This window comes from Enterobacter sp. CRENT-193 (assembly GCF_002787395.1).
Classification (GTDB): domain Bacteria; phylum Pseudomonadota; class Gammaproteobacteria; order Enterobacterales; family Enterobacteriaceae; genus Enterobacter; species Enterobacter hormaechei_C.
The window spans coordinates 1,202,867-1,314,888 of sequence record NZ_CP024812.1 but is presented as its reverse complement, the minus strand read 5'-3'; the positions used below and the strand labels follow the sequence as shown (position 1 = coordinate 1,314,888).

Here is a 112,022-nt window from a genome sequence, read left to right as displayed (position 1 = left end):
GTTGACGGGCAATGCTTCACCGCTTTTTTTATTCAGCGGCGCGGGAAGCTGGCTGCTGAGGTTTTTTAGATCGCCCGTAATGTCGACGTTATAGCGCGCACCGGCATGATAAGGCAGGTCGATGGCGACCTTGCCATTCCATGACACCGCACCGTCCACCGCATTCTCAATCGGCTTCGGCAGAACATCCATGCGTGACGGCTGCCAGTTCGCGTCCATATTGACCGCCACCTGGTAGGCTTTATCGCCCTCGGTGGTGGAGAAATCGATATTAACGGGTTGATTGAACCAGGTCGCTTTAAGCGGCTCACTTTTCAGCGTGCCGTTAACAAAGCTGAACTGACCGCTGAGGTTTTTCAGGGTGCTGTCCAGCGGCTTGATATAGAGGCTGTTGTTATTAAGGCGAACGTCGCCTTTGGCGGTGGTCAATTCACCGTCCAGCGGGATATCCAGATGTAAGCGAGCATTCACATCGCCATCTAACTGCAACTGCTGAAGGGTGGCTGCCAGGGAGTCATTCAGCGGCGTATCTTCAAAGTACGGGCCAACCGCTTTACCCGGCCCCTTAATATCCGCATCAATCAGCAGCTTCTCTTTGGAATAATCCGGGATGTTTGCCGTCAGGTTGCTTGCCGTTACGCCGCCCAGCGCGACGCTGTCCGTCTTCATCCACAAGCCGTCATTCAGGAAGTTGAGTTCAATATCCAGATTCTTCAGCGCCGGCCAGTCTGGCTGGAAGGCATAGGTGGCGTTGCGTAGCGGCACCAGAACCTGGAACTGGCCTTCGTTGTGCTTATACGGGAACAGGTGCGGGTTGCCGCCGTAGACCAGCGTGGCGTTATCCGCCTGGCCGCCCTGAATAGCGCCGCTGAGATAGTCCACCAGCGCTTTCCCCATCAGGTTTTCCGGGAAGTAGCGCCACGCCTGCGAACCGTCATCCGTGCTGATGCCCGCCAGAATACCCAGCCACGGCTCATCGCCTTCAGGCTGTAGATAACGGAAATTACCGCGGGCATGTACCGCTTTGGCTTTTACATCAATATCGCGGCCATCGAGCTGAAAACCTTTGTCATTCTTCAGCCAGTTGAGAGTGGCATTTCCCTTTTCGATCTCCAGTGGCGCACGGAAGACCGTTTCGTACGGCATTTTCGCGTCCTGCATTTCTGCCGTCAGCCTGCCGCTTTCCACGCTGCCTTCCAGTTTACCGCTGAAGTGCTCGGCACCCGGCAGCAATTTCCACTGTTTCCATGCGAGATTTTTCCATGCCGCCTGAAAACGCGTCTTTTCCGTAGCCTGGAGCGGAATATCCAGCGCCAGTCGGTTTATCTGCCCGCTCGGCTGCGTCGCCAGCCAGATTTCGCCCAGCTCCGGTGAAAGTTTTGCGGCCATTGAACGCAGCCCTTCGATCGCCGTCAGATCCAGGTTACTGGCGCGGATACGCAGCTCGTCGCTGCGTTTACCGTTTATCCCGCCGACGTCCTGTTCCGGCATCCACGCCAGCGTCAGCGCGCCGCGCGGCCAGGGTTTGTTATCCATGGAGATGCGCGTATCCGGAATGGCGAACTGCCAGCCGCCTTTATCCTGCGTCACGTGTGCGGTGAGGTTATCGACGGAAAGTTGATGCTGATGGTTTTCCCCTTTCCAGCTCGCGCCCCCCTGCTTAAGCCAGATATCGCCGCTGGCGAACGCCCCGTTCGTCAGCGTCATCCAGCCTTCCAGGCTGAAGCGCGCGGTCTCCAGCTGCATGTTCTGCTGTAGCCACTCACCGAGCCACGGCTTCACGTCCACGTCGTCCGCCTGTAGCCAGACCCTGCCGTTGTTCAGCAGGCCATTGTCGTCACGCAGATCCATCCGCACCTGCATAACCCCGTGCTGCCCGTTCAGGCTGGAGAGATTCACCTGCCCCTCGGCGCGGTGGCGATCTTTCCCGTTTAACCAGGTCAGCTGTGGGATCGCCAGCTCAGCGCGCTGACCGGAAAGAGTAATAAAGCTCACTTCGCTGTCGCGCAGATCGAAATGATCGAACTGCCGCAGGAACAGATCGCTGATACGGCTGGTTTCCAGCCCTCGATCGCTGTCGCCGCTTTGCAGCGGCGTGTTAGTCATCAGCTGAAGTTGCCAGAAGGTGAGATCGCGAAACTGCCAGCGCAGATGCAGCAGGCTTTGCCAGACATCCAGCGCCAGGGTGACGCGTTTGATTTTGAGGTGGCCGCCATCTTTCAGGCTGGCGCGGATATCCCGCGCATCTAGCGTCGGGCCAAAGTTCTGCCAGCTTGCCTCGATATGACTCACGTCCACCGGCAGGCCGGTGGCGGATTCGATTTTTGCCAGTATCTGCGGACGCCAGCTGTCCAGATGCGGCAAGGCGAGACGCAGCCCGCTCACGAGCAACGCGACAATCACGACCAGCGTTGCCCCTGTAAGCAGTAAAATCCCCGGCAATCGCCTCACGCGTCTCTCCTTGTCAGCCTTAAATCTCGCAGCGAACTGCGTTTACATCATGACGACGTCAAACTGCTCCTGGTTATAGAGCGGCTCAATTTGCACTTTTACCTGTTTGCCGACAAAGATTTCCACTTCCGCCAGCGCGTGCGACTCTTCCCCTTTCAGGGCCTCCGCCACCGCAGGGGAAGCATAGACCAGAAAACGGTCTGAGTCGTAGGCATGATGGACACGGACAATTTCACGCATGATCTCGTAGCAGACCGTCTCCACCGTCTTTACCGTTCCGCGTCCATGGCAGGTTGGACACTCATTACACAGGACATGTTCCACGCTTTCGCGGGTCCGTTTCCGGGTCATTTCCACAAGACCGAGCTGCGAGAAGCCATTGATGCTGGTTTTCACGCGGTCCTTACTCAGCGCCTGCTCCAGAGAGTGCAGCACGCGACGGCGGTGATCTTCATTGTTCATATCGATAAAGTCGATGATGATAATGCCGCCCAGATTACGCAGGCGAAGCTGACGCGCGATGGCCTGCGTCGCTTCGATGTTGGTGTTGAAGATGGTGTCATCGAGGTTGCGATGGCCGACAAACGCGCCGGTGTTGATATCGACGGTGGTCATCGCTTCGGTTTGATCGATGATCAGATAGCCACCCGATTTCAGCTCAACCTTACGCTCCAGCGCACGCTGGATTTCGTTTTCAACGTCATAGAGGTCAAATATCGGCTGGCGTCCGGTGTAATGCTCCAGCAGACCCGGCATTTCCGGGATGTACTCGGCGGTGAACTCCAGTAAGGCTTCGTACGTCAGACGGGAGTCCACGCGGATGCGGTCAAGCTGGGCGTCGGCGAAATCACGTAATACGCGCTGAGCGAGCGCCAGCTCACCGTACAGCCGGTAGCGGGTCTGGTTGCGTTTTTTACGCTCCATCACTTTGGTCCAGACGCGCTTCAGGTAGGCCGCATCCGAGGCGAGATCTTCTTCGCTGATCCCTTCCGCCGCGGTACGGATAATAAACCCGCCCTGCTCGTCGCAGTAGGCGCTGACCACCTTTTTCAGGCGCTCACGCTCGCTTTCGCTCTCAATACGCTGTGACACGCCGACGTGCGACGCCCCCGGCATAAAGACCAGATAGCGTGAAGGCAGGGTGATGTCGGTGGTCAGACGCGCGCCTTTAGTGCCCAGCGGATCTTTTACCACCTGCACCATCAGATCCTGGCCCTGACGCACCAGCTCAGAGATGTCGCGCACGGCAAACTGCTTTTGCTCTTCGCCTGCCACACATTCGGTGTGCGGCATGATATCGGAGGCATGTAAAAACGCCGCCTTATCGAGCCCAATATCTACAAAAGCCGCCTGCATACCCGGCAGGACACGACTGACACGACCTTTGTAGATATTGCCTACGATTCCGCGTCGCGCTTCACGCTCAATATGAATTTCCTGAAGAATGCCACCATCAATGTAGGCCACACGGGTTTCCGATGGCGTTACGTTTACCAACAATTCAGCCGTCATAATTATCCCTTCCCTCACGCAGTGAGTTAAAATTGCTCAGCAACTCATACGTTTCCACCAGCGGTAAGCCGACTACGGCGTGATAGCTGCCATTTATCTTCCTGACAAAACAGCCACCCAACCCTTGAATACCGTATGCACCTGCTTTATCCATAGGTTCACCGCTGGCGATATAGCCGGCGATCTCCTCGTCGGTGAGGACTCTGAACGTCACTTCCGTTACCACAAGGCAATCCAGAACGTACTGGCTGTCTGCCAGCGCTACCGCCGTCATCACCTGATGGGTTTGTCCGGACATGTTACGCAGCATCCGCGCCGCATGGTCTGCGTCGCGGGGTTTCTCAAGCACCTCACCATTGAGAATGACAATGGTATCCGCACCCAGCACCGGTAAGTCACGCGGCACGCATGCCACGCCCGCCTGCGCTTTTTCACGCGCCAGACGAGAGACATACTGCTGAGCGCTTTCACCCTCAGCACGTTTTTCTTCAATACCGGTAACGATGCGTTCGAAGGAGACACCCAACTGCGCGAGCAGTTCCTGGCGACGCGGAGAACCGGAGGCAAGATACAAAGACGTCATAGAAACCTTTTATTGCACGGCAAACTGCTGGCGAATTTTACGCATCAGCAGGAACAGCCACGGCCAGAGCACACCGTTTACTACACTACTCCAGAACACTTCCGGTCGGAAAGAGACGTTGATCACTAAAAACTCTGCCCAGAAAACAACGATATCCGCAGCGAGCGACAACAACATCACCACCAGCGCCTGTTGCCAGAGCGCAAGGTTACGAAAGAGCTGGAATTTGAGTGCGACGAGATACGCAATAATGCTCATGGATAAGGCGCGGACGCCAAGCGTAGAGCCACTGATAAGATCCAGTATGGCACCCATCACAAAACCTGTGCCGACATTTACGCGGTGCGGCAGGGCAAGGATCCAGTAGAGCAAAATGAGCAATACCCAGTTTGGCCGGAAAACAAGAATGTCGTCCGGCCAGGGCATAATTTGCAGCAACAGTGCAACGAGGAATGAGAGCCAGATTACCCAGCGCCCCTGGCTACGATAACTGGCCACTACTGCCCTCCACCCGAGACTTGCGGCGGTGGCGGCGCATCCGGCAGCGGCTGCGTTAACCCCGTCGCCGGAGCCGGTACGGGTGCAGGTGGTCCCATCGCATCCGGCGCAGGCAGTACCTGCGGCATCATCTGCATCAGGCGTTCATTCGCCACGCGATGCACATCTTCCGGGGTCATCGGGTTAGCTCCGTTACGATCGGCGCCCCACAGCAGCAGCAGGTAGCGCAAACGCTGCAAGCCGGCCGTTGGACGCGCCTGAATCACGGTGTAGGCACGCTGAGTGTCGAGCTTCACGGAAGAGACAACCGCAACCGGGTAGCCCTCAGGGAAACGACCGCCCAGACCGGACGTCACTAGCACGTCGCCCACGCGGATATCCGTGTTGGCGGGCAGATGTTCCAGTTGCAGATCGTCCGTGCAGCCGTTACCGGCGGCAATCACGCGAATATCGTTACGCAGCACCTGAATCGGCAGTGCATGGGTGGCATCGCAAATCAGCAGCACGCGGCTGGTCAGTTTGGCAACCGCCACAACCTGGCCCACGACGCCTTTATCGCTGATGACAGGCTGACCTTCGTATACGCCGTTCACGCTGCCTTTATCAATCACCACCTGATCGCTGTACGGATCGTTTACGGTGGAGATCACCTGGGTGACCATTTTCTGTTCATCCTGGCGCAGCGGCGAGCCAAGCAGTTCACGCAGGCGTGCGTTTTCCTGCTTATATTGCCCCAGCATCAGCAGCTCGCTGTTTTTCAGCAGCAGTTCCTGGCGTAACGCACGGTTTTCGAGTTCGAGCTGGTCACGCGATGAGAGCGTTTGCGACACGGAGTCGAGCAGTTCACGGGGACCATTTGAAATAAAGTAGAAAGGACTGACGGCGGTATCCATGTACGTTCGGATCTGGCTGAACGTACCGAGGCGGCTATCGGCAATAATGACCCCGAGCGCAACCAGAACCGCCAGGATCAGGCGAAACTGTAGCGACGGGCCACGGCTAAAAATTGGCTTCATAGGCTATGCGTATTCTCGCGTCAGAGAGAAAGGGTAGCAAATTGCTACCCTCTCACACCCGACTACTCTTCGCTAAACAAGTCGCCGCCGTGCATGTCGATCATTTCCAACGCCTTGCCACCACCACGGGCGACGCAAGTCAGTGGATCTTCTGCAACTACGACAGGAATACCTGTCTCTTCCATTAACAGGCGGTCGAGGTTACGCAGCAGCGCACCACCACCGGTCAGAACCATACCGCGCTCGGAAATATCGGAGGCTAGCTCTGGCGGGCACTGTTCCAGCGCAACCATCACCGCGCTCACGATACCGGTCAGTGGCTCCTGCAACGCTTCCAGGATTTCGTTGGAGTTCAGGGTGAATCCGCGTGGCACGCCTTCCGCCAGGTTACGACCGCGAACTTCGATCTCGCGCACTTCATCACCCGGGTAGGCAGAACCGATTTCGTGCTTGATGCGCTCTGCGGTCGCTTCACCGATCAGAGAGCCGTAGTTACGGCGAACGTAATTGATGATAGCTTCGTCGAAACGGTCGCCGCCGATACGCACGGAAGAGGAGTACACCACGCCGTTCAGGGAGATAACGGCCACTTCAGTGGTACCGCCACCGATATCCACCACCATAGAACCGGTAGCCTCAGAAACCGGCAGACCCGCACCAATTGCCGCAGCCATCGGTTCTTCAATCAGGAAGACTTCACGCGCACCGGCACCCTGAGCAGATTCACGGATTGCACGGCGTTCAACCTGGGTCGCGCCAACCGGCACACACACCAGCACGCGCGGGCTTGGGCGCATGAAGCTGTTGCTGTGAACCTGCTTGATGAAGTGCTGAAGCATTTTTTCGGTCACGAAGAAGTCAGCAATAACGCCGTCTTTCATTGGGCGGATCGCGGCGATGTTGCCCGGCGTACGGCCCAGCATCTGCTTCGCATCATGACCTACTGCGGCCACGCTTTTTGGCGAGCCGGCACGATCCTGACGAATGGCCACAACGGAAGGCTCATTCAATACGATGCCTTGTCCTTTTACATAAATAAGGGTATTCGCGGTACCCAGGTCAATGGACAGGTCATTGGAAAACATGCCACGAAATTTTTTCAACATACTAAGGGATAATCCTGAAAGCTGGGGCGGAAAACAAAATCCGCTTACTTTACCAACCACACGCAGCAGCGACAAGGCGCAAAAATCGTCTGCTACGGTGAAAATTAGTGCAGCACGTTTCCTTTGTTACAAATTCATCCCCTGAATCCCTCAGGGCTGAGTAAACAGCAGCGTCCCTCACTTTCACTTGTAACCCATTAAAGGTCGTTCACTGGCTTTTATGCTCGTCTTACTCAAAGCTACAGGCGCGATATTCTACGTGAAAACAAAGTAAACGGCAGGTCAAACAGAGTATCTTTGCAAATATTTTTTCACATTGGTGTCAAGCGGCTGAGAGGCGGCAAAAAAATCCCCCTGACCGCCCGTCACGCCGCGCTCTGTCAACATCTGCCATTCACTTCGTGAACGTACGCCTGTGGCAAATACTTGCGTTTGCGTTCCTTTGCACGCTTCCACCAGGCTTTGTACCAGCAGCTGGTTTTCCGTGCGTTTTTCAATATTCCTTACCAGACCCGGATGCAGCTTCAATAATTCAACATCCAGCTCTTTGATCCAGCTGGTGCTCACCAGCGTCAGACCCGCCTGGGTTACCGCCACGCGAGCTCCAAGCGCATTGATTAAACGCACCACCGGGCGCAACCGGCTGATGTGTTGACCTACATCTGCCTCTGCAAGTTCAAAAATAATGCGTTTGCGTTGCGATTTTTCGCATTGCATTAACGTGTCACGTAACCAGCGCTGGAAGCGCGGACGGATCAGCGATTCGACGGTCACCTGTAAAGCCAGATTTTCTTCAGGCCAGTACGATAAAAACGGAATGAGGCGGGTGATTTGCTGACGGTCATACTCTTCGGACAATCCGAATTGCAACACCATGGGCAGATATTCCGCGGAGATAACCTCTTCGGTGCCATCAAAAATACGGCACATCAGCTCACGATGATGGACATGACCACTCTTCATGACCGCCGGTTTTTGATAGATGCGCGGTCCGCCCCGGCTCAGCATCTGTTCAATCAGGGTTCGCCAGCGCACGTTGCCGCGCCCTTTCTCCGGCAGCGTATCATCATAGACCGCCCAGCCGTTCGCCCCCTGCAATACGGCGTTACGCGTTGCCGCTTCCGCATGTTCCATCACCTGCTCCGTCGACTGACCGCCGCGCCAGGCACAGATGCCTATATGCACCATGTCGTCTCTGTCGAGCATTTTGCTCTGGGGCAGCGCATCGACGGCTTTCAGCAGCTGACTGGCGATACTCTCGGATTCCTTTAAGGTGCGATGCGGCAGCAAGACGGCAAAGTCGCTGCGGTGGTAGCGTGCCAGTAACGCGCCGGGGTAGCGCATAATAAAGGTGGACAGCAGGTTAATCAGCGTAAAGAGGTTCTCTTCCGCCACGCGCTGACCCCAGGTATCACGGAGCAGATCAAAGTCGGGCAGGCGAATCATCATTACCACGCCATGCGTACCCACCTTTTCGGGGTCATCAAGAAGCGTAGCCAGCTGATTATCAAAGAAGAGACGGTTGTTGAGGCCCGTTTTGTTATCCTGCGCGGCATAAGAGCGAATCAACGTGTCCATACGGCTACGCTGATCGCTGGCAAACTGGATTTCGGAGAGCAGCACGTCCAGGGCGCTACTGGTGCGTGATGGCCATTCATAAACCGATCCCCGCACCTGCGGACCCCGCTCGCCATTCAGTATCCGCGCGGAGCGTGTTTCCAGCAGTTCCTGGCCGGAAAGTTGACGACGCTGCCAGCGAACGGCGAGGAAAATCAGCAGAACGATAAAAGCAACGGCGATGGTTAAGGGCGCGGTGGTCATAAGCGAGCGTAAATAGTTGCTCATCGGATCCTGGTACATCAGATGAATTGTCATACCCGGATGTTTAAGTGAATTAACCGTGACGTCCCGATACTGATCTACCGTGCCGGCAGGACGATAGCTGCCCTGGCGGGTATGGCTGAAAACGGTCTGCTTCCCCTGTTTAATGTCGATCTGCACTATATCCACAGGCACCATTAACTCATCCAGCTCACGCGAAAGCGCCGGGAAGGAGGACGTTATCAGGCGAGTGTCGATAACCGATGCAACCGATTCAACCCGGTTAACCAGCTTATCCTGGATGGCATTGTAAAAGCTCAGCGAGCAGCCGATTAGCGTGACAAATATGGTCAGCCCCGTCAGCAAGGTAATAAAAGCTGAGAACTTCGTCGTTAATCGCATCCTTGAGATTACTCCGTGGGTTGAAGGGGGGGCAAGTGAGCACTAACTTGCATTTTAAATGCGACATACTATCAAACCTGGTGTATCTGGCAATTTATTGCGTTAAATCGGCACTGCGTTTCATTGAGCGAGTATAGTCATCAGGACATATTTTCCCATCATCAAACCTAGTGAGGACCCTGTATGCAGGCTTTGATCTTAGAACAGCAGGACGGCAAAACCGTTGCCTCGGTGCAAGCCATTGAGGAGAACCGCCTGCCGGAGGGCGACGTGACCGTAGATATCGACTGGTCCAGCCTGAACTATAAGGATGCACTGGCGATTACGGGAAAAGGTAAAATCATCCGAAATTTCCCGATGGTGCCAGGAATCGACTTTGCAGGCCGCGTGCATACCAGTGAAGATCCGCGTTTTCACGCCGGACAGCAGGTGCTGCTCACCGGCTGGGGCGTAGGTGAAAACCACTGGGGCGGACTGGCAGCACAGGCGCGCGTCAAAGGTGACTGGCTGGTCCCGATGCCGAAAGGCCTGGACGGTCGTAAGGCGATGATCATCGGCACGGCAGGCTTCACCGCCATGCTGTGCGTGATGGCGCTGGAAGAGGCCGGGATTCGTCCTGACTCGGGCGAAATTGTCGTCACCGGCGCCAGCGGCGGCGTGGGCAGCACGGCCGTCACGCTGCTGCACAAGCTGGGGTATCAGGTCGCCGCCGTCTCTGGCCGCGAAAGTACGCATGATTATCTACGTCAGCTGGGCGCAAGCCGCATTCTGAGCCGCGACGAATTTGCCGAGACCCGCCCGCTGGAAAAACAGGTCTGGGCTGGCGCAGTAGATACCGTCGGCGACAAAGTGCTGGCGAAGGTGCTGGCGCAAATGAATTACGGCGGCTGCGTGGCGGCCTGTGGTCTGGCGGGTGGATTTGCCCTGCCGACGACGGTGATGCCATTTATTCTGCGTAACGTGCGTCTTCAGGGTGTCGATTCGGTCATGACCCCAGCCGAGCGGCGGGTTGAGGCCTGGGAACGTCTGGTGCAGGATCTGCCAACCTCATTCTATGAGCAGAGCGCCACTGAGATTACCCTGAGCCAGGCGCCAGAGTTCGCCAGTAAAATCATGGACAACCAGTTCCACGGTCGTGCGCTGGTTAAAATCGCCTAATCTTCAAATTTTCGTGACATATTCGCGCTAACCCTCCTCCTCCGTCATGCTTAGAAAAACGCCTGACGGAGGATGCCATGAAAACCCGAAAACTGACGGAAGCCGACGTAACGTCTGAATCTGTCTTTATGCTACAGCGCCGCCAGATCCTGAAAATGCTTGGCATCAGCGCCACTGCCCTGACGCTCACCCCTGCGGCCCATGCCGATCTGCTCGACTGGTTTAAGGGCAACGATCGCCCGAAAGCCCCCTCCGGCGCACCGCTTGACTTCACCAAACCGGCACAGTGGCAGAATAAACTGACGCTGACGCCGGAAGATAAAGTCACCGGCTATAACAACTTCTATGAGTTTGGTCTTGATAAGGCCGATCCTGCCGCCAACGCCGGGAGCATGAAAACCGATCCCTGGACGCTGAAGATAGATGGCGAGGTGGCAAAACCGCTGACGCTGGATCATCATGACCTCACCACCCGCTTCCCCCTTGAAGAACGCATTTACCGTATGCGCTGTGTGGAAGCCTGGTCGATGGTGGTGCCGTGGGTAGGTTTCCCTTTGCATAAACTGCTGGCGCTGGTTGAGCCCACCAGCAACGCGAAGTATGTTTCTTTCCAGACGCGCTATGCCCCGGACGAGATGCCAGGCCAGAAGGATCGGTTTATCGGCGGCGGGCTGGAGTATCCCTACGTTGAAGGTTTACGTCTCGACGAAGCCATGCATCCGCTTACGCTGCTCACCGTCGGGGTTTATGGCAAAGCGCTGCCGCCGCAAAACGGGGCGCCCATTCGCCTGACCGTACCGTGGAAATACGGTTTCAAGGGCATCAAATCGATCGTCAGCATTAAGCTCACCCGTGAACGCCCCCCCACCACCTGGAACCTGGCAGCGCCTGACGAGTATGGTTTTTTTGCCAACGTTAACCCGCACGTTGACCATCCGCGCTGGTCGCAGGCAACAGAACGTTTTATCGGTTCCGGCGGCGCGCTGGATGTTAAACGCCAGCCAACGCTGCTATTTAACGGCTATGCGGATGAGGTGGCATCCCTCTACCGTGGTCTGAACTTACGGGAGAACTTCTAAGTGCGTTTAACGGCAAAGCAGATAACCTGGCTGAAGGTACTCCTGCATTTAGCCGGATTGCTCCCCTTTATCTGGCTCTTCTGGGCAGCCAGCCAGGGACAGTTCAGTGCCGATCCGGCGAAAGATATTCAGCATTTTACGGGTCGGATGGCTCTGAAATTTTTGCTGGCGACCTTGCTCGTCTCACCGCTGGCGCGCTACGCTAAACAGCCATTATTGATACGCACCCGTCGGCTTTTAGGGCTATGGTGTTTCGCCTGGGCAACGCTGCATCTCACCAGCTACGCCCTGCTGGAACTGGGCATTAATAACCTGGCACTCCTTGGCAGCGAACTGGTGACGCGTCCCTATCTGACGCTGGGTATCGTAAGCTGGCTGGTTTTACTGGCGCTGACGCTGACATCCACGCAGTATGCGCAGCGAAAATTGGGTCGACGCTGGCAACTACTGCATAACTTCGTCTATCTCGTCGCGATCCTCGCCCCTATTCATTACCTGTGGTCGGTGAAGATTTTATCCCCTCAGCCGGTCATCTACGCCCTGCTGGCCCTGGCCCTTTTAGCGTGGCGTTACAAGAAGTTCCGCCAGTGGTTGCGATAGTTCACGAAACTGTGCGTTTTCCCGCAGATTATTTATCAACCGCGAATCTTTTTCGGATAGCGGTTGATAATCTTCCCTGATAAGACCAGTATTTAGCTGCCAAATGCTACGAAATCGTTATAATGTGCGACTTCGGTTTTCCGGACAGGGGTTTTAGGCCTCTGAAAGGGTGACAATTGCGCTTTGAGGGTATATGTTGTTTTTTACCCGAAAATCGCAGGAGATAGCGGCATAATGGCTGATAAATTCCAAATTTTAGTTTTAAACGGACCGAACCTGAACATGCTCGGCACCCGTGAGCCAGAGAAGTACGGCACGCTAACATTGAGCGAAATTGTTAACCGTCTGAGTACGGAAGCAGCGTCGCTGAATGTGGATTTGGACCATTTTCAGTCTAACGCGGAGTACGCAATCATCGACCGTATTCATCAGGCTAAAGACACTGTGGACTATATCCTGATCAATCCGGCCGCGTTTACGCACACCAGTGTTGCTATACGCGACGCACTGCTCGCGGTGAGTATCCCGTTTATCGAGATCCACCTGAGTAACGTGCACGCCCGAGAGCCGTTCCGCCACCACTCCTACCTGTCAGATATCGCCGCTGGCGTGATTTGTGGGCTGGGTGCAGACGGCTATTCATACGCTTTACAGACAGCGGTAAAACGCTTGTCACAATCACACTAAACAAGAGTACGGAACCCACTCATGGATATTCGTAAGATTAAAAAACTGATCGAGCTGGTTGAAGAATCAGGCATCTCCGAACTGGAAATTTCTGAAGGCGAAGAGTCTGTACGCATCAGCCGTGCAGCCCCAGCCGCTAGCTTCCCGGTAATGCAGCAAGCTTATGCTGCGCCAGTGCAGCAGCCTGCGCTCTCCGCAGCCGTTGCGCCAGCGGCAGCAGAAGCGGCACCTGCGGCTGCAACAGAAATCAGTGGTCACATCGTACGTTCCCCAATGGTTGGTACTTTCTACCGCACCCCGAGCCCGGACGCGAAGGCGTTCATCGAAGTGGGTCAGAAAGTCAACGTAGGCGATACCCTGTGCATCGTTGAAGCCATGAAAATGATGAACCAGATCGAAGCAGACAAATCAGGTACTGTGAAAGCGATCCTGGTCGAAAGTGGTCAGCCGGTAGAATTTGACGAGCCGCTGGTCGTCATCGAGTAACGAGGCGAACATGCTGGATAAAATTGTTATCGCCAACCGTGGCGAGATTGCACTGCGTATTCTTCGTGCCTGTAAAGAACTGGGCATCAAGACCGTGGCCGTGCATTCAAGCGCGGATCGCGATTTAAAACACGTATTGCTGGCGGATGAGACGGTCTGTATCGGTCCGGCTCCGTCCGTAAAAAGCTATCTGAACATCCCGGCGATCATCAGCGCCGCCGAAATTACTGGCGCGGTCGCGATTCACCCGGGTTATGGTTTCCTCTCTGAGAACGCCAACTTTGCTGAGCAGGTTGAACGCTCTGGCTTTATCTTCATTGGCCCGAAAGCTGACACCATTCGCCTGATGGGTGACAAAGTGTCTGCCATCACCGCGATGAAAAAAGCTGGCGTGCCAACCGTACCGGGCTCTGACGGCCCGCTGACCGACGATATGGATGCTAACCGCGCCCATGCTAAACGCATTGGCTATCCGGTGATCATCAAAGCGTCCGGCGGCGGCGGCGGTCGCGGTATGCGCGTTGTACGCAGCGATGCTGAACTGGCGCAGTCCATCTCCATGACCAAAGCGGAAGCGAAAGCGGCTTTCAGCAATGACATGGTGTACATGGAAAAATACCTGGAAAACCCACGCCACATCGAAATTCAGGTGCTGGCTGACGGTCAGGGTAACGCGATCTATCTGGCAGAACGTGACTGCTCCATGCAGCGTCGTCACCAGAAAGTCGTCGAAGAAGCGCCAGCGCCGGGCATTACGCCGGAACTGCGTCGCTACATCGGTGAGCGTTGCGCCAAAGCGTGTGTCGATATCGGCTATCGCGGGGCGGGTACCTTTGAGTTCCTGTTCGAAAACGGCGAGTTCTACTTCATTGAGATGAACACCCGTATTCAGGTTGAACACCCGGTTACCGAAATGATCACCGGCGTTGACCTGATTAAAGAACAGCTGCGTATCGCAGCCGGTCAGCCGCTGTCCATCAAACAGGAAGAAGTTGTGGTTAAAGGCCATGCGGTAGAGTGCCGTATCAACGCCGAAGACCCGAACACCTTCCTGCCAAGCCCGGGTAAAATCACGCGTTTCCACGCGCCGGGTGGCTTTGGTGTGCGCTGGGAGTCCCATATCTACGCCGGTTACACCGTACCGCCGTACTATGACTCAATGATCGGTAAGCTAATCTGCTACGGCGAAAACCGTGACGTGGCCATTGCCCGCATGAAGAACGCCCTTCAGGAGCTGATCATCGACGGGATCAAAACCAACGTTGATCTCCAGATGCGCATTATGAGCGACGAGCACTTCCAGAATGGTGGGACTAACATCCACTACCTGGAGAAAAAACTCGGTCTGAACGAGAAGTAAGAGATCAGTGTTGCTAAAAGGCCGGATTATCCGGCCTTTTTTATTTCTGGGGATCGCTAAGCCCCATCATGTACAATCCCCGCTTTCTTCATCCACAAGGGACAAAAAATGGACAAACGTTTTGTTCAGGCCCATAAAGAAGCGCGCTGGGCGCTGTGGCTGACCCTTCTCTATCTCGCCGCATGGTTAGTAACTGCTTACTTACCTGATTCGGCGATTGGCATTACCGGCCTCCCGCACTGGTTTGAAATGGCCTGCCTGCTGCTGCCGCTGATGTTTATCCTGCTGTGCTGGGCGATGGTGAAATTCATCTATCGCGATATTTCACTGGAGGACGATGATGCAGCTTGAAGTCATTCTGCCCCTTATCGCTTACCTGTTCCTGGTGTTTGGCCTGTCGGTTTATGCGATGCGTAAACGTTCGACCGGCACCTTTCTGAACGAGTATTTCCTCGGGAGCCGCTCAATGGGTGGCGTCGTGCTGGCCATGACGCTGACCGCTACTTACATCAGCGCCAGCTCGTTTATCGGTGGCCCGGGCGCCGCTTATAAGTACGGGCTGGGCTGGGTACTGCTGGCCATGATCCAGCTGCCTGCCATTTGGCTCTCTCTGGGCATATTGGGTAAAAAGTTTGCCATTCTGGCCCGTCGCTACAATGCCGTAACGCTGAACGATATGCTGTTTGCTCGCTATCAGAGTCGCTTGCTGGTATGGCTGGCAAGCCTGAGTCTGCTGGTGGCGTTTATTGGCGCAATGACGGTGCAGTTTATCGGCGGCGCACGTCTGCTGGAGACGGCAGCCGGTATCCCCTATGAGACGGGCCTGGTCATTTTCGGTGTGAGTATCGCGCTGTATACCGCGTTTGGCGGGTTCCGCGCCAGCGTGCTCAACGACACGATGCAGGGGATGGTGATGCTCATTGGCACTCTCGTTCTGCTGGTGGGTATCGTGCATGCCGCAGGGGGCCTGAGCCATGCGGTTGAAACCCTGGAAGCGATCGATCCGAAACTGGTCTCGCCGCAGGGGGCGGATGACATCCTCTCTCCAACCTTTATGACCTCGTTCTGGGTGCTGGTGTGCTTTGGCGTGATTGGCCTGCCGCATACTGCCGTGCGCTGCATCTCATATAAAGACAGCAAAGCGGTGCACCGCGGGATCATTATCGGGACAATTGTGGTGGCGATCCTGATGTTTGGTATGCACCTGGCGGGCGCGCTGGGCCGCGCGGTTATCCCTGACCTTACCGTACCGGATCTGGTCATTCCGACCCTGATGGTGAAAGTGCTTCCGCCGTTTGCCGCCGGGATTTTCCTCGCCGCACCCATGGCGGCCATTATGTCGACCATCAACGCTCAGTTGCTGCAAAGTTCCGCTACGATCATTAAAGATCTCTATCTGAATTTGCGCCCTGAACAGGTCGAAAATGAGCGACGCCTCAAGCGTATGTCGGCGGTGATTACCCTGGTGCTGGGGGCGTTACTGCTGCTGGCCGCGTGGCGTCCACCGGAGATGATCATCTGGCTAAACCTGCTCGCCTTTGGCGGGCTGGAGGCCGTTTTCCTGTGGCCGCTGGTGCTGGGGCTGTACTGTGAACGCGCGAATGCCGCGGGTGCATTAAGCGGCATGATTGTCGGGGGCGTCCTGTATGCCGTTCTCGCCACGTTTAAAATTCAGTATCTGGGCTTCCATCCGATCGTGCCTTCGTTACTGTTAAGTTTACTGGCGTTTGTGGTGGGAAACCGTTTTGGTCGACCGGTGCCACAAACTGCCCTGATTTCTACTGACAAATAAAGAGTTTTGCCATGCCGTGGATCCAATTAAAACTGAACACAACCGGCGCGAACGCCGAAGAACTGAGTGATGCGCTGATGGAGGCCGGTTCGGTCTCTATCACCTTCCAGGACACGCATGACACGCCGGTCTTTGAGCCGCTGCCAGGCGAAACGCGCCTGTGGGGTGATACGGACGTTATCGGCCTGTTCGATGCAGAAACCGATATGAAAGAGGTCGTGGCGATTCTGGAAAACCATCCGCTGCTGGGCGCGGGTTTCGCGCATAAAATTGAACAGCTGGAAGACAAAGACTGGGAACGCGAGTGGATGGACAACTTCCATCCGATGCAGTTTGGTCAGCGTCTGTGGATCTGCCCAAGCTGGCGTGAAGTGCCCGATGAAAACGCCGTCAACGTGATGCTGGATCCGGGTCTGGCGTTCGGCACCGGTACCCACCCGACAACCTCCCTGTGCCTGCAATGGCTGGATGGCCTGGATCTGGAAGGCAAAACCGTGATCGACTTCGGTTGCGGATCCGGGATCCTTGCTATCGCAGCACTGAAACTGGGCGCGGCAAAAGCCATCGGGATCGACATCGATCCGCAGGCGATTCAGGCCAGCCGTGATAACGCCGAGCGTAATGGCGTTTCCGATCGCCTTGAACTGTATCTGCCCGATGCACAGCCAGAGGCGATGAAAGCCGATGTGGTGGTCGCGAATATCCTGGCTGGCCCATTACGCGAGCTGGCGCCGTTAATCAGCGTGCTGCCGGTTGAAGGCGGTCTGCTGGGCCTGTCCGGTATCCTTGCCAGCCAGGCAGACAGCGTCTGTGAAGCCTACGCCGATCTCTTTGCGCTCGACCCGGTGGTCGAGAAAGAAGAGTGGTGTCGCATCACCGGTCATAAAAAATAAGCGTTTGGCGTGGTCGTCTGACCACGCCTTTTTCCTTCGGTTTTTTCTCCCGCCTTCTTCCTTTCTTCGATAAAATAACCCCACAAATCACAATGTTAATTATTGATTTGGATAATAAAATTCACAGGAAGAATATGATGAAACACATTTCAGGCAAGGCAGCGCTGCTGGCGCTGAGCATGATTTCGGCTACGGCTTACGCATCACACTGGAGCTATCAAGGAGAAGGCGCACCGGAACACTGGGGCGAACTGGACGAGGCGTACAAGACGTGTAAAAGCGGAATGTATCAGTCGCCGGTCAACATAGATAACACGGTCAAAGCCCACATCTCTCCGCTGGAAACGCACTATATCGACGGCCCGGTCATTCTGACAAATAACGGCCATACTATCCAGGCGAGTGAAAATGCCGATACACGCGACAGCATCACGCTTGATAAACAGCGCTGGACGTTACAGCAGTTCCATTTCCATGCACCATCCGAAAACACGGTGCACGGTAAAAAATACGCAATGGAAATGCATCTGGTCCATAAAAACGCTGACGGCGAACTGACGGTCGTTGCCGTTATGTTCGATCAGGGCGCTGCAAACACTGAACTGGATAAACTCTGGGGCGTGATGCCGGGACAGGTTGACCAGAACGTCACGATTAAGCCAACCCTTGATATGAATAAATTACTGCCCGCGGATAAAACTTACTGGCGTTTTAGCGGCTCTCTGACCACCCCACCGTGTTCAGAAGGGGTAACGTGGCTGGTCCTCAAGCATCCGCTGACCGTCTCTGCTGAACAGCTGCAAAAATTTACTCACACTCTGCACCACGAAAACAGCCGCCCGGTTCAGCCGCTTCATGGCCGTCTGGTTGTTGAATAAGTCGATTTTTTACGTTGATATCCTGTGCTGAAATGCGACGCAGATCGCAAAGAAGCGCCATAATCTGCTGCTTATAGCAGCAGATTATCCCGAACAATTGATCCATTTATTCAGAAATGATGAGAAGTTACGGGAAATTGTAAGCGCCCACAAAATGTTCATTTATTCATAACACAATGATTTAAATAGCGAATAATCTTATCCCAAAAGAATGACTGGCGATTCCTTGATCTACAACAGAGGATTGTTCAAAGTTTGGCCTTTCATCTCGTGCAAAAAATGCGTAATATACGCCGCCTTGCAGTCACAGTATGGTCATTTCTTAACTCATGCGCATCGGACACCACCAGCTCAGAAATCGCCTGATCGCAGCCCCAATGGCAGGTATTACCGACCGGCCGTTCAGGACGCTGTGCTACGAGATGGGAGCAGGATTAACCGTTTCCGAGATGATGTCGTCTAACCCGCAGGTTTGGGAAAGCGACAAGTCCCGCCTTCGGATGGTGCACGTGGATGAACCAGGTATCCGCACCGTGCAAATTGCCGGAAGCGTGCCTGAAGAAATGGCAGATGCCGCGCGTATTAACGTGGAAAGTGGCGCCCAGATTATTGATATCAATATGGGTTGCCCGGCCAAAAAGGTGAATCGCAAGCTTGCAGGTTCAGCCCTTCTGCAATACCCCGACCAGGTGAAGTCAATCCTGACGGCGGTTGTCAGCGCAGTGGACGTTCCTGTTACGTTGAAGATTCGCACGGGTTGGTCGCCGGAACACCGTAACTGCGTAGAGATTGCCCAACTGGCCGAAGACTGTGGCATTCAGGCCCTGACCATTCATGGACGCACTCGCGCCTGTTTGTTCAACGGTGAAGCTGAATACGACAGCATTCGGGCAGTTAAGCAGAAAGTTTCCATTCCGGTTATCGCGAATGGCGACATTACTGACCCGCTTAAAGCCAGAGCTGTGCTCGACTATACGGGAGCTGATGCTCTGATGATAGGACGTGCCGCTCAGGGAAGACCCTGGATCTTTCGGGAAATCCAGCATTATCTGGACACTGGGGAGCTGCTTGCCCCGCTGCCTCTGGCAGAGGTCAAGCGCTTGCTTTGTTCGCATGTTCGGGAATTGCATGACCACTACGGCCAGGCAAAAGGGTACCGAATTGCGCGTAAACACGTCTCCTGGTATCTCCAGGAGCACGCTCCAAATGACCAGTTTCGGCGCACATTCAACGCCATTGAGGATGCCAGCGAACAGCTGGAGGCGTTGGAGGCATACTTCGAAAATCTTGCGTAATGAAATAAAGAGCTGACAGAACTATGTTCGAACAACGCGTAAATTCTGACGTACTGACCGTTTCTACCGTTAACTCTCAGGATCAGGTGACTCAAAAGCCCCTGCGTGACTCGGTTAAACAGGCACTGAAGAACTATTTTGCTCAACTGAACGGTCAGGATGTTAATGACCTGTATGAGCTGGTACTGGCTGAAGTTGAACAGCCACTGTTGGACATGGTGATGCAATACACCCGTGGTAATCAAACCCGCGCTGCCCTGATGATGGGCATCAACCGTGGTACCCTGCGTAAGAAACTGAAAAAATACGGCATGAACTAATTTCGATTAGCTAACTGCTTGTTTAAAAAGGCGCTCTTCGGCATGGGGAAGCGCCTTTTTTATCGTCCGGGCGGGCAACCGTCAACGCTTTGTAAACCTTCCCTTTCCCCACTTTTCAACGCCCGCTTTTCGTGTATATTTCCACCAACTTACAGGCTCTCTTTTCGCGGAATGACACATGATTCGTAAATACTGGTGGCTGGTCGTTTTTGCTGTCTCTGTTTTCATTTTCGATGCGCTGCTGATGCAGTGGATTGAACTGATGAGCACTGAAACCGATAAATGTCGCAATATGAATTCCGTGAACCCGCTTAAACTGGTCAACTGCTCAGAGCTGGACTAACCGCTTCCATCCTGTATAAAACCCTGTTAACACCCAATAAAAACAGGGACTTAAATCACTTTTCGTCATTTCCTGACGATGATAATGTCTGTCCCCTTTCCAACCGCTCTTGCTTAACGTCTCACACGAGTGAACAGACCATGCTGGTTAGCCAATACAACCAAATCCTCGTAGTCATCTCCTTTGTTGTTGCCATTCTTGCCGCCTATACCGCACTGAATATGGCTGCGCGCGTTGCCGGAAGCCAGGGCGTCGCTGCACGCGTCTGGCTGGCAGGTGGCGGTGTTTCGATGGGGATTGGCGTGTGGGCGATGCATTTCATCGGTATGCTGGCGATGGATCTTTCCATGAGCATGAGTTACAACGCGGCCCTGACCGTGCTTTCGATGGTTATCGCCATTAGCTCGTCAATGTTTGCCCTGTGGCTCGTTAGCGGCGAGCAGCTACGTTTGCGCCGGCTGCTGCCTGGCGCCGTCGTGATGGGAACGGGCATTGTTGCCATGCACTACACCGGTATGGCTGCCCTGGAGGTCACACCGGGTATTGTCTGGGATAAAACGTGGGTGGCTATCTCTGTGGTCATAGCCCTTGCCGCTTCACTGGCCGCTCTTTGGCTGACGTTCCGTTTACGTCAGGAAGCCGCACGAATGGCGTTGATGCGGCTGGGGGCGGCGATCACCATGGGCATCGCTATCGCTGGCATGCATTACGCTGGCATGGAAGCAGCACAATTTCCGATGTCGACGATGGTCCACCATCATGGCATTAACGGGAGCTGGCTGGCGATATTGGTTAGCGTGGTCGCGCTCGCTATTCTGGGGATTACGCTGCTGGTGTCGATGTTTGATGCCCGCCTTCAGGCTCGTACCTCGCTGCTGGCCTCATCACTGGCAGAAGCTAATCGTGAACTCGCACAGCTGGCGTTGCATGATACGCTGACGCGATTACCCAATCGTATTCTGCTTGAGGATCGCCTCGATCAGGCCATCAGCAAGGCCGATCGCGAAGGAAGCCCTTTCGCGCTGATGTTTATGGATCTCGACGGCTTTAAAACCGTCAACGATGCCTATGGTCATGATGTCGGTGACAAGCTTCTGGTAGCGGTGACTCAGCGTTTGCTGTTGCAGTTGAAAGGTCAGTACACGCTGGCGCGTATCGGTGGGGATGAATTCGTGCTGCTGGCCGAAACCGCCACCCCGGATGATGCTGCCTCACTGGCAAATTCACTGGTGCGCGTCATTGATAGCCCGTTCCATCTCGATCCTTACGAACTGATGGTCACCCTGAGCATTGGCATTGCGCTCTATCCACACGATGGCAAAACCGATCGTGAACTAATGTTTAACGCTGATGCTGCGATGTACCACACGAAACATATGGGTCGCAACGGCTATCACTTCTTCCAGCCGTCAATGAATACGCTGGCGCAGACGCATCTACAGCTGATGAATGATCTGTGGCAGGCCATCGACCGTGATGAGTTACGCCTGCTTTATCAACCTAAATTCCACGCCCCTGCCGGGCCGGTCATTGGGTTCGAAGCGCTGTTACGCTGGCAGCATCCTAAACAGGGATTACTCTCCCCCGACCTGTTTCTACCGCTGGCAGAGAAAACAGGGCTGATTATTCCGATTGGAAACTGGGTAATCGACGAGGCCTGCCGCCAGCTGCGTGAATGGCATCTTCAGGGCCACACGGACTGGTCAATGGCGGTGAATCTTTCTACGTTGCAGTTCGAACAGCCGTCGCTGGTTAAAACGGTTCTCGATTGTCTGACGCGCCATAGCGTGCCGCCAGGCATGTTGATCCTTGAGGTGACTGAAACCACGGCAATGAGCAATCCGGACGAAAGCGTACGCGTCCTGACAGCGCTGACGGATGCGGGAGTAAAAGCCTCAATAGACGATTTTGGTACAGGTTACTCAAGCCTTCTCTATCTTAAGCGGCTTCCCGCCTGCGAGTTGAAAATCGATCGCGCTTTTGTGAAAGAGTTAAGTGGAGAGAGCGAAGATGCGACAATTGTCTCGGCGATTGTCGCCCTGGCAAAAACGCTGAATCTGAAGGTCGTGGCGGAAGGGGTCGAAACCGCAGCGCAGCAGACCTTCCTGACAGAACTGGGATGCAATACGCTACAGGGTTATCTGCTGGGCAAACCAATTACCGCGCAAGCTATTATGGAACAGTGCCAGCACGGGGAGATGTCGCCACCCCGGGCGCAGTCATAAGGCTGTATCGTAAACCACTGGCGCCACTCGGGTGATATTTAGTGTCGCCAGAATATTATCCACCAGCGCCGGCGCTTGTTTGTACAGATCAAAACTGGTGTTATCCATTAACCAGTTTTTAATGACTCCGCTAAAAAAGGCATGGAAAACAATCAGCGCCAGTTCAATATTAGTTTGCGAAGAGATAATGTTATGAGCAATGCATCGCTTAAGCGTCTTGCGAAGATAATCATCGTTTAAACCGATCCGCTTGCGTATTTCACATTCTGAAATCACATCGTCATGAAATTCACACTTATGATACAGAATTTGTAAAAGCGCATACTGTCGGGGTTCGCTCGCAATATATTGCAGCGCAACAATAAATTGTTCACGAAGCATTAACAAAGGGTCGTCATTTTCGGAAAGCATTAGCCTGTCACGAATGATTTCACGCAGCGGCAATTGCTGTTCCCATATTGCGTTAAATATTTCCGCTTTACTCGAGAAATGCCAGTAAACCGCCCCGCGAGTGAGTTGAGCTGCATCGGCAATGTCGGTAAGCGTGGTGCTGGCCACGCCACGCGTCGCGAATAGCCTGATAGCGGCATCAATCAGCTGCTGGCGGGTCTTTTGAGCCTCTTCTTTCTTTTTGCGCGCCATTACCTGCTACTCGTTACTTACAAGATTGATACGTTATCAAAGGATATTGCCGTGGTCGTGTCAGACAAAGTATTAACCAAAATCCTTGTTAGTTTTGCACAAAAAAAGTCAATTCGTTTAATTTATAAGCCTCGTGAATAAATTGAATATATTAAATACATAAAACATATGTATAGCTTTCACCAAAAAGCATTTCGTTGATTATCCTGACAGAAATAGAGTGCCGAATGCACTGGGTCAGATTCCGATTTTTACTTTTTAAAAGCTCCATCAGCACTTATAAATTAAAAAACATTAAATACCCTCATTATTATACGCAGCTACATTTCTTTTTTTGCCTCACACCCTTTCACCGATTCATGACAAATATCGGTTCAGGGGTAGTTTAAGGAACAGTAATGACGAATCACTTCAGATGCTTACCCTTATCCGGTTTCATTGTCTGTGCCGCTCTGCTCACCGGGTGCGATGGGCAAGAAAACCCACAGCAGCATGCGCAAGCTCCTCAGGTCAGTGTTCATATTGTTAAAAGCGCGCCACTGGCCGTAACGACAGAATTGCCTGGCAGAACTGACGCGTATCGTGTTGCGGAGGTTCGTCCCCAGGTAAGTGGTATCATTCTGCACCGTAATTTTACCGAAGGCAGCGACGTCAAAGCAGGTGACTCCCTTTATCAGATCGATCCGGCCACCTATGAGGCAGCCTACGACAATGCGAAAGGTGAACTGGTAAAAGCACAGGCGGCGGCCAATATCGCTCATCTGACGGTGAAACGTTACGTTCCGCTGGTCGGTACGCAATATGTGAGCAAGCAGGAGTACGATCAGGCGGTGGCAACCGCCCAGCAGGCGGATGCGAGCGTCGTTGCCGCGAAGGCTGGCGTTGAAAGCGCGCGGATCAACCTGGCTTATACGAAAGTCACCTCCCCAATCAACGGGCGTATTGGTAAATCCAGCGTCACCGAAGGGGCGTTAGTCACTAATGGTCAGGCAACTGCACTGGCGACGGTTCAGCAACTCGATCCCATTTATGTCGATGTGACGCAATCCAGCAGCGATTTTATGCGCCTGAAGCAGCAGACGAGCCTGCAAAAAGGAGACACCAGCAGCGTCGAGTTGCTGATGGAAAATGGCCAGCCTTATCCGCTGAAAGGGACTCTCCAGTTCTCTGATGTCACGGTAGATGAAAGTACCGGCTCAATCACCCTTCGCGCCCTCTTCCCTAACCCTCAGCATATGCTGTTACCGGGTATGTTTGTCCGTGCACGCATTGACGAAGGTACACAGCCTGATGCCATTCTTGTTCCCCAGCAGGGGGTAACCCGTACACCGCGCGGGGATGCCACCGTGCTTGTGGTAAACGATAAAAACCAGGTGGAATCGCGCACTGTCGTTGCACCGCAGGCGATTGGCGATCGCTGGCTGATCACGGAAGGCCTGAAAAACGGCGACCGCGTCATTATCAGCGGCCTGCAAAAAGTTCGCCCTGGCGTTACCGTCGTGGCTATTCCTGATACCGCCGCGACTCCAGCCAGTTAAGGAATAACGACATGGCTAATTTCTTTATTCAACGGCCTGTTTTCGCCTGGGTGCTCGCCATCATTCTGATGATTGCGGGCGGGCTGGCCATTTTAAAACTGCCGGTGGCGCAATATCCGACCATTGCGCCGCCAGCGGTGGCGGTGACAGCAACCTACCCTGGCGCTGATGCCCAGACGGTACAGGACACCGTAACTCAGGTTATCGAACAGAACATGAACGGTATCGATAATTTGATGTACATGTCGTCCACCAGTGATTCCGCCGGTAACGTCACCATTACGCTGACGTTCGAGTCGGGTACGGATCCTGATATCGCGCAGGTGCAGGTTCAGAACAAACTCCAGCTCGCCATGCCGCTGCTGCCGCAAGAAGTGCAGCAGCAGGGGATTGGCGTGGAGAAATCCAGCAGCAGCTTCCTGCTGGTTGCAGGCTTTGTGTCGGACAATAAAAATCTCACGCAGGATGATATCTCCGACTATGTCGCTTCTAACGTAAAAGATGCGATCAGCCGTACTTCCGGCGTCGGTGACGTGCAACTGTTCGGTGCCCAGTATGCAATGCGCATCTGGCTGGACAGCAACGCGATGAACAAATATCAGCTCACGCCTCTGGATATCATTAACCAGCTGAAAACACAGAACGACCAGATTGCTGCGGGCCAGTTGGGAGGAACGCCGTCCGTACCAGGGCAGCAACTGAACGCCTCAATTATTGCTCAAACACGCTTGAAATCGCCGGAGGAGTTTGGTCGTGTGACGCTGAAGGTGAACCAGGACGGTTCAATGGTCCACCTGAAAGATGTGGCACGCATTGAGCTGGGTGGCGAAAACTACAACATGGTCACCAAAATCAATGGCCAGGCAGCAACGGGGCTGGGGATCAAGCTGGCGACTGGCGCAAACGCGCTGGATACCGCTGCCGCCATCAAGAGTAAACTGGCGCAGTTGCAGCCCTTCTTCCCTCAGGGTCTGAAAGTCGTGTATCCGTACGACACCACACCTTTCGTGAAGATCTCCATCCATGAAGTGGTGAAGACGCTGTTTGAAGCGATTGTTCTCGTGTTCCTGGTGATGTACCTGTTCCTGCAAAACCTGCGGGCAACGCTTATTCCCACTATCGCCGTTCCCGTGGTGTTACTGGGCACCTTTGCGGTACTGGCTGCGTTCGGGTTCTCCATTAACACCCTGACGATGTTCGGGATGGTATTGGCGATAGGTCTTCTCGTCGATGACGCCATCGTGGTAGTCGAGAACGTAGAACGCGTCATGGTTGAGGACAAGCTGCCGCCAAAAGAGGCGACGCAGAAGTCAATGGAGCAAATCCAGGGCGCTCTGGTGGGCATTGCCATGGTGCTTTCGGCGGTATTTATTCCGATGGCATTCTTTGGTGGTTCAACCGGGGCTATCTATCGCCAGTTCTCGCTGACCATTGTCTCCGCGATGGCCTTGTCGGTACTGGTGGCGTTGATATTAACGCCTGCTCTTTGTGCAACGCTGCTCAAACCGGTTTCCAGCGAACATCATGAAAAGAAAGGTGGTTTCTTCGGCTGGTTTAACGCGCTCTTTGATAAGAGTGTGGAGCACTACAGCAACAGCGTGAGCGGCATTTTACGTAAGACCGGCCGCTATCTGCTGGTTTACGTCATCATCGTCGGCGGCATGGCAGTTCTGTTCCTGCGCCTGCCTTCCTCCTTCCTGCCGGAAGAGGATCAGGGTGTGTTTATGACGATGGTTCAGTTGCCGGCAGGGGCGACGCAGATGCGTACCCAGCAGGTACTCGATCAGGTTCAGGATTATTACCTGACAAAAGAGAAAGCGAACGTTGAATCGGTCTTTACCGTAAACGGGTTTAGTTTTAGCGGACAGGGTCAGAACTCCGGTATCGCTTTCGTCAGCCTGAAGCCATGGGAAGAGCGTCCGGGCAAGGAAAACGGCGTTGAGGCGATTGTCAGCCGCGCGACGAAAGCGTTCAGCCAGATCAAAGACGGCCTTGTATTTCCGTTTAACCTGCCTGCCATTATTGAACTGGGTACCGCAACAGGCTTTGACTTTGAACTGATAGACCAGGCAAACCTGGGGCATACGCAGTTAACGCAGGCGCGTAACCAGCTGCTGGGCATGGTGAGAGAACATCCTGACTTACTGGTCCGCGTGCGTCCTAACGGACTGGAAGATACGCCACAGTTCAAGCTGGACGTCGATCAGGAGAAGGCACAGGCGCTGGGTGTGAGCGTGTCTGACGTCAATCAGACTATTTCAACAGCCCTGGGTGGCACCTATGTGAACGACTTTATCGATCACGGACGGGTGAAAAAAGTTTATGTCCAGGCTGATGCTCGCTTCCGTATGCTACCCGGAGACATTAACAGCCTGTATGTGCGTAGCGCTAACGGCGAAATGGTGCCTTTCTCTGCCTTTAGCAGCTCTCACTGGGTGTACGGTTCACCGCGTCTGGAACGTTACAATGGGATGCCATCAATGGAGATCCTCGGTGAGTCTGCACCAGGCAAAAGTACCGGTGAGGCAATGGCGCTGATGGAAAACCTTGCGTCAAAACTGCCGTCCGGCATCGGCTACGACTGGACGGGGATGTCTTATCAGGAACGACTTTCCGGGAATCAGGCTCCGGCGCTGTACGCCATTTCACTTATTGTGGTGTTCCTGTGTCTGGCGGCTCTCTATGAAAGCTGGTCAATTCCATTCTCGGTCATGCTGGTTGTGCCTCTGGGGGTGATCGGTGCGCTTCTGGCTGCATCAATGCGAGGGCTGAACAATGACGTTTACTTCCAGGTTGGTCTGCTTACAACAATTGGTTTATCAGCCAAGAACGCCATACTGATCGTTGAGTTCGCCAAAGATCTCATGGATAAAGAAGGCAAAGGGATTATCGAAGCCACGCTTGAAGCCTCGCGTATGCGTCTGCGTCCTATCCTGATGACTTCCCTGGCATTCATCCTTGGTGTTATGCCTCTGGTCATCAGCAGCGGTGCAGGTAGTGGTGCACAAAATGCGGTCGGGACGGGCGTGATGGGCGGGATGCTCTCAGCCACCCTGTTGGCCATATTCTTTGTTCCTGTTTTCTTTGTGGTTGTCCGGAGACGATTTACAAAGCACAAGGATTAATGAAAATCATAAAGGCACCTCTGGTGCCTTTTTTATTTCCTGAAAACAATGTAAAAACACATCCCCTCTTCACATTTCCTCCATTAATAATTACTGCCCGCGCTTTTTTCTTCATAATTTTTACAATCCACACAAATTGAGATTATTCCACGTGCTGCATGGTATTAGTGCGGTGGTAAAATAATCATCGATTCGTTAATTGCCGCATCGGCTCTTTAGCGAATAGGCGATCATATTGAGGTAACATCATGAAAAGATTCCTTTCCGTTGCACTTCTCGCTGCGCTGCTTGCTGGTTGCGCGCACGATTCCCCATGTGTACCGGTATACGACGATCAGGGGCGACTGGTTCACACCAATACCTGTATGAAGGGCACTACCCAGGATAACTGGGAAACAGCAGGTGCGATTGCTGGTGGCGCCGCGGCAATCGCTGGCCTGACACTCGGTATTGTCGCCCTCACTAAATAAGGCTTCTAAAAGCGCGGCGATGGCCGCGCTTTTATTTTTGCCTGATATAAGAAACGTATATTCCCCATCGCAAATAACATCAGATATTAATTAATTTCAATACGCTACCTTACTCCTCGCTATATCCCTTACCTGTACAGCATTTGGCATAACATTTAATTCATTTAACACTACTGCGAGCCAGCAGAATGCATTTCACAACTACAGTTTCAGTACGGTAAAGCGCTACGTCCGTAGGGTATTAACGGCACCAGTGAGAACATCGAATGAGGGAATTGGTTTAGCTAGAGATATAACGCAAAAAGGCCATCCTTTCGGATGGCCTTTCTACTTGTTTGATGTCTGGCAGTTCCCTACTCTCACATGGGGAGACCCCACACTACCATCGGCGCTACGGCGTTTCACTTCTGAGTTCGGCATGGGGTCAGGTGGGACCACCGCGCTAAAGCCGCCAGACAAATTCTTTTACTTCTTGCCGAACTTTAACCTAAGTATAAAGTGGTGCTGATACCCAGAGTCGAACTGGGGACCTCACCCTTACCAAGGGTGCGCTCTACCAACTGAGCCATATCAGCACGCTAAATTTGATGCCTGGCAGTTCCCTACTCTCACATGGGGAGACCCCACACTACCATCGGCGCTACGGCGTTTCACTTCTGAGTTCGGCATGGGGTCAGGTGGGACCACCGCGCTAAAGCCGCCAGGCAAATTCTGTTAATCTGTATCAGGCTGAAAATCGTGTCTGTCTCTTCGCCAAAACACCTTCGGCGTTGTAAGGTTAAGCCTCACGGTTCATTAGTATCGGTTAGCTCAACGCATCGCTGCGCTTACACACCCGACCTATCAACGTCGTCGTCTTCAACGTTCCTTCAGGAGACTTAAAGTCTCAGGGAGAACTCATCTCGGGGCAAGTTTCGTGCTTAGATGCTTTCAGCACTTATCTCTTCCGCATTTAGCTACCGGGCAGTGCCATTGGCATGACAACCCGAACACCAGTGATGCGTCCACTCCGGTCCTCTCGTACTAGGAGCAGCCCCCCTCAATTCTCCAGCGCCCACGGCAGATAGGGACCGAACTGTCTCACGACGTTCTAAACCCAGCTCGCGTACCACTTTAAATGGCGAACAGCCATACCCTTGGGACCTACTTCAGCCCCAGGATGTGATGAGCCGACATCGAGGTGCCAAACACCGCCGTCGATATGAACTCTTGGGCGGTATCAGCCTGTTATCCCCGGAGTACCTTTTATCCGTTGAGCGATGGCCCTTCCATTCAGAACCACCGGATCACTATGACCTGCTTTCGCACCTGCTCGCGCCGTCACGCTCGCAGTCAAGCTGGCTTATGCCATTGCACTAACCTCCTGATGTCCGACCAGGATTAGCCAACCTTCGTGCTCCTCCGTTACTCTTTGGGAGGAGACCGCCCCAGTCAAACTACCCACCAGACACTGTCCGCAACCCGGATTACGGGTCTACGTTAGAACACCAGCCATTAAAGGGTGGTATTTCAAGGATGGCTCCACGCAGACTGGCGTCCACGCTTCAAAGCCTCCCACCTATCCTACACATCAAGGACCAGTGTTCAGTGTCAAGCTATAGTAAAGGTTCACGGGGTCTTTCCGTCTTGCCGCGGGTACACTGCATCTTCACAGCGAGTTCAATTTCACTGAGTCTCGGGTGGAGACAGCCTGGCCATCATTACGCCATTCGTGCAGGTCGGAACTTACCCGACAAGGAATTTCGCTACCTTAGGACCGTTATAGTTACGGCCGCCGTTTACCGGGGCTTCGATCAAGAGCTTCGCGTTGCCGCTAACCCCATCAATTAACCTTCCGGCACCGGGCAGGCGTCACACCGTATACGTCCACTTTCGTGTTTGCACAGTGCTGTGTTTTTAATAAACAGTTGCAGCCAGCTGGTATCTTCGACTGATTTCAGCTCCGTCCGCAGGGACTTCACCTACCTATCAGCGTGCCTTCTCCCGAAGTTACGGCACCATTTTGCCTAGTTCCTTCACCCGAGTTCTCTCAAGCGCCTTGGTATTCTCTACCTGACCACCTGTGTCGGTTTGGGGTACGATTTCGTGTTACCTGATGCTTAGAGGCTTTTCCTGGAAGCAGGGCATTTATCACTTCAGCACCGTAGTGCCTCGTCATCACACCTCAGCGTTAAAAGGTACCGGATTTACCTGGAACCTCCGCCTACATGCTTAAACCGGGACAACCGTCGCCCGGCTGACATAGCCTTCTCCGTCCCCCCTTCGCAGTAACACCAAGTACAGGAATATTAACCTGTTTCCCATCGACTACGCCTTTCGGCCTCGCCTTAGGGGTCGACTCACCCTGCCCCGATTAACGTTGGACAGGAACCCTTGGTCTTCCGGCGAGCGGGCTTTTCACCCGCTTTATCGTTACTTATGTCAGCATTCGCACTTCTGATACCTCCAGCATGCCTCACAGCACACCTTCAACGGCTTACAGAACGCTCCCCTACCCAACAACACATAGTGTCGCTGCCGCAGCTTCGGTGCATGGTTTAGCCCCGTTACATCTTCCGCGCAGGCCGACTCGACCAGTGAGCTATTACGCTTTCTTTAAATGATGGCTGCTTCTAAGCCAACATCCTGGCTGTCTGTGCCTTCCCACATCGTTTCCCACTTAACCATGACTTTGGGACCTTAGCTGGCGGTCTGGGTTGTTTCCCTCTTCACGACGGACGTTAGCACCCGCCGTGTGTCTCCCGTGATAACATTCTTCGGTATTCGTAGTTTGCATCGGGTTGGTAAGCCGGGATGGCCCCCTAGCCGAAACAGTGCTCTACCCCCGAAGATGAGTTCACGAGGCGCTACCTAAATAGCTTTCGGGGAGAACCAGCTATCTCCCGGTTTGATTGGCCTTTCACCCCCAGCCACAGGTCATCCGCTAATTTTTCAACATTAGTCGGTTCGGTCCTCCAGTTAGTGTTACCCAACCTTCAACCTGCCCATGGCTAGATCACCGGGTTTCGGGTCTATACCCTGCAACTTAACGCCCAGTTAAGACTCGGTTTCCCTTCGGCTCCCCTATACGGTTAACCTTGCTACAGAATATAAGTCGCTGACCCATTATACAAAAGGTACGCAGTCACACCCGAAGGTGCTCCCACTGCTTGTACGTACACGGTTTCAGGTTCTTTTTCACTCCCCTCGCCGGGGTTCTTTTCGCCTTTCCCTCACGGTACTGGTTCACTATCGGTCAGTCAGGAGTATTTAGCCTTGGAGGATGGTCCCCCCATATTCAGACAGGATACCACGTGTCCCGCCCTACTCTTCGAGTTCACAGCAAGTGTGTTTTCGTGTACGGGACTATCACCCTGTACCGTCGGACTTTCCAGACCGTTCCACTAACACACAAGCTGATTCAGACTCCGGGCTGCTCCCCGTTCGCTCGCCGCTACTGGGGGAATCTCGGTTGATTTCTTTTCCTCGGGGTACTTAGATGTTTCAGTTCCCCCGGTTCGCCTCGTTAACCTATGTATTCAGTTAACGATAGTGTGTCGAAACACACTGGGTTTCCCCATTCGGACATCGCCGGGTCAAGGGTTCATATCACCTCGCCGGCGCTTTTCGCAGATTAGCACGTCCTTCATCGCCTCTGACTGCCAGGGCATCCACCGTGTACGCTTAGTCGCTTAACCTCACAACCCGAAGATGTTTCTTTCGATTCATCATCGACTTGCGAAAATTTGAGAGACTCGAACACACATGAGCTGTGTGTCGTTTCAATTTTCAGCTTGATCCAGATTTTTAAAGAGCAAATATCTCAAACGTGACTCGCAAGTCAGTTTTGAGATATGACGGCAGGTGACTTTCACTCACGAACCAGCAAGTGGCGTCCCCTAGGGGATTCGAACCCCTGTTACCGCCGTGAAAGGGCGGTGTCCTGGGCCTCTAGACGAAGGGGACGTACAGTCTCAATCGCAAGACGCCTTGCTATTTACTTTTCATCAGACAATCTGTGTGAGCACTACAAAGGCAGGTTCTTTAAGGTAAGGAGGTGATCCAACCGCAGGTTCCCCTACGGTTACCTTGTTACGACTTCACCCCAGTCATGAATCACAAAGTGGTAAGCGCCCTCCCGAAGGTTAAGCTACCTACTTCTTTTGCAACCCACTCCCATGGTGTGACGGGCGGTGTGTACAAGGCCCGGGAACGTATTCACCGTGGCATTCTGATCCACGATTACTAGCGATTCCGACTTCATGGAGTCGAGTTGCAGACTCCAATCCGGACTACGACGCACTTTATGAGGTCCGCTTGCTCTCGCGAGGTCGCTTCTCTTTGTATGCGCCATTGTAGCACGTGTGTAGCCCTACTCGTAAGGGCCATGATGACTTGACGTCATCCCCACCTTCCTCCAGTTTATCACTGGCAGTCTCCTTTGAGTTCCCGGCCGGACCGCTGGCAACAAAGGATAAGGGTTGCGCTCGTTGCGGGACTTAACCCAACATTTCACAACACGAGCTGACGACAGCCATGCAGCACCTGTCTCAGAGTTCCCGAAGGCACCAAAGCATCTCTGCTAAGTTCTCTGGATGTCAAGAGTAGGTAAGGTTCTTCGCGTTGCATCGAATTAAACCACATGCTCCACCGCTTGTGCGGGCCCCCGTCAATTCATTTGAGTTTTAACCTTGCGGCCGTACTCCCCAGGCGGTCGACTTAACGCGTTAGCTCCGGAAGCCACGCCTCAAGGGCACAACCTCCAAGTCGACATCGTTTACGGCGTGGACTACCAGGGTATCTAATCCTGTTTGCTCCCCACGCTTTCGCACCTGAGCGTCAGTCTTTGTCCAGGGGGCCGCCTTCGCCACCGGTATTCCTCCAGATCTCTACGCATTTCACCGCTACACCTGGAATTCTACCCCCCTCTACAAGACTCTAGCCTGCCAGTTTCGAATGCAGTTCCCAGGTTGAGCCCGGGGATTTCACATCCGACTTGACAGACCGCCTGCGTGCGCTTTACGCCCAGTAATTCCGATTAACGCTTGCACCCTCCGTATTACCGCGGCTGCTGGCACGGAGTTAGCCGGTGCTTCTTCTGCGGGTAACGTCAATCGGCAAGGTTATTAACCTTATCGCCTTCCTCCCCGCTGAAAGTACTTTACAACCCGAAGGCCTTCTTCATACACGCGGCATGGCTGCATCAGGCTTGCGCCCATTGTGCAATATTCCCCACTGCTGCCTCCCGTAGGAGTCTGGACCGTGTCTCAGTTCCAGTGTGGCTGGTCATCCTCTCAGACCAGCTAGGGATCGTCGCCTAGGTGAGCCGTTACCCCACCTACTAGCTAATCCCATCTGGGCACATCCGATGGCAAGAGGCCCGAAGGTCCCCCTCTTTGGTCTTGCGACGTTATGCGGTATTAGCTACCGTTTCCAGTAGTTATCCCCCTCCATCAGGCAGTTTCCCAGACATTACTCACCCGTCCGCCACTCGTCAGCGAAGCAGCAAGCTGCTTCCTGTTACCGTTCGACTTGCATGTGTTAGGCCTGCCGCCAGCGTTCAATCTGAGCCATGATCAAACTCTTCAATTTAAAAGTTTGATGCTCAATGAATTAAACTTCGTAATGAATTACGTGTTCACTCGTTGAGACTTGGTATTCATTTTTCGTCCGAGGACGTTAAGAATCCATGTCACTTTGAGTGCCCACACAGATTGTCTGATAAATTGTTAAAGAGCAGTTGCGACGCGCTTCAGCGCTCTATCGCGAGGTGGCGTATATTACGCTTTCCTCTTTCAGAGTCAACCCTGATTTTCAGGATTTTTTCTCTTCAACCGACCGGGTTGTTTGTGAAGTGATTCACATCCGCCGTGTCGATGGAGGCGCATTATAGGGATCCCAGTTTTTAGCACAAGTATTTTTTAGATCTTTTTTTCCAACTGATGATTTTCCGTGCTTTTCGCTGAAAACCCACCCGATCCGCTTAAAAATTGACGCATTTTGCCTTGCCTCGATCCAGGAATACGATCAAAGTCTTCTTTAATAGCGCTCATCTGTATCGAGGTAGATATGTTTGCAGTATTACGTCCTTATAAAGATCTGTTCCCCCAAAAAGGCGATCGCGTGATGATCGATGCCAGCAGCGTGGTCATTGGTGATGTTCGCATGGCCGATGATGTCAGCATCTGGCCACTCGTCGCGATCCGGGGCGATGTTAACTACGTTGCAATCGGTGCACGCACCAATATTCAGGACGGCAGCGTGCTGCATGTGACTCATAAGTCATCTTATAACCCTGAGGGCAATCCGCTCATCATTGGAGAAGATGTTACGGTCGGTCATAAAGTAATGCTCCACGGCTGCACAATCGGTAACAGGGTTCTCGTTGGGATGGGATCGATTTTGCTGGATGGCGTCATAGTAGAAGATGACGTAATGATTGGCGCAGGAAGCCTAGTTCCGCAAAACAAACGCCTGGAAAGTGGCTATCTCTATTTAGGCAGTCCGGTTAAACAGATCCGCCCCCTAAAAGAGGCGGAGATCGAAGGATTGAAATACTCAGCGAACAATTACGTTAAATGGAAGAATGACTATCTGGATCAGGATAACCAGACCCAGCCCTGATCGTCTTCCTGCTGTACGCGGATCAAATCGCTGGCTTCCTCTTCCAGATCCCAGCGATTTTCACAAAAGAGCGCTAACGGATCTGAACCACCAAAGCGCTGAAGCAACGTCTCCCCTTTAATCGCACAGGTGAGCTGCATTCCATGCACCAGCACCGGGAAACACACCGCTTGCTTGTTTTCATCCCAGATTTCTCTGTCGGGAAAATGAATCGCCTGATTCATGCCATCAGTTCCTGTTTCAGCTTTTCGATCACCGGTTCTACAGCAGGTAACACGCCATGCCAGAGTAGCACCGCATGAGCCGCCTGCCCCACCAGCATGCCCAGACCATCAGCCACATGTTTTGCCCCCTGTTGTTCGCACCAGGTCAGAAATGGCGTTTTCCCTTTTTGATAAAACATGTCATAGGCGTAGATGTGGGAATGAACCAGGGATGCAGGAATCGCCGGGATCTCTCCATTAATACCGCTTGAGGTGGCATTAATCACAAGATCAAATTCGTGACCCGCGAGATCCTCAAGTGCTACCGCAGCTACGCTGCCTGTGTGTGCGAACAACGCCGCCAGCTCTTCTGCTCTGGAGAAAGTACGGTTGGTGATTGTCACCGCACAATCCAGCGAAAGAAGAGGAAGCAATACACCGCGCGACGCGCCACCCGCACCGATCAGCAGGATCCGAAAGCCTGGTTTAATAAACGACAGTCGCTCCAGATCGCTGAGTAAACCAATGCCATCGGTGTTATCGCCAAGAAGGCGACCATCTTCAAGCCGCTTAAGGGTATTGACGGCGCCAGCGAGCGACGCACGCTCGGTCAGCTCATCTGCACGCCCGAAAGCCTCTTCTTTAAAAGGCACCGTGACGTTCGCACCTTTACCACCCGCATCAAAAAAGTTATTCAGCGTCGGTATAAATGCATCAACAGGCGCAAGAACCCGACCATACGGGTGATCTATCTGCAATTGCTCTGCAAACAGCTGATGGATCAGAGGCGACTTGCTGTGCGCGATCGGGTTACCAAAAACAGCATAGGTTTCCATCACATTATCCCTGGCGAAAACGTTCGCCGGTCAAGGCATCGCGAATTTCTGACGGGTTAAGACGGCCACCGGTTTCACCGGCGGCTACCGGGAAATCACTCCCGAACTGCGCCAGAACTTCTTCGGTTGTCCGACAGGGGGGAAGCCCGGTCAGGTTGGCGCTGGTTGAAACCAGAGGTTTACCAAATGCCTGGCATAACTCCACCACCAGCGGATGGTCGGTAACGCGTACCGCAAGTGAATCGAAACGCCCGGTTAACCAGCGCGGCGTTGTCGGTTGTGCAGGAAAAACAAACGTCACGGGACCAGGCCACGCAGAGAAAATGGTTTCCCGCTGTGCAGGCGTCAGCATGGAATCATCAATATAAGGCTTAAGCTGCGCGTAGTTCGCAGCGATCAAAATCAATCCTTTTTCGACAGGCCGTTGTTTTAGCGCCAGCAGACGGTTAACGGCGACTTCGCTGTCAGGATCGCACCCGACCCCGAAAACGGCTTCTGTTGGATAGGCGATGACTTCTTCTTTTTTCAGGATTTCCACCGCCTGCGCGATGGAGCCTGATGGCAGGTTATTATTCACTGATTTGATCCGCCGAAACCGGCTTTCCACATTGTTTACTGGCGCAAAAGCGTTTCAAGCCTTGCGCGGTTTTCTTTTCTATAAGTAACGGATAATCGCAATGAGGGCAGACGCCCGCTACTGGTTTGAAATTGATAACGAACTGGCATTCGGGATAGCGATCGCACGAATGGAAGGTCTTGCCATAACGAGAGCGGCGCTGCACCAATTGACCACGCTGGCACTGAGGGCAGGCAATTGCCGTTTCATCTGGTTTATCAATTTGTTCCGTATGATCACATTCCGGGTAGCGGCTGCATCCGATAAACATCCCGAACCGCCCCAGCCGCAGCGCCAGTTCGCCGCCGCAGAGCGGACAAAGCTGTCCCTCCAGAATTTTGACGATATGTCCGTCCGCCTGGCTCTTCAGGGGACGGACATAATCACATTCCGGATAGTGTGAACAACCGAGAAACGGACCGTGTTTCCCGGACCGAATAACAAGTTCAGCCCCACACTGTGGGCAGGGCTCGTTTTTATGCACCGTGAAGAGTGCTGATTTGGCCATAACAACTCTTGTTGCTGCACATAGAATTAATGCAGCATACCTTCATTCACTTCAAAGAGTAATTCTTCCATTTGCTGATAGGCATTTTCACAGCCTGGAATGTTGAACAGCACCATCAAGATCACCCATTTCAGATCTTCCAGTTCAAATTCAGCAGTATCCAGCGCCATGACGCGCTCTATCACCATCTCTCTCGTTTCGAGGTTTAGCACCTGAATCTGCTCGAGGAATAAAATGAATCCCCGGCAGCTGGCATCCAGCCTTTCACACTCTTCAGCTGTATAGATGCGCACAGACAATGGGTCAGAAGCAAGCTGCATCGGTTCGGCGAGGCCGTCCTGATAATCAGCCAACTTATCCAGCCACATCAACGCATTATAAATATCTTCCCGCTCAAAACCTGCGTCGGTCAGATCCCGTGTTAATTTGTCCTGATCCACCTGCATTTCTGCTTCGTTGTGGATGTAAGTCTCAAACAAATACATCAGTACGTCGAACATGGCATGCCCTCCTTAATCGGACATAGCCGCCGGGTACAGCTGCGATCCACCCTGCTAACTCCAGTTCGAGTAGCTGTGCTACCGTTACTGGCACAGGTTGGCCGGCACGTTCAGCGACAACGTCAACAGGTGTTACCTCATCTCCTACGTTAGCCAGGAGCTTGGGAAATGGCAATGCTACGGCCTCCTGATCCGATGAAATATGTCGCTTTTGGAGATCATCCTGCAACCAATGCAATCCATACTGCAAATTTTCCAGGATATCCTCTTTACAGGTCACCAGCGTCGCCCCCTGTTTTATCAGCCAGTGAGGGCCTTCGCAGCCAGGGTTCCCCAACGGGCCGGGCAGCGCAAAAACTTCACGCCCCTGCTCCAGTGCGCACCTTGCAGTAACCAGCGATCCACTTCGAATCGCAGCTTCGACCACCAGCACGCCCTGGCTTAACCCGCTGATGATCCGGTTACGCCGTGGAAAGTTACCCGGTCTGGGCGATGTCGAAAGTGAAAACTCAGATACTATCGCCCCCTCAGAAGCGATAAGTTGCTCAGCCAGAATGTGATGACGACGCGGATAGAGACTAAAAAGACCATTGCCAAGCACGGCGACACTTCGCCCTTTCGCTGACAACGCCGCATGATGTGCCACACCGTCGATGCCGCAAGCCAGGCCACTGGTGATCGTAAAGCCACATTGGGACAGCTGTTCACTGAGCATTTTCCCCCAACGCTCGCCGTACCACGAGGGCGCACGGCTGCCAACAACCGCAAGCTGCATGCTATTAAGTACGTCAACGCGGCCTCGCACAAAGAGCGCCCCGGGAAAATCAGGTATAGAACGCAACAATGGCGGAAAACGAGGATCATCCGCCGTGAGAAGGTGGTTGTCGGTGTGTTCCAGCCATTCCAGACTACGTTCAAGCTCACTCTCGCTGAACGAAAAAAACTTTACGGCATGTTTGGGCGAAAGCCCTGCCGCGTTGACAGCTTCAGCATCGACGGTTGCCTGGCGAAGCAGCCTCTGCGCAATCTCCAGCATCGCGTCACCGTATAACGACCCGATGTTTATAAGCCGTAACCATATCTCTGTGGACGTCATCCTTTTCCCTGCCATAAGCAGCCTCAGCAATCTTTGCGATTGGTCACTGATGCTGTCAATCGACCGGGGATTTGTCTAGAATAGAAGTAATATTCTTATCAACTCCTGAACACGACTCTGGAAATTTATGGCAGTTTTGCAAGTGTTACATATTCCTGACGAGCGTCTTCGCATCGTCGCGGAACCGGTTAAAGAAGTGAATGCAGAAATTCAGCGTATCGTCGATGATATGTTCGATACCATGTACGCAGAAGAAGGCATTGGCCTGGCGGCGACCCAGGTAGACATTCACAAGCGTATTATCGTGATCGACGTTTCTGAAAATCGCGATGAGCGTCTGGTGCTGATCAACCCTGAACTGCTTGAAAAAAGCGGCGAAACAGGCATTGAGGAAGGCTGTCTGTCTATCCCTGAACAGCGCGCTTTGGTGCCACGTGCCGAAAAAGTTAAAATTCGCGCACTGGATCGTGACGGCAATCCGTTTGAGCTGGAAGCCGACGATCTGCTGGCGATTTGCATTCAGCATGAGATGGATCACCTGGTCGGTAAACTGTTCATCGATTACCTCTCACCTCTGAAGCAACAGCGTATTCGTCAGAAAGTTGAGAAACTGGATCGTTTGCGTTCTCGCGCTTAACGCCCCCCGGATACAAGGAATAACGTGTCTACATCACTACGTATAATCTTCGCGGGTACCCCTGATTTTGCAGCGCGTCATCTCGACGCGCTGCTATCGTCTGGTCATCAGATTGTTGGCGTATTTACTCAGCCGGATCGACCGGCTGGCCGCGGTAAAAAACTGATGCCTGGCCCGGTTAAAGTACTGGCAGAAACGCATGGTTTACCGGTATTCCAGCCTGCGTCATTACGACCTGAGGAAAACCAGCAGTTAGTGGCAGACCTGAACGCTGACGTGATGGTAGTTGTGGCTTACGGCCTCATTCTGCCAAAAGCGGTACTCGATATGCCCCGCCTGGGCTGTGTTAACGTTCATGGTTCTTTGCTCCCACGCTGGCGCGGTGCAGCCCCTATTCAGCGCGCTCTGTGGGCAGGCGATGCTGAAACTGGCGTGACAATCATGAAGATGGACGTAGGTTTAGACACGGGCGACATGCTGTATAAACTGGCGTGTCCCATTACCGCAGAAGATACCAGCGCCACGCTGTATGACAAGCTGGCGGATCTCGGTCCGCAGGGGCTGATTGAGACGTTGCAACAGCTTGCTGACAATACAGCGACATCTGAAGTGCAGGATGAGGCACAGGTGACCTATGCTGAAAAACTTAGTAAAGAAGAAGCCCGGATCGACTGGTCCCTGTCAGCAGCTCAACTCGAACGCTGCATCCGCGCCTTTAATCCGTGGCCGATGAGCTGGTTGATGATTGATGAGCAGCCAGTGAAAGTCTGGAAAGCTTCAGTTATTAACGGCAATACATCAGCAGAGCCCGGTACGATTATCGACGCCAGCAAAAACGGTATCCAGGTTGCGACCGGAGAAGGGATCCTGAATCTTGAATCGCTGCAACCGGCCGGTAAAAAGGCAATGAGCGCGCAGGATCTATTAAATTCCCGTCGTGAATGGTTCATCCCTGGCAATCGTCTTGCCTGAACAAATTTATTCTTAAGGCCCGGTGTTTCCGGGCATTTTTATTTTTACGGTTATGAAAAGACAAAATCTACGCACTATGGCGGCTCAGGCCGTTGAGCAGGTTATTGAGCAGGGCCAGTCACTGAGTAATGTCCTGCCTCCACTGCAACAAAAGGTTTCCGATAAAGATAAAGCGCTGCTTCAGGAGCTGTGCTTTGGCGTGCTGCGTACCCTCTCTCAGCTTGAATGGTTAATTAATAAGCTGATGTCACGCCCGATGAGCGGCAAGCAACGTACCGTGCATTATTTGATCATGGTCGGTTTCTACCAGCTTCTTCATACCCGCATTCCACCTCATGCTGCGCTGGCTGAGACAGTGGAAGGTGCCGTTGCGATTAAACGTCCCCAGCTGAAAGGATTGATTAACGGCGTACTGCGTCAGTTCCAGCGTCAGCAGGACGAACTGCTGGCAGAATTTGCGCAAAGCGAAGCGCGCTTCCTGCATCCAGAATGGCTGCTGAATCGCCTTAAAAAAGCCTACCCACAGCAATGGCAAGACATTGTGGATGCCAATAACCAACGTCCGCCGATGTGGTTACGCGTCAATCGTAACCATCATACCCGCGACGCATGGCTGGCCCTGCTGGAAGAGACCGGAATGAGCGGCTTCACACACGCGGCTTATCCTGATGCGGTTCGTTTAGCCTCCCCTGCACCGGTACATGCATTACCCGGTTTTGAAGAGGGCTGGGTAACGGTACAGGACGCATCCGCTCAGGGGTGCATGGCCTGGCTTGAACCGAAAGACGGGGAGCAGATCCTTGATCTCTGTGCAGCGCCAGGGGGAAAAACAACGCACATTCTGGAAGTGGCGCCGCAGGCCAGCGTGATGGCCGTGGATGTTGATGAGCAGCGTCTTTCACGCGTCTATGACAACCTCAAGCGTCTGGGTATGAAAGCACAGGTTAAGCAAGGCGATGGACGTAAACCCGCAGACTGGTGTGGTGATACCCGGTTCGATCGTATTTTGCTGGACGCCCCCTGCTCTGCAACCGGCGTAATTCGTCGTCATCCCGATATCAAATGGCTGCGTCGCGATCGTGATATCAAGGAGCTTGCCCAGTTGCAATCCGAAATTCTGGATGCCATCTGGCCGCATCTCAAACCCGGCGGAACCCTGGTGTATGCAACCTGCTCTGTTCTTCCGGAAGAAAACAGTCAGCAAATTGCGGCTTTCCTGAAGCGCACCCCGGACGCGACGCTGCATGATACGGGAACACCTGAGCACCCGGGTCTGCAAAACCTGCCGGGCGCAGAAGAGGGTGATGGCTTCTTTTACGCTAAGCTAATCAAAGAGTGATGTTGAGAACAGGTCACGAAAGATGAAAATTATCATTCTGGGCGCAGGGCAAGTTGGCGGAACGCTGGCGGAAAATCTCGTGGGCGAAAACAACGATATCACCATTGTGGATACCAATGGCGACCGCCTGCGCGTTTTGCAGGACAAGTTTGATCTTCGTGTTGTGCAGGGGCACGGCTCTCATCCTCGAGTGCTTCGTGAGGCGGGCGCGGACGATGCCGACATGCTGGTTGCAGTAACCAGTTCTGATGAAACCAACATGGTTGCATGCCAGGTGGCCTACTCGCTGTTCAACACACCGAACCGCATCGCCCGCATTCGCTCCCCGGACTATGTCCGGGATGCGGAAAAGCTGTTTAATTCCGAAGCAGTACCTATCGACCATCTTATTGCCCCTGAGCAGTTGGTTATCGACAGTATTTATCGTCTGATTGAGTACCCGGGCGCGTTGCAGGTTGTGAACTTTGCTGAAGGGAAAGTAAGCCTGGCGGTCGTGAAGGCTTATTACGGCGGCCCGCTGATTGGTAATGCCCTGTCGACAATGCGCGAGCATATGCCACATATCGATACGCGTGTTGCGGCGATTTTCCGTCACGACAGACCTATTCGTCCGCAAGGTTCCACCATTGTCGAAGCCGGGGATGAAGTCTTCTTTATTGCGGCTTCTCAGCATATCCGTGCGGTGATGAGTGAACTTCAGCGTCTCGAAAAACCGTATAAACGTATTATGCTGGTTGGCGGCGGTAATATTGGCGCAGGTCTGGCGAGACGGCTGGAAAAAGACTACAGCGTGAAGCTGATCGAACGAGATCAACAGCGCGCGTCGGAGCTGGCTGAAAAACTTCAGAATACTATCGTGTTTTATGGCGATGCTTCGGATCAGGAATTACTGGCCGAAGAGCATATCGATCAGGTTGATCTTTTTATTGCCGTCACCAACGACGACGAAGCGAATATTATGTCCGCCATGCTCGCTAAACGTATGGGGGCGAAAAAAGTAATGGTGCTTATCCAGCGTAAGGCTTATGTCGACCTGGTACAGGGTAGCGTAATTGATATTGCTATTTCACCCCAGCAAGCCACCATCTCTGCCCTGCTAAGCCATGTGCGTAAAGCGGATATTGTCGGCGTGTCGTCTCTGCGTCGTGGTGTTGCTGAAGCCATTGAAGCCGTCGCTCACGGGGATGAAACGACGTCGCGCGTTGTTGGTCGCGCGATCGACGAAATTAAACTTCCACCAGGCACCATTATCGGCGCCGTAGTGCGAGGGAACGATGTCATGATCGCCAATGATAATTTACGTATCGAGCAGGGTGACCACGTTATTATGTTCCTGACCGATAAAAAATTTATTACCGACGTCGAGCGTTTATTCCAGCCAAGTCCATTCTTCCTGTAATGATTTGGGTGCTCAGACGAGAGCACCCAAATATTAACCTTCTAATTTTCATGCCTTTTATTTTCATAACGATTATTTATCCCCAATGGCAATTAGCTAATCATTTGTTAAACTTATAGGCGTCAGCTGGCACAAGGAGAACATAATGAGTTTTATTAAAGAGTTTCGCGAATTTGCGATGCGCGGGAATGTAGTGGATTTGGCTGTGGGTGTCATTATTGGTGCGGCGTTCGGTAAGATCGTTTCATCATTAGTCGCCGACATTATTATGCCGCCGTTAGGACTGTTGATTGGAGGCATTGATTTCAAACAATTCGCCTTCACCCTTCGGGAAGCTCAGGGCGATATCCCTGCGGTTGTAATGCACTACGGCGTATTCATTCAGAACGTATTTGATTTCGTGATCGTGGCATTTGCCATTTTCATGGCGATCAAACTTATCAACAGACTTAACCGTAAAAAAGAAGAACCGGCTGCTGCCCCGCCAGCACCAACTAAAGAAGAAGTCTTACTGACTGAAATTCGCGATCTGTTAAAAGAGCAGAATAACCGCGTTTAATCAGGAGACAGAAACAGAAAGGCCAGTGGTAAAAAAGCGATTAGCTTGCTTGCCACTGGCCTCCCAGTTACCCCGTTGTGCATGTTTACCTTTACGTAAATAACTCCCTTTTCCTTTCTTGTTCTTCTCAACTCGCTGTCTGAAAAGTGGGTCGTGAAGCAATGCCTCAATGGCGTTATCCTTAATGTGTCCCTTAGTATGCTGATAGCGGCTCATCATTTCTCCTGAGCATAGTTAATGTCGGCGGGAGTCTAGTCCCTGGCTAATAAAAAATCAACAACCTTGAGCTTCACTACTGGCACCCTGTTCAAGTGCTTCCAGTATTGAGCAATAAACACTGCTGTGAGCGGTACCGCAGCACGCGTCATTTAACCTTTGCAGAGATCGCTGCATGGCTTGCAGTTCCTGAATGCGTCCTTCAACTTCATCCAGCCGGGCCTGAACGATGCTTTTAGATTCCTGACACGTATGATGTTCAGGATCGATACGGATCGACAGCAGTTCACGGATCGACTCCAGCGTGAAGCCGAGTTGCCGTGCATAGCGGATAAAACGAAGGCGTTGCAGGTCGTTATCCGTATAAAGGCGAAATCCACCTTCCGTTCTGACCTCATGATCGATCATCTGCTGCTTTTCGTAGTAGCGGATAGTATCCGGCGTTACGTTAGCAAGCTTCGCAAGTTCACCTATGCGGTACATGGCTACTCCTTGTTTATTTTTTGTATTAACCTTTCACTGTACTCACCATGCAAAAAGTCAGTATTCATTCCCGTCTGGCGCAGTTTTAGCTCTATGAGCGCCAACCGACGACTGATTTCAGAGTACCGCGGGTCATTCTTATGAATGCCTTTAAGCAGATCGGCAAGCTCGACGGCTTCATTACGTTGCTGAAGCTCAGGCGGTAAACAACCTGCGTTTTTCAGTAAGCGATAACCGGCCCGTAATTCAGGGGGAAGATGTGAATCATCGTCCAGAATCAGCGGCTCACCGCTGCCGGGAAGATTTTCGAACTCGCCTTTGTTTTGGGCATCGCTAATATGGCGTTCAGCCCACTGATCGAGCAACCACATAATGAACTCCAGGGGGTGAGCAGAAAAGATACAAACATTGTAGATAAGTGGAGATTCTGCGGATATAAAAAAACCCGCCGAGGCGGGTTTTTTTACGTTACTACAGATTACTCTGCAGCAGCTTCTGCTTTCTCTGAACGATCAACCAGCTCGATGTAAGCCATCGGCGCGTTGTCGCCTGCACGGAAGCCACACTTCAGAATGCGAGTGTAACCACCGGCACGGCTCGCGAAACGCGGGCCCAGTTCGTTAAACAGTTTTGCCACGATCTCGTTATCACGAGTACGGGCGAATGCCAGACGACGATTAGCAACGCTGTCAGTCTTGGCAAGAGTAATCAGCGGCTCAACTACGCGACGCAGCTCTTTCGCTTTAGGCAGGGTCGTCTTGATGATTTCATGACGAACCAGTGAACCTGCCATGTTGCGGAACATAGCCTGGCGATGGCTGCTGTTGCGGTTCAGTTGACGACCACTCTTACGATGGCGCATGACCTTATCCTTCTCAGTAAAACCTTAACCTGTGATCCGGTTACTCGTCAGCAATGCTTGCCGGTGGCCAGTTTTCCAGGCGCATGCCCAGAGACAGACCACGTGAAGCCAGCACGTCTTTAATCTCGGTAAGAGATTTTTTACCCAGGTTCGGCGTTTTCAGCAACTCAACCTCGGTACGCTGTACCAGATCACCGATATAGTGGATAGCTTCTGCCTTGAGGCAGTTAGCAGAGCGGACAGTCAATTCCAGATCGTCAACAGGGCGCAGCAGGATCGGATCGAATTCTGGTTTCTCTTCTTTCACTTCCGGCTGACGTACATCACGTAAGTCAACGAAAGCTTCCAGTTGTTCTGCCAGGATGGTTGCCGCACGACGAATCGCCTCTTCAGGATCGATTGTGCCATTGGTTTCCATTTCGATGACCAGCTTGTCCAGGTCGGTACGCTGTTCTACACGCGCTGCTTCAACATTGTAGGCAATACGCTCTACAGGGCTGTAGCATGCGTCGACCAGCAGACGGCCGATTGGGCGCTCATCTTCTTCCGAATGAATTCGGGCAGAAGCCGGCACATAACCACGACCGCGCTGAACTTTGATACGCATGCTAATAGCTGCGTTCTCATCGGTCAGGTGGCAGATCACGTGCTGCGGCTTGACGATTTCAACATCACCGTCGTGGGTGATGTCGGCTGCAGTCACAGGGCCAATGCCAGATTTATTCAGAGTAAGAATAACTTCATCTTTACCCTGAACTCTCACCGCCAGCCCTTTCAGGTTGAGCAGGATTTCAAGGATATCTTCCTGAACGCCTTCTTTGGTGCTGTACTCATGAAGTACACCATCAATCTCAACCTCGGTCACCGCGCAACCCGGCATCGATGAGAGCAGAATACGGCGCAGTGCGTTACCCAGAGTATGGCCAAAGCCACGCTCTAAAGGCTCAAGGGTCACCTTGGCGTGCGTCGAACTCACTTGCTCGATATCTACCAGGCGCGGTTTTAGAAACTCTGTCACAGAACCCTGCATTGTGTCCTCTCTTTGGTACTAAGCTTTACTTGGAGTAAAGCTCGACGATCAGGTGTTCGTTAATGTCCGCAGACAGATCAGAACGTTCCGGCTGACGCTTGAACGTACCTTCCATCTTGCCAGCATCAACTTCCAGCCAGGTTGGCTTTTCACGCTGCTCAGCCAGCTCCAGAGCGGCTTTCACGCGAGATTGCTTTTTCGCTTTCTCACGAATGCTAACAACGTCATTCGCTTTAACCTGATAAGAAGCGATGTTAACAACACGACCGTTTACCATGATTGCTTTATGGCTAACCAGCTGGCGTGATTCAGCACGAGTCGCGCCGAAGCCCATACGGTATACAACGTTGTCCAGACGACCTTCCAGCAGAGCCAGCAGGTTTTCACCTGTGTTGCCTTTCAGACGTGCTGCTTCTTTATAGTAGTTACGGAACTGACGCTCCAGCACACCGTAGATACGGCGAACTTTTTGCTTTTCACGCAACTGCACACCATAGTCAGACAGACGCGGTTTACGCGCACCGTGCTGGCCAGGAGCTTGTTCAATTTTACACTTGGTATCGATCGCGCGAACGCCAGACTTAAGGAATAAGTCGGTGCCCTCACGACGGCTCAGCTTGAGCTTAGGACCCAAATATCTTGCCATTTTCTATCTCCAACTAACCTAAAAAACGAGCGTTATACGCGACGTTTTTTCGGCGGACGACAACCGTTATGAGGGATCGGAGTCACATCAGTAATATTCGTGATGCGGAAACCAGCGGCGTTCAGAGCGCGAACAGTAGATTCACGACCCGGACCCGGACCTTTAACCATAACTTCCAGATTCTTGATGCCGTATTCTTTTACGGCTTCAGCGCAACGCTCTGCTGCAACCTGAGCTGCGAACGGAGTGGATTTGCGAGAACCACGGAAACCGGAACCACCGGCTGTTGCCCAACCCAATGCGTTACCCTGACGATCAGTAATAGTAACGATGGTGTTGTTGAAAGAAGCATGGATATGAGCCACGCCGTCAGAGACTTGTTTTCTTACACGTTTACGTGCACGAACTGGTGCCTTTGCCATTATTCAATCACCCCGATTATTTCTTGATCGGTTTGCGCGGACCCTTACGGGTACGTGCGTTGGTCTTAGTACGCTGACCGCGTACTGGCAGACCACGACGATGACGCAAACCGCGATAGCAACCAAGATCCATCAGGCGCTTGATGCTCATGCTGATTTCACGGCGCAGATCACCTTCAACGACAAATTTGGCAACTTCGTCACGCAGCGTGTCGATTTGTTCTTCAGACAGCTCACTGATCTTAACATCTTCAGCGATACCCGCTGCAGCCAGAATGGCTTTAGAACGGGTCTTGCCGACGCCGTAGATCGAAGTTAATGCGATCACAGCATGTTTCTGATCAGGAATGTTAATGCCTGCTATACGGGCCACTATGCACTCCTACTATTTAATATGTACGCACCATGCTGAAAAGCCCGTTTTCAGGATACTCAAATGGAAACGTACAGACATACAAAAGATTGGCTGGCTAATCTAGCCAGCTCAACCCAACTTTGCAAGAAAAATATGCGAAATAATCAGCCTTGGCGCTGTTTATGCTTCGGCTCGGCACTGCAAATCACACGGATGACACCATCACGCTTAACGATTTTGCAGTTACGGCATAATTTCTTGACGGAAGCACGAACTTTCATTTTTACTCTCCGTAACTTCTCAGGCGACCAGTTAGCGGCCGTAGCCTTTCAGGTTCGCCTTCTTCAATGCAGACTCATACTGACTGGACATCATCAGAGTTTGCACTTGAGCCATAAAGTCCATAATCACGACAACAACGATAAGCAGTGAGGTCCCACCGAAGTAGAACGGTACTTTCATTGCATCACGCATGAACTCCGGGATCAGGCAGATAAAAGTAATATAAAGCGCACCAACCAAAGTCAGACGAGTCATTACTTTATCGATATACTTCGCCGTTTGCTCTCCCGGACGAATTCCTGGTACAAATGCACCGGACTTCTTCAGGTTATCTGCTGTTTCACGCGGGTTGAAGACCAACGCCGTGTAGAAGAAACAGAAGAAGATGATCGCAGACGCATAGAGTAACACATAAAGTGGTTGCCCAGGCTGCAAATACAGCGAAATTGTTGTCAGCCAGTTCCAACCAGTACCGCCCCCGAACCATGACGCGATGGTTGCCGGGAACAGAATAATACTGGAAGCGAAGATAGCCGGGATAACCCCCGCCATATTCACTTTCAGCGGTAAATGTGTGCTCTGTGCAGCATAGACACGACGACCCTGCTGACGTTTAGCGTAGTTCACCACAATGCGGCGTTGACCACGTTCAACGAAGACAACAAAGAACGTCACTGCAAATACTAATACTGCAACCAACAGCAACAGGAGGAAGTGCAGGTCGCCTTGACGCGCTTGCTCGATAGTATGGGCGATGGCCGGCGGGAGACCCGCAACGATACCGGCGAAGATAATGATTGAGATACCGTTACCGATACCTCGTTCAGTAATCTGTTCGCCGAGCCACATCAGGAACATGGTCCCTGTGACCAGACTTACAACAGCGGTGAAATAGAATGCAAAGCCTGGGTTTAATACCAGGCCCTGCATACCAGGCATATTCGGAAGACCGGTAGCAATACCGATCGACTGGAATATTGCCAGCACCAGAGTGCCGTAACGGGTGTACTGGCTAATCTTACGACGTCCAGACTCCCCTTCTTTCTTCAACTCTGCCAGGGCCGGATGAACGACCGTCAGCAGCTGGATAATAATTGATGCCGAAATGTACGGCATAATACCCAGTGCGAAAATAGAAGCACGGCTGAGAGCACCACCAGAGAACATGTTGAACATTTCAATGATGGTGCCTCGCTGTTGCTCAAGCAGTTTGGCAAGTACAGCGGCATCAATACCAGGGATCGGAATAAAAGAGCCAATACGGAACACAATCAGCGCGCCGATTACAAACAGCAGTCTGCGTTTCAGCTCGCCAAATCCACCTTTGGCACTTTGAAAATCTAATCCCGGTTGCTTAGCCATCTGCTACTTATTCCTCAATTTTACCGCCAGCAGCTTCGATAGCAGCACGAGCACCTTTAGTAACACGCAGGCCACGAACAGTTACCGGAGTAGAAACTTCACCAGCCAGGATCACTTTCGCGAACTCGATCTGGATACCGATAATGTTAGCCGCTTTCAGCGTGTTCAGGTCTACAACGCCGCCTTCAACTTTCGCCAGGTCAGACAGACGGATTTCCGCTGTGATCGCTGCTTTGCGAGAGGTGAAGCCGAACTTCGGCAGACGACGGTACAGTGGCATCTGGCCACCCTCGAAACCGCGACGTACGCCACCGCCAGAACGAGAGTTCTGACCTTTGTGACCACGACCACCGGTTTTGCCGAGGCCAGAACCGATACCACGACCCAGGCGTTTACCCGCCTTTTTAGAGCCTTCGGCCGGAGACAGAGTATTTAAACGCATCTCTTACTCCTCAACTTTAACCATGAAGTAAACCGCGTTGACCATACCACGAACAGCAGGAGTATCCTCGCGCTCAACGGTATGACCAATACGACGCAGACCCAGGCCAAGCAGCGTTGCCTTGTGTTTCGGCAGACGACCGATTGCACTGCGGGTTTGAGTGATTTTAATAGTCTTTGCCATGGTCAATTACCCCAGAATTTCTTCAACGGATTTACCACGCTTGGCAGCGACCATTTCTGGAGAATTCATATTTTCCAGGCCATCAATAGTTGCACGAACCACGTTGATCGGGTTGGTGGAACCATATGCTTTAGCCAGAACGTTATGAACTCCAGCAACTTCCAGAACGGCGCGCATTGCACCACCGGCGATGATACCGGTACCTTCGGAAGCTGGCTGCATGAATACACGAGAACCCGTGTGAACACCTTTAACTGGGTGTTGCAGGGTACCGTTGTTCAGCGCGACGTTAATCATATTGCGACGGGCTTTTTCCATCGCTTTCTGGATCGCTGCTGGAACTTCACGCGCTTTACCGTAACCAAAACCAACGCGACCGTTGCCATCACCCACTACAGTCAGAGCTGTGAAGGAGAAAATACGACCACCTTTAACGGTTTTAGATACGCGGTTTACCGCGATCAGCTTTTCCTGCAGTTCGCCAGCCTGTTTTTCGATGTGAGCCATCTTACACCTCTACCTTAGAACTGAAGGCCAGCTTCACGGGCAGCATCTGCCAGTGCCTGGACACGACCATGATATTGGAACCCGGAACGGTCAAAGGAAACATTGCTGATGCCTTTTTCCAGAGCGCGTTCAGCGACAGCTTTACCTACAGCTGCTGCGGCGTCTTTGTTACCGGTATACTTCAATTGTTCTGAGATAGCTTTTTCTACAGTAGAAGCAGCTACCAGAACTTCAGAACCGTTCGGTGCAATTACCTGTGCGTAAATATGACGCGGGGTACGATGTACCACCAGGCGAGTTGCACCCAGCTCTTTGAGCTTGCGGCGTGCGCGGGTCGCACGACGGATACGAGCAGATTTCTTATCCATAGTGTTACCTTACTTCTTCTTAGCCTCTTTGGTACGCACGACTTCGTCGGCGTAACGAACACCCTTGCCTTTATAAGGCTCAGGACGACGGTAGGCGCGCAGATCTGCTGCAACCTGACCGATCAGCTGTTTATCAGCGCCTTTCAGCACGATTTCAGTCTGAGTCGGGCATTCTGCAGTGATACCGGCCGGCAGCGGATGCTCAACAGGGTGTGAGAAGCCCAGAGACAGGCCTACTGCATTCCCTTTGATAGCTGCACGATAACCTACACCAACCAGCTGAAGCTTTTTAGTGAAGCCTTCGGTAACACCAACAACCATTGAGTTCAGCAGGGCACGCGCGGTACCAGCCTGAGCCCATCCATCCACGAAACCATCACGTGGACCGAAGGTCAGAGCGTTATCTGCATGTTTAACTTCAACAGCTTTGTTGAGGGTACGAGTCAGCTCGCCGTTTTTACCTTTGATCGTAATAACCTGACCGTCGATTTTTACATCAACGCCGGCAGGAATAACGACCGGTGCTTTAGCAACACGAGACATTCTTTCCTCCGATTAGGCTACGTAGCAGATAATTTCGCCACCAAGACCAGCCTGGCGCGCTGCACGATCAGTCATAACACCTTTAGAGGTAGAAACAACTGCGATACCAAGACCAGCCATTACTTTTGGCAGCTCATCTTTTTTCTTATAGATGCGCAGGCCTGGGCGGCTGACACGCTGAATGCTTTCTACAACAGCTTTACCCTGGAAATACTTGAGAGTAAGTTCCAGTTCCGGCTTGGTGTCGCCTTCAACTTTAAAATCTTCGATAAAACCTTCTTCCTTCAGCACGTTGGCAATTGCCACTTTCAGCTTGGCGGAAGGCATGGTGACCGCAACTTTGTTCGCGGCCTGACCGTTACGGATACGGGTCAGCATATCCGCGATCGGATCTTGCATGCTCATCTGTCTTTACTCCCGTGATTCAATTGGTAATTACCAGCTAGCCTTTTTCAAGCCTGGTACTTCACCGCGCATGGCGGCTTCACGCAGTTTGATACGGCTCAACCCAAACTTGCCCACATAACCATGTGGACGACCTGTTTGACGACAGCGGTTACGCTGACGAGACGGGCTGGAATCACGCGGCAGAGACTGCAGCTTGAGAACCGCATTCCAACGATCTTCGTCGGAAGCGTTCACATCAGAAATGATCGCTTTCAGTTCAGCGCGTTTAGCGAAGAATTTATCAGCTAAAGCTACGCGCTTTACTTCGCGTGCTTTCATTGATTGCTTAGCCATTCAGTAACCCTACCTTACTTGCGGAACGGGAAGTCAAAGGCAGCCAGCAGAGCACGGCCTTCTTCATCAGATTTCGCAGTAGTGGTAATGGTAATATCCAAACCACGCACGCGGTCGACTTTATCGTAGTCGATTTCTGGGAAGATGATCTGCTCACGGACACCCATGCTGTAGTTACCACGACCGTCGAAAGACTTAGCGGACAAGCCACGGAAGTCACGGATACGTGGAACAGCAATAGTGATCAGGCGCTCAAGGAACTCCCACATGCGTTCGCCACGCAGAGTTACTTTACAGCCGATCGGATAGCCCTGACGGATTTTGAAGCCTGCAACAGATTTGCGTGCTTTGGTGATCAGCGGTTTTTGACCGGAGATTGCTGTCAGGTCAGCTGCTGCGTTATCCAGCAGTTTCTTGTCAGCGATCGCTTCACCAACACCCATGTTCAGGGTGATCTTCTCGACCCGAGGGACTTGCATGACAGAATTGTAGTTAAACTCAGTCATGAGTTTGTTAACTACTTCGTCTTTGTAGTAATCATGCAGTTTCGCCATCGTACTACTCCAAATTACTTGATAGTTTCGCTGTTAGACTTGAAGAAACGGACTTTTTTACCGTCTTCGAATCTAAAGCCTACACGGTCAGCCTTACCGGTAGCCGCATTGAAGATTGCAACGTTAGAAACCTGAATAGCAGCTTCTTTTTCAACGATGCCGCCTGGTTGGTTCAGGGCCGGAACCGGCTTCTGATGTTTCTTAACCAGGTTGATACCTTCAACGACGAGTTTGCCGGAAGACAGAACATTTTTTACTTTACCGCGTTTACCTTTATCTTTACCGGTTAACACGATAACTTCGTCATCACGACGGATTTTCGCTGCCATGATTCGCTCCTTAGAGTACTTCTGGTGCCAGAGAGATAATTTTCATGAACTTCTCAGTACGAAGTTCACGAGTTACCGGCCCAAAGATACGCGTGCCGATAGGCTGCTCGCTGTTATTGTTTAAAATAACGCATGCATTACCATCGAAGCGAATGACAGAACCGTCAGGGCGACGAACACCCTTCTTGGTGCGCACCACTACCGCCTTCAGCACATCACCTTTTTTGACCTTACCACGTGGAATTGCTTCCTTGATGGTGATCTTGATGATGTCGCCTACGCCTGCGTAGCGACGGTGCGAGCCACCCAGAACCTTGATACACATTACGCGACGTGCACCGGAGTTGTCGGCGACGTTCAGCATAGTCTGTTCTTGGATCATTTTAGTGCTCCGCTAATGTCAACTACTACCTGAGACTCTAAAATCAGAGCCGTTAAAAAGCCCCATATCGAGGGCGCGGCATTATAACACCGCTTCTGCAATATGGGTAGAAAAAATAAACGGCTCATCGCTGAGCCGTTTATTCGTATTGAGAATGCGTACTCTATTACAGAACCGCTTTCTCTACAACGCGAACCAGCGTCCAGGACTTAGTCTTGGACAGTGGACGGCATTCACGGATTTCAACCTTGTCGCCGATACCACATTCGTTGTTCTCGTCATGTACGTGCAGTTTGGTCGTACGCTTGATGAATTTACCGTAGATCGGGTGTTTCACAAAACGTTCGATAGCTACAACAATGGATTTCTCCATTTTATCGCTAACAACACGACCTTGCAGAGTACGGATTTTATCGGTCATTACGCACCCGCCTTCTGAGTCAGTAAAGTCTTAACGCGCGCAACATTGCGACGCACTTGCTTCAGCAGGTGAGTCTGTTGCAGCTGGCCACTTGCAGCCTGCATACGCAGGTTGAACTGCTCACGCAGCAGGTTCAGCAGCTCAGCGTTCAGCTCTTCAACGCTTTTTTCACGCAGCTCTTTTGCTTTCATTACATCACCGTCTTAGTTACAAAGGTGGTTTTGATAGGCAGTTTCGCTGCTGCCAGGCCGAAGGCTTCACGGGCCAGCTCTTCCGGAACACCGTCCATTTCATAAAGGACTTTGCCCGGTTGGATCAAGGCAACCCAGTACTCCACGTTACCTTTACCTTTACCCATACGAACTTCCAGTGGCTTCTCGGTGATCGGTTTGTCCGGGAATACACGGATCCAGATCTTACCTTGACGCTTAACTGCACGGGTCATTGCACGACGTGCTGCTTCGATCTGACGTGCAGTCAGACGACCACGGCCAACAGCTTTCAGACCGAAAGTGCCGAAGCTAACATCCGTACCCTGCGCCAGACCACGGTTGCGGCCTTTGTGCACTTTACGGAATTTTGTACGCTTTGGTTGTAACATCAGCGACGCTCCTTATTTACGGCCTTTACGCTGCTGCTTTTTAGGTTGAGCAGCCGGTTTTTCCGGTTGTTCAACAGCAGCCATACCACCCAGGATCTCACCTTTGAAGATCCATACCTTAACGCCGATTACACCGTAAGTGGTGTGCGCTTCAGAGGTGTTGTAGTCGATGTCAGCACGCAGAGTGTGCAGCGGTACGCGACCTTCGCGGTACCATTCGGTACGTGCGATTTCCGCGCCGCCCAGACGGCCGCTAACTTCAACTTTGATACCTTTAGCGCCCAGACGCATTGCGTTCTGTACAGCACGCTTCATAGCACGACGGAACATAACACGACGTTCCAGCTGAGAAGTGATGCTGTCAGCAACCAATTTAGCGTCCAGTTCAGGCTTACGAACTTCAGCGATATTGATCTGTGCAGGAACGCCAGCGATATCCGCTACGACCTTGCGCAGTTTTTCTACGTCTTCGCCTTTCTTACCGATAACGATGCCAGGGCGAGCAGTGTGAATAGTCACACGGATGCTCTTAGCTGGACGCTCGATAACGATACGAGATACAGACGCTTTAGCCAGTTCCTTAGTCAGGTACTGACGTACTTTAAAATCGCTGTCCAGGTTGTCAGCGAATTCTTTGGTGTTCGCAAACCAGGTAGAGTTCCATGGTTTTACAATACCCAGGCGAATACCATTAGGATGTACTTTCTGACCCATTGCTAGTCTCCAGAGTCTCAGCGATCGGACACAACCACAGTAATGTGGCTGGTGCGCTTCAGGATGCGATCTGCACGACCTTTCGCACGCGGCATAATGCGCTTCATGCTTGGGCCTTCATCTACGAAAATTTTCGCGACTTTCAGATCGTCGATGTCAGCGCCATCGTTGTGTTCAGCGTTAGCAATGGCAGATTCCAGTACTTTCTTGACCAATACCGCAGCTTTCTTGTTGGTATAGGTCAGGATGTCCAGGGCCTGCGACACTTTCTTACCGCGAATCAGGTCAGCAACAAGGCGAACCTTCTGTGCAGAAGAACGAGCATGGCGATGTTGAGCTAAAGTTTCCATCTCTTCCTCCTACCTTATTTCTTCTTCGCTTTTTTATCAGCAGCGTGGCCGCGATAAGTACGAGTCGGTGCGAATTCACCCAGTTTGTGACCAACCATTTCGTCGGTAACAAAGACTGGAACGTGCTGACGACCATTATGGACAGCGATGGTCAAACCGATCATGTTAGGAAAGATCGTTGAACGACGGGACCAAGTGCGCAGGGGCTTCTTGTCTCCGCTTTCCACCGCTTTCTCTACCTTCTTCAGCAAGTGCAGGTCAATAAAAGGACCTTTCTTGAGAGAACGTGGCATGGCTTATCCTCTAAAATTATTTGCTACGGCGACGTACGATAAATTTATCAGTACGCTTGTTGCTGCGGGTCTTCTTACCTTTGGTCTGAACGCCCCACGGAGTTACCGGGTGCTTACCAAAGTTACGACCTTCACCACCACCATGTGGGTGGTCGACTGGGTTCATCGCAGTACCGCGAACGGTAGGACGAACACCACGCCAGCGTGCAGCACCAGCTTTACCCAGAACGCGCAGCATATGCTCAGCATTGCCAACTTCGCCCAGAGTAGCGCGGCAGTCTGCTTCGACTTTACGCATTTCACCAGAACGCAGACGCAGGGTGACATAAGCACCGTCACGCGCAACGATCTGAACGTAAGTACCCGCGGAACGCGCCAGCTGACCGCCTTTACCTGGTTTCATTTCTACGTTATGAACGGTAGAACCAACCGGGATATTGCGCATCGGCAGGGTGTTGCCTGCTTTGATTGCAGCATCAACGCCAGACTGAATCTGGTCGCCAGCTTTCAGGCCTTTAGGGGCCAGGATGTAACGGCGTTCGCCATCTTTGTACAGAACCAGCGCGATGTTCGCGGAACGGTTCGGATCGTACTCAAGACGCTCAACAACTGCTGGGATACCGTCTTTGTTGCGTTTGAAGTCAACAATACGATAAGCCTGCTTGTGGCCACCACCGATGTGACGAGTGGTGATACGGCCATTGTTGTTACGACCACCGGATTTGCTGTTTTTTTCCAGCAACGGAGCAAAAGGTTTGCCCTTGTGCAGCTCAGGGTTAACCACTTTAACTACGTGGCGACGACCCGGAGATGTCGGTTTACATTTAACAACTGCCATTGTATTACTCCTCCGACTTACTCAGCGCCGCCAACGAAGTCCAGGTTCTGGCCTTCTTTCAGGGTGACGTAAGCTTTTTTCCAGTCGCTACGACGACCGATACGCTGTCCGTGACGTTTAACTTTCCCTTTAACTACCAGGGTGTTAACGACTTCGACTTCGACTTCAAACAGTTTCTGCACAGCAGCTTTGATCTCTGCTTTGGTCGCGTCTTTAGCAACTTTGAGAACGATGGTGTTTGTTTTTTCCATCGCAGTAGACGCTTTTTCAGAAACGTGCGGTGCGCGCAGCACCTTCAGCAGACGTTCTTCACGAATCATGCCAGCATCTCCTCAACTTGCTTAACAGCATCAGCAGTCATTACGACTTTGTCGAAGGCGATCAGGCTAACCGGGTCGATACCAGTCGCGTCGCGTACGTCAACCTTGTGCAGGTTACGCGCGGCCAGGAACAGGTTCTCGTCCAGCTCACCGGTGATGATCAGCACATCTTCCAGAGCCATGTCTTTCAGTTTCTGTGCCAGCAGCTTAGTTTTAGGCGCTTCAACAGAGAACTTCTCGACAACGATCAGACGATCCTGACGTACCAGTTCGGACAGAATGCTTTTCAGCGCGCCGCGGTACATCTTTTTGTTAACTTTTTGACTGTGGTCCTGTGGACGCGCAGCGAAGGTCACGCCACCTGAACGCCAGATCGGGCTCTTGATAGAACCTGAACGCGCACGGCCGGTACCTTTCTGGCGCCATGGCTTTTTGCCTGAACCAGTTACTTCAGCACGAGTCTTCTGAGCACGAGTACCCTGACGAGCACCAGCTGCATAAGCAACAACAACCTGGTGAACCAGCGCTTCGTTGAAATCACGACCGAAGGTAGTTTCGGAAACAGTCAGCGCGCTCTGCGCGTCTTTCAATACTAATTCCATTGCTATCCCCTTACGCCTTCACAGCTGGTTTAACGATCAGGTCGCTACCGGTTGCACCCGGGACCGCACCTTTAACCAGCAGCAGGTTGCGCTCAGCGTCAACACGTACTACGTCCAGGCTCTGAACGGTTACACGTTCGTTGCCCAGCTGACCTGCCATTTTCTTGCCTTTGAACACTTTGCCCGGAGTCTGGTTCTGACCGATAGAACCCGGAACGCGGTGAGACAAGGAGTTACCGTGAGTAGCGTCCTGGGTACGGAAGTTCCAGCGCTTAACGGTACCAGCAAAACCTTTACCTTTAGAGGTACCGGTTACGTCAACTTTTTTAACGTCAGCAAACAGCTCAACGCTAATGTCCTGACCTACGGTGAACTCTTCGCCTTCAGCAAGACGGAATTCCCACAGACCACGGCCAGCTTCAACGCCAGCTTTAGCGAAGTGACCCGCTTCTGGTTTGGTTACACGGTTAGCTTTTTTAGCACCAGTGGTAACCTGAATAGCGCGGTAGCCATCGTTAGCCAGATCTTTAACCTGAGTAACGCGGTTTGCTTCAACTTCGATTACGGTTACTGGGATAGAAACGCCATCTTCAGTGAAGATGCGGGTCATACCCACTTTTTTACCGACTAAACCAATCATTGTTTCAACCTCTCAATCGCTCGATGACCTGATTAACCCAGGCTGATCTGCACGTCTACACCGGCAGCCAGATCCAGACGCATCAGAGCATCAACGGTTTTCTCAGTTGGCTCAACGATGTCAACCAGACGCTTGTGAGTGCGGATTTCGTACTGATCACGCGCATCTTTGTTAACGTGCGGAGAGATCAGAACGGTAAAGCGCTCTTTGCGGGTCGGCAGCGGGATCGGACCACGGACTTGCGCACCAGTGCGCTTAGCAGTCTCGACGATTTCCGCGGTTGATTGATCGATCAGACGATGATCAAACGCTTTAAGGCGGATACGGATTCTTTGGTTCTGCATGAGACCAGAGCTCCAATTATTTTATAAACGAAAATGATTACTCCTCAAACCCATTACGATTGATGGGAGAGTGTAACCGTTCTTACGTAGCTCCCCAATTGGGAGCATTGTTGAGTAACAAAGTGAGCTACTCTGGTTCAGATTGAACCCGCCGTCAATTACGACAAGCCCGAGCATTATACGTAAATCTGGGGAAGACGCAAGTGCCGTTTAGAAATTAAGCGCTAAAGACGTACTCTGCGTAAGGCCTCGCATTTTTTTATGCAAAGTATCCCTTCTCAACTCTTTGTCTGAAGCCGCTACGCAATTGCTGTTTTTGCACATTGCCGGACATGTAGATTATTACGAGTATGCGCTCAAACCGTTTTGAGGCTTTCGCTATGCTACTGTCCCTCCCCTTTCTGCTGATCTATTTTGCTTTATCGGCCTTGCTTGTTCGCACCGATATTCGCACGGGGCTTCTTCCCGATAAATTTCTTTGCCCGCTGCTATGGACCGGCCTGCTTTACCAGCTCTGCCTCCATCCTGATTTTTTGCCGAGCGCGGTGGTGGGTGCGATGGCAGGATACGCCGGATTCGCCGTTATCTATTGGGGATATCGGCTCATCTGCCGACGTGAAGGTATGGGATATGGCGACATAAAATATCTGGCGGCGCTGGGGGCATGGCATGGCTGGTGTGTACTGCCAGTACTGGCACTCGTAGCCGCGTTAATGGCTCTGCTGTATCTGGTTGCTTTCTCGTTGTTTACTCCTGATAAGCAGGCATTAAAAAACCCACTGCCTTTTGGGCCATTTCTGGCGGCAGCGGGTTTATGCGTTGGCTGGGAAAGCCTGATTAACTTTCCACTTTGATCTGAGACTGAAGGTAGTTCTGTAGGCCAATTTTGCTAATGAGATCCAGTTCGGTTTCAAGCCAGTCGATGTGCCCTTCTTCATCGGCCAGGATCTGGATCATCATATCGCGGCTGACGTAGTCATGTACGCTGTCCGCATAGGCAATGGCTTCACGCAGGTCTTTTGCACCCTCCAGCTCCAGCCGGAGATCAGAACGCAGCATCTCTTCGACATCTTCTCCGATGCCCAGTTTTCCGAGATCCTGTAGGTTAGGAATGCCTTCGAGGAATAAAATACGCTCAATGTATTTATCGGCGTGTTTCATTTCATCAATGGACTCATGGTATTCAACATCGTTGAGGCGAGTCAGTCCCCAGTTTTTGAACATTCTTGCATGGAGAAAATACTGATTGATTGCGACAAGCTCATTTCCCAATAATTTATTGAGATAACTTATGATTTTAACATCACCTTTCATTATATAGTCCCTCCGCTTCCACTCATTGAAGCGTAGATCGGGCTACGGGGATGTCAAAAAAAAGATAGAGGCTTACGCGATCTCTTTGAATTCCGGGATCTGCATCAGTTCGTCCTGCATGATCTCACGCGCTGCGCGAACGCATTTACCGCATTGATTTCCCACCGGAACAAACTTGCGAAGCTGCTGGAAAGATTGTGGTTGAAACTGGCGAACGGCCTGACGAATTTTTTTGTCGCTTACACCATTACATAAACAAACGTACATAAAGACTCCCGTTCAAAATATGCGCAAAGTGTAAGTGAGAATGGTTATGATTACAATAGCACAGGCGCCGGAATACGTGGCGGGAGAAAACAAAAAATGCGAATTTTTATGACAGCGACTTTACGGTAGAAAACAAAAAAGGACGCCGAAGCGTCCTTTTTATTTCAGGGATAATTAATTAGCCCAGAACTTTAGCAACAACGCCCGCGCCAACGGTACGGCCGCCTTCACGGATTGCGAAACGCAGACCGTCGTCCATCGCGATTGGGTGGATCAGAGTCACAACCATCTTGATGTTGTCGCCTGGCATTACCATCTCTACGCCTTCTGGCAGTTCGATGGTACCGGTCACGTCAGTTGTACGGAAGTAGAACTGTGGACGGTAGCCTTTGAAGAACGGAGTATGACGGCCGCCTTCGTCTTTGGACAGAATGTACACTTCAGATTCGAACTTGGTGTGTGGCTTGATTGAGCCTGGCTTCGCCAGAACCTGACCACGTTCGATTTCTTCACGTTTGATACCACGCAGCAGAACACCAACGTTCTCACCAGCACGGCCTTCGTCCAGCAGTTTGCGGAACATTTCAACGCCAGTACAGGTAGACTTCGCAGTCTCTTTGATACCAACGATTTCAACTTCTTCACCAACTTTGATGATACCGCGCTCTACACGACCGGTAACAACGGTACCACGACCGGAGATGGAGAATACGTCTTCGATTGGCAGCAGGAATGGCTTGTCAATCGCACGCTCTGGTTCTGGGATGTAAGAATCCAGGTAGCCAGCCAGTTCGATGATTTTCTCTTCCCACTCTGCTTCGCCTTCCAGCGCTTTCAGCGCGGAACCACGAACGATTGGAGTGTCGTCGCCTGGGAAATCGTACTGAGACAGCAGTTCACGAACTTCCATCTCTACCAGTTCCAGCAGCTCTTCGTCATCAACCATGTCGCACTTGTTCAGGAACACGATGATGTAAGGAACGCCTACCTGACGACCCAGCAGGATGTGCTCACGAGTCTGAGGCATAGGGCCGTCAGTCGCAGCAACAACCAGGATCGCGCCGTCCATCTGCGCAGCACCGGTGATCATGTTTTTAACATAGTCGGCGTGGCCTGGGCAGTCTACGTGTGCGTAGTGGCGAGTCGGGGTGTCATACTCAACGTGAGAGGTGTTGATGGTGATACCACGAGCTTTTTCTTCTGGTGCGTTATCGATCTGATCGAAAGCACGAGCAGCACCGCCGTAGGTTTTAGCCAGTACGGTAGTGATTGCAGCAGTCAGGGTAGTTTTACCATGGTCAACGTGGCCGATAGTACCAACGTTGACGTGCGGTTTTGTACGTTCAAATTTTTCTTTAGACACGGCTATATTCCTTACTATAGTGCTCTCCCCTTCGGAGAGAGCACGGGACTTAGGTTTTAATCCTGTGGATTACTTACCACGGGCTTCGATAACGGCCTGAGCAACGTTGTTCGGCGCATCATCATACTTCAGGAATTCCATAGTGTATGATGCACGACCTTTGGTCAGAGAACGCAGCTGAGTTGCATATCCGAACATTTCAGACAGCGGAACTTCAGCGTGGATCTTAACGCCAGTTACTTCGGATTCCTGACCACGCAGCATACCGCGACGACGGCTCAAGTCACCGATAACGTCACCGGTGTTCTCTTCAGGAGTTTCTACTTCAACCTTCATGATCGGCTCAAGCAGAACTGGTTTTGCTTTCTTAAAGCCTTCTTTAAAGGCAATAGACGCAGCCAGTTTAAACGCCAGTTCAGAGGAGTCAACGTCGTGGTAAGAACCGAAGTGCAGACGAACACCCATGTCTACAACCGGGTAACCAGCCAGAGGACCAGCTTTCAGCTGCTCCTGGATGCCTTTATCAACGGCAGGGATGTATTCGCCAGGAATTACACCACCTTTGATGTCGTTGATGAACTCGTAACCTTTCGGGTTAGAGCCCGGCTCCAGTGGGTACATGTCGATCACAACGTGACCGTACTGACCGCGACCACCAGACTGCTTAGCGTGTTTACCTTCAACGTCGGTAACTTTCGCGCGAATCGCTTCGCGGTAAGCAACCTGAGGTTTACCCACGTTCGCTTCAACGTTGAATTCACGCTTCATACGGTCAACGATGATGTCCAGGTGCAGTTCACCCATACCAGCGATGATGGTCTGGTTAGATTCTTCATCAGTCCATACACGGAATGATGGGTCTTCTTTCGCCAGACGGCCCAGAGCCAGACCCATTTTTTCCTGGTCAGCTTTGGTTTTTGGTTCAACTGCGATGGAGATTACCGGCTCAGGGAATTCCATACGCTCCAGAATGATCGGGTGATCCGGGTCACACAGAGTGTCACCAGTGGTCACGTCTTTCAGACCGATAGCAGCAGCGATGTCGCCCGCACGAACTTCTTTGATCTCTTCACGTTTGTTAGCGTGCATCTGTACGATACGGCCAAAACGTTCACGCGCCGCTTTCACGGAGTTCAGGATGGTGTCACCGGAGTTAACCACACCAGAGTAAACGCGGAAGAAGGTCAGGTTACCCACGAATGGGTCGGTAGCAATTTTGAACGCCAGTGCAGAGAATGGCTCTTCATCACTTGCGTGACGCTCAGCCGGAGTATCTTTACCGTCGTCCAGGATGCCGTTGATCGCAGGAACGTCAATCGGGGATGGCAGGTAGTCAACTACCGCATCCAGCATCGCCTGAACACCTTTGTTCTTGAACGCAGAACCACAGGTTACTAGGATGATTTCGTTGTTCAGAACGCGCTGACGCAGAGCAGATTTGATCTCTTGCTCAGACAGTTCTTCACCACCCAGGTATTTTTCCATCAGCTCTTCAGAAGCTTCTGCTGCGGATTCGATCAGGTTCTGGTGCCATTCGTCAGCCAGGTCCTGCATCTCTGCCGGGATATCTTCGTATTCGAAGGTAACGCCCGCATCTGCTTCGTTCCAGTTGATGGCTTTCATTTTCACCAGGTCGATAACGCCGGTGAAGCCTTCTTCAGCACCAATTGCCAGCTGAAGCGGAACAGGGTTCGCGCCCAGACGGGTTTTGATCTGGCCAACAACTTTCAGGAAGTTAGCACCCATACGGTCCATTTTGTTAACGAACGCGATGCGTGGAACTTTATATTTGTTTGCCTGACGCCATACGGTTTCAGACTGTGGCTGAACACCACCAACTGCGCAATAAACCATTACCGCGCCGTCAAGAACACGCATGGAACGTTCTACTTCGATGGTGAAGTCAACGTGCCCTGGGGTGTCGATGATGTTTACGCGATGCGGTTCGTACTGCTTAGCCATACCTGACCAGAATGCAGTAGTCGCTGCGGAGGTGATAGTAATACCACGCTCCTGCTCCTGTTCCATCCAGTCCATGGTGGCTGCGCCGTCATGAACTTCACCGATTTTATGGTTTACACCGGTGTAGAACAGAATACGTTCGGTAGTAGTGGTTTTACCGGCGTCGATGTGCGCACTGATACCGATGTTACGGTAGCGTGCGATGGGTGTTGTACGAGCCATTTGATTCCTCGTTTATATCTTTAGGCGTTCAGTTAAGTTACCCAGAGCGGGCGGCTTCTCTGAAGCGCCCGCCTGGTGACTACGACTCCGAAGGGATTACCAACGGTAGTGTGCGAACGCCTTGTTGGCTTCTGCCATACGGTGAACGTCTTCACGTTTCTTAACTGCGGTACCTTTGTTTTCCGCAGCATCAGAAAGTTCGTTCGCCAGACGCAGAGCCATGGATTTATCACCGCGTTTACGAGCAGCTTCAACGATCCAACGCATTGCCAGAGCATTACGACGAACCGGACGAACTTCAACTGGAACCTGATAAGTAGAACCACCAACGCGGCGAGACTTAACTTCTACAGTCGGGCGCACGTTGTCGAGAGCGACTTCGAAGGCTTCCAGTTCATTTTTACCAGAACGCTGAGCCAGGGTCTCCAGCGCGCTGTATACGATTGCTTCTGCGGTAGATTTTTTACCATCCACCATCAGGATATTTACAAATTTTGCCAGCAGTTCTGATCCGAATTTCGGATCTGGAAGAATTTTACGCTGACCAATGACGCGACGACGTGGCATGGGATTACTCCGTTGTTAATTCAGGATTGTCCAAAACTCTACGAGTTTAGTTTGACATTAAGATAAATCAGTTTGGCCTTACTTAACGGAGAACCATTAAGCCTTAGGACGCTTCACGCCGTACTTGGAGCGAGCCTGCTTACGGTCTTTAACACCTGAGCAGTCCAGCGCACCACGAACGGTGTGGTAACGAACACCCGGAAGGTCTTTAACACGACCGCCACGGATCAGGATCACGGAGTGCTCCTGAAGGTTGTGACCTTCACCACCGATGTAGGAAGTCACTTCAAAACCGTTAGTCAAACGCACACGGCATACTTTACGCAGTGCGGAGTTTGGTTTTTTAGGAGTGGTGGTATATACACGAGTACATACGCCACGTTTCTGCGGGCAGGCTTCCAGCGCAGGCACGTTGCTTTTTGCAACTTTGCGTGCACGTGGTTTGCGTACCAGCTGGTTAACTGTTGCCATTAAATAGCTCCTGGTTTTAGCTTTTGCTTCGTAAACACGTAATAAAACGACCTCATACAATATGAGGACGCGAAATTTTAGGGCTACGTCGAAAAGGTGTCAAGAAATATACAGCGATCTCAAATCACCAGTTCATTTGACTGGCGTGCGTCACAGTAAGATTGACGAAATCAGTATAGCCAACCACGTCAATTTTGGCTGAAATTTGACCAGAAAGACCCCGCGCATCCAGATCCTCTTTCAGCGCAGAGACTGTAATGGGGGCATTCGCGAGGATTTCAACAAAACGGCTGCCTTCAAGCGCCGCGAGCACGCCATCCTGAATCAGCAGCAGATCATCACCTTCGCGCAGCATGCTCAGTAACGTGTCGATATCGCATTGCCACGGTGAACGGCTCAGGGTATGGAGCATGACAGCCTCAGAAAGTCAGAACGGTATCGTAGTGAGAGAGTTGTTCGCGCAGCGCAGCAGATGTCAGGATCGTCACGTCCAGCACGAACGGTGTTTTCTCGTTTAACCCACGCGCGGCCAGCGAGTCGGCGCACACATAGAAGGTTTCAATGTCATAGAGCGGCAGAACTTTAAAGGTCGCAATGTAGTCGCGCGCAAGAATGGCCTGCGGTTGTTGGCCTGCAAGAAGCTGGAATACGCCATCGCCTAAAAAGAAGACGCCGATATCTTCGGTTAATGCCGATGTCGCGAGCAATGCATCCAGCCCTTCCCGGCCTGAAGCGCTGCCATGCGGCGCAGAAGTAAAAACAAACGCTACGCGCTTCATCAAAATTGCACCACTCTGTCGCAGGTCAACGCCGCCTGTGCCAGGGCACCTAGACCACTGAGGGAAAAGCCCGGTTGCAGGTTAGCCCCCGCCAGACCAAGGCGTTCGGCTTCGGTCGCATCCGTCACGCCGCGACGCAGTGCCGCCGCGACGCAGATATGCAGGTCAACGCCCTGCGTTTCGTTTAATTTTTGCCAGGCGCGCACAAGGTCAAACTCATCGCTCGCCGGGGACGTAAACTGGTTCGCGTTATAGACCCCTTCACGATAGAAGAAGACGCTTGCCAGTTCATGACCGGCATCAAGCAGCGCATGGGCAAACTGTAGCGCGCTGCTGGCCTGCTGGGTACCGTACGCCGGGCCCGTCACCATTAACGCAAAACGCATTACTTGTCTTGTCCCAGAAAGTCGCCGCTTTTGAACTGGCGAATATAGAGGTAAACCGTGTGTTTGGAGATATTCAGGCGATCGGCCACCTGGTTGATGGCATCTTTGATATCAAAAATCCCTTTCTCATAGAGGTTCAGGACGATCTGACGATTCTTGGCGTTGTTGGATACGTTGCGATCGGCATTCACCTCTTCAATGGTGAACTCCAGCGTCTGGGTCACGAGATCCTCAACCGAAGAAGCAAAGTTCACCGATGAGCCCACGTCCGGCGTTTCTGGCGGGATGAAGGTGCTCATGATTTGCGAGAATGGCACATCAAGGTTCATGTTGATGCACAGCAAACCGATTACCCGGTGTTCGCGGTTTCTAATCGCGATCGTTTCTGATTTCATCAGCACGCCGCTTTTGGCGCGGGTGAAATAGCATTTTGAGACGCTGCTGTCCGCGCCGGTCATGTCATGCAACATACGCAATGCAAGGTCGGTGATTGGCGAACCAATTTTACGGCCAGTGTGCTCACCATTCGCAATGCGGATAGCGGAACACTTAAGATCTTGCAGGGAATGCAATACGATTTCGCAGTGGGAACCAATGAGCATCGCTAACCCGTCCACTACCGCTTCGTAGGATTTCAGAATATCGAAGTCGGTCTGATCAAATGGACGTTGATCCAGCAAATCAAGTTCACTGGTTTCGTTGGTTAAAAGCGACCTGGACATGAAAAAAACACTCCTTTTCAGGAGCCTGTCGTTAGGTTTTCAGGGCAGGCTCATTATCTACACGGACAACTAAATTAATACAGCGTGTATAACGCTTTCCAGTGTTAATTATATCTGCCCCACAATAAAAAAACCGCCGCCTGTAAAGGCGGCGGTTTTTTTCAGCATTACTTCTTAGCTGCTGCGGCTTTGTCGTCAGCCGGTGCGTCTGTTTTCGCATCCGCTTTCGGCGCCGGTTTGATGTCCAGCAGTTCTACATCAAATACCAGCGTGGAGTTAGCCGGGATACCCGGAACGCCGGTTTTGCCGTAAGCCAGATCCGGTGGGATGACCAGCTTGATTTTACCGCCTTTCTTGATGTTCTTCAGGCCTTCGGTCCAGCCCGGGATCACACCATCCAGACGGAAGGAGAGAGGCTCACCACGGGTATAAGAGTTATCGAACTCTTTACCGTCGATCAGCGTACCTTTGTAGTTCACCACAACGGTGTCGCTGTCTTTAGGCGCGTCGCCAGTACCTTCTTTCTCAACCTTATAGATCAGGCCAGTAGAAGACGTTTTAACGCCTTTCTCTTTAGCGAACTTGTCGCGGTAGGCTTTGCCTTTCGCTTCGTTATCTTTAGCATCTGCTTCCATCTTGGTCTGAGCGGCGCCTTTCACGCGCGCTTCAAACGCTTGCAGAGTCTGCTCGATTTCCTGGTCAGACAGTTTGCTCTTGTCTGCGAACGCATCCTGGACCCCTGCGATCAGCTGGTTTTTGTCCAGTTTGATGCCCAGTTTCTCTTGTTCTTTCAGAGAGTTTTCCATGTAACGACCCAGAGACGCGCCAAGTGCGTAGGCGGATTTCTGGTCGTCATTTTTGAATGCCGCTTTGCTGTCTGTAGTCGCAGCAGGCTTCGCAGCAGTATCAGCAGCGAAAGACAGCGGCGCATTGAGCGCTACAGCCATAGTGGTCGCCAGCAGCGTAACTTTAAACAGTGATTTCATCCATATCTCCAGGACCTGAGGTCTCTCACCCCAGTGTTAAACGTAAATGAGTGACGTACTATAAAACGTTGTGGAAGAAATCTACAGACAGACTCCCCCGAATGTCGCTTCTTTTCAGACTATTTTTGTTTAAATAAGTTTCTTGTCAGGGAGATGGATACTGTACTTAAGGAAAAAGTCAGCTAAACTTCGCCGCCGCTGGTCCATTATGGCGAACGACAGATAAACGAGGTGAATGATGAAGGATACAACGATCGAAGCGAGACTGGCTGAGCTGGAAAGCCGCCTGGCTTTTCAGGACATCACCATCGAAGAACTGAACCAGACCGTGACGGCCCATGAGCTTGAAATGGCAAAACTGCGCGATCACATGCGCCTGCTGACGGAAAAGCTGAAGGCCACGCAGCCGTCAAACATTGCCTCTCAGTCAGAAGAGACGCCACCACCTCATTATTGAGGCGTAAAAAAAGCGGGATTATCCCGCTTTTTTATTTTCCGGAGTACGGAATCAGTGGCAACCGCAGCCGCCGTTACCGCAACCACCTTTACCGTGGCCGTGGTCATGACCATGGTCGTGGCCGTGACCACCGCAGCAGCCGTCATGGCCGTGATCGTGGTCATGGTCGTGACCGTGCGCACCGTGAACGTGGCCATGAGCCAGCTCTTCTTCAGTCGCTTCACGGATCGCAACAACTTCTACGTTGAACTTCAGGTTCTGACCCGCCAGCATGTGGTTGCCGTCAACTACAACGTGGTCGTCTTCAACTTCAGTGATTTCAACCGGAACCGGACCCTGGTCAGTTTCCGCCAGGAAGCGCATGCCAACCTGCAACTCGTCAACGCCCATGAATACGTCTTTAGGAACGCGCTGAACCAGGTTGTCGTCATACTGACCGTAAGCGTCGTTCGCGCCTACAGCAACGTCGAATTTGTCGCCAACTTCATGGCCTTCCAGCGCCGTTTCCAGGCCGGAAATCAGGGAACCGTGACCATGCAGGTAGTCCAGCGGCGCACTCACCGGAGACTCATCAACCAACACACCGTCTTCTGTACGTACCTGATAGGCCAGGCTGACCACCAGGTCTTTTGCTACTTTCATGATATCTCCTGAGCGTGGGAAAATTGCTGGCGCAGATTGTAGCGGAAATCTGCACCCGTGTACCCTTAAGCTTAAAAAAACTCAGAGCATATCGCTAGTCTGGATGAAAAATGCCGATCACTTGCTCTTCTTTGCGAACATGATCGCGGGCTTCTTTGTCGGCCTCACGCATCTGGTGACCGCACTTAACACATTCAACGATATCGATATTATTTTCACGCCACATGGCCAGCGTATCTTGCGCCTGGCAGGATGGGCATTTTGCGCCCGCGATAAAGCGTTTACGTACAGCCATCTTTCGTTACCCTTTATTCAAATTCATCCCAGCCGTCGAGCTGGCGTCGTTCCTGTTGCATCTCACGCTGGAAGATCTCCTCCAGTTCGCGACGCGCTTCCCGCACGCGGGAGATCTGCGCCGTGTCGCTGTGCACGGGCATCAGTTCACGCAGCATTCGCATATCCAGCCTGCGGAAATGCATCTGGGCGCGTTGCGCCTGATGAGGATGCATACCCAGCGAAACCAGCGCCTTGCGTCCCAGCTCCAGCGCGCTGGAGAAGGTTTCGCGGGAGAAGTGTTTCACACCCGCCTGCAAAAGTTCGTGAGCCTCCACACGTCCACGCGCACGCGCCAGAATATGCAGATGCGGGAAATGCTGCTGGCACAGCTCCACCAGCTTCATCGTGTCTTCCGGATCGTTACAGGTGATGACGATGGACTCCGCAGCCTCTGCGCCCGCCGAGCGCAACAGCTCAAGCTGCGTCGCATCGCCGTAGTACACCTTATAACCATATTTGCGCATCAGGTTGACGGCGCTGATATCGCGCTCCAGCACCGTGATGCGCATTTTGTTCGCCATCAACAGGCGACCAATCACCTGTCCGAAGCGACCAAAGCCCACGACGATCACCTGCGGTTTATCATCTTCCACCCACGGCGCTTCGTCTTCATCGTCTGCGGGATTCAGGCGGCGCGACAGCAGTTTGTCCACCAGCTTCATCAGCAGCGGGGTGGTCATCATCGACAGCGTGACCGTCACCAGCAGCAGCGCCATCTGGTCATCTTTGAACAGCTTCTGAGACGACGCCGTGGAAAACAGCACAAACGCAAATTCTCCCCCCTGGCTTAACACGCTGGAAAACTGCATTCTTTCCGAGCTGCGCAGCCCGTAAATCCTCGCGAGGAGATACAGCACCAGCGTTTTGACCGCCACCAGCACGGCGACACTCGCAATAACCCACAGCAGATGGGTATAGAGCACGCCAAGATTAAGCGCCATACCCACCGAGATAAAGAACAGCCCTAGCAGCAGCCCCTTAAACGGATCGATGGCGGTCTCCAGCTCGTGGCGGTACTCGCTTTCCGCAAGCAGCACCCCGGCGATAAACGTCCCAAGCGCCATCGACAGCCCCAGCGCATCCATAAACAGCGCTGAGCCAAGCACCAGCAGCAGCGTTGCGGCGGTGAATACCTCGCGCACGCCGGATGCTGCAATAAACCGGAATACCGGACGCAGTAAAAACCGTCCGCCGATCAGCATCCCCGCGAAGGCCAGCACCTTCATGGAAATCTTCATCCAGTCGAAATGATCGTCTCCGGATCCCGCCAGCAGCGGCACCAGCGCCAGCGCCGGGATCACCGCTAAATCCTGGAACAGCAGCACCGAAAAGCCCAGTTGCCCCGCCTCGTTGCGGTTCATCCCTTTGTCGCGCATCAGCTGAAGCGCCATCGCCGTCGACGACATCGCAAGACCGATCCCGCCAATCACCGCGGCCTGCCAGGAAAACTGCGTCAACATCAGCAGTCCCGCGAGAATGGCCGCGCTGAGTAACACCTGCGCCGCCCCGACGCCAAAAATAGATTGCCGCAGCTGCCACAGCTTGGAGGGGTTCAGCTCAAGGCCAATGATGAACATCAGGAAGACCACGCCCAGTTCAGAGAAGTGAAGAATTTCATCCACATCGCTGATAAACCCAAGCCCCCAGGGGCCAATGGCTATCCCCGCCAGCAAATAACCCAGCACCGCGCCAATGCCGAGACGCGCGGCAAGCGGGACCGCGACGACGGCGGCGAACAAAAACAGCACCCCGGCAAGGAGTAAATTCGAACCGTCCATTAGCGTCCTCCCGCCGGAATCGGTGACGCCAGCCATTCGCCATAGGCCCTGGCATGGCTCGCCAGCGCTTTCGGATCCTGCCGCCGTGCCCAGTAGATAATAATCGGGCTCATCCAGTGCATACGGCACATCGCCGCCGTCAGCTCAAACGGCCGCAGAATGTCGCTCATGGGGTAACGGTTCAGCCCGTCGTGACGGTAAGCGCTTTCCGGCTCACCGGTGGTAATGACACTCCGCCAGTACTTTCCCGCCAGCTGGTTGCCCCCCACCCCGCTGGAGAAGCCCCGGCTCAGCACGCGGTCCAGCCACTCTTTCAGCAGTGCCGGACAGCTGTAGGTATAAAGCGGATGCTGGAACACAATCACGTCGTGCTGACGCAGCAGTTCCTGCTCGTAAGGAATATCGATAAAAAAATCGGGATAGTGCGCGTAGAGATCGTGCACCGTTACGTTACTGAGCTGTGTGGCCGGCTTAAGCAGCACCCGGTTCGCCACCGAGTCCTGTGATTCCGGATGGGCATACAGCAGCAGCACTTTCGCTGTCTGAGACATCATTCCCCTCCCGGTTCTGTTTTTGTGTATTGTTGTCGTTTTGGGCTACCATGGCGGCCCGGTGGGGAAAATGGCCCACACCTTACATTATCATAATGACAAATTAACATAGTCGGAACATACGGCGCTTCTATGATTGTTTTCTCCTCGTTACAAATTCGTCGCGGCGTGCGCGTCCTGCTGGATAACGCGACTGCTACCATCAACCCGGGCCAGAAAGTGGGGCTGGTCGGCAAAAACGGCTGCGGTAAATCCACCCTGCTGGCACTGCTGAAAAACGAGATAAGCGCGGATGGCGGTAACTTTACATTCCCGGGCAACTGGCAGCTCGCCTGGGTGAACCAGGAGACGCCCGCGCTGAGCGAACCCGCGCTCGACTATGTTATCGACGGCGACCGTGAATACCGCAAGCTCGAAGCAGAGCTCAACGCCGCCAACGAACGCAACGACGGCCACGCCATCGCCACCGTCCACGGCAAGCTGGACGCCATCGATGCTTGGACCATTCGCTCCCGCGCCTCCAGCCTGCTGCACGGCCTGGGTTTCAGCAACGAACAGCTTGAACGCCCGGTGAGCGATTTCTCCGGCGGCTGGCGTATGCGCCTTAACCTGGCGCAGGCGCTGATCTGCCGCTCCGACCTCCTGCTGCTCGATGAACCCACCAACCACCTCGATCTTGATGCGGTTATTTGGCTGGAGAAGTGGCTCAAGAGCTATCAGGGCACTCTGATTCTGATCTCCCACGACCGCGACTTCCTCGATCCGGTGGTGGATAAAATCATTCATATCGAACAGCAAAGCATGTTCGAATACACCGGCAACTACAGCTCTTTCGAGCGCCAGCGCGCGACGCGCCTTGCCCAGCAACAGGCGATGTATGAAAGCCAGCAGCAGCGCGTGGCGCACCTGCAAAGCTTTGTGGATCGCTTCAAGGCCAAGGCGTCAAAAGCCAAGCAGGCGCAGAGCCGCATCAAGATGCTGGAACGCATGGAGATGATCGCTCCCGCGCATGTGGATAACCCATTCCACTTCAGTTTCCGCGAGCCGGAGAGCCTGCCGAACCCGCTGCTGAAAATGGAAAAAGTGAGCGCGGGCTATGGCGATCGCATTATCCTCGACTCTATCAAGCTCAACCTGGTGCCGGGTTCACGCATTGGCCTGCTGGGGCGTAACGGCGCCGGTAAATCGACGCTGATCAAGCTGCTGGCGGGCGAGCTTAACCCGGTCAGCGGCGAAATCGGCCTGGCGAAAGGCATCAAGCTTGGCTACTTCGCCCAGCATCAGCTGGAATTTTTACGCGCGGATGAATCGCCGATCCAGCACCTGGCGCGCCTGGCGCCGCAGGAAATGGAGCAGAAGCTGCGCGACTACCTCGGCGGCTTTGGCTTCCAGGGCGATAAGGTGACTGAAAATACAGCGCGTTTCTCCGGTGGTGAAAAAGCGCGTCTGGTACTGGCGCTGATCGTCTGGCAGCGTCCAAACCTGCTGCTGCTTGATGAACCAACCAACCACCTCGATCTCGACATGCGTCAGGCGCTGACCGAAGCGCTGATTGAGTTCGAAGGGGCGCTGGTTGTCGTGTCGCACGATCGCCACCTGATCCGCTCCACCACCGACGATCTCTATCTGGTACACGGCGGCAAAGTCGAACCGTTTGACGGCGACCTGGAAGACTACCAGCAGTGGCTGACGGACGTGCAGAAGCAGGAAAACCAGCCGGAAGAGTCAGCGAAAGACAACGCCAACAGCGCCCAGGCGCGTAAAGACCAGAAGCGCCGTGAAGCGGAGCTGCGCACCCAGACGCAACCGCTGCGTAAAGAGATTGCCCGCCTCGAAAAAGAGATGGAAAAGCTCAACGCCACGCTTGCTGCCGTCGAAGAGAAGCTGGGCGACAGCGAACTGTACGATCAGAGCCGCAAAGCGGAGCTGACGGACTGTCTGCAAACTCAGGCGAAAACCAAATCCAGCCTCGAAGAGTGCGAAATGGCATGGCTGGACGCGCAGGAACAGCTGGAAGCGATGCTGCAAGCCGACTAACACGCCGGGAGGGTTATGAGCTTCGATACCACGAGCGAGATTACATTCCGTAAGCTCAGCATCTTCATGACGTTCATGGAGAAGGGCAATATCGCACGTACCGCCGAAACGCTCGGCCTGAGCGGCGTCAGCGTGCACCGCGCGCTGCATACCCTGGAAGAGAATGTCCGCTGCCCGCTCTTTACCCACAAAGGGCGTAACCTGATTGCCCTCCCCTCCGCGTGGACGCTGCTGGAGTATTGTCAGGAGGTGATGCAGGTGATGGAGCGCGGGCTGGAAGAGTCGCGCAAGGTCGCCGGCATTGGTCAGGGGCGGTTACGCGTCGGCACGCTCTACTCGCTAACGCTGGAAACCGTGCCGCGCCTGATAATGGGCATGAAGCTGCGCCGTCCGGATCTGGAGATGGATCTGACGATGGGCTCGAACGAAACCCTGCTCCATATGCTGGATGAGGGATCGCTGGATGCGATTTTAATCTCTATCTCCGAAAGCGATATCGACCGTAACAGCCTCGAAGTGCTTCCTCTGTTCCATGACGATATTTTCCTTGCCGCACCGGCTTCTGCCACGCTGAATACCAGCGGCCCCGCCGATCTGCGTGACTATAAAGATCAGAAGTTTGTCGCCCTCGCGGAAGGGTTCGCCACTTACGCCGGGTTTCAGGAAGCGTTTCATATCGCCGGTTTCGAGCCGGAGATTGTGACGCGCGTGAACGATATCTTCTCGATGCTGAGCCTGGTGCAGGCGGGAGTCGGGTTTACGCTGATGCCGGGCAGGATGAAGAAAGTGTACGAAAATTCGGTGCAGCTACTGAAGCTGGCGCAGCCGTACCAGATGCAGCAGCTGATTGCGATCGTCTTTGCCCGCAACCGCGAGCAGGATCCGAGCCTGCGGGCGCTGGCCGCGGAAGGGCGGATGTATGCCAGAAGTTTGCAGGATAGTGCCTGATGTTATTGCCCGGTGGCGCTACGCTTACCGGGCAAAAAGTCACCGCTGAAGCCGACCCGCCAGATGCACCGCCACATCCACTCCGCTGCGCTCCAGCGAAATGGATTCGCCTTCCCACGCCGCCTGCCGCGTCAGACAGGTCAGAATACCCCCAGGCGGCATCTCAATCGCCAGACGCGCTTCGCGCTCGTTAGCGGAAATCACCGCCTCCTGCCAGCGCACGGTTCGCGCCATATTCATCGCCAGGTCGTCGGCAATTTTCTCTGGCTGCCAAAGCACGCGCCCGGTACTGCCGCTCAGGTACGCGCAGCGGGGGCGTGAAAGCGTGACTGATTCAAACGCCGCGGCCAGCTTCTGCGCCGGTTCCGCCAGCAATTCACAGTGCGACGGCACGCTTACCGCCAGCCGTTTGGCCTTGTTCGCGCCCTTCGCCAGCGCGCGTTCGGCTACCTGCGCCATGCCGTCATCGGCTCCGGCAATCACGATCTGCGTTTCGGCGTTCAGGTTAGCGATATAGGTTCCTGTCCCCTGAATCAGGTTTTCCACCTGGGGCAGGGTCAACCCCATTATCGCCGTCAGGCCGTAGCCGTGGGGATACGCCTGCTCCATCAGATCGCCGCGCAGCGCCACCAGCTTCAGCGCGTCCGTAAAGTCCAGCGCACCGGCGATAACCGCCGCAGGATAAGCGCCAATGGACAGCCCGCTGACGATATCCGGCGACACGCCGCGACGTTCCAGCTCGCGCGCCCAGGCCACGCCAGCAATCAACAGCGAAAGCTGAACCGCGCGGGTGTGGGTTAACGAGGATGCGCTGTCCAGGGTATCAACTTCCGCCCCCAGCACAGCACGGGCCTGCTCCAGCTCTGTTCCCGGCAGGTTTTGCAGCATACCTTCATGCTGTGTGCCCTGCCCTGGAAAGGTAAACAGTATTTTCATTACTCCTCCCTGTGCCATGGATCCGCCACCAGGCGCGGCCCATATTGCGTTTTTAACAGCGTTTTGCCGTCGCGTAACCATTCCGCCAGCGCGAATCCGCCCTCGGGCGTATCCACCTGTGTATCCGCCCGGCACAACGCACGACTGAGCTGAGCCTGCCAGTCAGTAAACGCCTCAGGGGAAACGGTACACGGGGCGCGGATCAGCAGATCGAGATCGCTGTCGGCGTGGATCACCGGAATGCCGGTCGCCAGCGCGTAACCCGTACTGCCGGTTATCCCCCACGTCCACGGCCATGACTGCTGCGCAAGCTGAAGCGCCACCTGAACCGGCGGCTGGGTGATAAACGGCGAACGCAGCAGGTCGGCGGCAACGCTCAAATCTTCGGGCGACACCACGCGCAACACGTTCTCAGGCTTCACCCATCCGGCCGCCCGCTGGTCGCGGCGCAATCCCCGCACGCCAACGGGAATACGGCCTTCATTATCAACATCACGCCGCACCACTACCGGCAGCCCGGTATGCCAGGCCGCGTCCACCCAGGATTCAGTAATCCCTTCCAGGGCGTCGCGCGCGGTAAGCCAGATGAGGTCGTGTGGGCGTAATGTTGTGGTCATGATTACATTCCTGAAGTCAGCGAGATAAACAGCGGCAGCGACAGGATACACAGTACGGAGCTTAACAGCAGCACGGCTTCAGCATCCGGCGACTGCACGCCAAAGCGGTTACCGAACACCACGCCAAAGAAGCCCGCGGACAGCGCAATCATCAGGATGGCGGTGATCGCCACGGAGCCGTGCAGACCGAAGATTAAAACGATACCCCAGGCAATCGCTGGCTGGATCAGCAGCTTGGCGATAGTAGAAGTGATCACCATGGTGTTGATCTGAAGCTTACGCGCGGAGAGGATCACGCCGGTCAGGAACAGCGCCGCAGCGGTCGCGGACAGTCCCAGCGGTTTAATCGCCGCCAGCACCAGCTCCGGCATTTTGATGCCGATAGCGGACAGGATCACACCCAGCAGCGGGCCCAACACGATCGGTTTTTTAATGGAGCGCCACATCAGCACCGGCAGCATGGAAAGCGTTGAACCGGAGTTATTGCCTTCGGCGCGGGCTTTCTCACGCTCCAGAATCAGCAGGCAGAACGGGGTCATCAGCACTGAACCACAGGCGATAGAGACCGCCACGGACAGCGACGTTGAAGAGCCTTCGCCCAGCACGCTGCCCAGAATCGGCAGGCCAAGCGCCGCGTAGTTTGGCAAGGCGACGGTCAGCGTCAGCACGGCCGCATCCTGCGGGGATTTTTTAAATACGTTTGTCGCGAGGAAGTAGATGACCGCATAGGTGATCCACATCGCCAGGGTGAGCACCAGGATCAGCGGCGACTGCGCCACGATGCCGGTCCACGGGGTTTGCACGGTGGCGCTGAATAGCGCGGCCGGGAGTGCAAAATCCATCACGAAGATATTCAGCAGGGAAACATTTTTGTTATCGACCATCTTTGCCTTACCGGCCCAGAATCCCAGCAGCATGATGACGAAAATCGGTGCAAGAGCATGAACAATTACGTAAGTCATAAATCACCTGTAGTAAAAAAGTTTAAGCACTGGCGCGATGTTTATTATTTTCAGGATGCAGGTTCCCGCGTGGACGCAACGGGCGCGCCCACGGGGTGATGCATCTGGCAGGTCTCTTTTTACTTACCAGCTGGCTCGCATACGTTCACGTACGAGCGCTGAGCTGCGGCGGTTGTCAGCACCCAGACGGTTTTTCAACGTGGTATCCTGACGAGCGTCACTGATGGCCTGTTGCAGGGTGGTTTTCACCCGCGTCAGATCGCTTTCGGAAGGGGCATCCGGATTGCTGATATCCAGCAGGTCGGAAAGCAGCCCCAGCGTGGCGTAGTTGCTGATGTCGTACGCCATTGGCGGAATGGTTGCCGCCAGTTTTTCCAGCGCCTCAACGGTACGCAGCGTAATGCGCGCCGCAGACTCTTTGCCCATGGCGTGGATCAGCACGCCTTTATCGTTGAAGGCAATCAGACGGTTAGCCTGGTAGCCGTGCGCCAGAAACGCGCCGGACATGGCCTTACCGACGATAAGACCAATCACCGGATGACCTGCCAGCCGCGCATTAGCGTAGGCGGCAGCGGCGCCGGCCAGCGCCTGGTGGATGCCAAACGCCTCTTCGCGACGGCCATAGGCCTGGCTTGGGACGTCGATTACCGCCACAATCGGGCGCTTCACGGCTTTATCTGCATCAGCGGCAACGGTTTCGCTGACCACTTTTGCCAGCGTCCAGCCTTCCAGCAGGCCGACTTCCCCTTGCGCCGCGCGCGGGAAGTGGTTGTTGGCGTCCGGCACCACGGCGACAAAACGCACCGTTTCACCGTTCAGCTCGCCGTCTGCGGCCTGCACGGACGGGCATAACCCCTCCAGACGTTTCGCGTTCGGGGCCAGAGTTTCCAGCCAGAGTTCGCCACGGCTAATTGAGTTAGTCATCATTTCACCTCCCGGGCAAAAAGCGCTTTAATCTGTTCGGCATCGGCCTGTTTGCGGGTGTCGAAATTCGTCAGACGGTTCAGATAATCGTCGTAGTTATCGGTGCGATGTTTCGCCGGTACGCCTTTGGCGATGGCCTCGTTCATCGCGGCTTTCACCGCGTTCACGCCGTCGCCGACGAGCGCGTCCACCAGCCCGCTTTCATAGCGCACTTCGCCGCCGGTCATGCTCCAGATAAACGGACGGTCGCGGGAGTCGTACTCTTCAATGCCCGCTTCCTGCTCAATAACCTGCGGGCCGTTGAGGCCAAGACGCGCTTCGCGGGTCACAATCAGATAGCTGCACAGCGCCGCGGCGATAGACATCCCGCCGAAGCAGCCTACGGTCCCGGCGACAATCCCGACGACCGGGGTATAGCGACGCAGGTCAACGATCGCGGCGTGGATATCGGCAATCGCCGCCAGGCCAAGGTTGGCTTCCTGCAAACGCACGCCACCGGTTTCGAGGCACAGTACCGCCTGAGTCGGAATGCCGTTGCGGTTATCTTCCGCCGCCAGCTCCAGCGCCGCCGCCATTTTGGCGCCGGACACTTCGCCCATGCTGCCGCCCTGGAAGGTGCCTTCAATCGCCACCACCACCGCAGGCTGGCCGTTGATGGTCCCTTTCGCGACCACCATGCCATCATCAGCCTGAGGAACAATCCCCTGTGGCCCAAGCCATGGCGAGATAATGCCTTCGAACGGATCCAGCAGTTCGCGGTAGCTGCCGTCGTCGAGCAGCGCCTGTGCACGCTGGCGCGCTTTTAGTTCGATAAAGCTGCTGTCATCACGCATGATTCACCCCTTCAAAGACCTGTTCGATACGAATGCGTGCCACGCCCGGCGTCGCGCCGAAGTCGTGGATAGTCAGCTTACCTGCGGGCAGGCTGCTGACGGTTTGCAGGCGGTTGAACAACGCCTCCCAGCGCCCGCGGCTGTTGTCGACGGAGGTGGTGATATCAATGGTTAAGGTCTGGCCCGGTTCGGCGGTGAAAAGCACCTCCATATCCCCGGAACCGACTACCCCTGCCAGCGCCCTGCCGCTTACTTCGCGGCTGGCGGGCACGGTCAATGTGATTTTTTCCATAACATCCTCTTAATGCTTTGAATAGGGCGTTTCGACGCGGTCAAGAAACAGCGTGGCGGCAAGCAGGTCTGCGGCTCCGCCCGGCGAGGCGTTAAGCGCCAGCATCTGACGGTCTAACCGCGCCAGCGCCTGCTGCCCGGCGAGCGTTGCGCATCCTCCGGCGTTCAGCACTGCACGGGCGCCGTTCTGCATGGCGTCCAGCCCCTCCATGCCGGCGCGCGACAGCACGCAGGTGTCGGTGAGCGAGGTCATGATCGCCATCAGCGCGTCGAGTCTGGCCTGCGTTTCGCTGCTGCCGTTGAGACGGCTGAGGCGAAGCTGCGGCAGCGCGCGCTGCATGATGTGCGGAAACGCCTGCTGAGCCTCTTCACGCGCACCCGGTACACGGTAGCGGTGCGTGACGCGTAACCCCTTGCTGAACACTTTCGGCGCCACGTCATCCGGCAGCTTCGCCAGCTGAGCGGCGGTGTTCGCGACGGTTTGCGCACGGGCATCGCCGCCCAGCATCGCCACCGCGCTCACCAGCAATCCCAGCGCCCAGATCGCGCCACGGTGCGTGTTCACGCCGTCGGTAGCGGCCATCATCTGCCGTTCACCTTCGCGACCCAGGCGGCCAACGGTTTGCCGGAGGGCAATATCCGCCGGACGCTGCCAGCTCTGCTGTGCCAGCGCCTGAAACGTGGGGGTCAGGCTGCGAGCGGAGCGCTCCATCAGCGCAAGCGATAAATCGTGGTGCGCGCCGTTCCCCCGGCTGTCCACCAGACCGGGTTTCGGGCTTAAACGTGCTTCGTCAATCAGACACTGCGTGGCGGTTCGCGCCAGCCATTCGGCACCGCCTTCAACCTGGATCTGGGGCAGAAGTTTCATTACCAGCTCCGGAATTTCGCAGGTGGGTTATACAGACCACCGGACCACTCAACGAGGTCAGCCACGCTGCCCGCAGCCAGCAGAGAGCGAGTGGCATCGGTACGACGAATGCCCATATCTTCCGGATACACAACCTTGCCGCTCTGGCGCAGTTCCGCCACGCGTTTGGCGTCAACGCCCAGACCGATATCGGTGATACCCGCCACGGCGGCGACCATGGCGCGACGCTCTTCCAGATCTTTCGCCCGGTAGAGGTAAGCAATCCCCTCTTCCGTCAGCACGTGGGTGACGTCATCGCCATAAATCATGACCGGTGCCAGCGGCATACCGGAGGCTTTCGCGACGTCAACAGCGTCGAGTTTTTCCACGAAGGTTGGCTTCACGCCCGCCTGGAAGGTTTCCACCATCTGCACAACCAGCTTTTTACCGCGTTGCATCGGGTCAGGCTCGGTGATCATGTTCAGCCAGGCCGGTGTGGCGTGGCGACGACCGTGCGGATCGTGGCCCATGTTTGGCGCGCCGCCGAAGCCGGAAAGACGGCCGCGGGTCACGGTTGAGGAGTTAGCGTAACCATCAACCTGTAGCGTGGAGCCGATAAACATATCGACCGCGTACTGACCAGCCAGCTGACAGAAGGCGCGGTTAGAGCGCATGGAGCCGTCAGCACCGGTAAAGAACACGTCCGGACGGGCGCGGATGTACTCTTCCATCCCCAGCTCGCCGCCGAAGCAGTGGACGCTCTCCACCCAGCCGCTTTCGATGGCCGGGATCAGCGTTGGATGCGGGTTCAAAGTCCAGTGTTTACAGATTTTGCCTTTGAGTCCGAGCTGTTCGCCGTAGGTTGGCAGCAGCAGCTCGATCGCTGCGGTGTTAAAGCCAATCCCGTGGTTCAGGGACTGCACCTGGTGTTCGGCGTAGATGCCTTTAATCGCCATCATCGCCATCAGGATGTGTTCCTGTTTGATCAGGCGTGGGTCGCGGGTGAAAAGCGGTTCGATAAAGAACGGCTTATCGGCAACCACCACAAAATCAATCCACGAGCCCGGAATATCCACACGCGGAAGGTCGCACTCGTCATCCACCAGCTCGTTCACCTGCGCGATGACGATGCCGTCGTGGAACGCGGCGGCTTCCACCAGCGCCGGGGTATCTTCGGTACTCGCCCCGGTATAGAGGTTGCCTTTGCGGTCCGCTTTAAAACCGGCAATCAGCGCCACGTTTGGCGAAAGGTCGACGTATAAACGTGAGTAGAGTTCGATGTAGGTGTGAATCGCCCCGATTTCGAGCTGACCATCCTCCAGCAGCTGCGAAATGCGCAGGCTTTGCGTACCGGAGAAGGAGAAGTCGAGCTTGCGGGCGATGCCTTTCTCAAAGATGTCCAGATGTTCGCTGCGGCCCACGCTCGGCATGATCATATGCAGATCGTGCACGATTTGCGGGTTCACTTCCGCCAGTGAACGGGAAAGGAAATCCGCCTGCTTCTGGTTGTTGCCTTCCAGAACGACTTTGTCGCCTGGTGCGATCAGTTTTTCCAGCATGGCGACAAGATCGCCGGTTGGCAGTACCTTGCCCTGCACCGGTACGGACGCCAGACGACGCGCTTTCTCACTGCGTCGGGTGTTCCATTGCCGGGTGGGTGTTTGCCCAGATAACATTATTAACCTCCTGATTCAGCACATCATTCTGATTTGCTTAACGTTGAGTAAAGTGTGCGCTCTGGTGAGAAAGGCATCAATTAAGCGTAGAGGCAAATCATTAGCCTGAGAGTAATAATCGAGGTAAATATTTGTGATCGGGATCAGTTCATGTTTCGGAAAAACGGGCTAAACGGGGTACAATTCGGAAGGTATAGTTAATTTCTGACAAGAATCAGCATCGCCCTTATGACCCAAATCATTCCCTCAGACTTCGACATTGCAGCCGAAGAGAGCGCAGAGTTCGTGCCCATGCGCGGTGTGGCTAACCCTCACCTGCAAACCATGCTGCCGCGCCTGATCCGCCGCAAGGTACAGTTCACCCCGCACTGGCAACGCCTGGATTTGCCGGATGGCGACTTTTTGGATCTCGCCTGGAGCGAAGATCCGGATCGGGCCAGACATAAACCCCGTCTGGTGGTGTTTCACGGTCTGGAAGGCAGCCTGCACAGCCCTTACGCACACGGACTCATTGAGGCGGCGAAAGCCCGCGGCTGGCTTGGGGTGGTGATGCATTTTCGCGGATGCAGCGGCGAGCCTAATCGTCAGAAACGCATTTATCACTCGGGTGAAACCGAGGACGGCACCTGGTTCCTGCGCTGGCTAAGAGACAATTTCGGCGAGGCGCCAACGGCAGCGGTGGGGTATTCGCTGGGCGGCAATATGCTGGCCTGTCTGCTGGCGAAGGAGAGCGACGCCGTACCGCTGGATGCGGCGGTGATTGTCTCTGCGCCGTTTATGCTGGAGCAGTGCAGCTATCATATGGAAAAGGGCTTTTCGCGAGTGTACCAGCGCTACCTGCTCAACCTGCTGAAAGCCAACGCCGCGCGCAAGCTGAAGGCCTATCCGGATACGCTGCCTGTGACGCTGCAACAGCTCAAACGCGTGAAGCGCCTGCGCGAGTTTGATGATTTGATCACCTCGAAAATTCACGGTTTTGCCGATGCGATTGACTATTACCGTCAGTGCAGCGCCATGCCTTTACTGAATCAAATCACGAAACCCACGCTGATTATCCACTCCAAAGACGATCCGTTTATGGATCATCACTCGATCCCCGCCCCTGACTATCTGCCGGATAACGTGGAGTATCAGCTCACCGAGTTCGGCGGGCACGTCGGCTTTGTCGGCGGCACGCTGCGTCGGCCAAAAATGTGGCTTGAGACGCGTATACCCGACTGGTTAACGGCCTATCTGGACGGTAAAAAATGATTATTCCCTGGCAGGATCTCTCTCCCGAAACGCTCGATAATCTGATTGAAAGCTTTGTCTTGCGCGAAGGCACCGATTATGGTGAACATGAACGTTCGCTTGAACAAAAGGTCAACGATGTTAAGCGCCAGCTTAAAAGCGGCGACGTGGTGCTGGTATGGTCCGAACTGCATGAGACGGTCAATATCATGCCCCGCAACGCGTTTCATGGCTGATCTTTACACTTTTCCAGTCAGGGAGTTGCTATGTCTGCCAGACATCCGGTTATTGCCGTTACGGGTTCGAGTGGGGCGGGAACCACTACCACCAGCCTCGCCTTCCGCAAGATCTTCGCCCAGCTTAACTTACGGGCGGCCGAGGTAGAAGGCGACAGCTTTCACCGCTACACGCGCCCGGAGATGGATATGGCCATCCGCAAGGCGCGCGATCTGGGTAAACACATCAGCTACTTCGGCCCGGAGGCCAATGACTTCGGCCTGCTGGAGCAAACCTTCCGTGAATACGGGCAAAGCGGTACCGGGCAGTCCCGCAAGTATCTCCACACCTACGATGAAGCCGTGCCCTGGAACCAGGTCCCCGGCACGTTCACGCCCTGGCAGCCGCTGCCGGAACCGACTGACGTGCTGTTTTACGAAGGATTGCACGGCGGCGTGGTGACGCCTCAGCACGACGTGGCGCGCCACGTGGATTTGCTGGTGGGGGTGGTGCCGATTGTTAACCTTGAGTGGATCCAGAAGCTGACGCGTGACATGAGCGAGCGCGGCCATTCGCGAGAGGCGGTAATGGATTCGGTGGTGCGCTCCATGGAAGATTACATCAACTTCCTGACGCCGCAGTTCTCCCGAACCCACATTAACTTCCAGCGCGTCCCCACCGTGGACACCTCCAACCCGTTCGCCGCAAAAAGCATCCCTTCCCTGGACGAGAGCTTTGTGGTGATCCACTTCCGCAACCTGGAAGGCATTGATTACCCCTGGCTGCTGGCGATGCTACAAGGTTCGTTTATTTCGCACATGAATACGTTAGTGGTGCCCGGGGGAAAAATGGGGCTGGCAATGGAACTTATCATGACACCGCTGGTGCAGCGGCTGATGGAAGGGAAGCAGATCGCGTGAACATGTTCCCTCTCCCCGTGGGAGAGGGTTAGGGTGAGGGCATCAACACGCACGATGCCCCAATAATTAAGCCTCTATCACTTCATACGTATGGGTGATTTTTACCGCTTTCTCCAGCATTAACGCCACAGAGCAGTATTTCTCCGCAGAAAGGTCAACCGCACGCGAGACCGCCGCATCCTTCAGTTCTTTGCCAGTGACGATAAAGTGCAGATTAATATGCGTGAACAGGCGTGGCGCCTCTTCGCGACGTTCTGACGTCAGCTTCACTTCACAATCGGTCACGTCATGACGGCCTTTTTGCAGGATCGACACCACGTCGATCGCGCTGCATCCGCCCGCCGCCATCAGCACCATCTCCATCGGGCTTGGCGCTTTATCGCCGGAGTTGCCATCCATCAAAACCTGGTGCCCGGAAGCAGACTCGCCCAGGAACGTTAACCCTTCAACCCATTTCACACGCGCTTGCATATTCACTCACTCCAACGTTGCATTTTTTATGACAGATTACGTGTACGTTACATTTCTCGCAACGGAAGGCGACCTGCGTCATGCTGAAGCGAGACACCAGGAGACACGCGGCGAAAGCTATGCTAAAACACTCTGGATGCTACAGTAATACATTGACGTTACACATGTATGCAGAGGACATCAAACTTTACTGGCTGCGAAACGTTACGACAGCCGACTTCCCAGGTATGGGTAAGAATTCGATTGCAACCCCAGAGTCCGGATGCATCTTATGACTCTGGTGACAGCTTATAACAGAGGATAACAGCGCATGGTGCTTGGCAAACCGCAAACAGACCCGACTCTCGAATGGTTCTTGTCTCATTGCCACATTCATAAGTACCCATCAAAGAGCACGCTGATTCACCAGGGTGAAAAAGCGGAAACGTTGTATTACATCGTTAAAGGCTCGGTGGCCGTGCTGATCAAAGATGAAGAAGGGAAAGAGATGATCCTTTCTTATCTGAACCAGGGCGATTTTATCGGTGAACTGGGCCTGTTTGAAGAAGGCCAGGAACGTAGCGCCTGGGTTCGTGCAAAAACAGCATGTGAAGTGGCTGAAATTTCTTATAAGAAATTCCGTCAGCTGATTCAGGTCAACCCTGACATCCTGATGCGTCTCTCTTCCCAGATGGCACGCCGTCTGCAAGTGACCTCTGAGAAGGTAGGTAACCTCGCCTTCCTGGACGTAACCGGTCGTATCGCGCAGACGCTGCTGAACCTGGCGAAACAACCAGACGCCATGACTCACCCTGACGGTATGCAAATTAAAATTACCCGCCAGGAAATCGGTCAGATCGTCGGCTGCTCCCGTGAAACAGTGGGCCGTATCCTGAAGATGCTGGAAGATCAGAACCTGATCTCCGCCCACGGTAAAACCATCGTGGTTTATGGGACCCGTTAATTCCGGTCAAACGGCGTGCCGCCGCAGGGTGGCACGCCGTTTTTGTCTCTACTCCTCATGTGGCGCAGGCTGATCTATCACCCGGAAGTTAACTACGCACTACGACAAACGCTGGTGTTGTGTCTTCCCGTGGCCGTGGGCCTGCTCCTCGGACATCTTCAGCAAGGCCTGCTGTTTTCCCTCGTGCCCGCCTGCTGCAACATTGCCGGTCTGGATACGCCGCATAAACGCTTTTTTAAACGTCTGATTATTGGCGGCTGCCTGTTTGCCGGCTGTAGCCTTGCCGTACAACTCTTACTGGCCCGCGACATTCCTCTGCCGTTGATCCTGACCGTGCTGGCGATGACGCTCGGCGTCACCGCCGAAATCAGCTCGCTGCACGCCCGCCTGCTTCCCGCGTCGCTGATTGCCGCCATCTTCACCTTAAGCCTTGCAGGTAATATGCCGGTGTGGGAGCCATTGCTGATCTACGCCCTCGGCACGCTGTGGTACGGGCTGTTTAACTGGTTCTGGTTCTGGCTGTGGCGGGAACAGCCGCTGCGCGAATCCCTGAGCCTGCTCTACGTGCAGCTTGCTGAATACTGCGAAGCAAAATACACCCTGCTCACTCAACATACCGACCCGGAAAAATCCCTGCCGCCGCTACTGGCGCGCCAGCAAAAAGTGGTGGATCTGATCAGCCAGTGCTATCAGCAGTTGCACATGCTTGCCGCCAACAAAAATCATGAATACAAGCGGCTGCTGCGAATCTTCCAGGTCGGGCTGGATTTGCAGGAGCATATCTCCGTCAGCCTTCATAATCCGGAAGAGGTGCAAAAGCTGGTGGAGCGCAGCCATGCAGAAGCGGTGATCCGCTGGAACGCGCAGACCGTCGCGGCCCGCCTGCGGGTGCTGGCTGACGATATCCTCTATCACCGCTACCCGACGCGCTTTAACATGGACAAACAGCTCGGCGCGCTGGAAAAGATTGCGCGTCAGCACGCGGATAACCCGGTCGGGCAATTTGCTGCCTGGCATTTCAGCCGCATCGCCCGGGTGTTACGCACCCAGCGCCCGCTTTATGCCCGCGACCTGATGGCCGATAAGCAAAAACGGCTGCCGCTGCTGCCCGCGCTCAAAAGCTATCTTTCACTGAAATCTTCTGCCCTGCGCAATGCCGCACGGATCAGTGTGATGCTGAGCATCGCCAGCCTGATGGGGATGGCCCTGCACCTGCCGAAACCCTACTGGATCTTAATGACCGTACTGTTTGTTACCCAGAACGGCTATGGCGCCACGCGGGTGCGCATTCTGCATCGGGCGGGCGGTACGATGGCGGGGCTGATTATCGCGGGCGTGACGCTGCACTTCCACGTGCCGGAGGGCTATACCCTGGCCGGTATGCTGGCAATCACGCTGGTGAGCTATCTGATTATCCGCAAAAACTACGGCTGGGCGATGGTGGGCTTTACGGTGACGGCGGTGTATACCCTTCAACTGCTCACGCTTAACGGGGAACAGTTTATTATTGCCCGTCTGGTCGATACGCTGATTGGCTGCCTGATCGCCTTTGGCGGCATGGTCTGGCTGTGGCCGCAGTGGCAGAGCGGGCTGTTGAGGCAGAACGCCCACGACGCGCTGGAAGCTGACCAGCAGGCCATTCGTCTGATCCTGAGCGATGACCCACAACCCTCTCCGCTGGCCTACGAGCGCATGAAGGTCAACCAGGCGCATAACGCCCTGTTTAACTCCCTTAACCAGGCCATGCAGGAGCCGGGCTTTAACGCGCACTATCTGGCTGACATGAAGCTGTGGGTCACGCACAGCCAGTTTATCGTCGAGCATATCAATGCCATGACGACGCTGGCGCGGGAGCACACGATGCTGACGCCGGATCTGGCGCAGCGCTATTTGCAGTCGTGTGAAATTGCGTTGCAGCGCTGTCAGCAGCGCCTGGAGTATGATGCACCGGGCGAGTCAGGGGATTCGAACATTCTGGAAGCGCCGGAGACGCTGACCCATGGGCCGATGAGCACCCTTGAGCAGCATTTACAGCGCGTTCTCGGCCACCTGAACACCATGCACACCATTTCGTCGGTGGCATGGCGTCAGCGCCCGCATCACGGGATTTGGTTAACGCGCCGGTTAAAACGAACCGCGTATTAGCCGCTGACGATCTTCGCGACTGCCGCGGCAAAACGGGTTAATCCGTCTTCGATGTCTTTGTCTTCCACCACAAGCGATGGCGCAAAGCGCATCACGTCCGGCCCGGCATTGAGCACCATGACGCCTTCGTGCGCGGCGGCGTGCAGGAAATCGCGCGCGCGGCCTTTATACTGAGGCTTCAACTCGGCGCCAATCAGCAGCCCCATTCCGCGGATTTCGCTGAAGACATCAAACTGTTCGTCAATCTGCTGAAGATGTTTCACAAACAAATCGCGTTTCGCATTCACGCCATTCAGGACGTCCGGCGTATTAATGATATCGAACGCCGCACCCGCCACGGCACACGCCAGCGGATTACCGCCGTAGGTGGAGCCGTGTGAGCCCACATGAAATGCGGAAGCGATATCCTGGGTAGTGAGTACCGCACTGACCGGGAAACCGCCGCCGAGCGCTTTCGCGCTGGTCAGAATATCCGGCGTTACGCCGTAGTGCATATAAGCGAACAGATCCCCGGTACGACCCATCCCACACTGCACTTCATCAAACACCAGCAGCGCCTGGTGCTCGTCGCACAGTTCGCGCAGCCCTTGCAGAAATTCCGGGGTGGCCGCCGTGACGCCGCCTTCCCCCTGAATGGGCTCGACCACCACGGCACAGGTGTGATCGTCCATCACCGCTTTAACGGCGTGCAGATCGTTAAACGGCACGTGGATGATATCCGCAGGTTTCGGACCAAAGCCGTCGGAATACTTCGGCTGGCCGCCCACGGAAACGGTAAAGAACGAGCGACCGTGGAAGGCGTTATGGAAGGCGATGATTTTGGTTTTGTACGGACTATGACGCGTGGTTGCGTAGTAGCGCGCCAGCTTAAAGGCGGTTTCGTTGGCTTCGGTGCCGGAGTTCATAAACAGCACGCGTTCGGCGAAGGTGGCATCGATGATCTTACGCCCCAGACGCAGCGCCGGTTCGTTGGTGAACACGTTGCTGGTGTGCCACAGCGTTTCGCCCTGCGTTTTCAGCGCGTCCACCAGCGCAGGATGGCAATGGCCCAGTGCCGTCACCGCAATACCGCCTGCGAAATCAACATACTCGTTGCCCTGCTGATCCCAGACACGGCTGCCTCTCCCTTTCACCGGGATAAATTCAGCCGGTGCATAAATCGGCAGGATCACTTCATCGAATGTCGCGCGGGTAATTGCTGGTTGTTCAGTTGCCATGTCATGACCATCCATTTTTATGTCACAGTTATTGTGAAAATATAATCACAAAATATGCATAAAAAATCACAGCAAGGCAACCGATATTCAGCGATTAAGGAAATTGGCCAGCAGCGCGTGCCCCTGTTCGCTGAGAATGCTTTCCGGGTGGAACTGCACACCTTCCAGATCGTACTCGCGGTGGCGAATGCCCATGATCTCCTGCGTCTCGCTCCAGGCGGTAACCTCAAAGCAGGCCGGCAGGGTCGGCGGATCAATAATCAGAGAATGGTAGCGCGTCACGGTTAACGGATTGTTTAGCCCCAGGAATGCGCCGGTACCGGTGTGTGTGATCGGTGAGGTTTTGCCATGCATGACTTTCGCGGCACGGACAATGGTGGCGCCAAAGACCTGCGCAATGGCCTGGTGACCCAGGCAGACGCCCAGAATCGGCAGTTTGCCCGCATAGTGTTGGATTACCGCCAGCGAGATGCCGGACTCCGACGGGGTACACGGCCCGGGCGAAATCACGATTTTCTGAGGTGCCAGCGCGTCAATGTCATCCAGCGCGATCTCATCGTTACGGCGGACAACCACCTCTGCCCCCAGCTCGCAAAAATACTGGTAGAGGTTCCAGGTAAAGGAATCATAGTTATCAATCAGCAGAATCATGGCGGCTCCTGAAAAAATGGCCGCCCTATTTTACGCAGATTCCCGCGCTTCGCTCACAACTTTGGCGAAGATGACGTTCAGGGCGGTCAAATCCCCCATCGCCCCGCTCTGGTTGGCGGCAGCCCAGTCGTCCGGGTCGATCCCCTGCCAGTTCAGCACGTAGCCCGCATGAATAGCCAGTTGTTCAAAGAAGATCCGCTGGGCCACGCCATTACCGCTCATAAACGGATGTAGCATGTTGATTTCACAGTAGTAATGACTGATTCTGTCTGTAAACTCTTCTTTCTGAAGGCCTACCAGATATTTATCACTTTCCAGCGAAGCCATCAGCTCATTACCCACTTTCTCGATGTACTCGAAATGGCAAAAAGGAATGTCGCCCTTGGAAATATCGGCGGTGCGCAGCTCGCCCGCGCCTTTCATTTCGTTGCGGAATAAATGGCGGTGAATAAGACACAGATGGGGTAAACCCGGTGCGGAAGGCCCCAGTTCCAGCGTCTCGATATCGGGTTCAGCGGGCCCCTTACCTTTTTCAAGGAGGCAGCTGGCCTGAAAATTGACACTACGTTGTTGCTCCCAGAGACGGGATTTTTGCTTGTCGGTGAGTTTTTTCACTACGCCTCCCTGAATAGTCCGTTTGCCACAAGTATAAGCAGCAAAACGCGCTTTCGCAGGGAGGGCGGAAAGACACGGGCAGGATATGCCCGTGTGGACGAACGATTACGGCAGCACTTTCGCGGAGAGAATGACGACAGGCTTAGTCGGCACATTCTGGTATGGACCGACATCGTGAGTCTGAACCTGAGAGATCTTATCCGCCACGTCCATGCCTTTCACCACTTTGCCAAACACCGCGTAGCCAAAGTCGCGCTGACCGTGGTCCAGGAAGGCGTTATCAGCCACGTTGAGGAAGAACTGGCTGGTGGCGCTGTCTTTGTCCGCCGTACGCGCCATCGAGATGGTGCCGCGCTTGTTCAGCAGGCCGTTGTCAGCTTCATTTTTGATGGGCGGGTTAGGCTGTTTCTGCTGCATCTGCTCGTTAAAACCGCCACCCTGAATCATAAAGCCCGGGATCACGCGGTGGAATGTGGTGTTGTTATAAAAACCACTGTTCACGTAGTCGAGGAAGTTTTTCACCGAAACAGGGGCTTTCTGGCTATCCAGCTCCAGCTCAATATTCCCCGCAGAGGTAGTCAGCAGGACGTGAGGGTCTCCTTTGGCTGCCAGCGCAGCAGGGGAAACGGCAGAAAGAGCAAACACAGCTGCAACAGCCGCCAGTGTTGATTTGAGCATGAGAATTCCTTAACAAAGCGCAGTATAAAAAGCGAATGGCTTGATTCTAAAGAGCAGTATGAACCCAGACCAGTCTTTTACCTAATTTTACCAAATTGAAACAATTATTACCGCGCAAACGATTGTTCATCCCGCAACGTAATGTGATCTGCATCACGTTAAAACCTGCAATTGTGCTCAAAATTTTCTGAAAAGATTTAATTAGATCACTTTCGCGACTAAAATCTGCCCGCTCAAACGCAGTCATTGCGTTTTTCTTTACTTTTAACAGGCCAGACATGACTAACAGCAATCGCATCAAGCTCACATGGATCAGCTTCTTCTCTTACGCCCTGACCGGCGCGTTGGTGATCGTCACCGGGATGGTGATGGGAAATATCGCAGACTACTTCCAGCTGCCCGTTTCCAGCATGAGTAACACCTTCACCTTCCTGAACGCGGGGATCCTGATCTCTATTTTCCTTAATGCCTGGCTGATGGAAATCGTGCCGCTGAAAACGCAGCTGCGTTTTGGCTTCGTGCTGATGGTTGCCGCCGTGGCGGGCCTGATGTTGAGCCACAGCATCGCCCTCTTCTCTGCCGCCATGTTCGTACTGGGCCTGGTGAGCGGGATCACCATGTCGATCGGTACGTTTCTGATTACGCACATGTATGAAGGCCGCCAGCGCGGCGCGCGTCTGCTGTTCACCGACTCCTTCTTCAGCATGGCCGGGATGATTTTCCCGATGGTCGCCGCGTATCTTCTGGCGCGCAGCATTGAGTGGTACTGGGTATATGCCTGCATTGGTCTGGTCTATGTCGCGATCTTTATTCTCACCTTCGGCTGCGAGTTCCCGGTGCTGGGCAAAAAAGCGCAGACAACATCCGAGCCGGTTGCGAAAGAAAAATGGGGTATCGGCGTACTGTTCCTCTCCATCGCCGCGCTGTGTTACATCCTCGGCCAGCTGGGCTTTATCTCCTGGGTTCCAGAGTATGCTAAAGGTCTGGGCATGAGCCTGAACGACGCGGGTAAACTGGTGAGCGATTTCTGGATGTCTTACATGTTCGGCATGTGGGCGTTTAGCTTTATCCTGCGCTTCTTCGACCTGCAACGGATCCTGACCGTTCTGGCGGGTCTGGCGACCGTGCTGATGTATCTGTTCATCAACGGTTCCCCGGAGCATATGCCGTGGTTCATCCTGACCCTGGGCTTCTTCTCCAGCGCGATTTATACCTCGATCATCACCCTTGGCTCTCTTCAGACCAAAGTGGCCTCGCCAAAGCTGGTGAACTTCGTGCTGACCTGCGGCACCATCGGCACCATGCTGACCTTCGTGGTCACGGGCCCGATTGTTGCGCACAGCGGCCCGCTGGCGGCGCTGCATACCGCTAACGGTCTGTACGCCGTGGTGTTTATCATGTGCTTCGTGCTGGGCTTTGTGACCCGTCACCGTCAACACAACCCGGCAACAGCTACCCACTAATCGCCGTAACCCCTTTGCGTACTGCAAAGGGGTTTCCCCCAGCTCACCCGCCCTGCCCGCCGATGGGTAAAAACCCCATTAATTTTGTGCGAAAAACGAACAAGCACAAAAATCAAACAATATCCGTCACTTATAAAAATCCTGACAAATCATAGATATACCCCCTAAGGGGTAGGTGAAGGCGTATTTGATTTGCATCAATAAGTGCCCCTGCTGAATCGTTAAGGTAGGCAGTAATAGAAAAGAAATCGAGGCAAAAATGAGCAAAGTCAGACTCGCTATCATCGGTAACGGCATGGTCGGCCACCGCTTTATTGAGGATCTTCTCGATAAAGCCGATGCTGAGCAGTTCGATATTACCGTGTTCTGTGAAGAACCCCGCAAGGCGTACGACCGTGTGCACTTGTCTTCTTACTTCTCTCACCATACCGCCGAAGAGCTCTCTCTGGTGCGTGAAGGGTTCTACGAGAAGCATGGCGTAAAAGTGCTGGTGGGCGAACGCGCTATCACCATCAACCGTCAGGAGAAAGTAATCCACTCCAGCGCCGGACGTACGGTTTTTTACGATAAGCTGATCATGGCGACGGGCTCGTATCCGTGGATCCCGCCTATTAAAGGGTCGGAAACCCAGGATTGCTTCGTTTACCGTACCATTGAAGACCTCAACGCCATCGAATCCTGTGCGCGTCGAAGCAAACGCGGCGCGGTTGTCGGCGGTGGTCTGCTGGGTCTGGAAGCGGCAGGCGCGCTGAAAAACCTCGGCGTTGAAACCCACGTTATCGAATTTGCCCCGATGCTGATGGCCGAACAGCTCGACCACATGGGTGGCGATCAGCTGCGCCGTAAGATCGAAAGCATGGGCGTGAAAGTTCACACCAGCAAAAACACCAAAGAGATCGTTCAGGAAGGGACTGAAGCACGCAAAACCATGCGCTTTGCCGACGGCAGCGAGCTGGAAGTGGACTTCATCGTCTTCTCCACCGGTATCCGCCCGCGCGACAAGCTGGCAACGCAATGCGGTCTGGCCGTCGCGCAGCGCGGTGGGATCATGATTAACGACACCTGCCAGACCTCCGACCCGGATATTTACGCCATCGGCGAATGCGCCAGCTGGAACAACCGCGTATTCGGCCTGGTCGCGCCTGGGTACAAAATGGCGCAGGTCGCCGTTGACCATATCCTCGGCAGCGAAAACGCCTTCACCGGCGCAGACATGAGCGCCAAGCTGAAGCTGCTGGGCGTGGACGTGGGCGGTATTGGCGATGCGCATGGTCGCACCCCGAACTCCCGCAGCTATGTTTATCTGGACGAAAGCAAAGAAGTCTACAAACGTCTTATCGTCAGCCAGGACAACAAAACCCTGCTCGGGGCGGTGCTGGTGGGCGACACCAGCGACTTCGGCAACCTGCTCCAGCTGGTATTGAACGCCATTGAGCTGCCGGAAAACCCGGACGCGCTGATCCTCCCGGCGCACGCCTCCAGCGGTAAGCCGTCCATCGGTGTGGATAAACTGCCGGACAGCGCGCAAATCTGTTCCTGCTTCGACGTCACCAAAGGCATGCTGATCTCCGCCATTAACAAAGGCTGCCACACCGTTGCGGCGCTGAAGGCGGAAACCAAAGCCGGGACCGGCTGCGGCGGCTGTATCCCGCTGGTCACCCAGGTGCTGAACGCCGAGCTGGCAAAACAGGGCATTGAAGTGAACAACAACCTGTGCGAGCACTTCGCTTACTCTCGCCAGGAGCTGTACCACCTGATCCGCGTGGAAGGCATTAAGTCCTTTGACGAACTGCTGGAGAAACACGGCCAGGGCTATGGCTGTGAAGTATGTAAGCCTACTGTTGGTTCGCTACTTGCGTCCTGCTGGAACGAATATGTGCTCAAACCAGAACACACTCCGCTTCAGGACACCAACGATAACTTCCTGGCCAATATTCAGAAAGACGGGACTTACTCGGTGATCCCGCGTTCTGCCGGGGGGGAAATCACCCCTGAAGGGCTGGTCGCCGTGGGCCGTATCGCCCGTGAGTTTAACCTGTACACCAAAATCACCGGTTCCCAGCGTATCGGCCTGTTCGGCGCGCAGAAAGATGACCTGCCGGAAATCTGGCGTCAGCTGATTGAAGCGGGCTTTGAAACCGGTCACGCGTATGCCAAGGCGCTGCGCATGGCGAAAACCTGCGTGGGCAGCACCTGGTGCCGCTACGGCGTGGGCGACAGCGTGGGCTTCGGCGTAGAGCTGGAAAACCGCTACAAAGGCATCCGTACGCCGCACAAAATGAAGTTCGGCGTCTCAGGGTGTACACGTGAATGTGCAGAAGCGCAGGGTAAAGACGTGGGTATCATTGCCACGGAGAAAGGCTGGAACCTGTACGTGTGCGGTAACGGCGGGATGAAACCTCGCCACGCGGATCTGCTGGCCGCCGATCTCGATCGCGATACGCTGATCAAATACCTCGACCGCTTCATGATGTTCTACATTCGTACCGCCGATAAGCTGACCCGTACCGCGTCCTGGTTGGATAATCTCGAAGGCGGCATCGACTACCTGAAGTCGGTCATTATCGACGACAAGCTGGGCCTGAATGAACAGCTGGAATCCGAGATGACTCGACTGCGCGAGGCGGTGATCTGCGAGTGGACCGAAACCGTGAACACGCCAGCGGCGCAGACGCGCTTCAAACACTTTATCAACAGCACCCAGCGCGACCCGAACGTGCAGGTGGTGCCGGAGCGTGAACAGCATCGTCCAGCGACCCCGTATGAACGTATTCCGGTGATGCTGGTGGAGGAAAACGCATGAGCCAGTGGGTAAACATCTGCAATATTAACGACATTCTGCCAGCAACCGGCGTCTGTGCCCTGCTGGGCAACGAGCAGGTGGCGATTTTCCGTCCTCGCCACGATGAACAGGTCTATGCCATCAGCAATATCGACCCGTTCTTCGAGGCCAGCGTGCTCTCCCGCGGTCTGATTGCGGAGCACCAGGGCGAACTGTGGGTTGCCAGCCCGCTGAAAAAGCAGCGCTTCCGCTTAACCGACGGGCGCTGCATGGAAGATGAAAGCTTCTCGGTCAAACACTACGACGTCCGCGTGAAGGACGGCGAGGTGCAGCTGAAAGGGTAACCCCTCGCCTTTTCAATAGGAAAGGCTTATGACCCCTTATGGGTAACGGCAGGAAAAACCGTATGTTCTGTACGATTCCTGCTGTTATCCTGACGTCAATTCTTCCCCCGCCATGAATGCTGTGAGGTAACGTCGTGGATCACCTGCCGATTTTTTGTCAATTACGCAACCGCGACTGCCTGCTCGTGGGCGGCGGCGATGTGGCTGAACGTAAGGCGCGCCTGCTGTTAGAGGCGGGCGCCCGACTGACCGTTAACGCCCTCACCTTCGCCCCACAGTTTGACGTCTGGGCGCAGGAAGGGATGCTCACGCAGGTGCAGGGCGAATTTGATGAATCCCTGCTGGATACCTGCTGGCTGACCATCGCCGCAACGGATAACGATGACGTTAACCAGCGCGTCAGCGACGCCTGCGAAGCGCGCCGCATCTTCTGTAACGTGGTGGATGCGCCGAAAGAGGCGAGCTTTATCATGCCATCCATTATCGACCGCTCGCCGCTGATGATTGCGGTATCGTCCGGTGGCCGCTCGCCCGTTCTTGCCCGTCTGCTGCGGGAAAAACTGGAAGCCGTGCTGCCGCAGCATCTTGGCCAGATTGCCCAATACGCCGGGCAGCTGCGTTCCCGCGTGAAGCAAACCTTCGCAACCGTGGGCGAACGCCGTCGCTTCTGGGAGAAGTTCTTTGTCAACGACAGGCTGGCGCAGTCGCTGGCCAATCAGGACGCCAAAGCCGTTGAAGAGACGACCGAACAGCTCCTGAGCGAGCCGCTGGACCATCGCGGTGAAGTGGTACTGGTGGGCGCAGGTCCCGGCGATGCGGGCTTGCTGACGCTGAAGGGTCTCCAGCAGATCCAGCAGGCGGACATCGTGGTGTATGACCGTCTGGTCTCTGATGACATCATGAATCTGGTGCGCCGCGATGCTGACCGCGTGTTCGTCGGCAAACGGGCAGGTTATCACTGCGTACCGCAGGAGGAGATCAACCAGATCCTGCTGCGGGAAGCGCAGAAAGGTAAGCGTGTGGTGCGTCTGAAAGGGGGCGATCCCTTTATCTTTGGTCGCGGCGGCGAGGAGCTGGAAACTCTCTGCAACGCGGGCATTCCATTCTCCGTGGTGCCGGGTATTACGGCGGCATCCGGCTGTTCTGCCTATTCCGGCATTCCGTTAACCCATCGCGACTATGCCCAGAGCGTGCGCCTGGTGACGGGCCACCTGAAAACCGGCAGCGAGCTGGACTGGCATAATCTGGCCGCTGAAAAGCAGACGCTGGTCTTCTACATGGGGCTAAATCAGGCAGCCACGATTCAGGCGAAACTGCTGGAGCACGGCATGGAAGCAGATATGCCGGTCGCACTGGTGGAAAACGGCACCGCCATTACGCAGCACGTGGTCGATGGCGTGCTGACGCAGCTGGGTGAGCTGGCGCAGCAGGTTCAAAGCCCGGCGCTGATCGTTGTTGGACGCGTGGTTGAGCTGCGCGAAAAGCTGAACTGGTTCTCAAACCACTAACCATAGTCTCTCTTCCTGGAGTAGTCCTTATGCGGACTACTCCGTTCATACCTCAGTCGATAACATACCGCCCGCATAATGGAACTTTTCCATTTATTCCCTCGTGTTACATCCAATTTTAGATTTTTAGACAAGGAATGCGTATGTTCAAACTGGCAAAAGCTGCCGTACTGGTCGGCCTGTTAACAACTCTGACGGCCTGCACCGGTCACGTTCAAAATACTAAAAATAATTGCAGTTACGATTACCTGCTGCATCCGGCGATCTCCATTTCGAAGATCATCGGCGGTTGCGGCCCGGCGGCACAGCAGTAAGCGTTTTTCAGGCGTAAAAAAACCGGGAATTTCCCGGTTTTTTTATTGAGTCCGTATTTGTCGGGTGGCGGCTTAAGGTTTCGCCACAAACCCAATCGCCTCGTACACCGCTGTCAGGGTTTCCGACGCGCGCGCGCTGGCTTTTTCTGCGCCCTCTTTCATCACTTTTTGCAGGAAAGCTTCGTCGTTACGGTAACGGTGATAGCGCTCCTGCAACTCGGTCAGCATGCCGGAAACGGCGTCTGCCACTTCGCCTTTCAGGTGGCCGTACATCTTGCCTTCAAAGTGTTTTTCCAGCTCAGGGATGCTCTGTCCGGTCACACCGGAGAGAATGTCCAGCAGGTTGGATACGCCCGCTTTGTTCTGCACGTCGTAGCGCACCACTGGCGGCTCATCGGAGTCGGTCACCGCACGCTTGAGCTTTTTCACCACCGATTTCGGATCTTCCAGCAGGCCGATAACGTTGTTGCGGTTATCGTCAGACTTGGACATCTTTTTGGTCGGCTCCAGCAGGGACATCACGCGCGCGCCGGATTTCGGAATAAACGGCTCAGGCACTTTGAACACGTCGCCGTAAAGCGCATTGAAGCGCTGGGCAATATCGCGGCTCAGCTCCAGGTGCTGCTTCTGGTCTTCACCCACCGGCACCTGGTTGGTCTGGTACAGCAGAATGTCGGCCGCCATCAGCACCGGATAGTCAAACAGACCGGCGTTGATGTTCTCAGAGTAGCGCGCAGACTTATCCTTGAACTGGGTCATGCGGCTCAGCTCGCCGAAATAGGTGTAGCAGTTCAGCGCCCAGCCCAGCTGCGCGTGCTCTGGTACGTGAGACTGAACGAAAATGGTGCTCTTCTCTGGATCGATACCGCACGCCAGGTACAGCGCCAGCGTATCGAGCGTCGCCTTGCGCAGCTTCTCGGGATCCTGACGCGCGGTGATAGCATGCAAATCCACGATGCAGTAAATGCAGTGGTAGTCATCCTGCATGCTCACCCACTGACGTAACGCACCCATGTAGTTACCAATGGTCAGTTCACCTGAAGGCTGTGCGCCACTAAAAACGATGGGCTTAGTCATTATTCAATTCCTGATGTTCACTGTGCGAGAGCCCGAGTGCGGGCAACAAATCTTTGAAGTGGTCGAACACAACGTCCGGCTCACTCAGCGTAATGGCTTCACCGTAGTTGTAGCCGTAGGTCAACCCAACCGACGGGCAACCTGCCGCTCTGGCAGCCAGAATATCATTGCGGGAATCCCCGACAAAGAGCAGCTCCGCAGGTGCTAAGGATAATTTTCCTGCCACCAGCAATAGCGGTTCCGGATGCGGCTTTTTATTCTGTACGTCATCGCCGCCCACAATTACGGAGAAGTATTTCGCGATATCCAGCACTTCCAGCAGAGGCGCAACGAACGGTGTCGGCTTGTTAGTCACCAGCCCCAGCGGGATGCCTTTAGCATGTAGCGCGCTCAGCGTTTCAGCGACATCCGGGAACAGGAAGCTGCCCTCTTCGACGGTCTCTTCGTAGAAACGGTCGAACAGTTTGCGCAGAATACGCTGCTGCTCATCCTGGGGAATATCCGCGTGGTCAACACTCGGTTTACCTTGCGCGGAACGCTGAGAGGCACGCTCCTGACGAGCCCAGGTCAGCGCGCGCTCCATCAGCACGTCTGCACCGTTACCAATCCACGTCACCACGCGCTCTTCGCCTGCAACGGGGAGTTCAAGGGCATATAGCGCCTGATCGACGGCGCGGGTTAATCCTGGCGCGCTGTCGACCAGCGTGCCGTCGAGGTCAAATGCTACACCCCGAATAGCCTGCAATTTATCCATGACTTACCTTCGCCAGTTCACGGCGCATTTCATCAATGACTTTTTTGTAATCCGGTTGATCGAAGATGGCGGAGCCTGCGACGAACATATCCGCCCCTGCCGCCGCAATCTCACCGATGTTATTGACCTTCACGCCGCCGTCCACTTCCAGACGAATATCATAGCCAGACTCATCGATACGGCGGCGCACTTCACGCAGTTTGTCGAGGGTCTGAGGGATAAATGACTGACCACCAAAGCCAGGGTTGACGGACATCAGCAGGATCACGTCCAGCTTGTCCATCACGTAGTCGAGATAGCTCAGCGGGGTCGCCGGGTTAAAGACCAGCCCCGCCTTACAGCCGTTCTCTTTGATCAGCTGTAGCGTGCGGTCAACGTGTTCGGAGGCTTCCGGGTGGAAAGTGATGATGCTGGCACCCGCCGCGGCGAAATCGGGTACGATGCGGTCAACCGGTTTCACCATCAGATGCACGTCAATGGGCGCGGTGATCCCGTAGTTACGCAGTGCTTTAAGCACCATCGGACCGATGGTCAGGTTGGGAACGTAGTGGTTATCCATAACGTCGAAATGGACGACATCCGCGCCAGCCGCGAGAGCTTTGGCAGTGTCTTCACCCAGGCGGGCAAAATCGGCCGACAGAATTGAGGGGGCAATCAAAAACTGTTTCATCCGCATCTCCTTGAAATGTGTTTACCGGCGGGCAAAGGCTCAGGGTCGATAAAGCGCCAGAAGTTCGTCCACCTTTTTACGTGTGCCGCCGTTGCTGCTAATGCTACGCCGCACTTTTACCTGAAAATGCTTCGCGGCTTTGTACCATTCGCGCGTATCAGGCGTGTCGTGATTCGAAATTAACACCGGAATTCTTTTGCTGACCAGCTTTTCCGCCATCTCAGCCAGACGAGCCTGCTCGGCCGGGCTGAAGCTATTGGTGTGGTAGGCGGTGAAATTTGCCGTGGCAGACAGCGGCGCGTAAGGCGGGTCGCAGTAGACCACCGAGTTTACGCCCGCCAGCTCCATGCACTCTTCATATGAGAGACAGTAGAACTCGGCATTCTGCGCTTTTTCAGCAAAGTGATACAGCTCGTCCTGCGGGAAATAGGGACGCTTATAGCGGCCAAACGGCACGTTAAACTCGCCACGCAGATTATACCGGCACAGACCGTTGTAGCCATGGCGGTTGAGATAAAGAAACAACAGCGCGCGACGGAACGGATCCTGGCTTTGATTAAACTCAGCGCGGAACTGATAGTAGACGTCCGGGTTGTTGTTCTCTGGCGTAAACAGCTTCCGTGCCTCTTCCACATACTCATCGGTACGCAGTTTGACGATGTTATAGAGGCTAATAAGGTCGCTGTTGATATCCGCCAGGATATAACGAGAAAAATCGGTATTCAGGAACACCGATCCAGCACCCACGAAGGGCTCGATAAGACACTCGCCTTTCGGCAGGTGCTTTTTAATATCGTCGAGCAGGGGGTATTTCCCCCCTGCCCATTTCAGAAAAGCGCGATTTTTTTTCATGCTGACTAACTGATTACACCTTCTCCGGCTGTGGAGAAAGCTCCGACAGCATCCTGCGCTTTAAACATTACTTCAGATCGGCCTGCACCTGATGAATCGGCTTCGCCCACGGGTTTTTCGCCTGCACGTCGGCTGGCAGCGTGGAAACGGCACGTTTTGCTTCATCTTTGGAAGCATAAATACCACTCACCAGCACATACCACGGTTGACCGTTACGGGTCGTCTGATAAACCACGTAGTTTTTCAGATTCGATTTCTTCGCCCAGGCGTTGAGGTTGTCATAGTTAGACGAACTGCTCAGCTGAAGGGTGTAGTTGCTGGAAGAGGCCGACTGCAAAGAACCCACGTTGCCCGTCGTTTTACCTGGCGAAGCGCCCGTTTTGGCTGCGGGAGCCGCAGGTGTTGTTGCAGCAGGTGTTGTTGCAGCAGGCGCCGCTGTGGTCGCCGTCGCTTTCGGAGCAGCGGTTGCTGCTGGCGTTGGCGCTTTAACCGGCTGGCTCACCGCAGGTTTTGTCTGCGCTGGCGCTTTCGTTTCTGGCGCTTTTGCCACGGCCTGTGGTTTCGTCTCACGCTTCGGCTCAATCACAGCCTGCTTACGCTCCTGGCGTGGTGCAGTCTGCGTCTGGCGCGGTTTGGTTTCCGTTGCCGCCGTCTGCTGCTGGGCATTGCTGCCATGAACTGGCGCAACGGTGGCTGGTTCAGTTGGCAGCGTGGAGTTCACCACGGCAGCGTTAACCTGTTCCTGATTCTGCGGCTGCATCAGCGCGTTGTTCAGATCGCCCTGAACCTCAACACGCTGCTGGCCTTCAGGCGTAGCTGGCGCCTGGCCCTGAGTCGGGGTAGAAGAGACAGGCGGCAGAGAGATATCCTGACCGGCGCTGGTGTTGCCTGCGGTCTGCTCTGCGGAAGTGGTGCCCGGCGCAGGCTGAGCGCCATTCGCCTGGTTGCTCGCATCGTTACCAGACAGGTCGATGCTCTTCTCGGCAGACGCGGTCTGCTCGGTAGAATGGGTAGAAGGGGCTTTTAGCGCGGAACCAATGCCGACAATCAGCAATACCAGCACCAGAACGCCAAGGCCCATCATGATGTACTGACGGGAGGCCGGTTTTGCCGCTACCGCTTTTTTACGCTTGCGCGGTCGACGTTCAACAGGCTGTTCATCCATTAACTCTTCTTCGGATTCAAACTCCTCGTCTTCACGCTCATTGCGCGCGTTGCGGCTACGCGAAGGGCGACGATCGTCTGCATCCAGATCGACATCGTCAAAGTTGATCTGCGGCTCGTTATCACGTTCTGAAGATTGACGAGAACGACCAGTACGACGATCGCTGGGATCGGGTTTCAGCTCGTCTTCTGGTTTGAATTCATCCATTTAACACCCCACTCAAAGGCTTCTGCCAACGACTCTGCATTAACCTGAAGCTAAAACGACCACCTGTTACAGCGGTCTGACCTTTCTAGTTGTTACGCTTGCTGACAATCAGCAATAGCGCCAAGTACGACTTCGTGCGGCACTCCGCCGCGCACTTCACTTTTCCCTATTGCAAGCGGGAGTACCAGACGCATCTCACCTGCTAATACTTTTTTATCGCGCATCATGTGGGGAAGGTACGCCTGCGCAGACATTTCCTGCGGACCACTTACCGGCAAGCCAGCACGTTTAAGCAACGCGATTATACGTGCTGTCTCTTCCGGCCTGAACTGCCCCAGACGTTCAGAGGCACGCGCCGCCATAACCATTCCGGCAGCGACAGCTTCACCGTGAAGCCAGTTACCGTAGCCCATTTCGGCTTCGATCGCATGACCAAACGTATGCCCCAGATTCAGTAAAGCACGTAAGCCGGTTTCACGCTCATCTGCGGCAACGACTTCTGCTTTCAGCTCACAACAACGGCGAATACAGTAGGCCATTGCCTGCCCGTCGAGGCGCAGCAGCGCATCCATATTCTCTTCCAGCCAGGTGAAGAACTCCCCGTCAAGAATAATGCCGTATTTGATCACTTCTGCAAGGCCGGACGCCAGTTCGCGCGCTGGCAAGGTTTTCAGACAGTCGAGATCCACCACCACCGAGGCAGGCTGGTAGAACGCGCCAATCATGTTTTTGCCGAGCGGATGGTTAACCGCCGTTTTACCGCCCACAGAAGAATCGACCTGTGAGAGCAACGTGGTTGGAATTTGAATAAAGCGCACGCCGCGCTGGTAGCTGGCGGCTGCAAAACCGGTCAGATCGCCCACAACGCCGCCGCCCAGGGCAAGCAGTGTTGTATCACGACCGTGCGGTTTTTGCAGAAGTGCGGTAAAGACGGTATCCAGTACCGTCAGGCTTTTGTACTGCTCGCCATCGGGCAGAATCACACTGTCGACCTTCACGCCCGCCTGCTCAAGCAGGTGACGTACACGGTCGAGATAAAGCGGAGCCAGCGTCTCGTTGGTGACCAGCATCGCCTGATCACCCGCTTTCAGTGGTAAGAAGGAAGCTGGGTCGTTAAACAAACCAGCCGCGATGGTGATAGGGTAACTACGTTCCCCGAGAGTAACTGTAATCCTCTCCATGACGCGACATCCACCTTAAATGCTTTTACCCGCAGGCGAGTGTATATAAAGCCAGAATCAGTTGCTTTCCAGCATATGAATAATCTGGTTTGCAACCACTTTAGCGCTTTGATCGTCAGTACGAATGGTCACATCAGCAATCTCTTCGTACAGAGGATTGCGTTCATCGGCCAAAGCTTCCAGAACTTCACGTGGCGGTGTTTCAACCTGCAACAACGGGCGCTTTTTATCACGCTGCGTGCGTGCCAGCTGTTTTTCGATGGTCGTCTCAAGATAGACCACTACGCCACGGGCGGAGAGACGGTTGCGGGTTTCGCGAGATTTTACAGAGCCGCCGCCAGTTGCCAGCACAATGCCCTGTTTTTCCGTGAGTTCGTTGATCACTTTTTCTTCTCGGTCACGGAAACCTTCTTCGCCTTCTACGTCGAAGACCCAGCCCACATCCGCTCCGGTTCGTTTCTCAATCTCTTGATCAGAATCGTAAAATTCCATATTGAGTTGTTGAGCTAACTGACGCCCAATAGTGCTTTTGCCGGCACCCATAGGCCCAACCAGAAAGATATTGCGTTTCTCTGCCATTTTTTCGGTACTACTAAGACTATTCGTTAATGGTAATCCCCGCTGCGCAGACACCCGGCGTAGCAGGACATGAACTGAAACCTCATTTGCAATAGAGCGAGAGTCAGACGAAAAATTATCTCAATACTCCGGCTTGTTTGGCAACTGATTAAATCACCGTTCCCGGCGCATAAGGAAATAAGACGTAAGTCCAACTCAAATCGGTACTCCTTGTATGCTAATTCATGCCCCACGTCAAACATCTGCAACAAACTGAATGCAAAATCATTGCGGGGATCGTTACCCATTACTGAATACTGACCAGACGTGGCGTGATAAACACCACTAACTCGCGCCGTTCGTTATCTTTTCCGTCATGGCGGAACAGCTGACCCAGCCACGGAATGTTGCCCAGCACGGGCACGCTGTCGCGTCCGGTTTTATTCTTTTGCGAAAAGATCCCGCCCAGCGCGAGCGTTTCCCCACTTTTTACCTCAACCTGCGTTTCGATCTCCTGCTTATCGATCGCCAGCGTTTCGCCGTCTGCCTGTTGCAGCACCTGGCCGGGCATATTTTCACTGATATGCAATTTCAGGCGCACACGACCACCCGGCAGAACCACCGGCGTGACCTCCATGCCTAATACCGCTTCTTTAAATTCAACGGATGTCGCCCCGCTCTCGCCGCTGGAAACCTGATACGGAATTTCGCTGCCCTGCTTGATGCTGGCCGGCTGCATGTGCGATGCCAGCAGCCGCGGGCTGGCGATGATATCCACCTGCTGCTTTTGCTCAAGCGCCGACAACTCAAGATCCAGCATCCTGCCGTTGATGCGCCCGATGTTAAACCCTGCGTGGGTGGTCGCACTGGCCACCGACAGGTCCGCACCCAGCGTCGTGACCTGACCCACTTTACTGGCCTCCGTTGCGTCAGCGAGGTTCCATTTCACCCCCAGTTCACGCAGGCTTTTTTCACTGATGGTCACAATCTGCGCCGCCAGTTCCACCTGCTCGACGGGCAGATCCATCTGCACAGCCCAGCGCTGGAGCATATCCACCACCGTCTGGTTATCCCTGACCAGGAAACGGTTGGTGCGCTTGTCGACGGAGAGACTGCCTTTCGGGCTTAAGAGCTTTTCCGCCGCTTTTTGCAATTCGCCCGCATCCGCATAAGCAAACGGAATGCTGTGAGAGTGCAGCGGGGCGTCGAGCAGACGCTGGGCCCGCTCCTGCTCTTTACGCGTCTGTTGCTCCCGTTGCCAGGCCGCCGTATGCACATAAAAAATGCCGCCCTCTTCCCGCAATACCAGCCCGGCGCTGTTCACTACCGTCTGAAGCGCCTGCCTCCAGGGCACCCGCGTTAAATTCAGCGAAAGCGAACCGCTGACATCCGGCGACACCACCAGATTGCGATCCTCCTGCGCTACCAGCGCCTGTAATATTTGCACCACCGGGACATCATCCACCAGCAGGGTGACCGGTTTTGGCGTCGCGGCCCACAGGGGCTGGCTGAGTACCGCCAGTAACAGCCCTATCCTTATCTTCACTTTTTTTCGTTCCTTCTCGTTGCCATGTCCATCGCTTCGGCTCGCACATATCGCCGACATCAACGGTCAGTTGTTGTCTATCTATCGCGCTCACCCGCCAGCCTGTCGGTAACCGCATCTGCGTTTTTACCCGGTGCCAGCGTTTCTGCCCGTCCTGCATAAGGCCGATATCCCTGCTGCCGCTGACTATCCCCTGATACCGCCACTGGCTGAGCTGCCCGGCTGCGCAACGCTCTTCCGGCACAGAGAAGGGATCCCGCATCCCGGTCAGGAAAAGCGGAGAAAGCAGGATGACTAAACGGGCTTTACTGCGCATGACCGATCTCCAGTTGCAGGCTGAGGCGTAACTGTTTGCCCTGTGGGATGATGGAAAACGCACTCACCCGCACGTTCTCAAGCGCCAGCCGGGAAAAGAGCGCCGGAACCGCGCCCCATGAGGCATCCAGCGCCAGCTCTCCCCCACTCTGCTGCGGCTTCCAGTACACCAGCCTTGCGTCCTCACGCTGAAATGCCAGGGGAGAAAAGGGCCGCGAGGGCGTCACTTGCGTAAACACTGCTTGCCGTCCGGCCTCTGGCCACAGCGAGGCGTTGATTCGCTTCGCACTGATGGCCTGCGCCTGAACATCGGCGTAACGCAGAGCAGCGGGCCTGAGCAGTAGTTCCCAAATTGCCCACGCAACAAGCCCCGACGCGATCAACCAGCAAAGGACGCGCCGGGAAGGACGTGCATCAGCCCAGCGTTGATACCAGATACCCACCGGCTACCTCCGGCTATGCAGTTTAAAAGAGAACATCCATCGCCCCAGGCTATCCTGTTGCAGTTCGCCTGCCGGTCCGGGGTTAAATCCCGTCACCCTTTTCAGCGCATCGGTCATGGCTGCGAGCGCTGGCAGTGAAGTGGTATAGCCGGTCAGGGTCAGCGAGGGTGGCTGATAACGCAGCGCCGTCAGCCACGCCTGCCGGGGCATTGCGCTGGCAAGCGATTCCAGCGCGGGTTGCCAGGCCGGATCAGACGGCGGCGAAGGGGTTTTCAGCCCCGCTGACTGCGGCTGACGGGCTCTCAATACTTTCTGCACCGCCCGTGTCCCCGCCAGTTCGCTCTGCAACGCCTGTAACGCGGAGACTGCGTCGCCCGCAGGCTGATACCACCCGCCAGCATCACCAGCAATGAGGTGGCAAACAGCAGCCCCCAGAAACGCAGGCGCTGATTACGTTGCTGCCGACGCCAGGGTAAAAGATTGGGCATGCTCATTACGGCGCCTCGCTCATGGCCAGCGCCAGGGCGACGGTGAAATCAGCACCGCATTCCGGCAGCGGCGGCTGGCACAGCGTCACCGCTTCCCAGGGATCGCGGGCAGCATCAAACACGGCGATATCAGAAGAAGAAAGCGCAAGCAGCGCCGCCAGTTCATTCACCGTCGCCGCTTCTGTGGTGTAGCGCCGCCCCCACTGGTGACGCATCGCCCATAGCCACTGGTGTTGATCTCTCCAGGCGACGCACCGGGCGGGGGCAACAGCAGAGAGAAGATTAGCCAGCGCGCCGGCATCCGGGGCGATTGCTGCCAGACGCAAACGCAGCGCGTTCGCCAGCGTCAACAGGGTATCGACCTCTCTGTTTTGCGCTGCGGTAACCTGAAAAGTGTTGCTGAACGTATCCTGCGCGTAGTCAAAGCAGAGCGTATCGGCGGGCATCTCCAGCTCACGCGCTAATGCGGCGCCTACCCAGGTGAGCTGTTCGCTGTCACGCAAGGTAACGGATGGACGGGGCAACGCGCGTTGCAGAACGCGCGTTGCTGGAAATGAGAGGAATACCCGATGCGAGTGCGGCAATGTTTTCCGCCAGCCACGTAATGCGTTAACCAGCTCTTCTGGCTTAAGTATTTTGCCTTCCCCGATAACGCCGTCCGACAGCGGCACCGCCCACCAGCGCCGTAAACGCCATCCGGCCCGCTCTCTGGTCAGCGCTACCGCAACCACCTTATCCTGTTGAATATGAACACCTGTTTGCCACGTTTTAAAAGCCATGCTTCACGATCTCCTTATCGCCCGTCGGAGTGACGGCTATATCAATGAATCAGGCTTGCCTTTATACTACCGCGCGATTGTTTAGAAACTGCCCAGGCTAAACCAAATGGGAAATCTCCGGTGAAGTTCGTAAAGTATTTATTGATCCTTGCAGTCTGTTGCATTCTGCTGGGAGCAGGCTCGATTATTGGTTTGTACAAATATGTCGAGCCGCAACTCCCTGATGTCGCCACGCTTCGTGATGTGCGGCTTCAGATCCCTATGCAGGTCTATAGCGCCGATGGTGAACTGATGGCGCAATACGGCGAGAAACGTCGTATCCCTTTGACCTTAAATCAAATCCCACCCGTGATGGTGAAAGCTTTTATCGCCACCGAGGACAGCCGTTTTTACGAGCACCACGGTGTCGATCCGGTCGGTATTTTCCGTGCGGCAAGCGTGGCGCTGTTCTCCGGTCATGCCTCTCAGGGGGCAAGTACCATTACCCAGCAGCTGGCGCGTAACTTCTTCCTCAGCCCGGAAAAGACGCTGATGCGTAAGATCAAAGAGGTGTTCCTCGCGATCCGCATTGAGCAACTGCTGAGCAAAGACGAGATCCTTGAGCTTTACCTCAACAAGATCTATCTGGGCTACCGCGCCTATGGCGTAGGGGCTGCGGCTCAGGTCTATTTTGGTAAGCCGATCGATCAGCTCACGCTGAGCGAAATGGCGACCATTGCCGGCCTGCCAAAAGCGCCATCCACCTTTAACCCGCTCTACTCGCTGGACCGCGCCACCGCGCGCCGTAACGTGGTGCTGTCGCGTATGTTGAGCGAAGGCTACATCAGTCAGTCTGAGTACGATAAGGCGCGCAGCGACGTTATTGACGCCAATTACCATGCGCCGGAAATCGCCTTCTCTGCACCGTATCTCACTGAAATGGTTCGCCAGGAGATGGTGAGTCGCTACGGTGATAAAGCGTATGAAGATGGTTATCGCGTCTATACCACCGTGACCCGCAAAGTGCAGCAGGCTGCCCAGCAGGCGGTGCGTAATAACGTGATGGATTACGATATGCGTCACGGCTATCGCGGCCCGTCCAACGTGCTGTGGAAAGTGGGGGAAGGCGCATGGGACAGTAAAAAAATCACTGATTCCCTGAAAGCGCTGCCGACCTATGGCCCGCTGCGTCCGGCTGTCGTCACCCAGGCCGATCCACAGGAAGCGGTGGCGATGATGGCCGATGGCACATCCGTTTCGCTGCGCATGGAGGGTGTCCGCTGGGCGCGTCCGTACCGCTCTGACACTCTTCAGGGCCCGACGCCACGTAAAGTGACCGATGTGGTACAAACCGGACAACAAATCTGGGTCCGTCAGGTCGGTGATGCCTGGTGGCTGGCGCAGGTGCCGGACGTCAACTCTGCGCTGGTCTCCATCAATCCGCAGAACGGTGCCGTGATGGCGCTGGTTGGCGGGTTCGATTTCAACCAGAGCAAATTTAACCGCGCGACCCAGGCACTGCGTCAGGTTGGTTCGAACATCAAACCGTTCCTGTATACCGCGGCGATGGATAAGGGGCTGACGCTCGCCAGCATTCTCAACGACGTGCCAATTTCCCGCTGGGATGCCGGTGCGGGCTCTGATTGGCAGCCGAAGAACTCTCCGGCGCAATACGCTGGCCCTATCCGTCTGCGTCAGGGCCTTGGCCAGTCGAAGAACGTGGTCATGGTTCGCGCGATGCGTGCGATGGGCGTTGATTATGCGGCAGAGTATCTGCAACGCTTCGGCTTCCCGGCGCAAAACATTGTTCATACCGAATCTCTGGCGCTCGGCTCCGCGTCCTTTACACCGCTCCAGGTCGCGCGTGGCTACTCGGTGATGGCGAACGGGGGATTCCTGGTCGATCCGTATTTCATCAGCAAAATCGAGAACGATCAGGGCGGCGTACTGTTTGAAGCGAAACCGAAAATTGCCTGCCCTGAATGCGATATTCCGGTGATTTACGGCGACACGCCAAAATCCAATGTCCTGGAAAACAAGGATATGGAAGATGTGGCGATCTCTCAGGAACGTCAGAATCTGGCGGTGCCGCAGCCTCAGCTGGAACAGGCCAATCAGGCGCTGGTCGCCCAGAGTGGCGCGCAGGAGTACGCCCCGCACGTGATCAGCACGCCGCTGTCGTTCCTGATTAAGAGCGCACTGAACACCAACATCTTTGGCGAACCGGGCTGGCAAGGCACCGGCTGGCGAGCGGGCCGCGATTTGCAGCGCCACGACATCGGCGGCAAAACCGGGACAACCAACAGTTCAAAAGATGCCTGGTTCTCAGGTTATGGCCCGGGCGTTGTCACCTCGGTCTGGATTGGTTTTGACGATCACCGCCGCACTCTGGGGCGCACAACCGCTTCTGGCGCGATTAAAGATCAGATTTCCGGTTACGAGGGTGGGGCTAAGAGTGCGCAACCGGCGTGGGATGCTTACATGAAGGCCGCTCTCGAGGGCGTGCCGGAGCAGCCGCTAACGCCTCCGCCGGGCATTGTCACGATCAATATTGACCGCAGCACCGGACAGCTTGCGAATGGCGGCAACAGCCGTGCCGAGTATTTCATCGAGGGTACGCAGCCAACCACGCAGGCAGTGCATGAGGTGGGTACAGAGATCATTGATAACGGCGAGACGCACGAGCTGTTCTGACGCCGACAAAAAAGCCGGGTGGCGACTACGCCTGACCCGGCCTACAACGTCAATGCAAAACGGCAACCTTCGGTTGCCGTTTTTAATGGTGGCGCTACAAACGCCCCTGCCCCTTCAGCCACTCTCGTACCAGGAACAGTGCGCTCACGTTGCGTGCCTCGTTAAAGTCAGGATCTTCCAGCAAATCCATCAGATGAGCCAGCGGCCAGCGAACCTGCGGCAGCGGTTCCGGCTCGTCTCCTTCCAGCGATTCAGGATAGAGATCTTCCGCGACAACGATGTTCATTTTGCTGGAAAAATAGGACGGCGCCATGCTCAGCTTTTTAAGGAACGTCAGCTCTTTCGCGCCAAAGCCGACCTCTTCTTTCAGCTCCCGGTTTGCCGCTTCAAACACCGTTTCGCCCGGATCGATCAGTCCTTTGGAGAAGCCCAGCTCGTAGGATTCTGTGCCCACAGCGTATTCACGAATGAGGATCAGATGCTCGTCGACGATGGGCACTATCATCACCGCTTCACGCGAGGAGGGGCGCATACGCTCATAAACACGACGCACACCGTTGCTGAACTCCAGATCCACGCTTTCGACATTAAACAGACGCGATTTCGCGACGGTTTCAACATTCAGAATGGTGGGCTTTTGTAAGGGTTTGGTCATCTTGACGGGTCTTTGCTGGGTGAACTGGCTTTATTGTGCGATACGCCGCACGGTTTCGGCAATGTCAATTGCTCTTTATTTACATTTATGCAACGTAATTGAATGCGATTCTCATTTCAAAACAAATGTCAAGAGGTTGAAATGTTTCCAGGAATTTGCTGATATCGCGCCGGAACAGGCTTTGTTATCATTACCGGTCACTGGGATGCGCGTCAACATGCTCAAGTTAGACTCCATACTTGCCGATAGCCGACCACAGAATCTCATTCATTGTACAAAAGGTGCGACTGACAACACCTGTAAGAAGATAAGTAAGATGGGGAAAGCATGAGCACCATTTTGATTTTTCTCGCTGCTGTGCTGGCCTGCGCGTCGATTGCGGTGTGGGTATTCAGGCGCCGCGTACATCGCCGTTATCGGCTGCCCTTTTTAAACGCGTTCGCCGGAGCAAACACGCGCAAGCTTTCGCCAGAGGAACGCAGCACCGTTGAGCAGTATCTCGACACGCTGAACCGATCCCGGCTTTCGCCTGGCCCTACCGGCGCCAGCGCCGCCCCCGTATCGCTCAACCTGAACGCCCAAAGCGACACCGTTCTGTGCGTGACGCGCTCCATTACCCGCTATGGCATCACAACCGACGATCCCAACAAATGGCGTTACTATCTCGACTCTGTTGAAGTACACCTGCCTCCCTTCTGGGAACAGTATATTAACGACGAAAACAGCGTCGAGCTCATCCATACCGATACGCTGCCGCTGGTTATCTCCCTCAATGGTCATACTCTGAGCGAATATGTTCAGGAAGCGCCACGCTTTGCGCTGGAACGCGCGAGCGGAACGCAGGCCTCTATTCGTGGTGAAGAGACAGAGCAGATTGAACTGCTCAACATCCGCCAGGAAACGCATGAAGAGTACGTCCTGAGCCGCCCGGATGGCATTCGCGAAGCGGTGCTGATTGTCGTCTCGTTCCTGCTCTTTTTCATCTGCCTGCTGACGCCGGACGTGTTTGTTCCGTGGCTCGCGGGTGGCGCAGTACTGCTTCTGGCCGCCGGGCTGTGGGGCATATTTGCCCCGCCGGCAAAAACGTCATTACGCGAAATTCACTGCCTGCGCGGAACCCCAAAACGCTGGGGACTGTTCGGTGAGAACGATCAGGAACATATCAACAATATCTCGCTCGGGATCATCGATCTTATCTATCCACGCCACTGGCAGCCGTGGATTGCGCAGGACCTGGGCCACAAAACGGATATTGATATCTATCTCGACCGCCACGTTGTACGCCAGGGACGTTACTTATCCCTGCACGACGAAGTAAAAAACTTCCCGCTTCAGCACTGGCTTCGCAGCGCGGTGATTGCCGGTGGCGCCGCGTTAATCTTCCTCATGCTGCTGCTTTTCGTGCCGCTGGATATGCCAATTAAATTTACCCTGTCATGGATCAAAGGGGCGCAAACCGTGGAAGCCACCAGCGTACAGCAGCTCGAAGAAGCGGGTGTACGCGTGGGGGATACGTTGCGGCTGAAAGGCACCGGGATGTGTAATATCCACTCACCGGGTGCCTGGAACACGCGCCAGAACTCGCCGTTCGCGCCGTTCGACTGCTCTCAGATCATCTGGAATGACGCCTCTCCGCTGCCGCTGCCGGAATCGGATGTGGTCAATAAGGCCACTGCGCTCACCCAGACGATTAATCGCCAGCTCCATCCAAAACCGGATGATGATTCTCGCGTCAGCCCTGCCCTGCGTTCGGCTATTCAGAAGTCGGGCATGGTGCTGCTGGATGACTTTGGCGAAATCGTCCTGAAAACAGAGGATCTCTGTTCCGCCCAGGATGACTGTATCCGGCTGAAGAACGCGCTGGTCAACCTCGGCAACAGCAAAGACTGGGACGCGCTGGTGAAACGCGC

124 protein-coding genes, 2 tRNA genes, 4 rRNA genes and 1 pseudogene (2 of these 131 running past the window's edge) are annotated in these 112,022 nt (G+C 54.2%); 39 read left to right on the top strand and 92 right to left on the bottom strand.

Annotation, left to right across the window (positions count from 1 at the left end):
* The 7 genes from yhdP to csrD form a co-directional block, all read right to left on the bottom strand.
* Window positions 1–2,451: the 5' portion of an AsmA2 domain-containing protein YhdP gene (yhdP, locus tag CU081_RS06500; protein WP_022651930.1), read on the bottom strand. Its footprint begins 1,356 nt before the window's first position; only the first 2,451 of its 3,807 coding nucleotides appear in the window; it begins with the start codon at window positions 2,449–2,451; its stop codon lies off the left edge, out of view.
* A 42-nt stretch (window positions 2,452–2,493) separates the two neighbouring features.
* Window positions 2,494–3,963 (bottom strand): ribonuclease G, encoded by a 1,470-nt coding sequence (rng, locus tag CU081_RS06495; RefSeq protein ID WP_003860405.1) that lies wholly within the window; start codon window positions 3,961–3,963, stop codon window positions 2,494–2,496.
* Window positions 3,953–4,546, bottom strand: coding sequence for a Maf family protein (locus tag CU081_RS06490; protein ID WP_003860403.1), 594 nt, complete (start codon window positions 4,544–4,546; stop codon window positions 3,953–3,955). The genes rng and CU081_RS06490 overlap by 11 nt, the downstream gene beginning before the upstream one ends.
* A 9-nt stretch (window positions 4,547–4,555) precedes the next feature.
* On the bottom strand, window positions 4,556–5,044 hold the full coding sequence (gene mreD, locus CU081_RS06485) for a rod shape-determining protein MreD (protein WP_003860402.1): 489 nt from the start codon (window positions 5,042–5,044) through the stop codon (window positions 4,556–4,558).
* On the bottom strand, window positions 5,044–6,060 hold the full coding sequence (mreC, locus tag CU081_RS06480) for a rod shape-determining protein MreC (protein WP_003860400.1): 1,017 nt from the start codon (window positions 6,058–6,060) through the stop codon (window positions 5,044–5,046). Before mreC ends, mreD begins: the two co-directional genes overlap by 1 nt.
* A 62-nt stretch (window positions 6,061–6,122) precedes the next feature.
* Complete coding sequence (gene mreB, locus CU081_RS06475; protein ID WP_000913396.1) at window positions 6,123–7,166, bottom strand: rod shape-determining protein MreB; 1,044 nt, start codon at window positions 7,164–7,166, stop codon at window positions 6,123–6,125.
* A 282-nt stretch (window positions 7,167–7,448) separates the two neighbouring features.
* Window positions 7,449–9,389 (bottom strand): RNase E specificity factor CsrD, encoded by a 1,941-nt coding sequence (csrD, locus tag CU081_RS06470; RefSeq protein ID WP_022651931.1) that lies wholly within the window; start codon window positions 9,387–9,389, stop codon window positions 7,449–7,451.
* 183 nt (window positions 9,390–9,572) lie between these two features.
* On the opposite strand from csrD, the gene acuI reads away from it, so the two are divergent.
* From acuI to CU081_RS06395, 14 genes are all read left to right on the top strand, one after another.
* Window positions 9,573–10,547: an acrylyl-CoA reductase (NADPH) gene (gene acuI, locus CU081_RS06465; RefSeq protein ID WP_022651932.1), complete on the top strand. Its 975-nt coding sequence runs from the start codon at window positions 9,573–9,575 to the stop codon at window positions 10,545–10,547.
* Window positions 10,548–10,624: 77 nt separating this feature from the next.
* Complete coding sequence (gene msrP, locus CU081_RS06460; protein WP_003860395.1) at window positions 10,625–11,626, top strand: protein-methionine-sulfoxide reductase catalytic subunit MsrP; 1,002 nt, start codon at window positions 10,625–10,627, stop codon at window positions 11,624–11,626.
* On the top strand, window positions 11,627–12,226 hold the full coding sequence (gene msrQ, locus CU081_RS06455; protein ID WP_003860393.1) for a protein-methionine-sulfoxide reductase heme-binding subunit MsrQ: 600 nt from the start codon (window positions 11,627–11,629) through the stop codon (window positions 12,224–12,226).
* A 234-nt stretch (window positions 12,227–12,460) separates the two neighbouring features.
* Window positions 12,461–12,913 carry a type II 3-dehydroquinate dehydratase gene (gene aroQ, locus CU081_RS06450; protein WP_003860391.1) on the top strand — a complete coding sequence of 151 codons (453 nt, stop codon included), beginning with the start codon at window positions 12,461–12,463 and terminating at the stop codon, window positions 12,911–12,913.
* Window positions 12,914–12,934: 21 nt separating this feature from the next.
* The gene (gene accB / locus CU081_RS06440; RefSeq protein WP_003860389.1) at window positions 12,935–13,399 is read left to right on the top strand and encodes an acetyl-CoA carboxylase biotin carboxyl carrier protein; all 465 of its coding nucleotides are present in this window, start codon (window positions 12,935–12,937) and stop codon (window positions 13,397–13,399) included.
* A 10-nt stretch (window positions 13,400–13,409) separates the two neighbouring features.
* Window positions 13,410–14,759: an acetyl-CoA carboxylase biotin carboxylase subunit gene (accC, locus tag CU081_RS06435; RefSeq protein ID WP_003860388.1), complete on the top strand. Its 1,350-nt coding sequence runs from the start codon at window positions 13,410–13,412 to the stop codon at window positions 14,757–14,759.
* Between the two features lie 108 nt (window positions 14,760–14,867).
* Window positions 14,868–15,110 (top strand): YhdT family protein, encoded by a 243-nt coding sequence (locus CU081_RS06430; RefSeq protein ID WP_022651933.1) that lies wholly within the window; start codon window positions 14,868–14,870, stop codon window positions 15,108–15,110.
* Window positions 15,100–16,551, top strand: a complete 1,452-nt coding sequence (panF, locus tag CU081_RS06425) for a sodium/pantothenate symporter (protein ID WP_022651934.1) — start codon at window positions 15,100–15,102, stop codon at window positions 16,549–16,551. Before CU081_RS06430 ends, panF begins: the two co-directional genes overlap by 11 nt.
* 11 nt (window positions 16,552–16,562) lie before the next feature.
* Window positions 16,563–17,444, top strand: a complete 882-nt coding sequence (gene prmA, locus CU081_RS06420; RefSeq protein ID WP_003860381.1) for a 50S ribosomal protein L11 methyltransferase — start codon at window positions 16,563–16,565, stop codon at window positions 17,442–17,444.
* Between the two features lie 137 nt (window positions 17,445–17,581).
* A complete protein-coding gene (locus tag CU081_RS06415; protein ID WP_003860379.1) occupies window positions 17,582–18,322 on the top strand; it encodes a carbonic anhydrase in 741 nt (246 codons plus the stop codon).
* Between the two features lie 329 nt (window positions 18,323–18,651).
* A complete protein-coding gene (dusB, locus tag CU081_RS06410; protein WP_022651936.1) occupies window positions 18,652–19,617 on the top strand; it encodes a tRNA dihydrouridine synthase DusB in 966 nt (321 codons plus the stop codon).
* Between the two features lie 23 nt (window positions 19,618–19,640).
* A complete protein-coding gene (gene fis, locus CU081_RS06405; protein WP_000462905.1) occupies window positions 19,641–19,937 on the top strand; it encodes a DNA-binding transcriptional regulator Fis in 297 nt (98 codons plus the stop codon).
* 178 nt (window positions 19,938–20,115) lie between these two features.
* A complete protein-coding gene (locus tag CU081_RS06400) occupies window positions 20,116–20,280 on the top strand; it encodes a DUF2556 family protein (protein WP_003860373.1) in 165 nt (54 codons plus the stop codon).
* Window positions 20,281–20,420: 140 nt separating this feature from the next.
* Window positions 20,421–22,505, top strand: a complete 2,085-nt coding sequence (locus CU081_RS06395; RefSeq protein ID WP_003860371.1) for a putative bifunctional diguanylate cyclase/phosphodiesterase — start codon at window positions 20,421–20,423, stop codon at window positions 22,503–22,505.
* Here the strand turns inward: CU081_RS06395 and envR are convergent.
* Complete coding sequence (envR, locus tag CU081_RS06390) at window positions 22,500–23,147, bottom strand: acrEF/envCD operon transcriptional regulator (RefSeq protein ID WP_003860370.1); 648 nt, start codon at window positions 23,145–23,147, stop codon at window positions 22,500–22,502. The two genes, CU081_RS06395 and envR, sit on opposite strands and share 6 nt — an antisense overlap.
* A gap of 398 nt (window positions 23,148–23,545) precedes the next feature.
* Between envR and CU081_RS06385 the strand changes: the two genes are divergently transcribed.
* The 3 genes from CU081_RS06385 to CU081_RS06375 all read left to right on the top strand — a co-directional run bounded on the left by CU081_RS06385 (window position 23,546) and on the right by CU081_RS06375 (window position 28,280).
* The gene (locus CU081_RS06385; RefSeq protein ID WP_003860367.1) at window positions 23,546–24,685 is read left to right on the top strand and encodes an efflux RND transporter periplasmic adaptor subunit; all 1,140 of its coding nucleotides are present in this window, start codon (window positions 23,546–23,548) and stop codon (window positions 24,683–24,685) included.
* Window positions 24,686–24,696: 11 nt separating this feature from the next.
* Window positions 24,697–27,810: an efflux RND transporter permease subunit gene (locus CU081_RS06380; protein ID WP_003860366.1), complete on the top strand. Its 3,114-nt coding sequence runs from the start codon at window positions 24,697–24,699 to the stop codon at window positions 27,808–27,810.
* Window positions 27,811–28,058: 248 nt separating this feature from the next.
* Window positions 28,059–28,280 (top strand): lipoprotein, encoded by a 222-nt coding sequence (locus tag CU081_RS06375; protein ID WP_003860364.1) that lies wholly within the window; start codon window positions 28,059–28,061, stop codon window positions 28,278–28,280.
* Between the two features lie 340 nt (window positions 28,281–28,620).
* Here CU081_RS06375 and rrf (CU081_RS06370) read toward each other — a convergent pair.
* The 6 genes from rrf (CU081_RS06370) to CU081_RS06345 form a co-directional block, all read right to left on the bottom strand.
* Window positions 28,621–28,736: ribosomal RNA gene (gene rrf, locus CU081_RS06370) — 5S ribosomal RNA — on the bottom strand.
* A gap of 43 nt (window positions 28,737–28,779) precedes the next feature.
* Window positions 28,780–28,855, bottom strand: a tRNA-Thr gene (locus tag CU081_RS06365).
* Between the two features lie 14 nt (window positions 28,856–28,869).
* Window positions 28,870–28,985: ribosomal RNA gene (rrf, locus tag CU081_RS06360) — 5S ribosomal RNA — on the bottom strand.
* Window positions 28,986–29,054: 69 nt separating this feature from the next.
* Window positions 29,055–31,957, bottom strand: a 23S ribosomal RNA gene (locus CU081_RS06355).
* A 192-nt stretch (window positions 31,958–32,149) separates the two neighbouring features.
* A tRNA-Glu gene (locus tag CU081_RS06350) sits at window positions 32,150–32,225 on the bottom strand.
* Window positions 32,226–32,309: 84 nt separating this feature from the next.
* A 16S ribosomal RNA gene (locus CU081_RS06345) occupies window positions 32,310–33,851 on the bottom strand.
* The 16S, 23S and 5S rRNA genes sit together here with 2 tRNA genes alongside, the layout of an rRNA operon.
* A 477-nt stretch (window positions 33,852–34,328) precedes the next feature.
* Between CU081_RS06345 and CU081_RS06335 the strand changes: the two genes are divergently transcribed.
* The gene (locus CU081_RS06335; RefSeq protein WP_003863357.1) at window positions 34,329–34,883 is read left to right on the top strand and encodes a gamma carbonic anhydrase family protein; all 555 of its coding nucleotides are present in this window, start codon (window positions 34,329–34,331) and stop codon (window positions 34,881–34,883) included.
* Here CU081_RS06335 and CU081_RS06330 read toward each other — a convergent pair.
* The 6 genes from CU081_RS06330 to dprA are packed head-to-tail and all read right to left on the bottom strand — an operon-like array spanning window position 34,859 to window position 38,642.
* Window positions 34,859–35,107, bottom strand: a complete 249-nt coding sequence (locus CU081_RS06330; protein ID WP_022651937.1) for a DUF1488 domain-containing protein — start codon at window positions 35,105–35,107, stop codon at window positions 34,859–34,861. The two genes, CU081_RS06335 and CU081_RS06330, sit on opposite strands and share 25 nt — an antisense overlap.
* The gene (gene aroE, locus CU081_RS06325; RefSeq protein WP_022651938.1) at window positions 35,104–35,922 is read right to left on the bottom strand and encodes a shikimate dehydrogenase; all 819 of its coding nucleotides are present in this window, start codon (window positions 35,920–35,922) and stop codon (window positions 35,104–35,106) included. Before aroE ends, CU081_RS06330 begins: the two co-directional genes overlap by 4 nt.
* 4 nt (window positions 35,923–35,926) lie before the next feature.
* The gene (gene tsaC, locus CU081_RS06320; protein ID WP_022651939.1) at window positions 35,927–36,499 is read right to left on the bottom strand and encodes an L-threonylcarbamoyladenylate synthase type 1 TsaC; all 573 of its coding nucleotides are present in this window, start codon (window positions 36,497–36,499) and stop codon (window positions 35,927–35,929) included.
* Window positions 36,492–37,046, bottom strand: coding sequence for a DNA topoisomerase family protein (locus CU081_RS06315; RefSeq protein WP_022651940.1), 555 nt, complete (start codon window positions 37,044–37,046; stop codon window positions 36,492–36,494). The genes tsaC and CU081_RS06315 overlap by 8 nt, the downstream gene beginning before the upstream one ends.
* Before the next feature lie 26 nt (window positions 37,047–37,072).
* Window positions 37,073–37,546, bottom strand: coding sequence for a DUF494 family protein Smg (gene smg / locus CU081_RS06310; RefSeq protein ID WP_000460665.1), 474 nt, complete (start codon window positions 37,544–37,546; stop codon window positions 37,073–37,075).
* Window positions 37,518–38,642 carry a DNA-protecting protein DprA gene (dprA, locus tag CU081_RS06305; RefSeq protein ID WP_003863350.1) on the bottom strand — a complete coding sequence of 375 codons (1,125 nt, stop codon included), beginning with the start codon at window positions 38,640–38,642 and terminating at the stop codon, window positions 37,518–37,520. The genes smg and dprA overlap by 29 nt, the downstream gene beginning before the upstream one ends.
* Window positions 38,643–38,769: 127 nt before the next feature.
* Between dprA and def the strand changes: the two genes are divergently transcribed.
* The 5 genes from def (at window position 38,770) to mscL (ending at window position 43,548) form a co-directional block, all read left to right on the top strand.
* Window positions 38,770–39,279, top strand: a complete 510-nt coding sequence (gene def / locus CU081_RS06300; protein WP_006812188.1) for a peptide deformylase — start codon at window positions 38,770–38,772, stop codon at window positions 39,277–39,279.
* Window positions 39,280–39,303: 24 nt separating this feature from the next.
* A complete protein-coding gene (gene fmt, locus CU081_RS06295; RefSeq protein WP_022651942.1) occupies window positions 39,304–40,251 on the top strand; it encodes a methionyl-tRNA formyltransferase in 948 nt (315 codons plus the stop codon).
* A 52-nt stretch (window positions 40,252–40,303) separates the two neighbouring features.
* The gene (gene rsmB / locus CU081_RS06290) at window positions 40,304–41,590 is read left to right on the top strand and encodes a 16S rRNA (cytosine(967)-C(5))-methyltransferase RsmB (protein WP_032645971.1); all 1,287 of its coding nucleotides are present in this window, start codon (window positions 40,304–40,306) and stop codon (window positions 41,588–41,590) included.
* A 22-nt stretch (window positions 41,591–41,612) separates the two neighbouring features.
* Entirely contained in the window at window positions 41,613–42,989 is a 1,377-nt protein-coding gene (trkA, locus tag CU081_RS06285; RefSeq protein WP_003863337.1) for a Trk system potassium transporter TrkA, read from the top strand.
* 145 nt (window positions 42,990–43,134) lie between these two features.
* Window positions 43,135–43,548, top strand: coding sequence for a large-conductance mechanosensitive channel protein MscL (mscL, locus tag CU081_RS06280; protein WP_003863335.1), 414 nt, complete (start codon window positions 43,135–43,137; stop codon window positions 43,546–43,548).
* Here the strand turns inward: mscL and CU081_RS06275 are convergent, their stop codons facing one another.
* The 31 genes from CU081_RS06275 to rpsJ all read right to left on the bottom strand — a co-directional run bounded on the left by CU081_RS06275 (window position 43,549) and on the right by rpsJ (window position 58,378).
* A complete protein-coding gene (locus CU081_RS06275; RefSeq protein WP_022651943.1) occupies window positions 43,549–43,764 on the bottom strand; it encodes an alternative ribosome-rescue factor A in 216 nt (71 codons plus the stop codon).
* Window positions 43,765–43,821: 57 nt separating this feature from the next.
* Entirely contained in the window at window positions 43,822–44,247 is a 426-nt protein-coding gene (gene zntR / locus CU081_RS06270; protein WP_022651944.1) for a Zn(2+)-responsive transcriptional regulator, read from the bottom strand.
* Window positions 44,248–44,249: 2 nt separating this feature from the next.
* Complete coding sequence (locus CU081_RS06265; protein WP_003863327.1) at window positions 44,250–44,618, bottom strand: DUF1992 domain-containing protein; 369 nt, start codon at window positions 44,616–44,618, stop codon at window positions 44,250–44,252.
* Between the two features lie 107 nt (window positions 44,619–44,725).
* Complete coding sequence (gene rplQ / locus CU081_RS06260; RefSeq protein ID WP_001216368.1) at window positions 44,726–45,109, bottom strand: 50S ribosomal protein L17; 384 nt, start codon at window positions 45,107–45,109, stop codon at window positions 44,726–44,728.
* A 40-nt stretch (window positions 45,110–45,149) separates the two neighbouring features.
* Window positions 45,150–46,139 (bottom strand): DNA-directed RNA polymerase subunit alpha, encoded by a 990-nt coding sequence (locus CU081_RS06255; protein WP_002919219.1) that lies wholly within the window; start codon window positions 46,137–46,139, stop codon window positions 45,150–45,152.
* Between the two features lie 25 nt (window positions 46,140–46,164).
* The gene (gene rpsD, locus CU081_RS06250) at window positions 46,165–46,785 is read right to left on the bottom strand and encodes a 30S ribosomal protein S4 (protein ID WP_003863314.1); all 621 of its coding nucleotides are present in this window, start codon (window positions 46,783–46,785) and stop codon (window positions 46,165–46,167) included.
* A 32-nt stretch (window positions 46,786–46,817) separates the two neighbouring features.
* Window positions 46,818–47,207 carry a 30S ribosomal protein S11 gene (rpsK, locus tag CU081_RS06245; RefSeq protein ID WP_003863312.1) on the bottom strand — a complete coding sequence of 130 codons (390 nt, stop codon included), beginning with the start codon at window positions 47,205–47,207 and terminating at the stop codon, window positions 46,818–46,820.
* Between the two features lie 16 nt (window positions 47,208–47,223).
* The gene (rpsM, locus tag CU081_RS06240; protein WP_003863308.1) at window positions 47,224–47,580 is read right to left on the bottom strand and encodes a 30S ribosomal protein S13; all 357 of its coding nucleotides are present in this window, start codon (window positions 47,578–47,580) and stop codon (window positions 47,224–47,226) included.
* 146 nt (window positions 47,581–47,726) lie between these two features.
* Complete coding sequence (gene rpmJ / locus CU081_RS06235) at window positions 47,727–47,843, bottom strand: 50S ribosomal protein L36 (RefSeq protein WP_000868187.1); 117 nt, start codon at window positions 47,841–47,843, stop codon at window positions 47,727–47,729.
* A gap of 31 nt (window positions 47,844–47,874) precedes the next feature.
* The gene (gene secY, locus CU081_RS06230) at window positions 47,875–49,206 is read right to left on the bottom strand and encodes a preprotein translocase subunit SecY (RefSeq protein WP_003863305.1); all 1,332 of its coding nucleotides are present in this window, start codon (window positions 49,204–49,206) and stop codon (window positions 47,875–47,877) included.
* 7 nt (window positions 49,207–49,213) lie between these two features.
* The gene (gene rplO / locus CU081_RS06225) at window positions 49,214–49,648 is read right to left on the bottom strand and encodes a 50S ribosomal protein L15 (protein WP_003863304.1); all 435 of its coding nucleotides are present in this window, start codon (window positions 49,646–49,648) and stop codon (window positions 49,214–49,216) included.
* Window positions 49,649–49,651: 3 nt separating this feature from the next.
* Window positions 49,652–49,831 (bottom strand): 50S ribosomal protein L30, encoded by a 180-nt coding sequence (gene rpmD, locus CU081_RS06220; RefSeq protein ID WP_003863301.1) that lies wholly within the window; start codon window positions 49,829–49,831, stop codon window positions 49,652–49,654.
* A 6-nt stretch (window positions 49,832–49,837) separates the two neighbouring features.
* Window positions 49,838–50,338 (bottom strand): 30S ribosomal protein S5, encoded by a 501-nt coding sequence (gene rpsE / locus CU081_RS06215; RefSeq protein ID WP_003863299.1) that lies wholly within the window; start codon window positions 50,336–50,338, stop codon window positions 49,838–49,840.
* Between the two features lie 14 nt (window positions 50,339–50,352).
* Window positions 50,353–50,706, bottom strand: coding sequence for a 50S ribosomal protein L18 (gene rplR / locus CU081_RS06210; RefSeq protein ID WP_003863297.1), 354 nt, complete (start codon window positions 50,704–50,706; stop codon window positions 50,353–50,355).
* A 9-nt stretch (window positions 50,707–50,715) separates the two neighbouring features.
* The gene (rplF, locus tag CU081_RS06205; protein WP_003863296.1) at window positions 50,716–51,249 is read right to left on the bottom strand and encodes a 50S ribosomal protein L6; all 534 of its coding nucleotides are present in this window, start codon (window positions 51,247–51,249) and stop codon (window positions 50,716–50,718) included.
* Window positions 51,250–51,261: 12 nt separating this feature from the next.
* Window positions 51,262–51,654, bottom strand: coding sequence for a 30S ribosomal protein S8 (gene rpsH / locus CU081_RS06200; protein WP_006178918.1), 393 nt, complete (start codon window positions 51,652–51,654; stop codon window positions 51,262–51,264).
* Window positions 51,655–51,684: 30 nt separating this feature from the next.
* Window positions 51,685–51,990, bottom strand: a complete 306-nt coding sequence (gene rpsN, locus CU081_RS06195; protein WP_003863291.1) for a 30S ribosomal protein S14 — start codon at window positions 51,988–51,990, stop codon at window positions 51,685–51,687.
* Between the two features lie 14 nt (window positions 51,991–52,004).
* Window positions 52,005–52,544, bottom strand: coding sequence for a 50S ribosomal protein L5 (rplE, locus tag CU081_RS06190; protein WP_003863290.1), 540 nt, complete (start codon window positions 52,542–52,544; stop codon window positions 52,005–52,007).
* A 14-nt stretch (window positions 52,545–52,558) separates the two neighbouring features.
* Entirely contained in the window at window positions 52,559–52,873 is a 315-nt protein-coding gene (rplX, locus tag CU081_RS06185; RefSeq protein WP_003863287.1) for a 50S ribosomal protein L24, read from the bottom strand.
* 10 nt (window positions 52,874–52,883) lie between these two features.
* The gene (gene rplN / locus CU081_RS06180; RefSeq protein ID WP_002919748.1) at window positions 52,884–53,255 is read right to left on the bottom strand and encodes a 50S ribosomal protein L14; all 372 of its coding nucleotides are present in this window, start codon (window positions 53,253–53,255) and stop codon (window positions 52,884–52,886) included.
* A gap of 166 nt (window positions 53,256–53,421) precedes the next feature.
* Window positions 53,422–53,676, bottom strand: a complete 255-nt coding sequence (gene rpsQ, locus CU081_RS06175) for a 30S ribosomal protein S17 (protein WP_002438707.1) — start codon at window positions 53,674–53,676, stop codon at window positions 53,422–53,424.
* On the bottom strand, window positions 53,676–53,867 hold the full coding sequence (gene rpmC / locus CU081_RS06170) for a 50S ribosomal protein L29 (RefSeq protein ID WP_003863282.1): 192 nt from the start codon (window positions 53,865–53,867) through the stop codon (window positions 53,676–53,678). Before rpmC ends, rpsQ begins: the two co-directional genes overlap by 1 nt.
* Window positions 53,867–54,277: a 50S ribosomal protein L16 gene (gene rplP, locus CU081_RS06165; RefSeq protein ID WP_002919759.1), complete on the bottom strand. Its 411-nt coding sequence runs from the start codon at window positions 54,275–54,277 to the stop codon at window positions 53,867–53,869. Before rplP ends, rpmC begins: the two co-directional genes overlap by 1 nt.
* A gap of 12 nt (window positions 54,278–54,289) precedes the next feature.
* The gene (gene rpsC / locus CU081_RS06160; protein ID WP_000529945.1) at window positions 54,290–54,991 is read right to left on the bottom strand and encodes a 30S ribosomal protein S3; all 702 of its coding nucleotides are present in this window, start codon (window positions 54,989–54,991) and stop codon (window positions 54,290–54,292) included.
* A gap of 17 nt (window positions 54,992–55,008) precedes the next feature.
* A complete protein-coding gene (rplV, locus tag CU081_RS06155) occupies window positions 55,009–55,341 on the bottom strand; it encodes a 50S ribosomal protein L22 (RefSeq protein WP_002919773.1) in 333 nt (110 codons plus the stop codon).
* Window positions 55,342–55,355: 14 nt separating this feature from the next.
* Entirely contained in the window at window positions 55,356–55,634 is a 279-nt protein-coding gene (gene rpsS, locus CU081_RS06150) for a 30S ribosomal protein S19 (RefSeq protein WP_001138117.1), read from the bottom strand.
* A gap of 16 nt (window positions 55,635–55,650) precedes the next feature.
* Window positions 55,651–56,472 carry a 50S ribosomal protein L2 gene (gene rplB, locus CU081_RS06145; protein ID WP_000301859.1) on the bottom strand — a complete coding sequence of 274 codons (822 nt, stop codon included), beginning with the start codon at window positions 56,470–56,472 and terminating at the stop codon, window positions 55,651–55,653.
* A gap of 17 nt (window positions 56,473–56,489) precedes the next feature.
* Window positions 56,490–56,792 carry a 50S ribosomal protein L23 gene (gene rplW, locus CU081_RS06140; RefSeq protein ID WP_000617546.1) on the bottom strand — a complete coding sequence of 101 codons (303 nt, stop codon included), beginning with the start codon at window positions 56,790–56,792 and terminating at the stop codon, window positions 56,490–56,492.
* The gene (rplD, locus tag CU081_RS06135) at window positions 56,789–57,394 is read right to left on the bottom strand and encodes a 50S ribosomal protein L4 (protein ID WP_000424395.1); all 606 of its coding nucleotides are present in this window, start codon (window positions 57,392–57,394) and stop codon (window positions 56,789–56,791) included. The genes rplW and rplD overlap by 4 nt, the downstream gene beginning before the upstream one ends.
* 10 nt (window positions 57,395–57,404) lie before the next feature.
* Complete coding sequence (gene rplC / locus CU081_RS06130) at window positions 57,405–58,034, bottom strand: 50S ribosomal protein L3 (protein WP_003863274.1); 630 nt, start codon at window positions 58,032–58,034, stop codon at window positions 57,405–57,407.
* 32 nt (window positions 58,035–58,066) lie between these two features.
* Window positions 58,067–58,378, bottom strand: coding sequence for a 30S ribosomal protein S10 (gene rpsJ, locus CU081_RS06125; RefSeq protein WP_001181005.1), 312 nt, complete (start codon window positions 58,376–58,378; stop codon window positions 58,067–58,069).
* A gap of 380 nt (window positions 58,379–58,758) precedes the next feature.
* Here rpsJ and CU081_RS06120 point away from each other — a divergent pair, with 380 nt between their 5' ends.
* Window positions 58,759–59,232: a prepilin peptidase gene (locus CU081_RS06120; RefSeq protein WP_003863271.1), complete on the top strand. Its 474-nt coding sequence runs from the start codon at window positions 58,759–58,761 to the stop codon at window positions 59,230–59,232.
* Here CU081_RS06120 and bfr read toward each other — a convergent pair.
* From bfr to fkpA, 11 genes are all read right to left on the bottom strand, one after another.
* Complete coding sequence (bfr, locus tag CU081_RS06115) at window positions 59,216–59,692, bottom strand: bacterioferritin (RefSeq protein WP_003863270.1); 477 nt, start codon at window positions 59,690–59,692, stop codon at window positions 59,216–59,218. The genes CU081_RS06120 and bfr overlap by 17 nt on opposite strands.
* A gap of 72 nt (window positions 59,693–59,764) precedes the next feature.
* Window positions 59,765–59,959 carry a bacterioferritin-associated ferredoxin gene (bfd, locus tag CU081_RS06110; RefSeq protein ID WP_003863268.1) on the bottom strand — a complete coding sequence of 65 codons (195 nt, stop codon included), beginning with the start codon at window positions 59,957–59,959 and terminating at the stop codon, window positions 59,765–59,767.
* 178 nt (window positions 59,960–60,137) lie between these two features.
* Entirely contained in the window at window positions 60,138–61,322 is a 1,185-nt protein-coding gene (gene tuf / locus CU081_RS06105) for an elongation factor Tu (protein ID WP_022651945.1), read from the bottom strand.
* Window positions 61,323–61,391: 69 nt separating this feature from the next.
* On the bottom strand, window positions 61,392–63,506 hold the full coding sequence (gene fusA / locus CU081_RS06100) for an elongation factor G (protein WP_022651946.1): 2,115 nt from the start codon (window positions 63,504–63,506) through the stop codon (window positions 61,392–61,394).
* Window positions 63,507–63,602: 96 nt separating this feature from the next.
* Complete coding sequence (rpsG, locus tag CU081_RS06095; protein WP_003861706.1) at window positions 63,603–64,073, bottom strand: 30S ribosomal protein S7; 471 nt, start codon at window positions 64,071–64,073, stop codon at window positions 63,603–63,605.
* 96 nt (window positions 64,074–64,169) lie between these two features.
* Window positions 64,170–64,544: a 30S ribosomal protein S12 gene (gene rpsL, locus CU081_RS06090; protein ID WP_000246815.1), complete on the bottom strand. Its 375-nt coding sequence runs from the start codon at window positions 64,542–64,544 to the stop codon at window positions 64,170–64,172.
* 124 nt (window positions 64,545–64,668) lie between these two features.
* Window positions 64,669–64,956, bottom strand: a complete 288-nt coding sequence (gene tusB, locus CU081_RS06085; RefSeq protein WP_015571409.1) for a sulfurtransferase complex subunit TusB — start codon at window positions 64,954–64,956, stop codon at window positions 64,669–64,671.
* A 7-nt stretch (window positions 64,957–64,963) separates the two neighbouring features.
* Window positions 64,964–65,323: a sulfurtransferase complex subunit TusC gene (tusC, locus tag CU081_RS06080; protein WP_003861700.1), complete on the bottom strand. Its 360-nt coding sequence runs from the start codon at window positions 65,321–65,323 to the stop codon at window positions 64,964–64,966.
* Window positions 65,323–65,709 (bottom strand): sulfurtransferase complex subunit TusD, encoded by a 387-nt coding sequence (tusD, locus tag CU081_RS06075; protein WP_003861699.1) that lies wholly within the window; start codon window positions 65,707–65,709, stop codon window positions 65,323–65,325. The genes tusC and tusD overlap by 1 nt, the downstream gene beginning before the upstream one ends.
* A complete protein-coding gene (locus tag CU081_RS06070; RefSeq protein ID WP_003861697.1) occupies window positions 65,709–66,431 on the bottom strand; it encodes a helix-turn-helix transcriptional regulator in 723 nt (240 codons plus the stop codon). The genes tusD and CU081_RS06070 overlap by 1 nt, the downstream gene beginning before the upstream one ends.
* Window positions 66,432–66,598: 167 nt before the next feature.
* The gene (gene fkpA / locus CU081_RS06065; RefSeq protein WP_003861695.1) at window positions 66,599–67,417 is read right to left on the bottom strand and encodes an FKBP-type peptidyl-prolyl cis-trans isomerase; all 819 of its coding nucleotides are present in this window, start codon (window positions 67,415–67,417) and stop codon (window positions 66,599–66,601) included.
* A 238-nt stretch (window positions 67,418–67,655) separates the two neighbouring features.
* Here fkpA and CU081_RS06060 point away from each other — a divergent pair, with 238 nt between their 5' ends.
* Entirely contained in the window at window positions 67,656–67,874 is a 219-nt protein-coding gene (locus CU081_RS06060; RefSeq protein WP_003861693.1) for a protein SlyX, read from the top strand.
* A 51-nt stretch (window positions 67,875–67,925) separates the two neighbouring features.
* Here CU081_RS06060 and slyD read toward each other — a convergent pair whose 3' ends face one another.
* The 4 genes from slyD to kefG form a co-directional block, all read right to left on the bottom strand.
* A complete protein-coding gene (gene slyD, locus CU081_RS06055) occupies window positions 67,926–68,516 on the bottom strand; it encodes a peptidylprolyl isomerase (protein ID WP_003861691.1) in 591 nt (196 codons plus the stop codon).
* 94 nt (window positions 68,517–68,610) lie between these two features.
* Window positions 68,611–68,811, bottom strand: coding sequence for a YheV family putative zinc ribbon protein (locus tag CU081_RS06050; protein ID WP_003861689.1), 201 nt, complete (start codon window positions 68,809–68,811; stop codon window positions 68,611–68,613).
* Window positions 68,812–68,824: 13 nt separating this feature from the next.
* Window positions 68,825–70,630 carry a glutathione-regulated potassium-efflux system protein KefB gene (gene kefB, locus CU081_RS06045; RefSeq protein ID WP_003861688.1) on the bottom strand — a complete coding sequence of 602 codons (1,806 nt, stop codon included), beginning with the start codon at window positions 70,628–70,630 and terminating at the stop codon, window positions 68,825–68,827.
* Window positions 70,630–71,184 carry a glutathione-regulated potassium-efflux system ancillary protein KefG gene (kefG, locus tag CU081_RS06040; protein ID WP_059288194.1) on the bottom strand — a complete coding sequence of 185 codons (555 nt, stop codon included), beginning with the start codon at window positions 71,182–71,184 and terminating at the stop codon, window positions 70,630–70,632. The genes kefB and kefG overlap by 1 nt, the downstream gene beginning before the upstream one ends.
* Window positions 71,185–71,313: 129 nt before the next feature.
* Between kefG and CU081_RS06030 the strand changes: the two genes are divergently transcribed.
* Together CU081_RS06030 and CU081_RS06025 are read left to right on the top strand one after the other, a co-directional pair.
* Complete coding sequence (locus CU081_RS06030) at window positions 71,314–73,218, top strand: ABC transporter ATP-binding protein (RefSeq protein WP_003861684.1); 1,905 nt, start codon at window positions 71,314–71,316, stop codon at window positions 73,216–73,218.
* 15 nt (window positions 73,219–73,233) lie between these two features.
* Window positions 73,234–74,166: a LysR substrate-binding domain-containing protein gene (locus tag CU081_RS06025; RefSeq protein WP_003861682.1), complete on the top strand. Its 933-nt coding sequence runs from the start codon at window positions 73,234–73,236 to the stop codon at window positions 74,164–74,166.
* A gap of 39 nt (window positions 74,167–74,205) precedes the next feature.
* Here the strand turns inward: CU081_RS06025 and mdcH are convergent, their stop codons facing one another.
* The 8 genes from mdcH to mdcA form a co-directional block, all read right to left on the bottom strand.
* Entirely contained in the window at window positions 74,206–75,102 is an 897-nt protein-coding gene (mdcH, locus tag CU081_RS06020) for a malonate decarboxylase subunit epsilon (protein WP_003861680.1), read from the bottom strand.
* The gene (locus tag CU081_RS06015) at window positions 75,102–75,719 is read right to left on the bottom strand and encodes a malonate decarboxylase holo-ACP synthase (protein WP_003861679.1); all 618 of its coding nucleotides are present in this window, start codon (window positions 75,717–75,719) and stop codon (window positions 75,102–75,104) included. The genes mdcH and CU081_RS06015 overlap by 1 nt, the downstream gene beginning before the upstream one ends.
* 2 nt (window positions 75,720–75,721) lie before the next feature.
* Window positions 75,722–76,681 (bottom strand): AEC family transporter, encoded by a 960-nt coding sequence (locus tag CU081_RS06010; protein WP_003861677.1) that lies wholly within the window; start codon window positions 76,679–76,681, stop codon window positions 75,722–75,724.
* A gap of 123 nt (window positions 76,682–76,804) precedes the next feature.
* Complete coding sequence (mdcE, locus tag CU081_RS06005) at window positions 76,805–77,605, bottom strand: biotin-independent malonate decarboxylase subunit gamma (RefSeq protein ID WP_003861675.1); 801 nt, start codon at window positions 77,603–77,605, stop codon at window positions 76,805–76,807.
* Window positions 77,605–78,438: a biotin-independent malonate decarboxylase subunit beta gene (locus tag CU081_RS06000; RefSeq protein ID WP_003861672.1), complete on the bottom strand. Its 834-nt coding sequence runs from the start codon at window positions 78,436–78,438 to the stop codon at window positions 77,605–77,607. Before CU081_RS06000 ends, mdcE begins: the two co-directional genes overlap by 1 nt.
* The gene (gene mdcC, locus CU081_RS05995) at window positions 78,431–78,730 is read right to left on the bottom strand and encodes a malonate decarboxylase acyl carrier protein (RefSeq protein ID WP_000411786.1); all 300 of its coding nucleotides are present in this window, start codon (window positions 78,728–78,730) and stop codon (window positions 78,431–78,433) included. The genes CU081_RS06000 and mdcC overlap by 8 nt, the downstream gene beginning before the upstream one ends.
* 9 nt (window positions 78,731–78,739) lie before the next feature.
* Complete coding sequence (locus CU081_RS05990; protein WP_003861671.1) at window positions 78,740–79,597, bottom strand: triphosphoribosyl-dephospho-CoA synthase; 858 nt, start codon at window positions 79,595–79,597, stop codon at window positions 78,740–78,742.
* Window positions 79,597–81,252, bottom strand: coding sequence for a malonate decarboxylase subunit alpha (mdcA, locus tag CU081_RS05985; protein ID WP_003861669.1), 1,656 nt, complete (start codon window positions 81,250–81,252; stop codon window positions 79,597–79,599). The genes CU081_RS05990 and mdcA overlap by 1 nt, the downstream gene beginning before the upstream one ends.
* Before the next feature lie 228 nt (window positions 81,253–81,480).
* On the opposite strand from mdcA, the gene CU081_RS05980 reads away from it, so the two are divergent.
* From CU081_RS05980 to CU081_RS05970, 3 genes are read left to right on the top strand one after another with little or no spacing between them, the layout of a single operon-like run.
* Window positions 81,481–82,503 (top strand): hydrolase, encoded by a 1,023-nt coding sequence (locus CU081_RS05980; protein WP_003861667.1) that lies wholly within the window; start codon window positions 81,481–81,483, stop codon window positions 82,501–82,503.
* Window positions 82,500–82,718 carry a YheU family protein gene (locus CU081_RS05975; RefSeq protein WP_003861664.1) on the top strand — a complete coding sequence of 73 codons (219 nt, stop codon included), beginning with the start codon at window positions 82,500–82,502 and terminating at the stop codon, window positions 82,716–82,718. The genes CU081_RS05980 and CU081_RS05975 overlap by 4 nt, the downstream gene beginning before the upstream one ends.
* 30 nt (window positions 82,719–82,748) lie before the next feature.
* Window positions 82,749–83,618, top strand: coding sequence for a phosphoribulokinase (locus CU081_RS05970; RefSeq protein WP_003861663.1), 870 nt, complete (start codon window positions 82,749–82,751; stop codon window positions 83,616–83,618).
* A 66-nt stretch (window positions 83,619–83,684) separates the two neighbouring features.
* On the opposite strand, the gene CU081_RS05965 is transcribed toward CU081_RS05970, so the two are convergent.
* On the bottom strand, window positions 83,685–84,089 hold the full coding sequence (locus CU081_RS05965; protein ID WP_003861661.1) for an OsmC family protein: 405 nt from the start codon (window positions 84,087–84,089) through the stop codon (window positions 83,685–83,687).
* A 310-nt stretch (window positions 84,090–84,399) separates the two neighbouring features.
* On the opposite strand from CU081_RS05965, the gene crp reads away from it, so the two are divergent.
* A complete protein-coding gene (gene crp, locus CU081_RS05950; protein WP_000242758.1) occupies window positions 84,400–85,032 on the top strand; it encodes a cAMP-activated global transcriptional regulator CRP in 633 nt (210 codons plus the stop codon).
* A gap of 57 nt (window positions 85,033–85,089) precedes the next feature.
* Window positions 85,090–87,177, top strand: coding sequence for a YccS/YhfK family putative transporter (locus CU081_RS05945; protein WP_003861657.1), 2,088 nt, complete (start codon window positions 85,090–85,092; stop codon window positions 87,175–87,177).
* On the opposite strand, the gene argD is transcribed toward CU081_RS05945, so the two are convergent.
* The 4 genes from argD to ppiA all read right to left on the bottom strand — a co-directional run bounded on the left by argD (window position 87,174) and on the right by ppiA (window position 90,338).
* The gene (argD, locus tag CU081_RS05940; RefSeq protein ID WP_003861656.1) at window positions 87,174–88,394 is read right to left on the bottom strand and encodes a bifunctional acetylornithine/succinyldiaminopimelate transaminase; all 1,221 of its coding nucleotides are present in this window, start codon (window positions 88,392–88,394) and stop codon (window positions 87,174–87,176) included. The genes CU081_RS05945 and argD overlap by 4 nt on opposite strands.
* 87 nt (window positions 88,395–88,481) lie before the next feature.
* Window positions 88,482–89,045, bottom strand: coding sequence for an aminodeoxychorismate synthase component 2 (gene pabA / locus CU081_RS05935; RefSeq protein WP_003861654.1), 564 nt, complete (start codon window positions 89,043–89,045; stop codon window positions 88,482–88,484).
* A gap of 30 nt (window positions 89,046–89,075) precedes the next feature.
* Window positions 89,076–89,660, bottom strand: a complete 585-nt coding sequence (locus CU081_RS05930; protein ID WP_003861652.1) for a putative adenosine monophosphate-protein transferase Fic — start codon at window positions 89,658–89,660, stop codon at window positions 89,076–89,078.
* A gap of 105 nt (window positions 89,661–89,765) precedes the next feature.
* Entirely contained in the window at window positions 89,766–90,338 is a 573-nt protein-coding gene (ppiA, locus tag CU081_RS05925; protein WP_003861649.1) for a peptidylprolyl isomerase A, read from the bottom strand.
* Window positions 90,339–90,616: 278 nt separating this feature from the next.
* On the opposite strand from ppiA, the gene tsgA reads away from it, so the two are divergent.
* From tsgA to CU081_RS05895, 5 genes are all read left to right on the top strand, one after another.
* Window positions 90,617–91,801: an MFS transporter TsgA gene (gene tsgA / locus CU081_RS05915; RefSeq protein ID WP_003861648.1), complete on the top strand. Its 1,185-nt coding sequence runs from the start codon at window positions 90,617–90,619 to the stop codon at window positions 91,799–91,801.
* A 259-nt stretch (window positions 91,802–92,060) separates the two neighbouring features.
* Window positions 92,061–94,604 carry a nitrite reductase large subunit NirB gene (gene nirB, locus CU081_RS05910; protein WP_003861645.1) on the top strand — a complete coding sequence of 848 codons (2,544 nt, stop codon included), beginning with the start codon at window positions 92,061–92,063 and terminating at the stop codon, window positions 94,602–94,604.
* Window positions 94,601–94,927 (top strand): nitrite reductase small subunit NirD, encoded by a 327-nt coding sequence (gene nirD, locus CU081_RS05905; protein ID WP_022651948.1) that lies wholly within the window; start codon window positions 94,601–94,603, stop codon window positions 94,925–94,927. Before nirB ends, nirD begins: the two co-directional genes overlap by 4 nt.
* 134 nt (window positions 94,928–95,061) lie before the next feature.
* Window positions 95,062–96,435 (top strand): siroheme synthase CysG, encoded by a 1,374-nt coding sequence (gene cysG, locus CU081_RS05900; RefSeq protein WP_003861641.1) that lies wholly within the window; start codon window positions 95,062–95,064, stop codon window positions 96,433–96,435.
* 143 nt (window positions 96,436–96,578) lie between these two features.
* Window positions 96,579–96,749 carry a YhfL family protein gene (locus CU081_RS05895; protein ID WP_003861638.1) on the top strand — a complete coding sequence of 57 codons (171 nt, stop codon included), beginning with the start codon at window positions 96,579–96,581 and terminating at the stop codon, window positions 96,747–96,749.
* A 72-nt stretch (window positions 96,750–96,821) separates the two neighbouring features.
* Here CU081_RS05895 and trpS read toward each other — a convergent pair whose 3' ends face one another.
* The 12 genes and pseudogenes from trpS to pilM all read right to left on the bottom strand — a co-directional run bounded on the left by trpS (window position 96,822) and on the right by pilM (window position 106,784).
* Complete coding sequence (gene trpS, locus CU081_RS05890) at window positions 96,822–97,826, bottom strand: tryptophan--tRNA ligase (RefSeq protein ID WP_022651949.1); 1,005 nt, start codon at window positions 97,824–97,826, stop codon at window positions 96,822–96,824.
* Window positions 97,819–98,580, bottom strand: coding sequence for a phosphoglycolate phosphatase (gph, locus tag CU081_RS05885; protein WP_003861635.1), 762 nt, complete (start codon window positions 98,578–98,580; stop codon window positions 97,819–97,821). The genes trpS and gph overlap by 8 nt, the downstream gene beginning before the upstream one ends.
* Window positions 98,573–99,250: a ribulose-phosphate 3-epimerase gene (gene rpe / locus CU081_RS05880; protein ID WP_003861634.1), complete on the bottom strand. Its 678-nt coding sequence runs from the start codon at window positions 99,248–99,250 to the stop codon at window positions 98,573–98,575. The genes gph and rpe overlap by 8 nt, the downstream gene beginning before the upstream one ends.
* Before the next feature lie 39 nt (window positions 99,251–99,289).
* Window positions 99,290–100,102, bottom strand: a complete 813-nt coding sequence (gene dam / locus CU081_RS05875; protein WP_003861633.1) for an adenine-specific DNA-methyltransferase — start codon at window positions 100,100–100,102, stop codon at window positions 99,290–99,292.
* A 67-nt stretch (window positions 100,103–100,169) separates the two neighbouring features.
* A complete protein-coding gene (gene damX, locus CU081_RS05870) occupies window positions 100,170–101,474 on the bottom strand; it encodes a cell division protein DamX (RefSeq protein ID WP_003861632.1) in 1,305 nt (434 codons plus the stop codon).
* 92 nt (window positions 101,475–101,566) lie between these two features.
* Window positions 101,567–102,655, bottom strand: coding sequence for a 3-dehydroquinate synthase (gene aroB / locus CU081_RS05865; protein WP_003861631.1), 1,089 nt, complete (start codon window positions 102,653–102,655; stop codon window positions 101,567–101,569).
* Window positions 102,656–102,712: 57 nt separating this feature from the next.
* Window positions 102,713–103,234, bottom strand: a complete 522-nt coding sequence (aroK, locus tag CU081_RS05860; protein WP_003861630.1) for a shikimate kinase AroK — start codon at window positions 103,232–103,234, stop codon at window positions 102,713–102,715.
* Window positions 103,235–103,520: 286 nt separating this feature from the next.
* Complete coding sequence (hofQ, locus tag CU081_RS05850; protein ID WP_003861628.1) at window positions 103,521–104,759, bottom strand: DNA uptake porin HofQ; 1,239 nt, start codon at window positions 104,757–104,759, stop codon at window positions 103,521–103,523.
* Window positions 104,671–105,075 carry a HofP DNA utilization family protein gene (locus CU081_RS05845; RefSeq protein WP_003861627.1) on the bottom strand — a complete coding sequence of 135 codons (405 nt, stop codon included), beginning with the start codon at window positions 105,073–105,075 and terminating at the stop codon, window positions 104,671–104,673. Before CU081_RS05845 ends, hofQ begins: the two co-directional genes overlap by 89 nt.
* Entirely contained in the window at window positions 105,065–105,244 is a 180-nt protein-coding gene (locus CU081_RS26455; RefSeq protein WP_022651950.1) for a HofO family protein, read from the bottom strand. The genes CU081_RS05845 and CU081_RS26455 overlap by 11 nt, the downstream gene beginning before the upstream one ends.
* A gap of 276 nt (window positions 105,245–105,520) precedes the next feature.
* Window positions 105,521–106,011 (bottom strand): annotated as a pseudogene (locus CU081_RS05835) (PilN domain-containing protein).
* Window positions 106,011–106,784, bottom strand: coding sequence for a pilus assembly protein PilM (pilM, locus tag CU081_RS05830; RefSeq protein WP_003861624.1), 774 nt, complete (start codon window positions 106,782–106,784; stop codon window positions 106,011–106,013). Before pilM ends, CU081_RS05835 begins: the two are co-directional and overlap by 1 nt.
* A gap of 120 nt (window positions 106,785–106,904) precedes the next feature.
* Here pilM and mrcA point away from each other — a divergent pair, with 120 nt between their 5' ends.
* A complete protein-coding gene (mrcA, locus tag CU081_RS05825) occupies window positions 106,905–109,457 on the top strand; it encodes a peptidoglycan glycosyltransferase/peptidoglycan DD-transpeptidase MrcA (protein WP_003861623.1) in 2,553 nt (850 codons plus the stop codon).
* Window positions 109,458–109,551: 94 nt separating this feature from the next.
* Here mrcA and nudE read toward each other — a convergent pair whose 3' ends face one another.
* Entirely contained in the window at window positions 109,552–110,112 is a 561-nt protein-coding gene (gene nudE, locus CU081_RS05820) for an ADP compounds hydrolase NudE (RefSeq protein WP_003861622.1), read from the bottom strand.
* 327 nt (window positions 110,113–110,439) lie between these two features.
* Here nudE and CU081_RS05810 point away from each other — a divergent pair, with 327 nt between their 5' ends.
* On the top strand, window positions 110,440–112,022 hold the 5' portion of the coding sequence (locus CU081_RS05810) for an intracellular growth attenuator family protein (RefSeq protein ID WP_003861620.1). It continues 556 nt past the right edge of the window; only the first 1,583 of its 2,139 coding nucleotides appear in the window; its start codon is at window positions 110,440–110,442; its stop codon lies off the right edge, out of view.

Bases quoted from the DNA above. Each gene is read 5' to 3' on its own strand.
- dprA (WP_003863350.1), bottom strand. From the start codon at position 38,642: ATGACGTCCACAGAGATATGGTTACGGCTTATAAACATCGGGTCGTTA.
- tsgA (WP_003861648.1), top strand. From the start codon at position 90,617: ATGACTAACAGCAATCGCATCAAGCTCACATGGATCAGCTTCTTCTCT.
- trpS (WP_022651949.1), bottom strand. From the start codon at position 97,826: ATGACTAAGCCCATCGTTTTTAGTGGCGCACAGCCTTCAGGTGAACTG.
- rpsH (WP_006178918.1), bottom strand. From the start codon at position 51,654: ATGAGCATGCAAGATCCGATCGCGGATATGCTGACCCGTATCCGTAAC.
- CU081_RS06395 (WP_003860371.1), top strand. From the start codon at position 20,421: ATGCTGGTTAGCCAATACAACCAAATCCTCGTAGTCATCTCCTTTGTT.
- CU081_RS06385 (WP_003860367.1), top strand. From the start codon at position 23,546: ATGACGAATCACTTCAGATGCTTACCCTTATCCGGTTTCATTGTCTGT.
- rpsJ (WP_001181005.1), bottom strand. From the start codon at position 58,378: ATGCAGAACCAAAGAATCCGTATCCGCCTTAAAGCGTTTGATCATCGT.
- bfd (WP_003863268.1), bottom strand. From the start codon at position 59,959: ATGTACGTTTGTTTATGTAATGGTGTAAGCGACAAAAAAATTCGTCAG.
- mdcE (WP_003861675.1), bottom strand. From the start codon at position 77,605: ATGACTAACTCAATTAGCCGTGGCGAACTCTGGCTGGAAACTCTGGCC.
- kefB (WP_003861688.1), bottom strand. From the start codon at position 70,630: ATGGACGGTTCGAATTTACTCCTTGCCGGGGTGCTGTTTTTGTTCGCC.
- smg (WP_000460665.1), bottom strand. From the start codon at position 37,546: ATGTTCGACGTACTGATGTATTTGTTTGAGACTTACATCCACAACGAA.
- tusB (WP_015571409.1), bottom strand. From the start codon at position 64,956: ATGCTCCATACCCTGAGCCGTTCACCGTGGCAATGCGATATCGACACG.
- panF (WP_022651934.1), top strand. From the start codon at position 15,100: ATGCAGCTTGAAGTCATTCTGCCCCTTATCGCTTACCTGTTCCTGGTG.
- trkA (WP_003863337.1), top strand. From the start codon at position 41,613: ATGAAAATTATCATTCTGGGCGCAGGGCAAGTTGGCGGAACGCTGGCG.
- kefG (WP_059288194.1), bottom strand. From the start codon at position 71,184: ATGATGTCTCAGACAGCGAAAGTGCTGCTGCTGTATGCCCATCCGGAA.
- CU081_RS06415 (WP_003860379.1), top strand. From the start codon at position 17,582: ATGAAACACATTTCAGGCAAGGCAGCGCTGCTGGCGCTGAGCATGATT.
- rpsN (WP_003863291.1), bottom strand. From the start codon at position 51,990: ATGGCTAAGCAATCAATGAAAGCACGCGAAGTAAAGCGCGTAGCTTTA.
- CU081_RS06050 (WP_003861689.1), bottom strand. From the start codon at position 68,811: ATGGCTGTACGTAAACGCTTTATCGCGGGCGCAAAATGCCCATCCTGC.
- rplP (WP_002919759.1), bottom strand. From the start codon at position 54,277: ATGTTACAACCAAAGCGTACAAAATTCCGTAAAGTGCACAAAGGCCGC.
- fusA (WP_022651946.1), bottom strand. From the start codon at position 63,506: ATGGCTCGTACAACACCCATCGCACGCTACCGTAACATCGGTATCAGT.
- rplO (WP_003863304.1), bottom strand. From the start codon at position 49,648: ATGCGTTTAAATACTCTGTCTCCGGCCGAAGGCTCTAAAAAGGCGGGT.
- mdcA (WP_003861669.1), bottom strand. From the start codon at position 81,252: ATGTTATCTGGGCAAACACCCACCCGGCAATGGAACACCCGACGCAGT.
- CU081_RS06025 (WP_003861682.1), top strand. From the start codon at position 73,234: ATGAGCTTCGATACCACGAGCGAGATTACATTCCGTAAGCTCAGCATC.
- rpe (WP_003861634.1), bottom strand. From the start codon at position 99,250: ATGAAACAGTTTTTGATTGCCCCCTCAATTCTGTCGGCCGATTTTGCC.
- rpsS (WP_001138117.1), bottom strand. From the start codon at position 55,634: ATGCCACGTTCTCTCAAGAAAGGTCCTTTTATTGACCTGCACTTGCTG.
- msrP (WP_003860395.1), top strand. From the start codon at position 10,625: ATGAAAACCCGAAAACTGACGGAAGCCGACGTAACGTCTGAATCTGTC.
- rpsD (WP_003863314.1), bottom strand. From the start codon at position 46,785: ATGGCAAGATATTTGGGTCCTAAGCTCAAGCTGAGCCGTCGTGAGGGC.
- CU081_RS06430 (WP_022651933.1), top strand. From the start codon at position 14,868: ATGGACAAACGTTTTGTTCAGGCCCATAAAGAAGCGCGCTGGGCGCTG.
- rplR (WP_003863297.1), bottom strand. From the start codon at position 50,706: ATGGATAAGAAATCTGCTCGTATCCGTCGTGCGACCCGCGCACGCCGC.
- rplV (WP_002919773.1), bottom strand. From the start codon at position 55,341: ATGGAAACTTTAGCTCAACATCGCCATGCTCGTTCTTCTGCACAGAAG.
- tusC (WP_003861700.1), bottom strand. From the start codon at position 65,323: ATGAAGCGCGTAGCGTTTGTTTTTACTTCTGCGCCGCATGGCAGCGCT.
- dam (WP_003861633.1), bottom strand. From the start codon at position 100,102: ATGAAAAAAAATCGCGCTTTTCTGAAATGGGCAGGGGGGAAATACCCC.
- def (WP_006812188.1), top strand. From the start codon at position 38,770: ATGGCAGTTTTGCAAGTGTTACATATTCCTGACGAGCGTCTTCGCATC.
- CU081_RS06000 (WP_003861672.1), bottom strand. From the start codon at position 78,438: ATGCGTGATGACAGCAGCTTTATCGAACTAAAAGCGCGCCAGCGTGCA.
- gph (WP_003861635.1), bottom strand. From the start codon at position 98,580: ATGGATAAATTGCAGGCTATTCGGGGTGTAGCATTTGACCTCGACGGC.
- rpsG (WP_003861706.1), bottom strand. From the start codon at position 64,073: ATGCCACGTCGTCGCGTCATTGGTCAGCGTAAAATTCTTCCAGATCCG.
- CU081_RS05975 (WP_003861664.1), top strand. From the start codon at position 82,500: ATGATTATTCCCTGGCAGGATCTCTCTCCCGAAACGCTCGATAATCTG.
- rpsQ (WP_002438707.1), bottom strand. From the start codon at position 53,676: ATGACCGATAAAATCCGTACTCTGCAAGGTCGTGTTGTTAGCGATAAA.
- CU081_RS06335 (WP_003863357.1), top strand. From the start codon at position 34,329: ATGTTTGCAGTATTACGTCCTTATAAAGATCTGTTCCCCCAAAAAGGC.
- rplD (WP_000424395.1), bottom strand. From the start codon at position 57,394: ATGGAATTAGTATTGAAAGACGCGCAGAGCGCGCTGACTGTTTCCGAA.
- rplE (WP_003863290.1), bottom strand. From the start codon at position 52,544: ATGGCGAAACTGCATGATTACTACAAAGACGAAGTAGTTAACAAACTC.
- rplX (WP_003863287.1), bottom strand. From the start codon at position 52,873: ATGGCAGCGAAAATCCGTCGTGATGACGAAGTTATCGTGTTAACCGGT.
- mreC (WP_003860400.1), bottom strand. From the start codon at position 6,060: ATGAAGCCAATTTTTAGCCGTGGCCCGTCGCTACAGTTTCGCCTGATC.
- prmA (WP_003860381.1), top strand. From the start codon at position 16,563: ATGCCGTGGATCCAATTAAAACTGAACACAACCGGCGCGAACGCCGAA.
- pilM (WP_003861624.1), bottom strand. From the start codon at position 106,784: ATGGCTTTTAAAACGTGGCAAACAGGTGTTCATATTCAACAGGATAAG.
- secY (WP_003863305.1), bottom strand. From the start codon at position 49,206: ATGGCTAAGCAACCGGGATTAGATTTTCAAAGTGCCAAAGGTGGATTT.
- tusD (WP_003861699.1), bottom strand. From the start codon at position 65,709: ATGCGTTTTGCGTTAATGGTGACGGGCCCGGCGTACGGTACCCAGCAG.
- nirD (WP_022651948.1), top strand. From the start codon at position 94,601: ATGAGCCAGTGGGTAAACATCTGCAATATTAACGACATTCTGCCAGCA.
- CU081_RS06030 (WP_003861684.1), top strand. From the start codon at position 71,314: ATGATTGTTTTCTCCTCGTTACAAATTCGTCGCGGCGTGCGCGTCCTG.
- CU081_RS06255 (WP_002919219.1), bottom strand. From the start codon at position 46,139: ATGCAGGGTTCTGTGACAGAGTTTCTAAAACCGCGCCTGGTAGATATC.
- CU081_RS06375 (WP_003860364.1), top strand. From the start codon at position 28,059: ATGAAAAGATTCCTTTCCGTTGCACTTCTCGCTGCGCTGCTTGCTGGT.
- rpmJ (WP_000868187.1), bottom strand. From the start codon at position 47,843: ATGAAAGTTCGTGCTTCCGTCAAGAAATTATGCCGTAACTGCAAAATC.
- envR (WP_003860370.1), bottom strand. From the start codon at position 23,147: ATGGCGCGCAAAAAGAAAGAAGAGGCTCAAAAGACCCGCCAGCAGCTG.
- mdcC (WP_000411786.1), bottom strand. From the start codon at position 78,730: ATGGAAAAAATCACATTGACCGTGCCCGCCAGCCGCGAAGTAAGCGGC.
- argD (WP_003861656.1), bottom strand. From the start codon at position 88,394: ATGGCAACTGAACAACCAGCAATTACCCGCGCGACATTCGATGAAGTG.
- CU081_RS06315 (WP_022651940.1), bottom strand. From the start codon at position 37,046: ATGGCCAAATCAGCACTCTTCACGGTGCATAAAAACGAGCCCTGCCCA.
- aroK (WP_003861630.1), bottom strand. From the start codon at position 103,234: ATGGCAGAGAAACGCAATATCTTTCTGGTTGGGCCTATGGGTGCCGGC.
- CU081_RS05845 (WP_003861627.1), bottom strand. From the start codon at position 105,075: ATGCGCAGTAAAGCCCGTTTAGTCATCCTGCTTTCTCCGCTTTTCCTG.
- rpmD (WP_003863301.1), bottom strand. From the start codon at position 49,831: ATGGCAAAGACTATTAAAATCACTCAAACCCGCAGTGCAATCGGTCGT.
- CU081_RS06275 (WP_022651943.1), bottom strand. From the start codon at position 43,764: ATGAGCCGCTATCAGCATACTAAGGGACACATTAAGGATAACGCCATT.
- rng (WP_003860405.1), bottom strand. From the start codon at position 3,963: ATGACGGCTGAATTGTTGGTAAACGTAACGCCATCGGAAACCCGTGTG.
- CU081_RS06330 (WP_022651937.1), bottom strand. From the start codon at position 35,107: ATGAATCAGGCGATTCATTTTCCCGACAGAGAAATCTGGGATGAAAAC.
- rsmB (WP_032645971.1), top strand. From the start codon at position 40,304: ATGAAAAGACAAAATCTACGCACTATGGCGGCTCAGGCCGTTGAGCAG.
- nudE (WP_003861622.1), bottom strand. From the start codon at position 110,112: ATGACCAAACCCTTACAAAAGCCCACCATTCTGAATGTTGAAACCGTC.
- nirB (WP_003861645.1), top strand. From the start codon at position 92,061: ATGAGCAAAGTCAGACTCGCTATCATCGGTAACGGCATGGTCGGCCAC.
- ppiA (WP_003861649.1), bottom strand. From the start codon at position 90,338: ATGCTCAAATCAACACTGGCGGCTGTTGCAGCTGTGTTTGCTCTTTCT.
- CU081_RS06400 (WP_003860373.1), top strand. From the start codon at position 20,116: ATGATTCGTAAATACTGGTGGCTGGTCGTTTTTGCTGTCTCTGTTTTC.
- mscL (WP_003863335.1), top strand. From the start codon at position 43,135: ATGAGTTTTATTAAAGAGTTTCGCGAATTTGCGATGCGCGGGAATGTA.
- fis (WP_000462905.1), top strand. From the start codon at position 19,641: ATGTTCGAACAACGCGTAAATTCTGACGTACTGACCGTTTCTACCGTT.
- rpsE (WP_003863299.1), bottom strand. From the start codon at position 50,338: ATGGCTCACATCGAAAAACAGGCTGGCGAACTGCAGGAAAAGCTGATC.
- accB (WP_003860389.1), top strand. From the start codon at position 12,935: ATGGATATTCGTAAGATTAAAAAACTGATCGAGCTGGTTGAAGAATCA.
- rpsC (WP_000529945.1), bottom strand. From the start codon at position 54,991: ATGGGTCAGAAAGTACATCCTAATGGTATTCGCCTGGGTATTGTAAAA.
- CU081_RS05945 (WP_003861657.1), top strand. From the start codon at position 85,090: ATGTGGCGCAGGCTGATCTATCACCCGGAAGTTAACTACGCACTACGA.
- rplW (WP_000617546.1), bottom strand. From the start codon at position 56,792: ATGATTCGTGAAGAACGTCTGCTGAAGGTGCTGCGCGCACCGCACGTT.
- dusB (WP_022651936.1), top strand. From the start codon at position 18,652: ATGCGCATCGGACACCACCAGCTCAGAAATCGCCTGATCGCAGCCCCA.
- rplQ (WP_001216368.1), bottom strand. From the start codon at position 45,109: ATGCGCCATCGTAAGAGTGGTCGTCAACTGAACCGCAACAGCAGCCAT.
- CU081_RS05895 (WP_003861638.1), top strand. From the start codon at position 96,579: ATGTTCAAACTGGCAAAAGCTGCCGTACTGGTCGGCCTGTTAACAACT.
- rplN (WP_002919748.1), bottom strand. From the start codon at position 53,255: ATGATCCAAGAACAGACTATGCTGAACGTCGCCGACAACTCCGGTGCA.
- bfr (WP_003863270.1), bottom strand. From the start codon at position 59,692: ATGAAAGGTGATGTTAAAATCATAAGTTATCTCAATAAATTATTGGGA.
- CU081_RS05990 (WP_003861671.1), bottom strand. From the start codon at position 79,597: ATGAAACTTCTGCCCCAGATCCAGGTTGAAGGCGGTGCCGAATGGCTG.
- rpsK (WP_003863312.1), bottom strand. From the start codon at position 47,207: ATGGCAAAGGCACCAGTTCGTGCACGTAAACGTGTAAGAAAACAAGTC.
- rplF (WP_003863296.1), bottom strand. From the start codon at position 51,249: ATGTCTCGTGTTGCTAAAGCACCGGTCGTTATTCCTGCCGGCGTTGAT.
- slyD (WP_003861691.1), bottom strand. From the start codon at position 68,516: ATGAAAGTAGCAAAAGACCTGGTGGTCAGCCTGGCCTATCAGGTACGT.
- CU081_RS06490 (WP_003860403.1), bottom strand. From the start codon at position 4,546: ATGACGTCTTTGTATCTTGCCTCCGGTTCTCCGCGTCGCCAGGAACTG.
- aroE (WP_022651938.1), bottom strand. From the start codon at position 35,922: ATGGAAACCTATGCTGTTTTTGGTAACCCGATCGCGCACAGCAAGTCG.
- CU081_RS05970 (WP_003861663.1), top strand. From the start codon at position 82,749: ATGTCTGCCAGACATCCGGTTATTGCCGTTACGGGTTCGAGTGGGGCG.
- pabA (WP_003861654.1), bottom strand. From the start codon at position 89,045: ATGATTCTGCTGATTGATAACTATGATTCCTTTACCTGGAACCTCTAC.
- mreB (WP_000913396.1), bottom strand. From the start codon at position 7,166: ATGTTGAAAAAATTTCGTGGCATGTTTTCCAATGACCTGTCCATTGAC.
- csrD (WP_022651931.1), bottom strand. From the start codon at position 9,389: ATGCGATTAACGACGAAGTTCTCAGCTTTTATTACCTTGCTGACGGGG.
- crp (WP_000242758.1), top strand. From the start codon at position 84,400: ATGGTGCTTGGCAAACCGCAAACAGACCCGACTCTCGAATGGTTCTTG.
- aroB (WP_003861631.1), bottom strand. From the start codon at position 102,655: ATGGAGAGGATTACAGTTACTCTCGGGGAACGTAGTTACCCTATCACC.
- fkpA (WP_003861695.1), bottom strand. From the start codon at position 67,417: ATGAAATCACTGTTTAAAGTTACGCTGCTGGCGACCACTATGGCTGTA.
- CU081_RS06120 (WP_003863271.1), top strand. From the start codon at position 58,759: ATGCTACTGTCCCTCCCCTTTCTGCTGATCTATTTTGCTTTATCGGCC.
- acuI (WP_022651932.1), top strand. From the start codon at position 9,573: ATGCAGGCTTTGATCTTAGAACAGCAGGACGGCAAAACCGTTGCCTCG.
- CU081_RS05965 (WP_003861661.1), bottom strand. From the start codon at position 84,089: ATGCAAGCGCGTGTGAAATGGGTTGAAGGGTTAACGTTCCTGGGCGAG.
- zntR (WP_022651944.1), bottom strand. From the start codon at position 44,247: ATGTACCGCATAGGTGAACTTGCGAAGCTTGCTAACGTAACGCCGGAT.
- rpsL (WP_000246815.1), bottom strand. From the start codon at position 64,544: ATGGCAACAGTTAACCAGCTGGTACGCAAACCACGTGCACGCAAAGTT.
- mdcH (WP_003861680.1), bottom strand. From the start codon at position 75,102: ATGAAAATACTGTTTACCTTTCCAGGGCAGGGCACACAGCATGAAGGT.
- CU081_RS05980 (WP_003861667.1), top strand. From the start codon at position 81,481: ATGACCCAAATCATTCCCTCAGACTTCGACATTGCAGCCGAAGAGAGC.
- damX (WP_003861632.1), bottom strand. From the start codon at position 101,474: ATGGATGAATTCAAACCAGAAGACGAGCTGAAACCCGATCCCAGCGAT.
- rpmC (WP_003863282.1), bottom strand. From the start codon at position 53,867: ATGAAAGCAAAAGAGCTGCGTGAAAAAAGCGTTGAAGAGCTGAACGCT.
- CU081_RS06015 (WP_003861679.1), bottom strand. From the start codon at position 75,719: ATGACCACAACATTACGCCCACACGACCTCATCTGGCTTACCGCGCGC.
- CU081_RS06265 (WP_003863327.1), bottom strand. From the start codon at position 44,618: ATGTGGTTGCTCGATCAGTGGGCTGAACGCCATATTAGCGATGCCCAA.
- CU081_RS06060 (WP_003861693.1), top strand. From the start codon at position 67,656: ATGAAGGATACAACGATCGAAGCGAGACTGGCTGAGCTGGAAAGCCGC.
- accC (WP_003860388.1), top strand. From the start codon at position 13,410: ATGCTGGATAAAATTGTTATCGCCAACCGTGGCGAGATTGCACTGCGT.
- CU081_RS06070 (WP_003861697.1), bottom strand. From the start codon at position 66,431: ATGTCCAGGTCGCTTTTAACCAACGAAACCAGTGAACTTGATTTGCTG.
- CU081_RS06010 (WP_003861677.1), bottom strand. From the start codon at position 76,681: ATGACTTACGTAATTGTTCATGCTCTTGCACCGATTTTCGTCATCATG.
- rplC (WP_003863274.1), bottom strand. From the start codon at position 58,034: ATGATTGGTTTAGTCGGTAAAAAAGTGGGTATGACCCGCATCTTCACT.
- rplB (WP_000301859.1), bottom strand. From the start codon at position 56,472: ATGGCAGTTGTTAAATGTAAACCGACATCTCCGGGTCGTCGCCACGTA.
- CU081_RS06380 (WP_003860366.1), top strand. From the start codon at position 24,697: ATGGCTAATTTCTTTATTCAACGGCCTGTTTTCGCCTGGGTGCTCGCC.
- aroQ (WP_003860391.1), top strand. From the start codon at position 12,461: ATGGCTGATAAATTCCAAATTTTAGTTTTAAACGGACCGAACCTGAAC.